At 48.2% G+C, this 113,722-nt stretch carries 121 protein-coding genes, 8 tRNA genes, 3 rRNA genes, 1 other RNA gene, 3 pseudogenes and 1 other annotated feature (2 of these 137 running past the window's edge); of the genes and pseudogenes, 54 read left to right on the top strand and 82 right to left on the bottom strand.

The genetic code is table 11. From position 1 onward, the window contains the following. Positions 1-196: the 5' end (the start) of an IS1634 family transposase gene (locus AC15IQ_RS03125; protein WP_483177251.1), read on the bottom strand. 446 nt of this gene lie to the left of the window's left edge; 196 of the gene's 642 nt are visible here — the first part of the coding sequence; it begins with the start codon at positions 194-196; its stop codon lies off the left edge, out of view. Positions 197-368: 172 nt separating this feature from the next. Between AC15IQ_RS03125 and istA (AC15IQ_RS03130) the strand changes: the two genes are divergently transcribed. Both istA (AC15IQ_RS03130) and istB (AC15IQ_RS03135) read left to right on the top strand, forming a co-directional pair. Beyond that, positions 369-1,925 (top strand): IS21 family transposase, encoded by a 1,557-nt coding sequence (gene istA / locus AC15IQ_RS03130; RefSeq protein WP_483176949.1) that lies wholly within the window; start codon positions 369-371, stop codon positions 1,923-1,925. After that, the gene (gene istB / locus AC15IQ_RS03135) at positions 1,882-2,631 is read left to right on the top strand and encodes an IS21-like element helper ATPase IstB (RefSeq protein ID WP_483176950.1); all 750 of its coding nucleotides are present in this window, start codon (positions 1,882-1,884) and stop codon (positions 2,629-2,631) included. Before istA (AC15IQ_RS03130) ends, istB (AC15IQ_RS03135) begins: the two co-directional genes overlap by 44 nt. Before the next feature lie 47 nt (positions 2,632-2,678). Here istB (AC15IQ_RS03135) and istB (AC15IQ_RS03140) read toward each other — a convergent pair whose 3' ends face one another. Both istB (AC15IQ_RS03140) and istA (AC15IQ_RS03145) read right to left on the bottom strand, forming a co-directional pair. Continuing rightward, positions 2,679-3,314: an IS21-like element helper ATPase IstB gene (gene istB / locus AC15IQ_RS03140; protein ID WP_483177252.1), complete on the bottom strand. Its 636-nt coding sequence runs from the start codon at positions 3,312-3,314 to the stop codon at positions 2,679-2,681. Then, entirely contained in the window at positions 3,271-4,827 is a 1,557-nt protein-coding gene (gene istA, locus AC15IQ_RS03145) for an IS21 family transposase (protein ID WP_483176949.1), read from the bottom strand. Before istA (AC15IQ_RS03145) ends, istB (AC15IQ_RS03140) begins: the two co-directional genes overlap by 44 nt. 142 nt (positions 4,828-4,969) lie before the next feature. Between istA (AC15IQ_RS03145) and AC15IQ_RS03150 the strand changes: the two are divergent. From AC15IQ_RS03150 to AC15IQ_RS03160, 3 genes and pseudogenes are all read left to right on the top strand, one after another. Beyond that, positions 4,970-5,089: pseudogene (locus AC15IQ_RS03150) on the top strand (ATP-binding protein); the annotation flags it as partial. A gap of 15 nt (positions 5,090-5,104) precedes the next feature. Further along, the gene (locus tag AC15IQ_RS03155) at positions 5,105-5,572 is read left to right on the top strand and encodes a Mu transposase C-terminal domain-containing protein (RefSeq protein ID WP_483177253.1); all 468 of its coding nucleotides are present in this window, start codon (positions 5,105-5,107) and stop codon (positions 5,570-5,572) included. Further along, a complete protein-coding gene (locus AC15IQ_RS03160) occupies positions 5,565-6,365 on the top strand; it encodes an ExeA family protein (protein WP_483176941.1) in 801 nt (266 codons plus the stop codon). The genes AC15IQ_RS03155 and AC15IQ_RS03160 overlap by 8 nt, the downstream gene beginning before the upstream one ends. A 73-nt stretch (positions 6,366-6,438) precedes the next feature. On the opposite strand, the gene istA (AC15IQ_RS03165) is transcribed toward AC15IQ_RS03160, so the two are convergent. Then, on the bottom strand, positions 6,439-7,725 hold the full coding sequence (istA, locus tag AC15IQ_RS03165) for an IS21 family transposase (RefSeq protein WP_483177254.1): 1,287 nt from the start codon (positions 7,723-7,725) through the stop codon (positions 6,439-6,441). A 164-nt stretch (positions 7,726-7,889) separates the two neighbouring features. Here istA (AC15IQ_RS03165) and AC15IQ_RS03170 point away from each other — a divergent pair. Continuing rightward, positions 7,890-8,507: pseudogene (locus AC15IQ_RS03170) on the top strand (IS3 family transposase); the annotation flags it as partial. A 533-nt stretch (positions 8,508-9,040) separates the two neighbouring features. Then, positions 9,041-9,325 (top strand): hypothetical protein, encoded by a 285-nt coding sequence (locus tag AC15IQ_RS03175; RefSeq protein ID WP_483177255.1) that lies wholly within the window; start codon positions 9,041-9,043, stop codon positions 9,323-9,325. Between the two features lie 170 nt (positions 9,326-9,495). On the opposite strand, the gene AC15IQ_RS03180 is transcribed toward AC15IQ_RS03175, so the two are convergent. From AC15IQ_RS03180 to AC15IQ_RS03275, 20 genes are all read right to left on the bottom strand, one after another. Next, entirely contained in the window at positions 9,496-10,629 is a 1,134-nt protein-coding gene (locus tag AC15IQ_RS03180; protein ID WP_483177256.1) for a DUF975 family protein, read from the bottom strand. A 58-nt stretch (positions 10,630-10,687) separates the two neighbouring features. Next, the gene (locus AC15IQ_RS03185) at positions 10,688-10,996 is read right to left on the bottom strand and encodes a hypothetical protein (protein ID WP_483177257.1); all 309 of its coding nucleotides are present in this window, start codon (positions 10,994-10,996) and stop codon (positions 10,688-10,690) included. A 225-nt stretch (positions 10,997-11,221) separates the two neighbouring features. Continuing rightward, the gene (locus AC15IQ_RS03190) at positions 11,222-11,677 is read right to left on the bottom strand and encodes a site-specific integrase (RefSeq protein WP_483177743.1); all 456 of its coding nucleotides are present in this window, start codon (positions 11,675-11,677) and stop codon (positions 11,222-11,224) included. Continuing rightward, the gene (locus AC15IQ_RS03195) at positions 11,678-12,607 is read right to left on the bottom strand and encodes an IS3 family transposase (RefSeq protein ID WP_483177729.1); all 930 of its coding nucleotides are present in this window, start codon (positions 12,605-12,607) and stop codon (positions 11,678-11,680) included. Then, entirely contained in the window at positions 12,565-12,846 is a 282-nt protein-coding gene (locus tag AC15IQ_RS03200; protein WP_483176940.1) for a transposase, read from the bottom strand. The genes AC15IQ_RS03195 and AC15IQ_RS03200 overlap by 43 nt, the downstream gene beginning before the upstream one ends. Before the next feature lie 20 nt (positions 12,847-12,866). Continuing rightward, on the bottom strand, positions 12,867-13,520 hold the full coding sequence (locus AC15IQ_RS03205; RefSeq protein WP_483177258.1) for an RNA-guided endonuclease InsQ/TnpB family protein: 654 nt from the start codon (positions 13,518-13,520) through the stop codon (positions 12,867-12,869). A gap of 184 nt (positions 13,521-13,704) precedes the next feature. Then, positions 13,705-15,132, bottom strand: a complete 1,428-nt coding sequence (locus tag AC15IQ_RS03210) for a hypothetical protein (RefSeq protein WP_483177259.1) — start codon at positions 15,130-15,132, stop codon at positions 13,705-13,707. Positions 15,133-15,141: 9 nt separating this feature from the next. After that, positions 15,142-15,951 (bottom strand): copper amine oxidase N-terminal domain-containing protein, encoded by an 810-nt coding sequence (locus AC15IQ_RS03215; RefSeq protein ID WP_483177260.1) that lies wholly within the window; start codon positions 15,949-15,951, stop codon positions 15,142-15,144. Positions 15,952-16,035: 84 nt separating this feature from the next. Further along, positions 16,036-16,431: a hypothetical protein gene (locus AC15IQ_RS03220; protein ID WP_483177261.1), complete on the bottom strand. Its 396-nt coding sequence runs from the start codon at positions 16,429-16,431 to the stop codon at positions 16,036-16,038. Between the two features lie 81 nt (positions 16,432-16,512). After that, the gene (locus AC15IQ_RS03225; protein ID WP_483177262.1) at positions 16,513-16,785 is read right to left on the bottom strand and encodes a hypothetical protein; all 273 of its coding nucleotides are present in this window, start codon (positions 16,783-16,785) and stop codon (positions 16,513-16,515) included. Between the two features lie 15 nt (positions 16,786-16,800). Beyond that, on the bottom strand, positions 16,801-17,112 hold the full coding sequence (locus AC15IQ_RS03230) for a hypothetical protein (protein WP_483177263.1): 312 nt from the start codon (positions 17,110-17,112) through the stop codon (positions 16,801-16,803). 11 nt (positions 17,113-17,123) lie between these two features. Beyond that, on the bottom strand, positions 17,124-17,390 hold the full coding sequence (locus AC15IQ_RS03235; protein WP_483177264.1) for a stage V sporulation protein S: 267 nt from the start codon (positions 17,388-17,390) through the stop codon (positions 17,124-17,126). Positions 17,391-17,401: 11 nt separating this feature from the next. Then, entirely contained in the window at positions 17,402-17,848 is a 447-nt protein-coding gene (locus tag AC15IQ_RS03240; protein WP_483177265.1) for a metal-dependent hydrolase, read from the bottom strand. A gap of 12 nt (positions 17,849-17,860) precedes the next feature. Further along, the gene (locus AC15IQ_RS03245) at positions 17,861-18,151 is read right to left on the bottom strand and encodes a hypothetical protein (RefSeq protein ID WP_483177266.1); all 291 of its coding nucleotides are present in this window, start codon (positions 18,149-18,151) and stop codon (positions 17,861-17,863) included. A 14-nt stretch (positions 18,152-18,165) separates the two neighbouring features. After that, the gene (locus tag AC15IQ_RS03250) at positions 18,166-18,663 is read right to left on the bottom strand and encodes a Holliday junction resolvase RecU (RefSeq protein ID WP_483177267.1); all 498 of its coding nucleotides are present in this window, start codon (positions 18,661-18,663) and stop codon (positions 18,166-18,168) included. Continuing rightward, positions 18,644-20,461, bottom strand: a complete 1,818-nt coding sequence (locus AC15IQ_RS03255) for a VirD4-like conjugal transfer protein, CD1115 family (protein WP_483177268.1) — start codon at positions 20,459-20,461, stop codon at positions 18,644-18,646. The genes AC15IQ_RS03250 and AC15IQ_RS03255 overlap by 20 nt, the downstream gene beginning before the upstream one ends. Positions 20,462-20,549: 88 nt before the next feature. Beyond that, a complete protein-coding gene (locus AC15IQ_RS03260; protein ID WP_483177269.1) occupies positions 20,550-20,867 on the bottom strand; it encodes a helix-turn-helix domain-containing protein in 318 nt (105 codons plus the stop codon). 64 nt (positions 20,868-20,931) lie between these two features. Next, the gene (locus AC15IQ_RS03265; protein WP_483177270.1) at positions 20,932-21,552 is read right to left on the bottom strand and encodes a hypothetical protein; all 621 of its coding nucleotides are present in this window, start codon (positions 21,550-21,552) and stop codon (positions 20,932-20,934) included. Positions 21,553-21,903: 351 nt separating this feature from the next. Continuing rightward, positions 21,904-23,529, bottom strand: a complete 1,626-nt coding sequence (locus tag AC15IQ_RS03270) for a DEAD/DEAH box helicase (RefSeq protein ID WP_483177271.1) — start codon at positions 23,527-23,529, stop codon at positions 21,904-21,906. 1 nt (position 23,530) lies between these two features. Beyond that, positions 23,531-24,328: an HNH endonuclease gene (locus tag AC15IQ_RS03275; RefSeq protein WP_483177272.1), complete on the bottom strand. Its 798-nt coding sequence runs from the start codon at positions 24,326-24,328 to the stop codon at positions 23,531-23,533. A 187-nt stretch (positions 24,329-24,515) separates the two neighbouring features. Between AC15IQ_RS03275 and AC15IQ_RS03280 the strand changes: the two genes are divergently transcribed. After that, entirely contained in the window at positions 24,516-24,884 is a 369-nt protein-coding gene (locus AC15IQ_RS03280; RefSeq protein WP_483177273.1) for a helix-turn-helix domain-containing protein, read from the top strand. Between the two features lie 116 nt (positions 24,885-25,000). Further along, complete coding sequence (locus AC15IQ_RS03285; protein WP_483177274.1) at positions 25,001-25,360, top strand: hypothetical protein; 360 nt, start codon at positions 25,001-25,003, stop codon at positions 25,358-25,360. Here the strand turns inward: AC15IQ_RS03285 and AC15IQ_RS03290 are convergent. Further along, positions 25,328-25,990 carry a tyrosine-type recombinase/integrase gene (locus AC15IQ_RS03290; RefSeq protein WP_483177275.1) on the bottom strand — a complete coding sequence of 221 codons (663 nt, stop codon included), beginning with the start codon at positions 25,988-25,990 and terminating at the stop codon, positions 25,328-25,330. The two genes, AC15IQ_RS03285 and AC15IQ_RS03290, sit on opposite strands and share 33 nt — an antisense overlap. Before the next feature lie 15 nt (positions 25,991-26,005). Next, positions 26,006-27,082 (bottom strand): DnaD domain protein, encoded by a 1,077-nt coding sequence (locus AC15IQ_RS03295; protein WP_483177276.1) that lies wholly within the window; start codon positions 27,080-27,082, stop codon positions 26,006-26,008. A 68-nt stretch (positions 27,083-27,150) separates the two neighbouring features. Here AC15IQ_RS03295 and AC15IQ_RS03300 point away from each other — a divergent pair, with 68 nt between their 5' ends. Beyond that, the gene (locus AC15IQ_RS03300) at positions 27,151-28,674 is read left to right on the top strand and encodes a recombinase family protein (protein WP_483177277.1); all 1,524 of its coding nucleotides are present in this window, start codon (positions 27,151-27,153) and stop codon (positions 28,672-28,674) included. A gap of 141 nt (positions 28,675-28,815) precedes the next feature. Here AC15IQ_RS03300 and AC15IQ_RS03305 read toward each other — a convergent pair whose 3' ends face one another. From AC15IQ_RS03305 to metG, 11 genes are all read right to left on the bottom strand, one after another. Then, positions 28,816-29,679 (bottom strand): patatin-like phospholipase family protein, encoded by an 864-nt coding sequence (locus AC15IQ_RS03305; RefSeq protein WP_483177278.1) that lies wholly within the window; start codon positions 29,677-29,679, stop codon positions 28,816-28,818. 105 nt (positions 29,680-29,784) lie between these two features. Further along, entirely contained in the window at positions 29,785-30,009 is a 225-nt protein-coding gene (locus AC15IQ_RS03310) for a hypothetical protein (protein ID WP_483177279.1), read from the bottom strand. Positions 30,010-30,063: 54 nt separating this feature from the next. After that, positions 30,064-30,636: a hypothetical protein gene (locus tag AC15IQ_RS03315; protein ID WP_483177280.1), complete on the bottom strand. Its 573-nt coding sequence runs from the start codon at positions 30,634-30,636 to the stop codon at positions 30,064-30,066. A 169-nt stretch (positions 30,637-30,805) separates the two neighbouring features. Continuing rightward, positions 30,806-31,615, bottom strand: coding sequence for a hypothetical protein (locus AC15IQ_RS03320; protein WP_483177281.1), 810 nt, complete (start codon positions 31,613-31,615; stop codon positions 30,806-30,808). Between the two features lie 127 nt (positions 31,616-31,742). Next, positions 31,743-32,021, bottom strand: a complete 279-nt coding sequence (locus tag AC15IQ_RS03325; protein WP_483177282.1) for a Veg family protein — start codon at positions 32,019-32,021, stop codon at positions 31,743-31,745. Positions 32,022-32,179: 158 nt separating this feature from the next. After that, the gene (locus AC15IQ_RS03330) at positions 32,180-32,656 is read right to left on the bottom strand and encodes a ribonuclease H-like YkuK family protein (protein WP_483177283.1); all 477 of its coding nucleotides are present in this window, start codon (positions 32,654-32,656) and stop codon (positions 32,180-32,182) included. Beyond that, on the bottom strand, positions 32,657-33,517 hold the full coding sequence (gene rsmA / locus AC15IQ_RS03335) for a 16S rRNA (adenine(1518)-N(6)/adenine(1519)-N(6))-dimethyltransferase RsmA (protein WP_483177284.1): 861 nt from the start codon (positions 33,515-33,517) through the stop codon (positions 32,657-32,659). It lies immediately after the preceding gene. Positions 33,518-33,619: 102 nt separating this feature from the next. After that, entirely contained in the window at positions 33,620-34,132 is a 513-nt protein-coding gene (locus tag AC15IQ_RS03340; RefSeq protein ID WP_483177285.1) for a YhcN/YlaJ family sporulation lipoprotein, read from the bottom strand. A gap of 110 nt (positions 34,133-34,242) precedes the next feature. After that, the gene (locus tag AC15IQ_RS03345; protein ID WP_483177286.1) at positions 34,243-35,202 is read right to left on the bottom strand and encodes a 3D domain-containing protein; all 960 of its coding nucleotides are present in this window, start codon (positions 35,200-35,202) and stop codon (positions 34,243-34,245) included. Between the two features lie 255 nt (positions 35,203-35,457). Beyond that, entirely contained in the window at positions 35,458-36,243 is a 786-nt protein-coding gene (locus tag AC15IQ_RS03350; RefSeq protein ID WP_483177287.1) for a TatD family hydrolase, read from the bottom strand. Positions 36,244-36,300: 57 nt separating this feature from the next. Beyond that, entirely contained in the window at positions 36,301-38,256 is a 1,956-nt protein-coding gene (gene metG, locus AC15IQ_RS03355; protein ID WP_483177288.1) for a methionine--tRNA ligase, read from the bottom strand. Positions 38,257-38,623: 367 nt separating this feature from the next. On the opposite strand from metG, the gene AC15IQ_RS03360 reads away from it, so the two are divergent. After that, positions 38,624-38,872 (top strand): AbrB/MazE/SpoVT family DNA-binding domain-containing protein, encoded by a 249-nt coding sequence (locus tag AC15IQ_RS03360; protein WP_483177745.1) that lies wholly within the window; start codon positions 38,624-38,626, stop codon positions 38,870-38,872. A gap of 7 nt (positions 38,873-38,879) precedes the next feature. On the opposite strand, the gene rsmI is transcribed toward AC15IQ_RS03360, so the two are convergent. The 9 genes from rsmI to AC15IQ_RS03405 are packed head-to-tail and all read right to left on the bottom strand — an operon-like array spanning position 38,880 to position 45,261. Beyond that, the gene (rsmI, locus tag AC15IQ_RS03365) at positions 38,880-39,734 is read right to left on the bottom strand and encodes a 16S rRNA (cytidine(1402)-2'-O)-methyltransferase (protein ID WP_483177289.1); all 855 of its coding nucleotides are present in this window, start codon (positions 39,732-39,734) and stop codon (positions 38,880-38,882) included. Further along, positions 39,712-40,470, bottom strand: coding sequence for a tRNA1(Val) (adenine(37)-N6)-methyltransferase (locus AC15IQ_RS03370; protein WP_483177290.1), 759 nt, complete (start codon positions 40,468-40,470; stop codon positions 39,712-39,714). The genes rsmI and AC15IQ_RS03370 overlap by 23 nt, the downstream gene beginning before the upstream one ends. Then, positions 40,467-40,832 carry an initiation control protein YabA gene (locus AC15IQ_RS03375; protein WP_483177291.1) on the bottom strand — a complete coding sequence of 122 codons (366 nt, stop codon included), beginning with the start codon at positions 40,830-40,832 and terminating at the stop codon, positions 40,467-40,469. Before AC15IQ_RS03375 ends, AC15IQ_RS03370 begins: the two co-directional genes overlap by 4 nt. Next, positions 40,783-41,466, bottom strand: a complete 684-nt coding sequence (locus tag AC15IQ_RS03380; RefSeq protein ID WP_483177292.1) for a PSP1 domain-containing protein — start codon at positions 41,464-41,466, stop codon at positions 40,783-40,785. Before AC15IQ_RS03380 ends, AC15IQ_RS03375 begins: the two co-directional genes overlap by 50 nt. 27 nt (positions 41,467-41,493) lie before the next feature. Continuing rightward, the gene (locus AC15IQ_RS03385) at positions 41,494-42,456 is read right to left on the bottom strand and encodes a DNA polymerase III subunit (RefSeq protein WP_483177293.1); all 963 of its coding nucleotides are present in this window, start codon (positions 42,454-42,456) and stop codon (positions 41,494-41,496) included. A 21-nt stretch (positions 42,457-42,477) separates the two neighbouring features. Next, positions 42,478-42,927: a YaaR family protein gene (locus AC15IQ_RS03390; protein ID WP_483177294.1), complete on the bottom strand. Its 450-nt coding sequence runs from the start codon at positions 42,925-42,927 to the stop codon at positions 42,478-42,480. Then, positions 42,917-43,558 carry a dTMP kinase gene (tmk, locus tag AC15IQ_RS03395; RefSeq protein ID WP_483177295.1) on the bottom strand — a complete coding sequence of 214 codons (642 nt, stop codon included), beginning with the start codon at positions 43,556-43,558 and terminating at the stop codon, positions 42,917-42,919. Before tmk ends, AC15IQ_RS03390 begins: the two co-directional genes overlap by 11 nt. Positions 43,559-43,578: 20 nt before the next feature. Then, positions 43,579-45,009, bottom strand: a complete 1,431-nt coding sequence (locus AC15IQ_RS03400; RefSeq protein ID WP_483177296.1) for an aminotransferase class I/II-fold pyridoxal phosphate-dependent enzyme — start codon at positions 45,007-45,009, stop codon at positions 43,579-43,581. 30 nt (positions 45,010-45,039) lie between these two features. Then, the gene (locus AC15IQ_RS03405; RefSeq protein ID WP_483177297.1) at positions 45,040-45,261 is read right to left on the bottom strand and encodes a sigma factor G inhibitor Gin; all 222 of its coding nucleotides are present in this window, start codon (positions 45,259-45,261) and stop codon (positions 45,040-45,042) included. 336 nt (positions 45,262-45,597) lie between these two features. On the opposite strand from AC15IQ_RS03405, the gene AC15IQ_RS03410 reads away from it, so the two are divergent. From AC15IQ_RS03410 to AC15IQ_RS03430, 5 genes are all read left to right on the top strand, one after another. Next, positions 45,598-46,059, top strand: a complete 462-nt coding sequence (locus AC15IQ_RS03410) for a hypothetical protein (RefSeq protein WP_483177298.1) — start codon at positions 45,598-45,600, stop codon at positions 46,057-46,059. A gap of 74 nt (positions 46,060-46,133) precedes the next feature. After that, complete coding sequence (locus tag AC15IQ_RS03415) at positions 46,134-46,976, top strand: hypothetical protein (protein ID WP_483177299.1); 843 nt, start codon at positions 46,134-46,136, stop codon at positions 46,974-46,976. 142 nt (positions 46,977-47,118) lie between these two features. Continuing rightward, on the top strand, positions 47,119-47,430 hold the full coding sequence (locus tag AC15IQ_RS03420) for a YmaF family protein (protein WP_483177300.1): 312 nt from the start codon (positions 47,119-47,121) through the stop codon (positions 47,428-47,430). 255 nt (positions 47,431-47,685) lie between these two features. Continuing rightward, positions 47,686-47,898 carry a helix-turn-helix transcriptional regulator gene (locus AC15IQ_RS03425; RefSeq protein WP_483177301.1) on the top strand — a complete coding sequence of 71 codons (213 nt, stop codon included), beginning with the start codon at positions 47,686-47,688 and terminating at the stop codon, positions 47,896-47,898. After that, complete coding sequence (locus AC15IQ_RS03430; RefSeq protein WP_483177302.1) at positions 47,891-48,286, top strand: DUF2178 domain-containing protein; 396 nt, start codon at positions 47,891-47,893, stop codon at positions 48,284-48,286. Before AC15IQ_RS03425 ends, AC15IQ_RS03430 begins: the two co-directional genes overlap by 8 nt. 53 nt (positions 48,287-48,339) lie before the next feature. On the opposite strand, the gene rrf is transcribed toward AC15IQ_RS03430, so the two are convergent. The 32 genes and pseudogenes from rrf to dnaA form a co-directional block, all read right to left on the bottom strand. Then, positions 48,340-48,452: ribosomal RNA gene (gene rrf, locus AC15IQ_RS03435) — 5S ribosomal RNA — on the bottom strand. 120 nt (positions 48,453-48,572) lie between these two features. After that, positions 48,573-52,038, bottom strand: a 23S ribosomal RNA gene (locus AC15IQ_RS03440). A gap of 296 nt (positions 52,039-52,334) precedes the next feature. Next, positions 52,335-52,410, bottom strand: a tRNA-Ile gene (locus AC15IQ_RS03445). Between the two features lie 202 nt (positions 52,411-52,612). After that, positions 52,613-54,533 (bottom strand): 16S ribosomal RNA (locus tag AC15IQ_RS03450). The 16S, 23S and 5S rRNA genes sit together here with 1 tRNA gene alongside, the layout of an rRNA operon. A gap of 362 nt (positions 54,534-54,895) precedes the next feature. Continuing rightward, positions 54,896-55,126, bottom strand: a complete 231-nt coding sequence (locus tag AC15IQ_RS03455) for a 4Fe-4S dicluster domain-containing protein (RefSeq protein WP_483177303.1) — start codon at positions 55,124-55,126, stop codon at positions 54,896-54,898. A gap of 365 nt (positions 55,127-55,491) precedes the next feature. Then, positions 55,492-55,692, bottom strand: coding sequence for a hypothetical protein (locus AC15IQ_RS03460; protein WP_483177304.1), 201 nt, complete (start codon positions 55,690-55,692; stop codon positions 55,492-55,494). A gap of 477 nt (positions 55,693-56,169) precedes the next feature. Continuing rightward, positions 56,170-56,337, bottom strand: a complete 168-nt coding sequence (locus AC15IQ_RS03465) for a hypothetical protein (protein WP_483177305.1) — start codon at positions 56,335-56,337, stop codon at positions 56,170-56,172. A gap of 1,410 nt (positions 56,338-57,747) precedes the next feature. Further along, positions 57,748-57,876 carry a hypothetical protein gene (locus AC15IQ_RS03470; RefSeq protein WP_483177306.1) on the bottom strand — a complete coding sequence of 43 codons (129 nt, stop codon included), beginning with the start codon at positions 57,874-57,876 and terminating at the stop codon, positions 57,748-57,750. 25 nt (positions 57,877-57,901) lie between these two features. After that, positions 57,902-58,270, bottom strand: coding sequence for a hypothetical protein (locus AC15IQ_RS03475; RefSeq protein ID WP_483177307.1), 369 nt, complete (start codon positions 58,268-58,270; stop codon positions 57,902-57,904). Between the two features lie 49 nt (positions 58,271-58,319). Then, entirely contained in the window at positions 58,320-58,673 is a 354-nt protein-coding gene (locus AC15IQ_RS03480; protein ID WP_483177308.1) for a pro-sigmaK processing inhibitor BofA family protein, read from the bottom strand. Positions 58,674-58,678: 5 nt separating this feature from the next. Further along, a complete protein-coding gene (locus tag AC15IQ_RS03485) occupies positions 58,679-58,963 on the bottom strand; it encodes a DUF2508 family protein (RefSeq protein WP_483177309.1) in 285 nt (94 codons plus the stop codon). A 71-nt stretch (positions 58,964-59,034) separates the two neighbouring features. Then, the gene (recR, locus tag AC15IQ_RS03490) at positions 59,035-59,628 is read right to left on the bottom strand and encodes a recombination mediator RecR (protein WP_483177310.1); all 594 of its coding nucleotides are present in this window, start codon (positions 59,626-59,628) and stop codon (positions 59,035-59,037) included. A gap of 32 nt (positions 59,629-59,660) precedes the next feature. Beyond that, positions 59,661-59,990 (bottom strand): YbaB/EbfC family nucleoid-associated protein, encoded by a 330-nt coding sequence (locus tag AC15IQ_RS03495; protein WP_483177311.1) that lies wholly within the window; start codon positions 59,988-59,990, stop codon positions 59,661-59,663. A gap of 11 nt (positions 59,991-60,001) precedes the next feature. Further along, positions 60,002-61,552, bottom strand: coding sequence for a DNA polymerase III subunit gamma/tau (gene dnaX, locus AC15IQ_RS03500; RefSeq protein ID WP_483177746.1), 1,551 nt, complete (start codon positions 61,550-61,552; stop codon positions 60,002-60,004). A 154-nt stretch (positions 61,553-61,706) separates the two neighbouring features. Then, positions 61,707-61,972, bottom strand: an RNA gene (ffs, locus tag AC15IQ_RS03505) — signal recognition particle sRNA large type. Positions 61,973-62,080: 108 nt separating this feature from the next. Continuing rightward, complete coding sequence (locus AC15IQ_RS03510) at positions 62,081-62,797, bottom strand: CAP domain-containing protein (RefSeq protein WP_483177312.1); 717 nt, start codon at positions 62,795-62,797, stop codon at positions 62,081-62,083. A 237-nt stretch (positions 62,798-63,034) separates the two neighbouring features. Beyond that, positions 63,035-63,129 (bottom strand) — tRNA-Ser (locus AC15IQ_RS03515). A gap of 61 nt (positions 63,130-63,190) precedes the next feature. After that, positions 63,191-63,284, bottom strand: a tRNA-Ser gene (locus AC15IQ_RS03520). After that, positions 63,268-63,780 (bottom strand): annotated as a pseudogene (gene tadA, locus AC15IQ_RS03525) (tRNA adenosine(34) deaminase TadA); the annotation flags it as partial. The pseudogene tadA and the gene AC15IQ_RS03520, both read right to left, overlap by 17 nt. Then, positions 63,746-63,822 (bottom strand) — tRNA-Arg (locus AC15IQ_RS03530). The pseudogene tadA and the gene AC15IQ_RS03530, both read right to left, overlap by 35 nt. A 37-nt stretch (positions 63,823-63,859) precedes the next feature. Then, positions 63,860-63,936 (bottom strand) — tRNA-Arg (locus tag AC15IQ_RS03535). 46 nt (positions 63,937-63,982) lie between these two features. Further along, positions 63,983-64,077 (bottom strand) — tRNA-Ser (locus AC15IQ_RS03540). A gap of 32 nt (positions 64,078-64,109) precedes the next feature. Next, a tRNA-Ser gene (locus AC15IQ_RS03545) sits at positions 64,110-64,199 on the bottom strand. Between the two features lie 82 nt (positions 64,200-64,281). Beyond that, positions 64,282-65,559 (bottom strand): serine--tRNA ligase, encoded by a 1,278-nt coding sequence (gene serS / locus AC15IQ_RS03550; RefSeq protein ID WP_483177313.1) that lies wholly within the window; start codon positions 65,557-65,559, stop codon positions 64,282-64,284. 24 nt (positions 65,560-65,583) lie between these two features. Further along, on the bottom strand, positions 65,584-67,176 hold the full coding sequence (gene serA / locus AC15IQ_RS03555) for a phosphoglycerate dehydrogenase (RefSeq protein WP_483177314.1): 1,593 nt from the start codon (positions 67,174-67,176) through the stop codon (positions 65,584-65,586). Positions 67,177-67,191: 15 nt separating this feature from the next. After that, complete coding sequence (locus tag AC15IQ_RS03560; protein WP_483177315.1) at positions 67,192-68,361, bottom strand: pyridoxal-phosphate-dependent aminotransferase family protein; 1,170 nt, start codon at positions 68,359-68,361, stop codon at positions 67,192-67,194. A 56-nt stretch (positions 68,362-68,417) separates the two neighbouring features. Then, positions 68,418-68,622: a binding site (T-box leader), on the bottom strand. A gap of 83 nt (positions 68,623-68,705) precedes the next feature. After that, positions 68,706-71,144, bottom strand: coding sequence for a DNA gyrase subunit A (gene gyrA / locus AC15IQ_RS03565; RefSeq protein WP_483177316.1), 2,439 nt, complete (start codon positions 71,142-71,144; stop codon positions 68,706-68,708). Between the two features lie 12 nt (positions 71,145-71,156). Beyond that, a complete protein-coding gene (gene gyrB / locus AC15IQ_RS03570; RefSeq protein ID WP_483177317.1) occupies positions 71,157-73,064 on the bottom strand; it encodes a DNA topoisomerase (ATP-hydrolyzing) subunit B in 1,908 nt (635 codons plus the stop codon). A 3-nt stretch (positions 73,065-73,067) separates the two neighbouring features. Then, complete coding sequence (remB, locus tag AC15IQ_RS03575) at positions 73,068-73,319, bottom strand: extracellular matrix regulator RemB (protein WP_483177318.1); 252 nt, start codon at positions 73,317-73,319, stop codon at positions 73,068-73,070. Positions 73,320-73,323: 4 nt separating this feature from the next. Then, entirely contained in the window at positions 73,324-74,424 is a 1,101-nt protein-coding gene (gene recF, locus AC15IQ_RS03580; RefSeq protein WP_483177319.1) for a DNA replication/repair protein RecF, read from the bottom strand. Between the two features lie 21 nt (positions 74,425-74,445). Further along, the gene (gene dnaN / locus AC15IQ_RS03585; RefSeq protein WP_483177320.1) at positions 74,446-75,582 is read right to left on the bottom strand and encodes a DNA polymerase III subunit beta; all 1,137 of its coding nucleotides are present in this window, start codon (positions 75,580-75,582) and stop codon (positions 74,446-74,448) included. A gap of 201 nt (positions 75,583-75,783) precedes the next feature. After that, positions 75,784-77,082: a chromosomal replication initiator protein DnaA gene (gene dnaA, locus AC15IQ_RS03590; RefSeq protein ID WP_483177321.1), complete on the bottom strand. Its 1,299-nt coding sequence runs from the start codon at positions 77,080-77,082 to the stop codon at positions 75,784-75,786. Positions 77,083-77,341: 259 nt separating this feature from the next. Here dnaA and rpmH point away from each other — a divergent pair, with 259 nt between their 5' ends. From rpmH to AC15IQ_RS03650, 12 genes are all read left to right on the top strand, one after another. Continuing rightward, a complete protein-coding gene (gene rpmH, locus AC15IQ_RS03595) occupies positions 77,342-77,476 on the top strand; it encodes a 50S ribosomal protein L34 (RefSeq protein ID WP_483177322.1) in 135 nt (44 codons plus the stop codon). Positions 77,477-77,518: 42 nt separating this feature from the next. Further along, a complete protein-coding gene (rnpA, locus tag AC15IQ_RS03600) occupies positions 77,519-77,863 on the top strand; it encodes a ribonuclease P protein component (RefSeq protein WP_483177323.1) in 345 nt (114 codons plus the stop codon). Next, a complete protein-coding gene (gene yidD, locus AC15IQ_RS03605) occupies positions 77,848-78,057 on the top strand; it encodes a membrane protein insertion efficiency factor YidD (protein WP_483177324.1) in 210 nt (69 codons plus the stop codon). The genes rnpA and yidD overlap by 16 nt, the downstream gene beginning before the upstream one ends. 89 nt (positions 78,058-78,146) lie before the next feature. Then, the gene (locus AC15IQ_RS03610) at positions 78,147-78,989 is read left to right on the top strand and encodes a YidC/Oxa1 family membrane protein insertase (protein ID WP_483177325.1); all 843 of its coding nucleotides are present in this window, start codon (positions 78,147-78,149) and stop codon (positions 78,987-78,989) included. Then, complete coding sequence (gene jag, locus AC15IQ_RS03615) at positions 78,949-79,578, top strand: RNA-binding cell elongation regulator Jag/EloR (protein ID WP_483177326.1); 630 nt, start codon at positions 78,949-78,951, stop codon at positions 79,576-79,578. The genes AC15IQ_RS03610 and jag overlap by 41 nt, the downstream gene beginning before the upstream one ends. A 179-nt stretch (positions 79,579-79,757) precedes the next feature. Next, entirely contained in the window at positions 79,758-81,137 is a 1,380-nt protein-coding gene (gene mnmE, locus AC15IQ_RS03620; RefSeq protein ID WP_483177327.1) for a tRNA uridine-5-carboxymethylaminomethyl(34) synthesis GTPase MnmE, read from the top strand. Positions 81,138-81,167: 30 nt separating this feature from the next. Beyond that, on the top strand, positions 81,168-83,045 hold the full coding sequence (gene mnmG / locus AC15IQ_RS03625) for a tRNA uridine-5-carboxymethylaminomethyl(34) synthesis enzyme MnmG (protein ID WP_483177328.1): 1,878 nt from the start codon (positions 81,168-81,170) through the stop codon (positions 83,043-83,045). 7 nt (positions 83,046-83,052) lie between these two features. Continuing rightward, entirely contained in the window at positions 83,053-83,709 is a 657-nt protein-coding gene (rsmG, locus tag AC15IQ_RS03630; RefSeq protein WP_483177329.1) for a 16S rRNA (guanine(527)-N(7))-methyltransferase RsmG, read from the top strand. Between the two features lie 12 nt (positions 83,710-83,721). Continuing rightward, entirely contained in the window at positions 83,722-84,579 is an 858-nt protein-coding gene (gene noc, locus AC15IQ_RS03635; protein WP_483177330.1) for a nucleoid occlusion protein, read from the top strand. A gap of 120 nt (positions 84,580-84,699) precedes the next feature. Next, positions 84,700-85,521, top strand: a complete 822-nt coding sequence (locus AC15IQ_RS03640; RefSeq protein ID WP_483177331.1) for a ParA family protein — start codon at positions 84,700-84,702, stop codon at positions 85,519-85,521. Beyond that, entirely contained in the window at positions 85,514-86,365 is an 852-nt protein-coding gene (locus AC15IQ_RS03645) for a ParB/RepB/Spo0J family partition protein (protein ID WP_483177332.1), read from the top strand. The genes AC15IQ_RS03640 and AC15IQ_RS03645 overlap by 8 nt, the downstream gene beginning before the upstream one ends. Positions 86,366-86,830: 465 nt before the next feature. Next, entirely contained in the window at positions 86,831-87,469 is a 639-nt protein-coding gene (locus AC15IQ_RS03650) for a phosphoribosyltransferase (protein WP_483177333.1), read from the top strand. Here the strand turns inward: AC15IQ_RS03650 and yyaC are convergent. Then, positions 87,408-88,064 carry a spore protease YyaC gene (gene yyaC, locus AC15IQ_RS03655; protein ID WP_483177334.1) on the bottom strand — a complete coding sequence of 219 codons (657 nt, stop codon included), beginning with the start codon at positions 88,062-88,064 and terminating at the stop codon, positions 87,408-87,410. The two genes, AC15IQ_RS03650 and yyaC, sit on opposite strands and share 62 nt — an antisense overlap. A gap of 131 nt (positions 88,065-88,195) precedes the next feature. Here yyaC and AC15IQ_RS03660 point away from each other — a divergent pair, with 131 nt between their 5' ends. From AC15IQ_RS03660 to AC15IQ_RS03720, 13 genes are all read left to right on the top strand, one after another. Beyond that, positions 88,196-89,266: a YkvI family membrane protein gene (locus AC15IQ_RS03660; protein WP_483177335.1), complete on the top strand. Its 1,071-nt coding sequence runs from the start codon at positions 88,196-88,198 to the stop codon at positions 89,264-89,266. A 3-nt stretch (positions 89,267-89,269) separates the two neighbouring features. After that, a complete protein-coding gene (selA, locus tag AC15IQ_RS03665; protein ID WP_483177336.1) occupies positions 89,270-90,715 on the top strand; it encodes an L-seryl-tRNA(Sec) selenium transferase in 1,446 nt (481 codons plus the stop codon). A 3-nt stretch (positions 90,716-90,718) separates the two neighbouring features. Beyond that, positions 90,719-92,617, top strand: coding sequence for a selenocysteine-specific translation elongation factor (gene selB, locus AC15IQ_RS03670; protein ID WP_483177337.1), 1,899 nt, complete (start codon positions 90,719-90,721; stop codon positions 92,615-92,617). Positions 92,618-92,645: 28 nt separating this feature from the next. Next, positions 92,646-93,638, top strand: a complete 993-nt coding sequence (locus AC15IQ_RS03675) for an acyl-CoA dehydratase activase-related protein (RefSeq protein WP_483177338.1) — start codon at positions 92,646-92,648, stop codon at positions 93,636-93,638. Then, positions 93,635-94,741 carry a CoA protein activase gene (locus tag AC15IQ_RS03680; RefSeq protein WP_483177339.1) on the top strand — a complete coding sequence of 369 codons (1,107 nt, stop codon included), beginning with the start codon at positions 93,635-93,637 and terminating at the stop codon, positions 94,739-94,741. Before AC15IQ_RS03675 ends, AC15IQ_RS03680 begins: the two co-directional genes overlap by 4 nt. Continuing rightward, complete coding sequence (locus AC15IQ_RS03685) at positions 94,738-95,700, top strand: acyl-CoA dehydratase activase (RefSeq protein WP_483177340.1); 963 nt, start codon at positions 94,738-94,740, stop codon at positions 95,698-95,700. Before AC15IQ_RS03680 ends, AC15IQ_RS03685 begins: the two co-directional genes overlap by 4 nt. Positions 95,701-95,779: 79 nt before the next feature. Continuing rightward, positions 95,780-96,949: an ABC transporter substrate-binding protein gene (locus tag AC15IQ_RS03690; RefSeq protein WP_483177341.1), complete on the top strand. Its 1,170-nt coding sequence runs from the start codon at positions 95,780-95,782 to the stop codon at positions 96,947-96,949. A 67-nt stretch (positions 96,950-97,016) separates the two neighbouring features. Next, entirely contained in the window at positions 97,017-97,898 is an 882-nt protein-coding gene (locus AC15IQ_RS03695; protein ID WP_483177342.1) for a branched-chain amino acid ABC transporter permease, read from the top strand. Between the two features lie 9 nt (positions 97,899-97,907). Further along, the gene (locus AC15IQ_RS03700) at positions 97,908-98,858 is read left to right on the top strand and encodes a branched-chain amino acid ABC transporter permease (RefSeq protein WP_483177747.1); all 951 of its coding nucleotides are present in this window, start codon (positions 97,908-97,910) and stop codon (positions 98,856-98,858) included. Further along, a complete protein-coding gene (locus AC15IQ_RS03705) occupies positions 98,855-99,622 on the top strand; it encodes an ABC transporter ATP-binding protein (protein ID WP_483177343.1) in 768 nt (255 codons plus the stop codon). The genes AC15IQ_RS03700 and AC15IQ_RS03705 overlap by 4 nt, the downstream gene beginning before the upstream one ends. Next, on the top strand, positions 99,622-100,326 hold the full coding sequence (locus AC15IQ_RS03710; RefSeq protein WP_483177344.1) for an ABC transporter ATP-binding protein: 705 nt from the start codon (positions 99,622-99,624) through the stop codon (positions 100,324-100,326). Before AC15IQ_RS03705 ends, AC15IQ_RS03710 begins: the two co-directional genes overlap by 1 nt. 34 nt (positions 100,327-100,360) lie before the next feature. After that, a complete protein-coding gene (locus AC15IQ_RS03715; RefSeq protein ID WP_483177345.1) occupies positions 100,361-101,023 on the top strand; it encodes a CBS and ACT domain-containing protein in 663 nt (220 codons plus the stop codon). 214 nt (positions 101,024-101,237) lie between these two features. Then, positions 101,238-101,335 (top strand) — tRNA-Sec (locus AC15IQ_RS03720). A 28-nt stretch (positions 101,336-101,363) separates the two neighbouring features. Here AC15IQ_RS03720 and AC15IQ_RS03725 read toward each other — a convergent pair. The 3 genes from AC15IQ_RS03725 to AC15IQ_RS03735 form a co-directional block, all read right to left on the bottom strand. Then, positions 101,364-101,783 (bottom strand): transposase, encoded by a 420-nt coding sequence (locus tag AC15IQ_RS03725; RefSeq protein ID WP_483177346.1) that lies wholly within the window; start codon positions 101,781-101,783, stop codon positions 101,364-101,366. A gap of 136 nt (positions 101,784-101,919) precedes the next feature. Further along, positions 101,920-102,870, bottom strand: a complete 951-nt coding sequence (locus AC15IQ_RS03730; RefSeq protein WP_483177347.1) for a transposase — start codon at positions 102,868-102,870, stop codon at positions 101,920-101,922. A 486-nt stretch (positions 102,871-103,356) separates the two neighbouring features. Next, entirely contained in the window at positions 103,357-103,956 is a 600-nt protein-coding gene (locus tag AC15IQ_RS03735) for a TVP38/TMEM64 family protein (protein ID WP_483177348.1), read from the bottom strand. A 278-nt stretch (positions 103,957-104,234) separates the two neighbouring features. On the opposite strand from AC15IQ_RS03735, the gene AC15IQ_RS03740 reads away from it, so the two are divergent. The 13 genes from AC15IQ_RS03740 to AC15IQ_RS03800 form a co-directional block, all read left to right on the top strand. After that, positions 104,235-104,876 (top strand): CvpA family protein, encoded by a 642-nt coding sequence (locus tag AC15IQ_RS03740; RefSeq protein WP_483177349.1) that lies wholly within the window; start codon positions 104,235-104,237, stop codon positions 104,874-104,876. Positions 104,877-104,932: 56 nt separating this feature from the next. Beyond that, the gene (locus tag AC15IQ_RS03745) at positions 104,933-106,315 is read left to right on the top strand and encodes an aminopeptidase (protein WP_483177350.1); all 1,383 of its coding nucleotides are present in this window, start codon (positions 104,933-104,935) and stop codon (positions 106,313-106,315) included. 56 nt (positions 106,316-106,371) lie between these two features. After that, entirely contained in the window at positions 106,372-107,385 is a 1,014-nt protein-coding gene (gene selD / locus AC15IQ_RS03750; protein ID WP_483177749.1) for a selenide, water dikinase SelD, read from the top strand. A 17-nt stretch (positions 107,386-107,402) separates the two neighbouring features. Continuing rightward, positions 107,403-107,603 (top strand): DUF951 domain-containing protein, encoded by a 201-nt coding sequence (locus AC15IQ_RS03755; protein WP_483177351.1) that lies wholly within the window; start codon positions 107,403-107,405, stop codon positions 107,601-107,603. Positions 107,604-107,662: 59 nt separating this feature from the next. After that, positions 107,663-107,878, top strand: a complete 216-nt coding sequence (locus tag AC15IQ_RS03760; protein ID WP_483177352.1) for a hypothetical protein — start codon at positions 107,663-107,665, stop codon at positions 107,876-107,878. Positions 107,879-108,006: 128 nt separating this feature from the next. Continuing rightward, the gene (rpsF, locus tag AC15IQ_RS03765) at positions 108,007-108,300 is read left to right on the top strand and encodes a 30S ribosomal protein S6 (RefSeq protein ID WP_483177353.1); all 294 of its coding nucleotides are present in this window, start codon (positions 108,007-108,009) and stop codon (positions 108,298-108,300) included. 22 nt (positions 108,301-108,322) lie between these two features. Then, on the top strand, positions 108,323-108,763 hold the full coding sequence (locus tag AC15IQ_RS03770; protein ID WP_483177354.1) for a single-stranded DNA-binding protein: 441 nt from the start codon (positions 108,323-108,325) through the stop codon (positions 108,761-108,763). A 19-nt stretch (positions 108,764-108,782) separates the two neighbouring features. Continuing rightward, complete coding sequence (gene rpsR / locus AC15IQ_RS03775) at positions 108,783-109,007, top strand: 30S ribosomal protein S18 (RefSeq protein ID WP_483177355.1); 225 nt, start codon at positions 108,783-108,785, stop codon at positions 109,005-109,007. Between the two features lie 130 nt (positions 109,008-109,137). Beyond that, positions 109,138-109,446, top strand: a complete 309-nt coding sequence (locus tag AC15IQ_RS03780; protein WP_483177356.1) for a MazG-like family protein — start codon at positions 109,138-109,140, stop codon at positions 109,444-109,446. 9 nt (positions 109,447-109,455) lie between these two features. Beyond that, on the top strand, positions 109,456-110,406 hold the full coding sequence (locus tag AC15IQ_RS03785; RefSeq protein WP_483177357.1) for a DUF2232 domain-containing protein: 951 nt from the start codon (positions 109,456-109,458) through the stop codon (positions 110,404-110,406). Positions 110,407-110,408: 2 nt separating this feature from the next. Further along, the gene (rplI, locus tag AC15IQ_RS03790) at positions 110,409-110,855 is read left to right on the top strand and encodes a 50S ribosomal protein L9 (RefSeq protein ID WP_483177358.1); all 447 of its coding nucleotides are present in this window, start codon (positions 110,409-110,411) and stop codon (positions 110,853-110,855) included. Between the two features lie 14 nt (positions 110,856-110,869). Further along, entirely contained in the window at positions 110,870-112,774 is a 1,905-nt protein-coding gene (gene lonC / locus AC15IQ_RS03795; protein WP_483177359.1) for a Lon family ATP-dependent protease, read from the top strand. Positions 112,775-112,969: 195 nt separating this feature from the next. Continuing rightward, on the top strand, positions 112,970-113,722 hold the 5' portion of the coding sequence (locus AC15IQ_RS03800) for an adenylosuccinate synthase (RefSeq protein ID WP_483177360.1). It continues 525 nt past the right edge of the window; 753 of the gene's 1,278 nt are visible here — the first part of the coding sequence; its start codon is at positions 112,970-112,972; its stop codon lies off the right edge, out of view.

Consider the following 113,722-nt stretch of genomic DNA (forward strand, 5'->3'; position numbering starts at 1 on the left):
TATCCACTTTAAGATAGCGGGCATATTCCCGGTTACCTATCAAGGATTTGGCTCCCTTTTCGGTCAGCTTTTTAGGTAAGCGCTCCAGAATCTCCTGCCTAACCTGAGCATCACGCTTTGCTTCTTCAGGATTGAAACAGATCACATAGCGATTATCGTCCACTACCACGTTCTTGACTAAGAGGTTTTCCCGCACTTCCTTGTAGCGCCCCGCACGGGCAAGGACTTGTTGTAAACGGTAAAATAAAAGGGAGAAAAATTGGCCACTAAAAACGGAGAATATTTACCTTAATGTTCCAAACCAGCTAAAATTGTAGGGTAAAAGACTACAATTATGCGAGGAGAGGAACCAGGTGAAGGGGTGGCCGATGTATCAAGAATTACAGCAGCTAAAGGAGATGGGGCTTAATAAATCACAAGTTCAACGGCAGTTGGGCATAGATTGGAAAACAGTTGATCGTTATTGGGAGGTGACGCCAGACGAATATGACGAAATAAGAAAAAACACAAAAAGAACCAGAAAGCTTGAAAAATACGAAGAACAAATTGTGAGGTGGTTACAGGAACATCCCGACATGTCATCAGCACAAATACAAGATTGGCTTAAACAGCATTATTTAGATTATCAGGGAAAGGAGAGAACGCTTAGACGATTTATCAGGAGTTTACGGATTCAGTATAACATTAAGAAGCCTATTATCCAGCGTCAATACCAAGCAGTGGAAGAACTGCCCATGGGTTATCAGGCACAAGTAGATTTAGGTTTTACCACCCTGGTAAATACCCAGGGGCAGCGGGTAAAGCTCACAGGATTTGGGCTGGTTCTCTCACACAGCCGTTATAAATATGTTGAATGGGACGATAAGCCACTTACAGCAGCCAGATTCATACAGGTGCATTATCGGGCCTTTGAATACATAGGAGGGGTGCCAGAAGAAATTGTGTACGATCAGGACAGGCTCCTGGCTATAAACGAAAACTTTGGGGATATCATATACACAGCAGAATTCGAGAGATTCCGGCAGCAGATGGGTTTTAAGATATATCTTTGCCGCAAAAGTGATCCGGAGACCAAGGGCAAAATTGAGGCAGTTATCAAATATGCCAAAGGCAACTACGCCAGGCACCGGATATTTGACAACATTCAAGCATTTAATCAGGGGTGTATAGAATGGCTGAACAGAACAGCAAACGCCAATATACATGGCACAACAAAAAAGGTACCGGCAGAAGTGTTTAAAGAAGAACAAAAACACTTAAAACCGATACCGACCATAATTAATCAACCTGAAGAAATTATAACAAGACAGGTACGCAAAGACAATATCATTTGGTACAACAGCAACCGATATACTTTGCCCCTGGGCACTTACCATCCTGAAAGAGAAGTGAAGATTAAAGCAGACCAGGGCATACTAATCGTTTTTGACCTTGAAACCGATGAAGAGCTGGCCCGTCATGAAATATCTCTGGATAAAGGCCGATTGATCAGGAATAACAATCATAAACGCGACCATTCTGCCCGGATAGCCGAATTATATCAAGATACCCTGGCCAATATGGGAGGAAGTGAAATAGCAGCTGTTTTCCTCGATGGTATTCGTAAAGAAAAACCCAGATATGTTCGTGACCAGTATAATCTCATTATCCAAACGATTAAAAATTACTCTTTGGAAACAATATCCCAGGCATTAGATTATTGTGTGGAAAGGAGTATTTTTAGCGCAGTTGAATTCAAGACCGCCCTGGAGTATTTTGCCCAGCAAAACAACAGCCCGGCGGAAACTATACTTGATACGTCTGCCATACCTCTTGCCTATCGGATTAAAACCGAGATCAGAAATATTAGCGAATACGCCGCTATTTATGGAGGTATGAGTATTGAACAAGGCCGAAGAAACCAGGACTTATTTAAGAAGCCTTAACCTTTCCTGGTGCAGAGACAACCTGGATCAAACCCTGCAGACAGCAAGCAGTACCGACATATCCTATCTGGATTTTCTTAACCGGCTGCTGCAGGGAGAGATAAACTACCGTGAAAAAAGATCTGAAGAGCGCCGGATGAAGATGGCGGGGTTTCCCTTTGTTAAAAGCATAGATGAATTCGATTTTGCATTTCAGCGTTCTATTACCCGTAAACAGGTTAATCAATTGCTGGATATGCAATGGATTGAGAAGTTCTACAATCTGATTTTCCTTGGGCCTCCGGGAGTGGGGAAAACTCATTTGGCTGTAGCTATCGGGCTTGAGGCTGTGAAAAAAGGTTACAAGGTAAGCTTCGTAAATATGGATGATTTAATCAAGCATCTTAAGCTGGAAACTACCTCAACCCGGAGCCGCCAGAGGATGAAACGGATCATGGCTTCAGATTTAGTGGTAATTGATGAGATAGGTTTTGTCCCCATTACCAGGCAGGAAGCTAATTTGTTTTTTCAATTGATATCATCACTTTATGAACAGACGGCCTTAATAATAACTTCAAACAAGGGTTTTGAAGACTGGGCCGAATTGATGGGAGACCCGGTTATAACTACCGCTATCCTGGATCGAATCGCTCATCATAGTGAGATATTCAATCTGACCGGCGACAGTTACCGCCTTAAACATCGAGATTCTATACTAAGACTGTAGTCCTATGGAAAATTATTGGCCAAAATTTCTCCAAAATACTTGACCGCTTACATCAATTCGGCCCAGTCTTCAAAACCCTTGTTTGAAGTTATTATTAAGGCCGTCTGTTCATAAAGTGATGATATCAATTGAAAAAACAAATTAGCTTCCTGCCTGGTAATGGGGACAAAACCTATCTCATCAATTACCACTAAATCTGAAGCCATGATCCGTTTCATCCTCTGGCGGCTCCGGGTTGAGGTAGTTTCCAGCTTAAGATGCTTGATTAAATCATCCATATTTACGAAGCTTACCTTGTAACCTTTTTTCACAGCCTCAAGCCCGATAGCTACAGCCAAATGAGTTTTCCCCACTCCCGGAGGCCCAAGGAAAATCAGATTGTAGAACTTCTCAATCCATTGCATATCCAGCAATTGATTAACCTGTTTACGGGTAATAGAACGCTGAAATGCAAAATCGAATTCATCTATGCTTTTAACAAAGGGAAACCCCGCCATCTTCATCCGGCGCTCTTCAGATCTTTTTTCACGGTAGTTTATCTCTCCCTGCAGCAGCCGGTTAAGAAAATCCAGATAGGATATGTCGGTACTGCTTGCTGTCTGCAGGGTTTGATCCAGGTTGTCTCTGCACCAGGAAAGGTTAAGGCTTCTTAAATAAGTCCTGGTTTCTTCGGCCTTGTTCAATACTCATACCTCCATAAATAGCGGCGTATTCGCTAATATTTCTGATCTCGGTTTTAATCCGATAGGCAAGAGGTATGGCAGACGTATCAAGTATAGTTTCCGCCGGGCTGTTGTTTTGCTGGGCAAAATACTCCAGGGCGGTCTTGAATTCAACTGCGCTAAAAATACTCCTTTCCACACAATAATCTAATGCCTGGGATATTGTTTCCAAAGAGTAATTTTTAATCGTTTGGATAATGAGATTATACTGGTCACGAACATATCTGGGTTTTTCTTTACGAATACCATCGAGGAAAACAGCTGCTATTTCACTTCCTCCCATATTGGCCAGGGTATCTTGATATAATTCGGCTATCCGGGCAGAATGGTCGCGTTTATGATTGTTATTCCTGATCAATCGGCCTTTATCCAGAGATATTTCATGACGGGCCAGCTCTTCATCGGTTTCAAGGTCAAAAACGATTAGTATGCCCTGGTCTGCTTTAATCTTCACTTCTCTTTCAGGATGGTAAGTGCCCAGGGGCAAAGTATATCGGTTGCTGTTGTACCAAATGATATTGTCTTTGCGTACCTGTCTTGTTATAATTTCTTCAGGTTGATTAATTATGGTCGGTATCGGTTTTAAGTGTTTTTGTTCTTCTTTAAACACTTCTGCCGGTACCTTTTTTGTTGTGCCATGTATATTGGCGTTTGCTGTTCTGTTCAGCCATTCTATACACCCCTGATTAAATGCTTGAATGTTGTCAAATATCCGGTGCCTGGCGTAGTTGCCTTTGGCATATTTGATAACTGCCTCAATTTTGCCCTTGGTCTCCGGATCACTTTTGCGGCAAAGATATATCTTAAAACCCATCTGCTGCCGGAATCTCTCGAATTCTGCTGTGTATATGATATCCCCAAAGTTTTCGTTTATAGCCAGGAGCCTGTCCTGATCGTACACAATTTCTTCTGGCACCCCTCCTATGTATTCAAAGGCCCGATAATGCACCTGTATGAATCTGGCTGCTGTAAGTGGCTTATCGTCCCATTCAACATATTTATAACGGCTGTGTGAGAGAACCAGCCCAAATCCTGTGAGCTTTACCCGCTGCCCCTGGGTATTTACCAGGGTGGTAAAACCTAAATCTACTTGTGCCTGATAACCCATGGGCAGTTCTTCCACTGCTTGGTATTGACGCTGGATAATAGGCTTCTTAATGTTATACTGAATCCGTAAACTCCTGATAAATCGTCTAAGCGTTCTCTCCTTTCCCTGATAATCTAAATAATGCTGTTTAAGCCAATCTTGTATTTGTGCTGATGACATGTCGGGATGTTCCTGTAACCACCTCACAATTTGTTCTTCGTATTTTTCAAGCTTTCTGGTTCTTTTTGTGTTTTTTCTTATTTCGTCATATTCGTCTGGCGTCACCTCCCAATAACGATCAACTGTTTTCCAATCTATGCCCAACTGCCGTTGAACTTGTGATTTATTAAGCCCCATCTCCTTTAGCTGCTGTAATTCTTGATACATCGGCCACCCCTTCACCTGGTTCCTCTCCTCGCATAATTGTAGTCTTTTACCCTACAATTTTAGCTGGTTTGGAACATTAAGGTAAATATTCTCCGTTTTTAGTGGCCAATTTTTCTCCCTTTTATTTTACCGTTTACAATTGATGGGAGACCCGGTTATAACTACCGCTATCCTGGATCGAATCGCTCATCATAGTGAGATATTCAATCTGACCGGCGACAGTTACCGCCTTAAACATCGAGATTCTATACTAAGACTGTAGTCCTATGGAAAATTATTGGCCAAAATTTCTCCAAAATACTTGACCGCTTACATTAGTCCGGCAGTGGCATACCAGAGTGACCGTAAGACCTTGAAATACCTTGATCCGGAAATACTAGCCAGTGCATTTATGCACTGTGAGGAAAGAAAGGTAGATAAATCAGGCTGTATCAGCTTTGAAAGCAGAAAATACGAAGTAGGTCTGACTTTTATCGGCTGCAAAGTCGATGTCATCTTCGATCCGGCAGATATTAGTGAACTTACCATCGAATATGAAGGACACCAGCCCTTTAAAGCCCGGCAACTGGTGATTGGAGAACGGGCGGGTAAGAGACCGCCCTTACCCGAATTCATGCAGAAAGAACCCACTGATTCATCAAGGCTGCTCCAAGCAGCAGCTATTAAGCACCAGGAGCGCAAAGACAACTATACCCCCGCCGTTTCCTATCGTTCAGTAAGCAAGGAGGGCGAAGGGCATGTTTGAAAGTTTCTATGGTCTCCAAAAGACACCTTTTTCCAGGGATATACCCACTGATCAGTTGTATCAGTCACACCTGCTGGAAGAAACCCTGGGGAGGCTTGAGTACACCGCCCAGCGGCAGATGTTTGCAGTATTAACCGGAGACTGTGGAACCGGTAAGACCACTACCATAAGGTGCTTTAAAGAAATCCTGGACACATCTCGGTATATGGTGATGTACTTGGCTGATTCCAAGTTAACACCTCGGCATTTCTACAAAGGCCTATTAGAGCAATTGGGCTGTGAGGCTAAATTCTACCGGGGAGACGCTAAACGGCAACTACATAAAGAGATCGAACTGATGCAGGGTATCCACCACCTGCAGCCCGTGGTTATCGTGGATGAAGCCCATCTATTGGACAAAGAGATGTTGGAAGAAGTCAGGTTCCTGTTGAATTTCAAAATGGACGCCAAAAGCCCGATGGCTTTGATTCTGGTAGGCCAGAATGAACTCTGGGATAGGCTTAAGCTTCAGTCCTATTCGGCCATCAGGCAACGCATCGACATACAATGCAAGCTGCCTCACCTGGATCGCTCTCAGGTTGGCGAATATGTAAAAAGACACCTGGCTTATGCCGGTGCCGAACATGATATTTTCTCTGATAACGCTGTTGATGAGATATTCAAGTTTTCAAGTGGAGCAGCGCGAATGGTTAACAAGGTCTGCACTCATTGTCTGCTTTATGGAGCTCAGAACAAACGTAACATTATTGATGATCATATGGTTAAGCTAGTTGTTCAGGGAGAATTGAGTTAGTTCTCCCTGCCCCTTAAGGGGCTGCCCAAACGGTCAGCACATCCGTCAACTTTTGGCCAAATTACACCGTCTATCACCGGACATTATGGGGTGGCAGTAACACTGTATTAGGACCTACAGCTCTAGCCCAGTCCATGAACCTCTCACCGTTCCAGGTCAAATATTGCTTGTGGTTGTCAGGCATATGTTCAGGTAATATTACGGGATCGTTTCCCTCACCATAAATACGTACATGGGACGCTATGCGATGGTTATGATAAAAAACCTCAATGACTTTGCTTGTTACACGGATATCCACCTCGTGTTTGATATATTCGTATGGGACGGAATACTTGTTTTTATCCACATGTATGACATAATCATACTGTACAGTAGCTTTCCGCCAGGTAGCTAACTCGTATGGGGAAGCGGGTAGAGGTAAAAGCAGCGTTTTCTCTTCTTCAAGGAAGGCACTTTTCCTGCTTCCCGGTTTCTTTTGAAACGGTTTTTCATTAAACTCGTCTAGTTTGATGAGGATGGCTTCGTTCAATTCCCTTAATGAGAAGAACTGCTGGTTCCTTAGGGAAGCAATGATCCAGGTGGTAATAATGCCAACTGTACCCTCTACATTACTTTTATCCTTCGGGTGTCTCACCCTGGCAGGGATAACAGCGGTGCCATAGTGTTCTGCCATCTCATTGTAAGTTCGATTGATCGTAGGTGTATTCCATGAAACACGATCAACGCCTGTTTTTAAATTATCGGGAACCAGGATTCGAGTAACGCCTCCAAAATACTGATAAGCATGGTTATGGGCTGTAATCCAGCTCTCCATGTCCATTGATAAAAATGCTTCCACATATGTAAACTGGCTACACGGAAGTGTCGCAACAAATACATAAGCAGGAATAATTTCACTGGTGATGTTATTAATGATGGATGCAGTCTTCCCGGCCCAGTCCACCTCCATAATCTCTCCGGGTTTGCGCGTGATGCGCATGGTGGCTTTTGTTGTACTTGCGTAACGACGATAGTATCTGCAGAACTGACTGTACATGAAAGGAATCTCGCCGCTTAAACGGCACTCCTCACAATATTCATTCCACAGAAGGCTGAGTGTGACACCACTCTTAGCCATTTCCTTATGAATGTGCTCGCAATTGGGCATCTTCCGGCTGGAAGAAACACATTTTTCAGGAAACAGAAGTTCATGTAGCTCGGCATCTGTCTGGCTTGCAGGTAACGGCCACGAAATACTGCATTGTTCCGCCCGTTCTAGGACAGCGGTAATGGTATTACGTGAACAATGGCAGCTAGAGGCTATCCCTCTTTTGCTGACACCTTGGCTACTAAGCCTAAGGATTTCACGATAGTTGGTCATAATATTGACCTCCTGTTTAAGATTTACACTGAAAAGCAGTGCATATCTCCAATATACAGGTGTGGTTCTCACTATGACCATGATGGTTCTATTTTAAGACCACAACGGTTCTAATAAAGTACACTGTTGGTTCTTTTAAAAGCTAATTTGCACTATGCAGAACCCATAAACTAATGTTGAAAAAGACTTGGCGTCCTCAAGGAATAACCAAAGCAGACCCGGCAGCACAAGCAAGTGCTAATCTGATTCAACAAGATTTCAGCGCTGAAGCTCCCAATCAGAAATGGCTGGGGGATATTACAGAGATCCCGACAGCTGACGGTAAGCTCTATGTAGCTGGTGTATTGGATTGTTTTGATGGAGCCATCGTGGGATTAAAAATGGCAGGTAATATGAGGGCAAAGCTTTGTGTGGATGCTTTCACCTCAGCAACTAACAAACACCAAGCTTATGGTATGATCTTCCATAGTGACAGAGGCAGTCAATATACCAGCAAGCTATACCGTGATACATTAGCCAGGTACGGTGCAACCCAGAGTATGAGTGCCACCGGAAGATGTTATGATAATGCCCGGATGGAGTCGTTCTTTGCTACATTAAAGAAAGAATGTATATATAAATTAAAAACCGAAACCATGCGGATGGCCACTGTTAAAAGCCTGGTATTTAGGTTTATAGAAATCTACTATAACCGGAGAAGGATTTATACGCCTAATGAAGGTTATCCGCCACTGGTCAAACGTTCTTTATATTATCAGAGACGGTTACCGCAGGTGGCATAAAAAGTTGAGCCACCCAACGTATATTTTGCCAAAAAGGGGGGCACCAAACCACATATAACTCTACTGCTAATGATCGCGGACTTGACATCCACCCCGCATGTGGATAATAAAATCTACCGATGGAGTGAACCAGGAACAAGCACAAAATTGATCTTCCATCGGGATGCCCAGTGTACCACATGCAGGACCCCGTCTGTAAAGTCCGCTGGGTTTGCCGTATTTCAATAGGCCTTGGAGGCTTTTCCTCAGGAGATCACCAGGAACAACAGCTGGCTGCAATGCGCCAATATATGCACATAGAATGCTGATTTGCAACTTTTACGAGTTTATACACTAAACTGAATTTGACAACTCCAATCTATGCACCCACAAGCCTGCTAGACAATAATCAACCGCCCGGCATGATTAAAGTAACCTGCTGGTCAAAGCCGGATTGGGTAGAATATATAACACAGAAAGAACATTACCGGCGTATTAATGAAGCCAGGGTTCGGGGCCAACGGATATTTGTTCCAAGAGGGAGTGATTAACCTATGACTTTATACCAACGAATTAAAACTTTAGAGAAAAATCTAAGACAGGCAACAGGGAACCCATTTACTGATTGGACCGATGAGGAATTATCCCTATCCATCGAGCTGCTAGATAAAGAATTTCAAACTGGGCAGAAGCAGGAATGGCCGGAAGAATTGGCAAGAAAACAGGCAGCCCTTCCCTGCGCGCCCTGTGAACTGGATGAACTCAGCGATGAAGAATTAGTTGCAAAGATTGCACGTTTGGATGCGGAGTTGCAGCGATGGGGGGATAAGACCCTGTAATTGCACATAAAAACCCCTGATTTGTTGCCCTTGATCATTAAATTTACTGCATTTCAAATAACAGGTCTCCAGACCGTCAGTAGTAAGGATTTGGCGGTCTGGATGGCAGCTATCTATCACAAGTCAATTTCGAGGGCCTTATAGCGCAAAATAGAAGGTGGTTTTAATCTTTATGCCGCACTATCTTTTCGGTAAGCAAGGGCAAGCCAAACACCATCGATTAAAAGGGCTCCTATCCATATATAGGTTGCATTTGTGGTTATTAACCAACCTGGTTCTATCTCTTTATGAGCATTACCTTCTACTGAATATAAGTGAGCCCAAGTAGACCCTGACCATCTATCTCTGTCCCACTTCAAAACTCCAGAATCGTAGGTCTTTGTGGCGACTGTCTCCCACCTGAAAAACCATGCTGAGCAAAGCAATACGAATATGATTAGAGGTACGATAGTTAACTTGCGAAAAAATGATGTTGATGATTGGCTTGTTGGAAATTTTACAGGTTCTGAACAAGCATAATGAATTGTACCCCCATCATCCTCAATACTATTAATGGTATCTTGTCCTGTTAATGATTTCTCTGGTCCTCCCGTAATCGTTTTTTCATTTTCAATACTTATTGAGTTCGGATCTAATAACGGTTTGGGTTCTGGTACATCTATAGATACCCACCCAAGTTCCCCATCTAACTTTCTAAAAATATACATCAATGCATAAGTGTAGATAACGTAATATATCGACATTGCAAACAAACACAAGAAATATTCGGGTGTATTTGATTCGAACTTCAATAATGAATAGTAGGATCCAAATGACATCACGGTCAAAAAAAGCATTTCAAATATGAACAATTTCAAGGCAGAACCTTTAGTAATTTCCCAACTTCGCTTTAAGCTCTGAATTGGGCCCATGTCTTTGTCTATAGTTATATATGTTGCCAGAGTTAACCTGGCCATTATTATTGCGCCAGGTATGATCAGCAGCAAAAATCCAAGGCTCATTAAAAGTATATATATTACGAAAACCAATAAATATGTAATATAGGTCTTAAAAGAAATAACTTCTTTTAATTGAAATTTTTCATTGTCAAAAAGTATAAATGCCGATTTAATAATAACCATCTGAATGAATATAAAAATAAGAGATACTGTCTCGCTAGTATACCATGCTAACGAATTGATGTCGTTAATAATTATACTCAGCAAATATAGAAAAATGAAGGCACATGAAATTTGTAAATGATCCTGCAGCTTTTTCCATCCGAAAGACAGAGCCTCCTGAATGAAAAAACTTTTATTTTTCATTATTTTAGATTACCCCCTTCTATACTTCGGGAAAACAGGTTTATTCTAATCAGAATAATTATTCTTTGTTTTTTATATAAGACCCATACTTTCCATAATAATCCGTAGCTTCGCCTCCGCCCTTGCTTACTGTTTCAATAGCTTCGTTCCAGCCACGACTATAGGCTTGCTGTAAATCCTTATAAGTATATGTTTCCTCATCATTGGCACTTAAGGTGTTAAAACACCACTCGTACCCGGCCATCTCGCCGTCCTCGTACCCTTTTTTATAATCGGCAGATTGTTTGTCGGTGCAGCCGCCTAATAATAAAGTTATTAAGACTACAAACAATACCAATATACCCGTTGGCTTTATTCGTAGCGCCATTAGAAAATATTCTCCCCTCACCAAATGAAAACGCCTCGTATGGTAGACATTTCTATAAAAAACAATTAATTATGTTGGTGTGAATATGGGATTGATATGCAATTGCGTCATCTATATTTCCAGTATTCTCTTAATTTTTCCATATTCCTGCAATTATAATAGATCGATTTGTTCAAAACCGACCATAAAAGCACCGATTGAAACTAGGGCTCGGGTTGCTAGAAATTACAATCCAAGGCTACAGCTTGCATTGTCCAGAAATAAGCTACCTTCACGGATGTACTTGCGAACCATAGCCTGGGAACGATGACCGGTCTGCTTCATGATTGCCCTTTCACTAACACCAGCAGCGGCAGCGGATGTAGCCAATCCAGCTCGAAGGGAATGACCAGAGTATTTACTACTATCAAGGCCAGCAGCTTCGGCAGTTCTCTTAATGATCAGGGCCACGCTTTTATCTGACAGTCTACCTTCTCGGAGGTGGCCATGTCTATTCACGGAACGAAATAAGGGACCGGAGGTAATACCTGACTGCTCTATCCATGCCTGGAGAGATCTAACCGGGCAAGTGTTACAGTTGCTACCATAAGCTATCCCTACCTTTCGGCCAGAACCTTCTTGATCGGTTTTAGAATTGCGGATGATGATTGTAGAAAGGTCAACACTTTTTCGGACAATTATCTAAGCAACACTTTGTAGATCCCGGTTTTGCAATGATTTCAGGTATTCAATTGGACTGAGGTACCCCAGTCGCTTCTGGACCCGCTGTCGGTTATAAAACACCTTAATGTATTCAAAGACGGCCTGGCGGGCCTGTTCCCTGGTCGGGTAAAAACGCCAATGAATAATTTCTTTTTTCAAGATCGAGAAGAAACTTTCGCTCCAGGCGTTGTCTCCTGGTTTGCCTACTCGGGAGAAACTTTGCTGCCATCCGTAACCAGCCACCTGAGCCATTGTTTTATCGGCCGTGTATTGACTACCACGATCACTATGAAATATGGTTCCAGCAGGTAAATGCCAGTAATCCTGAACTGCTTTTAGTGTACGCTGAACCAGCTCTGCTTTCATGGTTTCTGACTGGCATGAAGCTAGTACCGTATTGGTTTTGACGTCCCGAATCTGGCACAGATAGTCGAAACCCTCGCCAGTACGTATGTAGCTGATATCACTTGAAATAACCTGAAAAGGTTTGTTAATTTCCAGACCGATAGTCAAGTTTTTATACACATCGCTACGTGCCTTCCGGCTATCGGTCAACGATCGCTGCCTGCGCCTGCAGTGACAGGATTTAAGTCTTTTTTCCTCCGTGATTTGTTTTACTACCTGATATGATGCAGTTTGTCCATCGCGGCGAAGGATGCCGCATATACGCTCAACTCCATAGGTCCCCTTCCCGGACTCGAAGATCGAAATGACCTTCTGGGTTAGAGAATCTTTCTTCTGTTGGCGGCTTTCTCGTTCCTGCACCCAAGTATAATAACCAGAGGTTGAAACGCCTATAATTCTGGCCCACTTCACTTTGGCGTATTTATTCTGATTCTCAATAAACTGATAATATTCAGTCGTGCTTACTTTTGATTTTTTGCGAAGAAGGCCGTGGCTTTTTTTAATATGTAATTTTCCTCCTCAAGCTCCGCTATCCGGCTGCGTAATTCGCTCATTTCGTCTTGTTGCTGGGCTATTTGTGTTTTGTCACCGGCTGGTGTGTATTTCTGACGCCAGCGATATATCATATTCTTAGTAATGCCTAGACTATCAGCTACTTCAGTGACGGTTCGCTCGCTGGTATAGCTCATACGTACTGCCCGTTTCTTGAATTCTTCATCGTATTTCCTGCGTTTTGTTGACATTTTGATAAGCTCCTTTTCTGTTAACTGTATCTTATCAAACTGTCCGAAATTATATCACCCACCCGATTCTCAACTACAGTGCCATCTGACAACGTAGCGAACTTTTCCAGGCCAACGTCTATTCCAACGGATTGATTAGTCTTAGGTAGGTATTCAGGCTCAATCTCACAAGCAAAGCAAACGTACCACTTATCTACTTCTCGTTTTATCGTGCAGGTTTTAATAGTACCTTGTATTTTACGATGTAGTTTAACCTTTATATTGCCGATTTTAGAGAGTTTAATCCGTTGATAGCCTTTATTATTTGCAGATAGGCTAAACCCAGACTGAGGATAAGTGAAGCTGTCGTACCAACCGTAACCTTTGAAGCGAGGATAGCCTGGGTTTTCGCCTGACTTAACTCTACGAAAGAAGTTTTGAAAAGACTTATCTATCCGAAGAATTACTTCCTGCAATATTTGGGAATGAATTCCTTTGTATTCAGAGAAGTATTTTTTAATCTCTAATAACTCAGCTTGTTGGTCTAATCTACGAACAGATATGCCAAATTGCCGATAAGCTATTTTTCGCTGCTCTAAAGCACAGTTATATAGCAATCGGCAGGACTCTAAAGTATTTGCCAGTTTTTTAGCTTGTGATTTAGTTGGATAAAGCCGGTATTTATAGGTTTTCATAACTATATTATACCACGGGGGGGAACAAACGTTCCGCCTTTCATCTCCCCATTGAAATAAGGAGAATTCCCGGCGGGCTTCTTAAACCTCGCCGGGAAATGATACAAAAAGCCCGCTTGCACGGGCCTTTGTCAATCTAATAAATTCGATGGTTTCAGAGACATCCCGGCTTGGGCCGGGGATTTTAGTCTCTTAGGTCTACTCTTGTCTCCCTGTCGGGGTTTAGTTTCTCCGTGGGGTAGTCTTTTTCCTGGTATATCGTAACAGTGGTTTCGCCGTAGTTGTTGGACGGGTTTATGTCTATCCCGTTTAGTACATTTACTTGTCCAGTGAATTTATATGTCCCAGGGCCTAGACTGTATTTACTGTCGTAAAACTGGAAGCTCTTTTCACCTTGTTCGTTTCTATATAGGGTAGTATGTTCGGTTTTGCTGCCACCTGGATAAGTGAGGATAGTTTCGACTTCTGCTAGTAGAGCGAAATCATGCTTTCTTATCTCTGCGTTTATGATGACATCGGTTTTCTGCCCCGGTTTGACTGTCTTACTGAAATCGAGGGGCATTCTTATACCTACATCTATCCCGTCTGGGATAATGCCGATCGCCATGAGGTTGTTGTCCTGGTTTATCTCTGTGGCAGGGGTAAGTCCGTCTATATTGGCTTTGAAGAATAATCTCCGGGGGTGTTCGGGTACGGTTACGGTCACATCAAATGTCTTTGAGTCGCCTTTGGCTAACTCTATGGGTTCAGTCTGCCAGGGGGAATTACTTCCCTGCCATCCTGTAACGGGGTCTTGCCCATCGCGTTCCCAAACTGCTTTAAAGTCGGTTATTGCTTTTGCGCCGCAGTTGTGTAAAGTGACCGGGAATGTAATCAGTTCGCCTTCCTTGCCTTCGTAGGTTTTAGCCAGGTTTTTGTATTCTTCTTTGTATTCGTTAGAGCCTTCCGGGGTGGGGTAGAAATCAGGGGATTCTCCTCCTACTTCAACTACTGCTTCGGTGAAATACCAGAATACGCCTTTAGGGAAATTCTTATTGTTGTAGCTGATGCTTCTTACATTGCCGTTGGTGGACCAGTTTATAGCCCCTTCTATGCAAGGTGCGTTATCAGCCACGCATAAGAATATCTCGTAGGTGCCTTCTTCTTCAAGGTTCAGGTTTCCGATTATGTTTTTGACCGAATTAAAGTCTCCTACAATAGCAGATTTGATCTCATGCTTGTGTCGGTCCTCTCCCTGGGGTGTGAAGCGGTATTGAATATCATAATAACTCAATTTACTGCCGCTACCGGGGCTGCTTAGGTTATTTATGATGATTTTATCTCCGAGCTGGGCTTTGATAACTGGGGAGTCTTGCTCGGGGACAATAAAACTGTTGGGAGTATCTGTTGCCGCAGACTTAATAGTAGTGGGAAGCAGGGTATCTTTAGACTTAATCTGTAATGAGAATACGGCTGATGGGTGTTCAATAGGCTCTGTGCTGATACGAGCCGTACGATAGTCAACCACCCCCGGGTACTTGTCTCTTTCATCATCTCCTATGCCATCGGCATAAGCGGGTACGGCAGAAAAAAGAAACACTAGCATTAAAGCTAGTGAAAATATTTTTTTCATGGCTACCTCCTATGGTAAGGTCTTGGTAAGGGTGAGCAGATGGGTTTCCTGTCCATTCACCTTCCCGTAAATATCAAATGTAACCACATCACCGGATTTCGGCTCTGGAGTATAACCTTCTTTGTAAAACTGAAAGTTATTATTCCATACATCCTGGGGCAGTACCATGTGAGTTGCATCCCACATTAAACAATTGCAGTTGTTCCACTCCGGGTGGCTGGTACAGACTACACGAATTTGTTTCATTGGTATGTTCTTGTCATTAATACAAAACCAAAAAGACGGATCGTTGTAGTTATTAGTAACTAGAATATTGTAATCCCCTACTTTAATGATATCTTCGTACCCGGGTACAGTGGGCTTCTCTTGGACCACGGTCTTTACTTCACTCGGAGTAGTGGAGATAAGCACAGTATAAGTATTGGGATCCCAGCCAACAGTTGCGCCAATAGCTTCTGCTGCAAACCGGATGGGGATACAAGTTCTGTCTCCGGTAATTACCGCCTGGGTGTCCATAGTCTTTTTTACGCCGTTTACAGTATAGGTTTTGCTGCCGATAGTGAATACCACAGTGGTTCCGTCTTTCTCGAAGATAGCCTGTCTGGTGTCATTGTTCCAGTCTACGGTAGCCCCCATAGCTTCCATAGGTGCGCGCATTGGTACTAAGGTGCGGTTGTTCTGGTCGATGTACGGCCGCTGGTCGGGGAATGATAACACAGTCCCATCAATCTTCACCGTTACATCGGGAGCTGCCCCTGCGGGCAGCACCATCGCCATCAGTAAAATTCCCATCAGTGCTATTAGTTTTATTTTCTTCATGAAAAAATCCTCCTCGTAGTATTAAAAGAAAAACCCTCCAGCGAGGGGGGTTAAAGTTTGCTCCCACAAGACTTCCTGTGGCTTTCATTTAACCTTGCGTTTATTGCTCTTGGTTCGATCTAATACTTCGATTTGTATGTCGTGGGATTCAATCTTATCTTCGATTCGCTCCAGGCGTTCGGTATGACCGTCAATCTTATTGGCAACCGTATTTATAGTGCTGGCTAGAAATTTTATGCTTTCATCAGTAGAAGCTTGCCGGTTAGTTAGCTCTATTACGTTTTCTGACAAAATGCGAATTGGGGCAAAAGCTTCGTTTTCTAATCTAAGCTCTAGGTTTTTTTGCCCATCTTTTACTGAAATGATATCTGATTGTGCCGATATCATGTCAGAACGCATCGCACCTATGTCTGATTGTATTCCGGTTATGTTGGATTGCATCATTTCAAGCATCTGCAATATTTTGGCTTCGTTGTCCATGTTAATACCTCCTAAAAAGGCTGTGAGATAATTTTACCATACGTCCCCCAGGAAGCCCATGTCTTTAGGCGTGGGAGTATGTCAATCTAATAAAGTTGTGGGAGCTGTTTCAGTAGGAGCTGTTCCAGTGGTTTCAATGGTCAGTATTTTAGCTGTGCTTGCGCCAATATTTTCTATCACTCCGGGCTGGAATGAGAAATATAAGAACGCTATAACGAACAAAGTCACTACTGCCATCATGATTTCTTTTCTAAACAGGAACATAAGGATAACAGCAAATCCTGCGATTGCCACCAGAGGGCGGACCGCCTCCATGACGTTATACATCGCCGTAATGGGTTCAAATCCAAACATGACTGCCTTCCCCCCTTACTTTCCAAAGATCAGGCTGTTTAATCCGCTGCCGATGTTTAAAATAGCAGAAGTGTCAGCCAGTAAGAAATACAGCAAGCTCGCGCCTATAACAAGAACGATAGCCTGCACGATCAGGCCACGAGTTAACATAGTTAATGCTCCTACCGCCGCTGCTATGAGAATAATCAGGGCGATGAACTTTAACACTCCCTGGGCTTGGGTTTGGGGGTCAAATGCTGCATGGGCAGGTTGGACTGCCGCAAACAAAATTGCTGCCACTAAAAACAGGGCAGGCAGCATAATATCGACTCTAAGGTATTTCTGCATTGCGTTACCTCCTAGACAGTTTTTACAATAAGTCTCATTGCAGTGCGGGGTTCTCCATTGTTTTCGATGTCAAAGAATCCAGGGATACATATCAAGTCCATCCCCTGCGGGGCTGCAAACCCTCTGGCGATAGCGATAGCCTTGAGTGCTTGGTTGACCGCCCCAGCTCCAATGGCGTGGAGCTGAACATCGCTTCCCTCTTGTACTTCGTATAGAATAGCCCCTGCGACTTTTTGAGGGGCTGAGTCGGTTCTTACGCGCATGATTTGTGCTCTCATATTTTTCTCCTTTAAAAAATAATTTGCGACCATGAAGCCGCAAGAAATAAGGTCATCAATACTGATAAAGTGATGTCTGTTAGTGAGTTTGTCATTACCAGCGGGAATCCATAGTATTCAGGGTAGGGCCACAACCAGGGAATCTTTGATGGGGTTAAAGAGTCCAATATTAAATGGGAAGCATATCCTATCGTCATGGGAATTGCCCAGGTGGGAAAGAACTGTATGGCTGCAATATAGGCTATTATTACTGCTAACAAAGAGTGGAGCATTCCCCGGTGTCCGAATATTAAATTCAGCGGCAATGAAATAAACGGCAGTTTTCTGCCCAGTTTGGATTCAGGCGTGTCAAGGTCGGGCAGAAGTGAAAAAACTCCTGCGACGGCTATGCCCGCAGGCGGCTGGCCTATCAGGGTAGCTGCCAACATCCCCGTAGCCAGGTGGGTTGTCCATCTCATAAAAACTCCTCCCTAGAAAGCTAACGCTCTTGGGCGTATCTCGTTTTTCTCGTACCAGTGCTGATATCTCTTGTTTCCCAGATAAGTGATCACGGTGATTTGCTTGTCTTGATACTTTGCGACTATAGCATGACCCTGATAAGAAACCTTGTATATCTGTTCATCGTAAGGAGGGCGGCGGGATTGTTTTTTACCCCTTCTTGCTATCATCAATAAGAGGTTTTCTGCATTATTGTCGGTTGTGTCTCTGAATGATCTGCGCTGGTACTGCTCTATGGCATGGGTGGTTACTATAATTTCCACAGTAATTCTCCTTTCTACCCGACTTGTTTGTATTTTTGTGCAATAAACAAAAAGTCTAAAATTATACCCTGCCGGCTTTTGACTCTGGGGTAGTTTCTAAACCAGCTTATGGGAACTGTTTGGTTGTTGAAGTCTATGTCCTTATATGGGATTAGATAGTGTTCCTGAAGGCTCCAGAAGGAAATAAAATAGAACTTTAAACCTTCCCACCGTTCAAGGAATTCCTTCTGGTGACTTTCTCGATTCCAGGGGTCAATTCTAAAAAGAGTTTTGTTATTGGTCTTCTTAGCTTCCATTGCAAATGGAATTCCTTGAAACTGGCCGATGTAGTCTACGGTGCTTTTTTTCTCGGGGATTGTTAGTAGACCTTTTTGGGTCGTGCCTATGATCTTAAACGGTGTAGGGATTTTCTGTATGGATGCAATTTTTCTCTGGTAGTATTGTTGGCAGGCTGCGTCTAACAAGGTTTCTAGTTCGTTGCCAAGATTGGCTTTAGCTCCAAAACGAATCACAGTCACCGCCTTTCGTATATATTCCGGGCGCTTCGTCTTTGGTGGTTTCCGTCTTTATTTCTGATGCGTAAGTGATCTTCTTGCCTCCGGTTTTCTTGAATTCCTCCGCCCAGTCGGGCTTAAAATCCGACACCGAAGCAGGCTGTAATAGCTTAGTCATGGGGTGTTTCGAGAAGTCTAGTTTTTTTATCCTGATGGGGTTTAGCCCCCACGACACCGACAGGATTGCATCCTGGGGTGGCATATGAGTGAGTTCGTCAGGGTTCATAAGATAGCGGGCTTTTGAGTCTTTTCGCTTGCTCCCGAAGTCGAATACTGCGAACACCCGGCGCGTCTGGGCTTCAACTTCGATCGTGCCCTTGCCCAAGTGTTCGGAGATATATCTCGCGCTGGTTACGTCTTTCACTCCCAGCGTCAACCAGGAGTCGCAGTCGGCCATGATCGTTTCCCAGTCTCCGTCGGGGTAATGGCTTTGAAGTTGGGTGATGGATTGGAATATTACTGAACAGGCAATGCCCCTGCTCCGCATGGTAGATATTTTTTTGGTGAAGTCCGGGATGTGCCCGATGTTGCAGAATTCGTCCAATAAAAAATTTACGGTGGTTGGCAGCCTGCCGTCGTTCCGATCCGCGCTACGGGTGAGGCTTATAAATAAGAAAGAAAAGAATAAAGAAGCTAAAAAATCAAAGGTTCTATCCATATCAGACACGATGCAGAAATACGCGGTTTTGGTGTGGCCTGGAGCGTCTAAGCTGATGTCTGATTCCTCGGTAAGCGATCGCACTAAAGTATTTTGGAAGACCTGCAATCTGGTCCCCAGTCCGATGATGACTCCTGATCTTACCTGCGCGGATGTTTCGGCGTAGATGTTGTATGGCATTTTAGCCGGGTGATCGAAAGCCAGCGGGCTGAATATCAAGTCCATGTATTTCGAATCGCCGGAAGCCAAAATCTGATATAGCGAACCAAGGTTGCGCTCAGACTGAGGAAGTTCATTGATGACGTACAGGGTGAGAGCTTTTAGTAAATTAGCTTCTGCGCGGTCCCAAAACGGGTCGCCGCTCTTTCTCCCCGGAGCCTGAGTGTTGGCGATTACCACTTCGGTAAACAACTGCGCGTCTATATCTGTTTTTACTTGTGATAGTGGGTTCCAGCGGTCGGAGTGGAGCATATCAACCAGGTTAAATATCTTCACATCGTAACCTTGCTTAAGGAAGAATGGCCGGAAGTCTCTGGTGAGTTCCCCTTTGGGGTCAGTGACGACTACCGACCAACCGCTATCTACTGCCTGGAATAAGTTTAATCTCACATAAGCCCTTGATTTACCGGAGCCGGGCGGCCCCAGAACAGATACGTTCAGGTTCCCCCCTACATCAGCAGGAAGTATCAGGGGTTTGTTGTTGAAGGTTCCGAATAATAAGCCCGGAGAGAGTTTGAATCTGAAAACCTTTTTGATTTCATTAAAGGTTGCCCATCGTGCCGAACCCAAGAGATTCCCGTAATATTCGGGTTCGGTTTTGCTTTGAGTTCCCAGCCGATGTGTGCCTAGAAGCGACAGGACAGATATCATTAATAAGAGATTAGCCCATTGCCAGGTATGGATTATCGCCTCCCCTGCGGGGGAAGCATTTTTTCCAAACAGAGCAATCGTCAATTCCCATGTTGCGCGGAGGGGGTGTTCTTTAATAAACCCCAATACTTCTGGAGCGACAAAGAATGCTGAGATGTATCCCACTATCCATATGTCCAAGAGGAACAGGACCGGCAGAAAGAAGAGATACATCTTTCGTTTATCCATATATTTCTCCTTCAAAAAAATAGGACGCAAAAAAACAGGACGCGCGTCCTGCCTCGCTGTAACTTATGTGGTCTTATTAGAAGTCGATTTATCCGTGGGGCGATTTTTGGTTTTCTTTTGCTTCTTGGCATACGGCCAATAAATCCGAAACAAACTTCCGCTGCCTAGCACTTAGAGATACTATGTATGACTCGAAATCATCAGTCCGTTTAAGGCCCAGTAACCAATCAGTGGAAGTCGACAAAATAATAGCAGTATCATACAGCTTATGAACATCGGGGATTCGCTTGTTGGCTATGTATAATGATACTGTTTTGGTCGTTACTCCTAATTCCTCGGCGAACTTTGCTTTACTTATACCCTTTTCTGAAAGGGCCAATTGCAACCTAGAACCGAAGTTTCGCAACTTTATACCTCCCCCTTTGGGTTTTGCACATTTTTTTTCGTATTGTTACCGCCAGGTTCCCCTTTCAATATCCCTGCGCAGCTTGAAAGGCTTGGTAATTTCGGAGATTTTTCACTCCTCCGCCTCTCCCTCGGCGGCCTGACCCTCCGGTGACTTTTTCCTTGATCTTCGCGATGGCTTTGCTCAGTTTTTTCCGGGGCTTTTCCCATTCTTTTTTTGGAGTCCAACCGAGAATCTCCGCAAGCTGGTTCTTCCAGAAATTAATGATGTCTTTCGGCGGGGTCATTACTACCACGTCGCCCACTTTGCTGTCGGCGTTCACGAACCCGGCAGTTTCGACCGCTTCTTGGGCCAGGCGTTTGCATGTTTCTTCGTCAGCAGATTTGTAGACCTGAACGAGTTCTAGCACAGCAGGCCCAGGTACTCCGGCCCAGGTCATCTGATCCACTTTTTGTTCATATTCAACGATTTTTTGAACTGCCTTGTAATTCATTTTATCCGGGTCAGAGCAGTAAGAAAGGGGGTTGGCATGGTACATGGGCTTAGGCTGCATACAATAGCAAATAAAAAACCGCTCAAAATCATTGGTGCGCTTGTACATTTCCCTAGCGGCTTCAGCTATGTAGTCGCCGACATACTTCAGTGCCCTAGACACAGCTTTCCAATAAGGTTCGTCTTCCTTCACGGCTGGGCCTCGCTCTCCCCGGCCACGATTTGCAGGAAGGTTTATCGCCTGCCTGCGCCTGGTGACTGTACTTCTATCCACGCCTAGAATCCGAGCTATCGCAGAATCTTGGTAGCCACAATCGTAGAGTTTTTGGAATTTCTCGTAATCAATTGTGATTTTGGGTCTTGCCACCTTTTACACCACCCTTATGTTTTATTTCCCCATATAGTTATTAATCTACGGTTTTTTATAACTTTCGGGGCGTTCTGTGCCTTTTTTTATACTATCACACCTTTCAATGGATTACAAGATAATTATACATACAGAGGTTTATATTTTCTCCAGCGCAACAACTAGGACTAACATCCCCTACTTTGCTACAATTAGAACTCTTGTTGTGTCGTCCAATACGTGGTAGTTTTGTCTACGGTATAAAGCCAGCCTTTTTTTAGACTGCTGGTTGAAAATATCATTGGTTACCGTTGGGCAATAATCCTGAAAGTCCACCACGGTTCCATTTGTTTTCCCCGGATAGGGCCGCCTTACACGGCCTATCTTTTGTAGCAATTCGACCTGGCTGGTTCCGCCATGAGCCAAAACAAGCACCTCCGCTTCGGGCAGGTCTATCCCCTGCTTTAAGATGGAGGTTGCTATAAGGATGTTTATATCGCCTTCTGAAAATGATTTGATGGTCTGTTTTCTGTTCTTAGATGTTCCGTGGATAAAAGTTGCCCCAAGCATTTCTGAAAGGGTCTCACCGTGAGCGATCTCTTTTACCAAGACCAGAATTTTTTTGCCAGCATGGTTTTTTACTGCCTGGTATATTATCTGGTTGCGCGCGGGATTGCCGGTGATTTGATTCTTGTATAACGTAGAGTATCGTTTGCCTTTATATTTGTCGTGGCGCACTGGGACTATCTCCACTGTGACCGGAAGAACATACCCTCCCTCTATCAATTCCTGTTCCGAAACCAACTCCACCGCCGGTCCCGTGGCGGCTTCTATATAAAGCTCCTTGCCATCTTCTCTAAAAGGCGTGGCGGTTAAGGCATATGCGTAGTGGGTGTCAGTAGCCTGGGCGACTGCAAAAATCGTTTCCGCGCCTAACATATGACCCTCGTCAATGAACATGAGGTCTACTTCTTCTAAGTAACCGCTTAACGTCTGCCAGCGGTCATCCCGCTTCGACAAGCAGGAATGAATGGTCTGAATCATTGCGACAGTAATAGGCTGGATGTCAAATTTAGTGCTGCTAATCCTTCCAATTTCGCATTTAAACAGTTTTTCATAGGTGGCGGCGGTCTGTTCCAGCAAGTCAGTAGAATAAGTATAAAAGACAGTGTTCAGTCCTAGTTTGGCAGTAATCATCGCTGAGAGAATTGTTTTGCCGGCCCCGGTTGCCATGACTAGTGTTGCCCGGTTGGGGATTATGCCGGCAGCGATTTGTCGGACCGCACTATTTTGGTACGGGCGGCCAGAGACTACTATCTCATAGGGTTCTGTCGGTTCTGGGTGGTTGGGGTACGGGTGTACTATCGTATCGACTTTGCATAACCGGAGGAAATTCAGGATTCGCCAGTATAACCCCAAAGGGAATTTATATACAGCCACATTGTTTTTATCATAGATAAGCTCCCCGAGGTTGTGGGTAGTTACAGAGTTTTTTTCTTTGTATTCAACTTCGCATAAGTGATCCAGGCTTCTTATCATCCAATCGGTTTTGCCCAGTATTTTTATCCGGTCGGGCTTGAGTTCGACTTCTAAGGTGTTGAAAAAGCCCAGAGAAAGGTGTTCTAGTAAATCGGGATATAAACTCCCCGGACTCAGCGAGAGTTGTTTAAATGCGCATTTTAGGCTGCTAGTAGGAATTGTCCAATAAGCTCCCAGCGGATCGCGGTGAAAAATGGCATCGGGAATTCTACCTACTGTCGATACGATTTCGGGGTCATAGTGAAAAGTCAACTTAATCAAATCTTTATATTTAGATAAGCGCATATTAGGCAACCTCTTTTCTCTTAATTAACGGCAACAATTCTTTCAGAAGCCACTCCGCAGCATCTCCGCCAATATTCAAAACCTCCTGTGTTAATAACAGGGCTTGTTCCGCCCTTCCCCAGTTCTTATCCTCTTTGATTTCAGGGCTTATTGATTCTGTTATGGCTTCTTGTAGCTGTCTGGTGGACCATTCGTTATCAGCGGCCTTGTTTAGCCATTCCTTGGGGTCTTCTGTATATGCGGCAATTTGGTGATGCCTGAAAGACAGCATGGGGAGGCGGTCTTCATGTTTGGGGAACGCATCAAAAGTGCGGGTCATTTTTCTTACCAAAGAAGAAGAACAACCGATAGCCGCAGCAATCTGCCGGGGCTTGAGTTCCATACAGTCGCTCATTACTGTGATGACCGCAGCCCTTTCCCAGACCGAGGATTCCCCTTTTTCCAGGCAGAATAAATAAAGCTCCAAAACTTCTTCAAAAGTCTTGCCCGCAACAGGGTTTGCCATAGGTATTTCGTGGGGCATTTTTTCGTCTAACAACCACCCGCTTTCGCGGTATATCTCTTGCACTGTGGTCCCTTCTCTGGCAGCTACGATTGTTACTAATTCGAGTCTGGGTATTTTATACTGCTGGGCGAGTTCGTGACATTCACCACATAACTGGATTAGGTTTTTCCGGTCATCCTTGCCTCCGGCCCCCCGAGTTTTAATGTGGTGCGGCCACCCATAGGCGGGCTTGCCGCAGTATTCGCAGTATGCTTTTCTGACAGATTTTATTTCGGTCATGTTGAACTTTGCCATAAATATTACCTCCTAAGTCTCGGTTATTCAGAAATGGTATTATAATAGACAAGTGCCCCTAAAAATTGTTTTTGATATTTAGTATTGCTCTAAAAGTTGTTTTACAAGTTAATTGCATTTAAAATTAAGTCATATCCCCTATATAGTTATTAAAATTATCTTTAGCGAGATTTAAGGAGGATTTGTGATGCAGCAAAAGATTTTAAAACAGGAGGAATTTAAGGCTGTCTTCGGCAGACGCTTCAGGCAAGCTTTAGCCGAGCGGGGGAAAAAGTACGATGATATATCCAAAGCAGTAGACATTACCAATAAACAGCTCAGTATGTATGCTACTGGCAAACAATTGCCAACTGTGTATGGCCTGTATGTGTTATGCAACCTACTGGATTTCTCCGCTGATTTCTTCCTGGGATTAACTAACAAATTTGAATTCCTTGAGGAAAATGACCCACTGGAAGAAGAAATCCTCACTATACGCGAAAGTTATGTGCATATGCCAGAAAAGGCAAAAGTCGCCTTTCAGGAATTTGTTAAGGCAATAATAGAGCGCGACTAGGACTTTAGACATAGTTATTTGTAAGTTTTTGTAGTCTATTGGGCCTATTTTCTAATTGCTGTGGTATAATGTTGTAAAATATTACGCCAATAGAGAAAAAAAGGAGGGAGGGCTTAATGCCCAGGAAGGCTGCTGTAGAGTTCAAAGCGAATCACAACCTGATAAGACCTGTTGACATTTTTACTGTTGTAAAAAGAATGGGGATTAAAATAGAGCATTATAGCGATCCCCAATTTAGCTTCCCGTTTTCTATTAAGTACCGGGGCGAGTATACAATATTCCTGCCGCATGGGGTTAATGATTGTTATTGCGTGGCTAGGGAATTAGGACATATTGTATTAGGACATTTTGATTGCCCCGATGTTGATACTTTATTGGAAGACCGGCTAACGCCGCAATTAAGGTCCGCTTTCAACAGGCAAGCCGAGGTTTTTGCCGATGAGTTATCCAGGGAACCCCTGGCTGCCAACGGGTGAGCGGGCTTTAAGGTTGCTGATGTAATAATTCATGTTCGTTTTTTTCATAATTTTCTTCCACCAACGATAGGCCCAGTCATATGCTGCCCTTTCATTATGGCTTGAAAGAAACAACGGACCCTGAATCTGTAAGCTACATAGTTCTTTTAGCAGCGGCGCGCTTTCATTGAGGGGATGGTCCAGAACAGAGCATTTTTGCCAGTCTATATCTTCTGTGTTTAACGATAATGCCTGATATATTTGAATATCGGTATCCCATAGCAAAGTAAAGAAAGCCCTCACTGGCAGTGGGGTCTTCTTTATTTCTGAGCGAATAAGCCGCATATCATGCTCGGGGATTATTACCTGCTTCGTTTTTGGGGTCCGTATGGTACCTAATGTCGCTGCCGGATCGTGAGTGACTATGTTGTTTTTGTTAAGCCACCGAAAAAAAGACTTAATGGCGGCCAACCTTGAGGCGGCAGTATTACTATCTTTGTTCCTGCCCATTATCACCATTAAATCCAGAGCAGAAATTGTCCCCAGATCATATTCTTTTAACGGGGCTAATCCATATCTGTATGCCCGGATCGTGTTTGGGGAATAGTCTTGCGCCCGCAGGTCTTCTAGGTAGTTTTCGATTACTTGCATTATATACCTCCGTTGTCAGGTTGTCGGCCAAAAGACACACTTAGCATTGTCCGGGGGGCAATAAGTCTCGTAATCAGACTTCCTGATGTCTTTTCTTACTTTATTGTTCTCCCAGTCTTTTAATATTGCTGCCATGTAGTCTATACTTCGGCTTTTCGAGTGCGTAGCCGTAAGCTCTCCGGCTTTAAATATCATTTCTTTGGAGAACTTTTTTCGCCAGGCTTGGTAAATGTCGCGCTGATACTGGCCCTTAAGAGATATCCCCGTGTGTCTTGTGAATTCTCCTATTTCGTCATCGCCAATATCAGGGTAGAACTCGCCCCGGAGTATCTGCTTGGTTACTGAAGCGACATCCTTCAGTAATAACCCTACCGGGTTTTTGATTTTACCCTGGTCTTTCTTTTCTTTTAGGGTAGTGAAGATGGTCTGAATTTCCTCGGGGGAGAAATCTAAAAGAGTTTTTACTAATTGTCTCGGCAATTCTTGCCCGATCACCTGGGAAAACATCTCAATGATTTTTCTTTCAGAAATTTTCTCCTCAACAACATCATTTATATTCTCTGTAGTAATCTCTGGTATTGCTTCGGTAAAACATCCGTCTCGATTCGTCATTTTGACTTCTCGAATCGTCATTTTGTCCTCTCGAATCGTCATTTTGACAAATGGGTTATTTAGGGCTTTGTAGCCTTCGAGGGCATAACCCAACTCATAAAGGTCTGATTGGATTTTTAGAAGATTCACCCGGTACTGGTAGGTCTTGTCCCATTGATATTTAGGGTTGGTCCGGCGGGATAGCCAGCCGTTTTCAATAAGTTGTTCCAGGATTCTTGAAGTCGTTTTGGGGCTTTTGAAGTTCAGCAATTCTTCTCTGAGGTCGTCTACTGTCTTATAAATCCAGCCGTTTATATATTCCGATTGTTCGCAGCCTTCGTTTTCGGCCCTCTTATTTTCTTCTTTTATAAATCCATCAAAATCCTGGACCCTTTCAGACCAGTAGATCATCTGGTTTAGAATGATTGCGCTATCTATTGAACCCGTAAGGGCAACTAATTCTTCTTTTATTACGATGCGTTTCAGTCTTTGGGGATTCATACTTAGCCTCCTTAGTAATGTATAATAGTTTTATCTAGGCCCTTACGGGGCAGAATGGGGGGAATGTTATGTTATATGCGGCATACTGCCGTGTTTCCAGTGAGGAGCAGTCAAAAGACGAAACAATAGATATTCAGATAGACATCTTAAAGGCATATTTTGAGAAAAATAACATTATCGTCCCAGAGAAACGCTGGTACTTGGATGATGGTGTGTCTGGGGAACTGATACTGCGTGACCGTCCTGCCGGCGCAAAGCTGTTGCTAGATGCCCTAGATGGCAGATTAACCCATTTGGTAATAGTAAGGGTCAATCGTATTGCTAGGGACGATTACGCGGCGCAGGAGGCGTTTCACACGCTAAAAAAAATGGGGGTGTCGCTTATCTCTTTAAGCGAACCCTTTAATTACTTCGAGCCTTCCGGTCAGATGATGGCTACTGTATTTTCTTCTTTCGCGGCCTACGACAGGGCCACTATCAAACAGAATTTCTCCGATGGCAAGGCGCGGAAGGCCAGGCAGGGGAAATTGCCGCAGGGGGCTGTCCCTTTCGGATATAAGCTTAATAAGGAAGATATGTCGGTATGGATCTATGATGAACAGGCCGAAGTAGTTAGACTGGTCTACAAGTTGTATATCGAGGACAATTTGAGCATCAAAGCTATCGCAGAATACCTGAGTAGCATGAAAATTCCCGCACCCGCCGATTATAAGACGAAATGGTATCGGAACCACAAGCGGAAGGGCGGTTGGTGCGAGTATAGCGTCAATAATATATTGAGGAGCGATATATATACCGGTATTTATCCTTATAAACCTCCCGGAAAGAATCCTATCCCGGTTCCGATTCCCCAGATAATAGATCCAGAAACCTATTTTAAGGCCCGGAAGATCGCAAAGACAAAGCGGCTTTTTTATGCTCCAAACTCACATAGGGAATATTTGCTGCGCGGGATGGTCTTCTGCGGGGTTTGTAGTAGTGCTTATGTTGGAACCAGCAGCGGCAAGGGCAGATTTGCGTACTACCGCTGCACCAAAAAGAAGTCATCAGAAATGTCCTGTACTAATCAAAACATTAACGCCGACATACTCGAAGATTCTGTCTGGGAAGACCTGTGTAGTACGTTCAGGAACCCCAATAAGCTGATCGCGGAAGTTGCTGAAGAACTAAAGGTGTCTACCCGACTGGATGATTATGTCACCGAGATAGAAGAAGTTATTAAACGGTTGGATGAAGTCGCCTTGGAGCGCAAGCGTCTGCTGGATTTGTACGCCAAAGGGACACTTGCTGAGAAAGAATTATTTGAGGCTATTACTGAGCGGGATGATTCTTTGAAGACCTTGCAGGAAAGAAAGGCATTCCTGGAACAGCAGATTCGCATTGAGCAGAACCACGGGGATTTTATAAATTCTGTTCCAATTATAGCTGAACAAATTGAGAGGATGCTTGATAATGCAACCGAGGAATCTAAAATGAGTTTATTTAGAACCCTAATTAACAGAGTGGAGATTATGCCCGGAGAAAGCCCCGAAATTAGGGTTTCTTACCGCTTTGGCAATACTATGCTTAATGATTTATCCCTGGTCAAGTAAAAAGTTGCATGTTCAAATTTATCCGTTGCCATTTATAACCTCCTCCCCGCTTCAGCTAGGTTGATTTGCATGGGGCGATGGGGTCATCGCCATACGACTTTGTGAATAGTATATGTTGACAAAAGCGGTTATGTTACCGGTTCAGGCATTTAAGGCTTGTAGCAACTCCCCCATTCGGCTTTCCATTACCTGCCTGCCCCGAGCGATGATCCAATCAGCCTTCTCTATATCCCCCAAACCAATATCGCCAACAGCGGGGAAAACCACCATATCAGCGTAAAGCTGCTCATCCATTACCGAGGTTTCATAGGACAGAATCTCCAGGCTGCGGGATACTATTGCAGGTATACCGCTTACCCCACTATAGTATTGCTCCTGGCCAAGATTGCTGGCCAGGATATACTCCGCGCCCATGGCTACTTGCACCCAGACTGGCACCATACTGCGCAGTCCACCATCTACCATAAGCAGGTCGCCGTATTGATAAGGTTTAAAGGTGGCGGGAATAGCAGTACTGCATCTCACTGCTTCACTCAGAAGCGCCTGGCGCACTATCTTCACATGGCGCTTCCCGGTAGGGATGCGGCGATTGCAGAAAACCACCTCACTGCCACTGTTGATATCACAGGATATTATAGCGGTAGGCATTTGAGCCTGGTTCAAGCTCTTGCCTGCGGTCCATTTATAGATCAAACGCTCTAAACGGCGGCCTTTTATTAATCCCTGTAAGGGCCATTGCCTTCCGGGCAGCAACAGCCCGATCATATACATGATCAGCCCGCTGATATTATAGTCCAGATAGTCCTCCGGCTTTAGTTGTTTGACCATCCGGGCCATTTCGTCTGCTGTTATTCCACAGACATATAGAGCCGCCACAATGCTGCCTGCACTGGTGCCGGAGATGAACTGCGGCTTGACGCCGTGCTGCTCCAAAGCCTGTAATACGCCAATATGGGCAAGACCTCTTAAGCCCCCTCCCCCTAGAGCTAATCCCAGCTTTTTCATACTCCACTCCTTAAGTTGGCTTTTCTTTATTTCAGGCCCAACGCTCCCTAATGCCACGCAGCCAACCGGCAGTCTAGTAAGCAGACCCTGCTTACATGCTCAAATTCAGCGGTTGCAGCGCATCACCGCATACTTGGATATATTGCGCATAATTTCATCGTTATCGCGCTGCAACTCATCCCAAAACTGAACATACTCATCACAAGCAGTGTCAGTACGGAACTCTTCTATGCAGTCAGCGATCTCCCGGTAACTTAGTAAAATCTGTTCCAGTCGGGCCCGCATGGCATTCTTGATGGGACGAGCAATTCTTTTCCGGATCGCAGACATTTATTCCCTCCCAAAAACAAATGCCCGGCCTTAGGCCGAGCATCAACTATTTGGCTATTTGCACCCAAAGTCATCGGGTTCGATTTCGCCGTAGACTATTACATTGTGCATCTTGCCCAGTTTGTCAATGATGTCTACAAAAACCCTCAAGCAGATGGCAGTGCCATTGAGCGGTTGGGCCAGACTGGCCGGGTTGCTGGGATCTTCACTGTTGCCCAGTATCTCATAGTCGAAACTCCAATTTTTCAGGCATATCTCGGACTGGTCAACCTCTTCCCGGAATTCTTCAACACTCAGCGGGGGATCGAATTCATCCAATTCAACAACCTGGTTGTAGCAATCAGTTACGGTGATGATCTGGTATTCAGTGCCCACGATCACGAACAAGATGACCTCGAATTCGATAAAGATTTTCACTTTGTTGTAGCAGCTCAGGTCTTCATAAGCTTGAATGACCTTGACCTTGATATCCTCAACTGCACGAATTTTGCCGCCGACTTGTTCATCAGGGACGCAAAAGATGGTGTCTAAGACCTTGACCTGTTTTTCGCAGAACTTGGCTTTGATTACCTGAGCCCATAAATCCAACATGCAACCTTCTGGAAATTCACATTTCAGTTCAGCCACGATACTTTCCCTCCTTGGTTTTTCTTGTTTATTCTCTAGTTGTAACGAAATCTGACTTCAGCAAATTTCTAGGATATACTATGAGGGAGGGTTTCAAAGTGTGATTATCGTGGCCAATGGATAAAAAATGCCCCAGAGGCATTTACTCCGAATTTATGATAGTAGGCGGTTAGCCCAGGGCAAAAAGCTGCTTGATTTTATCGCCGATGTGAAAGCGGCTGGAACCCAGGGTGGGCACGGTCTGCTTGGTTGGAGTTGCAGCTTTGGGCACTATTATGGCCTCTTTCTTTGCTAGCTTTTCCTGCAGGGCTTGAGCAGAGCGCCTGGACTGCAACAATTCGTGGAAAAGCTCCTGACTGCGCCCTTCGGCTTTGCGCACCGCATTCTTCAATAAGCCCAGGTTCTTCTCATACAATATTATACGCTGGTTCAGGGCTGAATTGTCCTGCGCGAGGCGCTGTACCTCATTTTCCAGCTTACTGATGGTTTCTAGTATAGCCATTCCTGGATAATAGGGCTCTGGATCAGGAAATGTCGGGTCCAGGTCCAATGGCGGACTCAATTCAATAGCCTCATTTTGCACCGCTAAAACGGTGTAAGCCAGGTTTAGGCGAACTTCAAGGGTGCATTCTTTCAGCTCCCCTTCGCAGCTTATTCTATCCACTTCGACAATCATCGCTGTGTCCAACTTAAAGGGGATGGGCGGATCAAACATATCCACCGACAGCCATTCTTTGAAGAGATCGTTAAAACTCAGCAGTTCCGGTTCACCATTCTCAGATAGCATCAAGGCCAGAATGACCACACTGATAAGGCTTTCCACATGCTTGCCGTGGCTGATAGCTTCGCAACTTTGGACTTTGACACGCAGGTCCGCAATGGCATGATAAGACTGCTGGAGTTGATAGTAGCGCTTAAACTCGATGCTGCGAGGAGGATCTAATTCGGCTAAAATAACCGGAGACCAAATCTTTGGCAAGTCGAAAATGCTCCTTCCCGATGTCAAATTTCTTTAGTCTATTTATATGGAGGGCATTTGTCAACTATGTCCTTAAGCTTACCCACAAAAAAAACTGCACCTGTGGTGCAGTTTAATAAGGCATCTTCTAGGGATTAGCCGAGGGAATTCTAAACTCTTCATCCCCGGTATCGTATACGAACAGTTCCACCGTCTCAGTCAAAACATCAGCATAGCTGTAGGATACTCTTCTCTCGATTTTCCTCTCATCCAGCTTGACCACAAAGATGTTAGGGTATATGGATTCTAAGATCCCTTCCCTCTCTATAATGCGGTTTCTGCCCCGGTTGGCCTTGAGGCGTATTTTACTGCCTACAAAAGACTCAAGATCCTTCTTGATGTCAGATATTGCCCTGGGAGAACTCATACTCATCCACCTGCTTTGCTCATTTATCATAATAATTGTATATCACAAAGCAGTCCTTGTCAATACTTGACCAATTAGTATATAAAAAAACCACCTCTATGTCAACAAGTTATTTAGATTTTTATTTATCATCAGTTGGCACCTCAATAATGCCATTATCAGTGCTTGGTATGCTTATCGGCCACCTTGCTGGCAGCACAGGCATTCGGTTTGATGCAGGCATCAAACCCACACCCCACCACCATCCCGGTGATCTCACGGATTAACTCCTTGGTCTCTCCATGAGTGCCGATGTCGAGGTGGATCTCGACTTTCATATCCTCGTAGCCCTGGATTTTGAGCAGCTGCTCCAACTGGTCGGCCAGCTGCAGGCTCAATGAAGCCTCGTAAAAAATCCTTTGACGCAGAGATTTTATACGCATCTCATAGGTCTTGTTGTAGTAATACCTGGCACCTTTGCCCTGACGATGTATAATTATAGCCGATACAAAGCATGTATTAGCAACCCGGGGATGAGAATCACTGCCTACTATCAGCTTATAAGCATGGTTAAGGTCTTCGCTTATGTAGGCGAGAATATCCTCTACCACCTCGGAAAGTTCAAGTTGGCCTTTGCTGGGACTATAGAAAGACATCTAATCTGCAACCCCCTGCACTGCAAAGCTTTCGACGATCCGTACGTATTGCTCCAAAAGTAGGTTTTCCGGTCTGGCTTCAAGGGCTATTCCTTCTCTATCCAAGATCAGGGCAACCTCCTCTTTGTTACGGAAAAAAAACCTGCTGCAATTATTGAGCATGGTTTTGCGGCGTTTTTGAAAACATGCCCTCATAAAGTCAAACAGCTTAGCCTCGTCGGCCACCTTAACCCTCTTCCCGGCAATCGGGGTCAATGAGACCACTGCCGACTCCACCTCCGGTCGAGGATAAAAACAATGTTTTGAAACGGTGGTGAGATACTCTACATCACAGTGATACCTGACGCTCAGTGTCAAAAGCCCGTAATCCTTACTCCCAGGTTTGGCCCGCAGACGCTCAGCGACCTCTTTTTGAATCATCAACACCGCCCGGGAGAGGCGCGGACAGGACTCCAACAAGGAGAATATTATCGGACTGGTTATATTATACGGTATATTACCGCACACCTTGAAAGAGGGTAATTCATCCAATTGAAAGGCTGCCTTTATTTGGGATTCAATGTCTACGGTCAGGACATCCGCAAACAACAGCTGGGCATTAGGCGTTCCCTTTAGGGCCTCACGCAATGGCATTTCCATGCCGCGGTCGATTTCAATAGCGAGCAGTTGCTGGCACCGACCTGCCAGGATAGGGGTCAAGGCCCCTAGTCCAGGCCCTATCTCAACCACATAATCATCAGGCTCTAAACGGCAATACTCAATTATTTTGCGGGCTATGTTTTCGTCGCTAAGGAAGTTCTGTCCCCATCTCTTGTGCGGCGCCAGGTGAAACTGGCTCAGCATCTGCCTTACATTGGCCAATCGTTTGTTCTCCCATCCAAATACCCGTACCGGGACTTTTACACATTATACACCACGACTGGCAAAGCGGCTCAATATTTGGCCTGTGCCTTGCTGTGGGCTTTATGGTTGAGGATTATCCTTTTTTATCTGCTGGTTGATGGCGTTGACCTCATCCTTCATTGTCTGGAATGGCTTGCCATCAATCAAACCGGCAGCTACATCGTTAATTTTCTTCACCAGGTTGGGATCGGTTGTAACCAACACATGTGAAACCCGCTTATCAGACGCTTTTAGTTTATCTGCCACCTCCGCTTTGACTTGATCGGAATCACTTCCAGATTTGACGGTTATTCCCACCATGGCTACTATACCTTGAACCTGTGTCTGCCCCGGAGTGGGGCTGGGGGTTACAGCATCGTTCTGCAACTGTTCACTCAAGACTACGGTAGCATTCTCAACTCCCTCAACCTGTTTGGCCTGTTTGGAAAGCCTATCCGATATCACCCGCCGGTCACTGGTAGTGAGCCCGGTAGTCTCCGGCTGTGGCGCCTCCGGCTTTTGGGCAGGCTTCTGACAACCAGCGGCAACAGCCAGTAAGGCCAGACAAAGCACGAGTACAGTTATTCTTTTCACGTGAATTCCACCTCCATTATCAATATTTCTATTTTCTGGTCATTAGGCAGTTTTAACTCAAGTAAAATATGGCAAAAAATTAGGAGGGTTGCCCCTCCCTGTTTTTTATTTTATTCCAGTATATACAGTTTGACATTGCGCACGCCCCATTTCATGCATTGGGCACGGTCTTCCATAAACAAATCGATCCGATTGCCGCGAACCGCCCCTCCGGTGTCCCAGGCAGTAGCAAACCCGTAGCCTTCGATATACACACGGGAACCTATGGGAATTACTGAGGGATCAACTGCGATAGTACCTACTGCCGGCACCGTTCCAGAGGCGGTGTTACGACCGGTGTAAGTATAAGCACTGGCCTGTGCATAGAGAGCTTGCTTAAAGTTCAAACGCAGGCTGCCACGAGAAACCGTGGTTATATTGCCTACCGCCACGATTCTATTTACAGGCTGTACCTTGGTTTGACTGTCGATGACCTCCCGTTTCACTTCCTGACCATTATGGTAAGTGATGCGCACCGTGTTCAGCACACGGCCATTCACTCCCCGGCGCAGGGTTTTGCTAAGGCCTTTTTCCAGAGTAGGGTCTTCGGTGCGTTCCTCTCCATAAGGCAGAATTGCTTCCTCTTGCACCTGTTGTTCCTCCACCCGGATAATTTCAATCTCCTGATCCGGTTGTGTCAGCTCACTGGCAATAGTTTTGATCAGATCCTTCTCACCGAGAGTAACCCCGGCTTCAGCAATAGCCTCTTTAATAGGCACCGGTGGGGTAATAATTTCTTTCTTCTGGCCATCAGCGATCACGAATACCCTGAATGCCCTGATCACATTTATATTGGTATTCTTTTGCACAGAGGCATCCAGTGCCGGTTGAACCAAATCATATTCGCCGACCACGACACCATTATCCTTCAAAACCTGTTCCACAGTGCAATTGAAAAACACCGTATCTTTAATAATTTGGCCATCAGCCGCAATAGCCACCGGTTTCTGCAGGGCAAAGAACATGCTCACTACTAATATGAGCGCAAGCGAAATCCCCAGAAGCACATTAATGCTCTTTTTGCCGTTCATACAACGTTCTCCTCCCTTTCTCAAGGCTTTCCAGACTACTCCTTGAAAATGGACTCGAGGTACAATCCATTGTAAAGAAAGCCCGCTTTAAAGTCAACTTAAGTGGTTTGATCTGGTTGTAATTACATTTTATTCCAGATGCAGTATTAGTTTGCTCCAGTTGACCCTATTTTATTCAATGTCGGGCAAAAACAATGCTGAAATGGCGGATGGGGTTAACGATATTAACCTCGAATTAAGCCGCATTTTATCGGCCTAATCCTTAAGGTTAAACAGTCGCGAGGCGTTCAGACTGGTTTGATAGGCGATTTCGGCGAGGCTCTTTTGCTTCAGGCGGGCTAATTTCTCCGCTATATGCCTGGTGTTGGCGGGTTCATTGCGTTTACCCCGTACGGGTTCGGGCGCCAGGTAGGGGCAGTCGGTTTCCACCAGAATGCGTTCCAGGGTAATGCGGGATGCTACTTCAACTGTTTTGCGGGCGTTTTTATAAGTCAGCGGACCCGCGAAGGATATGTAAAATCCCGCTTTCATCAGTTCCATAGCCATGGGCAAATGCCCTGAATAGCAATGCATAACGCCCTGGTTCCGGCCGGCTTTTTCCTTTTTAATTATATCCATAACCTCCTGATGAGCATCACGGTCATGAATTACGATTGGTTTGTATAATTCCGCCGCTATTTTGATCTGTTCCACGAAGGCCTGGCGCTGCACATCCCTGGGGGACAAATCGCGGTAGAAGTCCAGCCCGGTCTCCCCGATGGCAACTACTTTAGGATCCCGGGCTAGCGTATACAACTTGCTGATAACATCTGCAGTCAATGTTTTAGCATCATGAGGATGAACGCCAATGACCGCATATACCTGTTGATATTGGTGGGCTAAATCGACTGCCTCACAGGAGGTTTCGTAATCATAACCGACACAGACAATCTTGCCGATATTAGCCGCCAGGGCTCTCTGCACGACCTGGTCCAGGTCTGCGCTGAATTGACGGTCCTGCAGATGGGCATGGCTGTCAATAAGCATTTCAGATTCTTTCATTATGATTTACCTTTAGGTACAGTTCAATAAACACATATGCAACATTGTCAAAGCGGTCTATTTGACCCGGCTGCCGCTAGGCAGATCCTTGTTGATCATTAGCACTTCCAGGTTGCTATCGCCTTCAGCAGAAGCAGCCAGTATCATCCCTTCCGATAAGGTGCCCCGCAGTTTGGTGGGAGCAAGATTGGCCAAGAGAACGACCTTTTTGCCGATAAGCGCTTCAGGCTGGTAGGCTTTAGCTATTCCTGACACCACAGTATGTTGTTTTTCTCCCACCTGCAGCTTTAAGACCAGTAGTTTATCGGCTTTCTCCATTTTGTGGCATTCCACTACTTCAGCCACCCGGAGGTCGAGTCGGGCGAAATCCTCAATGCTGATCAGATCTTTATCCTTACTTGTGGGTTCCATCGGGGCTGCCTCGGCCTTCTCTGCAGCAGCCTGGTCGGCTGCAGTCGGTTCTTCCTGCAGGGTCTTCAAATCGATGCGCGGGAATAGGGCTGGGCCTTTGGCCACCCTGATTCCAGCAGGAGTAAGGCCCCATTGCCCCGCCATGGACCACTTCATTTTCTCGAGGTTGCTGAATAACGGGAGCTGCTCATGGACCCGCGTTGGCAGCGTAGGCATGGTGGGAGCCAGCAAAATAACCGCGATGCGTATGCTTTCGACCAGATTATAGAGCACCGTTCCCAGTCGACCAAGACTCCCCGCATCCTTAGCCAGACGCCAGGGTTCAGTTTCATCGATATACTTGTTGGCCCTGGCTACCAGTTTCATCACCGCCAGGATATATCCGGAGAAATCCAGTTTATCTAGTTTGGCGGTAGCTTCCTGATACGCCGTCTGTGCGCTCTGGCAAAGTTCTTGGTCGATAGGCTCCGCCTGAATCGCTCCTGGAACAACGCTTTCAAAGTACCTGTTGACCATGGCAACGGTGCGGCTGATGAGATTGCCCAGGTCATTGGCCAGATCTGAATTGATACGGGTTACCAGCATTTCCTCAGAATACATCCCGTCCTGTCCAAAGCTGAGCTCTTTTACCAGATAATAGCGTACTGCATCCACCCCGTATTTGTTCACCAGGACACGGGGGTCGACCACATTGCCTTTAGATTTCGACATTTTGCCGCCCTCCAGCATTATCCATCCATGGGCGAAGACGGTTCGGGGCAGGGGCAGATCCAAGGCCATCAACATAATTGGCCATATTATGGCGTGAAATCGGATGATATCCTTGGCCATTAAATGCACATCAGCGGGCCAGAATCGCTGGAATTGTTCTTCATCCTGCAGATAACCGATGCCGCTGAGGTAGTTGATCAGGGCATCGAACCATACGTATACTACATGTTTGTTATTGAAAGGAACTGGAACGCCCCAGCTGAACGTGGTGCGGGAGACGCACAGATCCTCCAGACCGCTTTTAATAAAGTTAACGATCTCATTGCGGCGCGATTCGGGCTGTATAAATTCGGGATGTGCCTCGATATGTTCCAAAAGACGCGGGGCATATTTGCCCATATTGAAGAAATAGCTCTCTTCCTGCAGCAATTCCACTGGTCTCCCACAATCGGGGCAATTCCCCTCTACCAGTTGTCTCTCAGTGAAAAACGTCTCACAGGGAGTGCAGTACCAGCCTTCATATTGGGACAGGAAGATGTCCCCCTGCTGGTAGACCCGCTGGAATACCTTCTGTACCACCGCTTCGTGCCGTTTATCAGTAGTCCTGATGAAATCATTATGCGTGATGAGCATCGTATCCCACAGGGATTTGATACCGGCAACGATCTCATCCACATACAATTGGGGTTCTTTGCCTTTTTCCCTGGCAACCTTCTCTATTTTTTGTCCATGCTCGTCCGTACCGGTTAGGTAGAATACTTCAAAACCCTGCATCCTCTTGAAGCGGGCTATACAGTCGGCTGCAACCGTAGTATAGGCATGCCCGATGTGAAGATTGTCGCTGGGATAATAAATCGGAGTTGTGATATAGAACTGGTTCCTCTCTGCCAACTTGGACCCTCCTGTCTATTTTGTGCATCCCCAATTAGTATAAAGCAGTTTTCGCCAAAAACAACGGTTTTCCCCTTTATTACTATAACTTTATAGCGGGACGCATCTTCTATAGTTTACCACACTGTTGATTATGTTAATCCTCCGCTGATATGGGGCAACAATATTGTGTCACCATCATAGTTGGCATTAGAGTATGTGATGGTTGAATTACTATTCGACAATTAACCCAGATTTGCGCCCAACTTCTAGTTGTTTTGTCAAAAATATTACTAATTTTCTCCATATTTCTTGACTATTTCTACCAATGTTGGTATACTTTGTTTTGGAAATATATTGTCTTAGCGAAGGAGGGTTGTAGCATATGATGAAATCGACCGGAGTAGTAAGGAAAGTAGATGAACTCGGCCGCATCGTAATTCCTATCGAATTGAGAAGGACAATGGGCATAGAAGAGAAAGATGCTCTGGAAATTTACGTTGACAACGAAAAGATCATTCTCAAGAAATACGAGCCAGCCTGTATCTTCTGTGGTAATGCAGAAGAAGTAACTAATTACAAAGGCAAGAATCTGTGCAGGTCATGCCTTTTGGAACTCGGCAAGCAAGTTGGCTAGTACATAATTAAGGTCTATTGCGTTCGTAGTAATTATAAATGTCGGATTTTTTTATATTATATTCCCGCGCCTTCTCTAGGAAGGCCTCTTTTTTTCCCATTCCTCCCCTTATTAGATAATCTACCTCCATGATGATGGTGTCCATATCAACTGTCCTGACCGGCACCTGGTATCCAGCCACGACCAGGCAGAATTCCCCTCGGGGGGTATGATGCTTAAAATGCTCCAGGATGGAAGCTATGTCGGCTCGCCGTATCTCTTCATGAATTTTTGTAAGCTCCCGGGCCACAGCCATCTCCCGATTACCCCAGATTTCCATCATATCTTCCAGAGTGTCCAACAGGCGATGGGGGGCTTCATAGAAAACCAACGTGTTCTTGATCTGTCCTAACTCGCGCAGCACTCTTTGTCTTTGGCCGCGGCGTGCCGGCAGGAATCCCTGAAACATAAAACCTTCGTTATCGAGTCCGGAGATGCTCAAAGCCGCGGTCATCGCCGTAGGGCCCGGCACTACCTCCAGGTCAATCCCACTAGTCAAAGCCTTGCGTATCAATCCTGCTCCCGGATCAGAAATTCCCGGCATTCCCGCATCTGTTACCAAAGCCACTGTCTTGCCGCCCAATAATTCAGCCAAGATATATTCTTCCTGCTTAGGGCCGCTGTGTTCATGATAGCTGACCATTCTCTTCTTTATTTTATAGCGGTTCAATAACTTAATAGTATGACGGGTATCCTCACAGGCAATAAAGTCTACTTTGCGCAGGGTCTTCAAGAGGCGGATGCTCACATCCTCCAGGTTTCCGATGGGCGTTCCGCATACATACAGCTTTCCCATGGCTCTATAATTCACTTCCTTTGGCAATTCTATAATTAATATGAAGCGTAAAGCGAATTGACTTCCTGTATACTCCCGGGGATTGATATATTATGAGCGGCGATTCTTCGACAAGGCAGCCGGGGTCGATGCGGCATCCCTCCACGAGGATCAGTTTCGGTTTGTCCTGGGTAAATGATTGGACCATCCTTAATCGGCTGATATGAAACCCCTGCAAGTATAAAGCCTCCCTGATTTCACCCAAACGGTCGGCCCGGTGTATCATGGCCAAACGTCCCTGAGGCTTGAGTACATGGTCAGCGGCGGCTATTATGTCCGGCAACTTGACCGCAATCTCATGCCGGGCCAGAGCCTCTTCCGAGTTTTTATTTAATTTACCTTCCCCCTCTTTCCAAAACGGAGGATTGCAGATTGCCAGGTCTGCCACTGCGGCCGGAAAGCACCTGGCCAGGCGGCGAATATCAAGGCATTCTATGTGTATCGTCCCGTTGAGTTTATTATGCTCGATGCTGCGCCGCGCCCGCTCAACCATCAGAGGCTGTATCTCCAGGCCGATTATCTGCGCTCCAGGCTTACGGTAGGCCAACAGCAGGGCAATCACACCATTACCGGTACCCAGGTCAATTATGTGTTGTACATTATGCAGATCCGGGAAATGAGCTAACAACACCGCGTCGATGGAGAAACGGTATCCCTTACGGGGCTGAAAAATCTTCAGCCCGCCTAGGAGCAGATCATCGAGTGATTCGCCCGAGTTGCTCATTGACTATCACTCCTGGCCAGCAGGGCCGCGCAGAACAGACAGCCCTCGTTTCTTTCCTGGCCATAGGCCATGGGACAGATATGGCGGCCTTCCAGATAGAACTGTTGCAGACCAGAACTGCTAGCTAGATCAGCCTCGGTTGGCAGATTGGCCAAATCTGCGGTTTCCCCGCCACGATCGGCATACAGACCGCTAACACCATGGTCCTGGTTTACATCTTTATCCCGCTGTGCGGCAGCCGCTTCAAGCCGGACCACTCTCTCTTTGAGTTCGCCGACTTCCAGGATAATGTCCCGCAGAATAGTTTTTAGTTCAGCGACTGTTCGTTCTATGTTTGCTGCCCTCCTGCCCCTTGATATCATACAACTGTGATTCGTATTTCAGACAACACATCAGACGGCCACAAATGCCCGATATCTTGGCCGGATTAAGCGAAAGGTTCTGTTCCTTTGCCATTTTGATGGAAACCGGTTCAAAATCACCCAGGAAACTACTGCAGCATAACTCCCTGCCACAGGTGCCTATCCCCCCCAGCATCTTGGCTTCGTCCCGTACACCTATCTGCCGGAGTTCGATCCGGGTCTTAAAAATGGCCGCCAAATCTTTGACCAACTCCCGGAAATCCACCCGCCCCTCAGCGGTGAAATAGAAGATGATCTTGCCCATATCGAAGGTATATTCAGCATCTATTAACCTCATGGGCAATTTATGAGCCATGATCTTCTGTTTACATATCTCTAAAGCTTCTTTTTCCTTTTGTTTATTTTTCTCGTAGTTGGCTTTATCCTGGTCGCTGGCTTTTCTGATTACCTTCTTCAATGGCAAGACCAGTTCTTTTTCCGGAACCTCCTTTTTGCCCAATACCACCAGGCCACATTCAATACCCCTCACGGTCTCCACTATAACCAGATCCAACTCTTCCAAGTCGAGATTCTCACATTCAAAGTAGTATATCTTGCCAGCGGGTTTAAACCTTACTCCAACCACCCAGGCCACAACCATAACCTCCTTAATTTCCGCATCCTATTCCCAAAATGCGTTTCTGACCGCATAAGCCATATTTATCCCCACAGTAAGAGGGTTAACATTATAACGCAGTTGCCGATGCAGGTCCTGCAGACAGTTCATTGCAATGCCCAGCCTTTCAGTAGAAACTGCCGGGAGCGCTTCGGCCAGATCCCGGTGTTGGGTCAGCAGCAGCAGATCAGCGTTTTTGGTGGACTTGTAAACGTATACATCTCTTAGTATAGTTGAGAGCATGTGACTGAGCAAATGGGGAGATTTCTCAACCGCCTCAGCGGTTTCAAACAAGCTGCCCATTTCTCCGGCAGCTATTTTTTCAACATAATTGCGAGCTTTATCCCATTTGTCAGCCAAGCCGGTTTCCTGGGCGAATTCCAGGGCTACCGCTACACTGCCCTGGCTGAGCCGAGCGCATTCCCAGGCCTGCTCGCGCTCCGTACCGTGCGCAACCAGTATCTTAACTATATCTTCTTCGGGTACGGCCTGAAAGCGCACCGGCTGGCAGCGCGATGATATAGTTTCCATCACCTGGCCTTCATCACTCACCAAGATCAAGACAGCGTATTCAGGTGGCTCTTCAAGAGTTTTGAGCAGTGCATTGCCCGCTTCAGGGGTCAGCAAATGGGCATCCCTGATAATTACGAAGCGATGCCTGGCTCGATAGGGCTTTAAGGCCAGCCAGGTCTGCAAGGGTTTACTGACCTGCTCCTTGCCCAGTCTGGTCTTATCTGGACTGCGCTCAATTATAAGCAAATCCGGATGAGATTGCGCCTTCAACAGGACTTTTCCCATCGGGTCTTCGTTTTTCAGTATCTCCGTGGCAAAGGCTCTGGCAGCAGTCATTTTGCCTACCCCAGCCGGGCCGTAAAAGAGATAGGCATGACTGAGGCTGTGGTTCCCAATGCAGGTCTGCAAAAACCCTAAGGCCCTGTCCTGCCCATAAAGTTGCTCCAAATCACCCATTAGCTATCTCCATCTTTTTGGTCAAATCATCATATCCACCATGATACCGCGCATTTTGTCAATCGCCGCCAGTATTTCCACAGGATCTTTTTTGTGATTCATAAAATCATTCAACAAGGCATCCACCTCCCGATCGACGGTCTTGATGCTTATTAAAATAGTCCTCCCGCGCCGGCCGGCACCTACATCCTGTTTCAAAAGATAGGCCCGGGCCATAGCCTCCTTCAGAAAATCCTTGACCCGGTTCTTGTATTGGATCAGGTCATGCACTGTAACCCGGTGCTTCAATCTCTCTCCGATGCGGTCTACTTCTTGCAGTATAGACCCCATCAATTGGCGCGCCTCGGCCTCCTCTTGGTGCTGCAATTCCTGCTCAAATGAGGCGGAGGCGGTTTTCTTCACTTCGTAAACGCTGTGCCCTATGGCTGTACGCAGCCGCTCCAGGCCTTTGCGATCACGGTCAATTCTCAAGCGCGGGCCACCTCCGTCTGCTCAATAGGAGTTGCACATGTCCCCACACATCTATCGCAACATCCTTAATTGCCCGGTCGGCGTCGATAACATAGAAGCGCTGTGGTTCCTTTCGGGCCAACTGCAGGTATCCCTCCCGCACCCTAGCCTGGAATTCCCGGCCCTCTTTCTCCAACCGGTCGGCCTGCTCATTTTGACGCCTGCTTTCACACACCTCCGGTGCGATGTCCAGTAAAAAGGTGGCATCGGGCAATAAGCCTCTGGTACATAATTGATTTAAAGTGGACAGGAACTGCAAGTCCAATCCCCGTCCGTAGCCCTGGTAGGCCATGGTGGAATCGAGATAGCGGTCGGCCAGCACCAGCTTGCCCTCATCTAGCGCAGGCCTGATGAGTTGATCCACCACCTGGCATCTGGCCGCTGCGTATAAAATGGCTTCGGTGCGGGCGTAAATTTGAATATTATCCACATTGAGCAACAATTCTCTGATTCTTTCTGAAATCGCTGTCCCGCCTGGCTCTCTTATGCTGAGCAGCGGATAGGCGGCTAGCTGATCCTGTAGATATTGAATCAGGGTGGTTTTGCCGCTGCCATCTATGCCTTCCAGGCTTATAAACAGACCTTTGCGCATACGATTGCTCCTTTGTTGGTTCAACTTCCATCAACGATCAGGATATGGTCTGCTTCGCCTTCCCCACCCTGAATGTGGTGTCCGGTCCGCCGTAATTCCTCTATGTAGGTGCAAACCTCGGCAGTGATCTTTTCCCCCGGCAGCAAGCACGGTATCCCCGGTGGGTAAGGCACTATCATCTCCCCGCACAACCTGCCCACACTGCTTTTTAACGGCACCGCTCTTTTAGGGGCAAAATGGGCCTGGCGGGGACTCAGCTGTACTTGAGGTTCCGGCCAGGGAGGGGGTTCAGCTACGGCGGCCGCCACTCGATGCCCGGCCTGTTGGGAGATTCGGCTTAAGGCCTGATAAAGCCGCTCCCAGTCCTTTTCCTCATGGAATATAGACATCATGGCCAGGAGACTATGCCGAGACTCCCATTCCACTTCTATGCCCCATTCCTGGCGCAGCCGACGGGATACTGTATAGCCATCCTCAGCCAGATTCTTAATTGTTATCAAGATCTTCAAAGGGTCGATGTCTTGTACACCCGTTATCATTAATTCCTTAATCGAGCAACCAAACCCTTTTATACTGTCGATTTTGTCCCGGTAAGCATTGGACAGCAGCATGGCCCGCTCCAGAGCCTCCCTGCCGTGGCGTTCCATCCATTCCCGAGCCAGGTCGATAGAAGCCATAATCACATAAGAAGGGCTGGTGGTAGTTAATAAACTGGCTGCCCGAAGGAAGCGCTCCGGAGCCGGACAGTCTTTTCCAATGTGCAGGCAGGCACCCTGGGTCATAACCGGCAAGGTTTTATGCAGCCCATTGATCACCACGTCCGCTCCTGCGGCCAGGGCTGTTTGCGGATAACGGGGGTGAAAATAAAAATGCCCCCCGTGGGCTTCGTCTACCATCATGACAATGGCATGGTCATGGAGCAGTTTGGATATACGGTCAATACAGCAGGTGGAGCCAAAGTAGCTGGGGCTCACCAGTGCAGCTGCATCAATATTGCTTTGCTCGCTTAATAGGGTTGCAATATCGTGCTCATCCACCGCCAATGCCAATCCGCTGGCATCCAGCTTACAAGGAATGTAAACCGGAAATGCGCCACTCAAGACCATGCCAGTATAAAAAGCGCGGTGTGCATTGCGGGCTACCAGGACCTTGCTCTTCTCCCCCAGTCCTAAAAAAAAGCTATGAATACCTGAAGTGGCGCCATTGACCAGGAATCTGCTCTTCCGGGCGCCAAATGCCTGGGCTGTCAACTGTTGAGCAGTTTCGATCGGCCCCGACGGCCAATGCAGATCATCCAACCCTTGTACTTCGGTTAGATCGAGTGCGATTATGCTGTGAAACGGCTCCGGAAAGGCTTTCTTGCTACCTGCATGTCCTGGCATATGAAGGCGCGTACCAGCTTTTTGGCAGTAATCCATAATAGCCGCATATAGCGGCGCTGAGGCAGTCAAAAACTCCATCCCCCTGTCAACCGGGCTTATTTAATAAACTAATCGCAACCCTTCCATGATGCGATGATACTCGTTACTGCCTACTGGAGTCTGCATAAGAACCGTTTCGCACTCCTGGCACAAGAAAGCCTTGCCCAGCTTGATACCGCCGCATATTCCTGCCGCTGGAATTTGCTGGCAGACGCTGCAGCGCGGTACTACACAACCGCTGTAATTCGGCTTCTGGATCGGTGATAAGGAGTTTCCTGCCATCTGATCCTTCCTTACATGAATGAATTTACCACTAGTACTGGTATATCTAGAGTATGCACATAACCCACCAATGGTTATAAGTTGCCACAGGCTAATAATGGCAATCTGTTCTATATCGTTGGGTTTTCCTCCTCTATGAACGATTGTACCATTCTTTTCCTGTGTTAAGCAGATATGTTAATCTCTGCAGGTATTTCTCCCCTTCTCTCTCAGTAGATGGCATTGAAAAACGGGTCCAGTAGGTCAGCGGCTTTACATATATAGACTCACTTCAGTAGCAAATCAGAACCCCGGTTAATAGTATAGTAGCAGAAATAGAATAACGGAGTGATATGTATGTTAAGAGATAATGATACCTCGGCCAAATGGGGAAGATTCCACGTTCACGCCGCCAAGGCCAAGCCCACACCGATAAATACCAGATATGTAAAGCAAAGTGACCCCCCTCCACGAGAGGACTATGAAACAGCTTACGAAGATGACCCCAAAGAATTGTATAGCAAAAACACTACCTGTGTAAAAATCGCCTACCAAAGGGCAGTAGTATCGGTGCCGGTGGCTGTCAAGCCGTTTTCTGTGGCCGGACCTACCAGCACCTTGTGCTGCAGCGATCCGGTAGTTACCAATGTGCGCTGTACCGGGACCAAAGATCGGATTTGTTATTTTACCATCACCCAGGAGATATGTGTTGAGGTGCCAATTCATTTTGGGGCCGAAGCCCAAGTGGGTGAACCCGGAGTTGATTGCCTGGAGACATCGTTGGAAGAATGCGATGATTGTGTGGAGTCAGATGACTAATCTCCTAAATGCCTCCTGGACAAAATTTACTCAATTGCTAGGACTTTCATATTATACATTATCTTGTTAAGGAGGTGATTTTTTTAATTTCTGTAAGTATTGCACAAGCACAATGTGACAATCGTATCGACTATAGTCAGGTCCCCGTCGGCGACAGAATCATCCCCTTCGTAGTAGAGTTAGATACTAATCTATCTATTCAGTTTCCTGCTCCCGGACAGAATCAGCGCTTTTGCTACCGTTTAACCGGGGTCGGCCAGGATAATTCAACCTTTGTTGATTTAAGTCATTGGGTCTTGAGCATATGCCCAAACATCAGACTCGATCAAATCACTAATGTTACTGTAACCATCGGCGGAGTAGAACAAACCGTGATTATTGGTGACAATGTCGAACTCTTTGTCCCACCCAATACCGATCCCCCCACAGGATGCTCAGGCCTTAAATTTGATTTTGAACTAAACAAAGTTCTTGACGGGGAAGACAGTGTCGGGGTTTTTTGTTTTGAGCTGACCAGTCCTTTCCCCATCGGACCTGTTGTAGTCTGTTTGAATGGCGGGCAGGAAACTGCCAGTAGTCTATCCATCTGTGGCCCCGCTTGTTCGGAGACTGAAGTATGCGAGGTCATTGCCTCACAATTGGTCAATGTGTGCGTTCCTATTACGGTAACACCGTTTGCTGATACCGGCACGGTGACCACCGTCTGCTGCGGAGACCCGGTCGTTAATGGCGGAGACTGTGTTGGAGAAATCAACGGGACCTGTGAATTTACCGTTTCCCAGCTGATCTGCGTTCAAGTGCCGGTCAACTTTGGGGCCAATGCCGCACCTGGAGCTACCTTTGTTCAATGCCGCGATGCCACCGATGGAGAATGCGTCTGCCCGGACGAAAATGGCAACGGAGGAGACGGCGGTTAAGCACCACATATCTTTAGGCAAGAAGGTCCAGGCCTTTAAGAGAGCCTGGTCCTTTTTGTTGGCCTTTTTCATTCCTTTCCCATAAATAGTAACATAAATGTTGTATCTCCATATAATGTCATAGACAGAAAGGAGGTGCGCTATGTCTTGCAGAAGAAGGCATATACACAATTTTTCCGGGATAACTAGAATAAATGACGGCCACCGTCATGGTTTTTCCGGACGTACCGGTATTGATACTCTATTTACGCGTAGAGGCAGGCATCGCCACAGATATAATGTTCGTACAGCTAGAGTAGATAGACATCGCCACAGGTTGATAAATATTACTGGTCTCAATATTAATATCAGTGGAGGCAGACATATACACCGATCAGGTCTCAGGTTATCTACTCGTAATGATGGCCATAGACACCGTTATCGCTTCGTTACCGGAAGAAATATTCCGGTATAACCACCAGGGGAATATCAATCCATATGCTTATCCGCCAAGAGAAGCGGGGACAGAAAAACCGTCCCCGCTTCCCTCTGCTTTTCATTAAAACAAACTATCTCTAGGTCCTTGCTTGCACGAAGCATGGCGGAGGCGCACGGGGGCAGTATGATAAATGCTTATCAGTACTTTTTGTAAAGTATGCTTGACATTGGCTGATTAGGATAGTACGATATTTGTAAAGCTAGCTTTACAAATATCGTTAGGGGTGAGCTTATGAATAATCGCCTGCGTGAACTGCGGGAAAAGGCAGGCATGACTCAGGAAGAACTTGCCGCATTAGCAGGGGTGTCCAGACAAACCATCATTTCGTTAGAAAAAGGGAAATACAATCCTTCCATTATTCTAGCTTACAGTTTATCAAAGGTTTTTAACATGAGTATTGAAGATCTATTTCTTCTCCAAGAAGGAGGTCGTAACAATGGCTAGTAATACCCGGCTTATAAAATACTTGATACTGGCGTTGATGGCTGGTATAGCAGTCTGGCAGATAGCCGCAGGTAATAGTCCCTTTGGTACGGGTCTGCTGATAGGTATAATAATAGCCGCCGGTTCGGTGGAAATAAAGCAGCGTCGTATCAGTGAGCTGCAGAGGAAGGGCCTGAATCCGTATGATGAACGGGCCTGGTCTTTAGCTGGTATGGCCGCTTACGGTTCCATAAGGATTTATGCAATATCGCTGGCACTAATTATACTCGCGGGATCAATATGGGGTCCGCAAATCAAGGTAAATCCCTACAACTTATTAGGCTTGTGCCTGTGTGCACTGCTGGGGTTATATGTAGGCAGCTATTATTACTACAACCAAAAATTCTAACTGCAAATGTGCCAGGCACCACAAGCTTCAAAGGTGCCTGGCACATAAATTAATCCTGGCAACGTCCTACTCTCCCACAGGAAAACTGCAGTACCATCGGCGCTGGAGAGCTTAACTGCCGTGTTCGGGATGGGAACGGGTGTGACCTTCCGCTATTGTCGTCAAATGGTGGAAATTTAATTTCGTTACATATTGTTTTTATGGGTCTGCAAACATGAGGACCGTCCTCCTGTTTGCTCACAGAAAGATTCTGAAAAGTACAGAGAGCTGCTTAAAGCGCATTTGTGTCAAGCCCTCGATCTATTAAAATTGGTCAGCTTTAATGCATCACTTACACTTATACCTCCGGCCTGTCAACCACCTAGTCTTGATGGGATTCTACCTTCTTTGAAGTGAGAACCCATCTTGAGGTTGGCTTTCATGCTTGATGCTTTCATGCTTATCACATCCAGACATAGCTACCTAGCTGTGCCTCTATGAAAAGAGTTGGAATTGGTGGCACAATTAGCGGTCTGTCCATCCCGGTCCTCTCGTACTAGGGACAGATCCTTTCCTACCTCCCATGTCATGAGTGATGGATAGGGGACCGAACTGTCTCTCAATAGACGTTCTGAACCTAACACGTACCACTTTTTAATGGGCGAACAGCCCAACCTCAAGACCTTCTCTCCCAGCCCCAGGATGTGAGCTGACACGAGGGTGCCAAACCTCCCTGTCGATGTGAACTCTGGGGAGATAAGTCAGCATCCCTGGGGTAGCTTTTATCTGATGAGCGACGGCCCTTCCACTCGGTACCGCTGATCAATAAGCTCCTGTCCCGCTGACATGTCTGTCCTGCAGTCAAGCTCCCTTCTGCCTTTGAGCACTCTTCGCGCTGGGATTTCCATCCGGCGCTGAGGAAACCTTTGGGCGCTCAGCCATTTCTTTGGAGGCGTACCCATGCCCAGTCAAACCCTGCCTGCCTGAAACTGTCCCCTACCCGGTAGCAGGTTAGGAACCCAGCCATCCAGAGTGGTGATCCCACCCATTGGCTCCACGAATCCTTTGGTGAACCTGCTTCTCATAGCCTCCCAACGTATCCTGGGTAAGGGGAAACCACCTAAAATCCAACAGACAAGGTAAAGCCTCCACGGGGTCACGGTCTCATCTGTGTAACTGGCATCTTCACTGTAGGTTGTGTGCAATTTCACTGAGCCCTCGTCGAGACAGTGCTCCAGATCACATGCTTTCTGTGTGGCCTCATCCACTTTCACAGACAAGAATTTCTGCCACTCAGGATCTGCTATATTAAGGCTGCTGTTCACTGGGGGCTTCTCTGGTTCATACCTTCAAAGGAATCTGAAGTTTGAAATCAGACGTCGGATCGTTGGATCTGTTGGAATGGCTCCGCCAGTTTCTTCTCTTTTCTTTTTTCTTTCTTTCTCTGTCCTCTTCCTTCTGACCCTCTGACCTCTGCCTAGCTAAGAGCTCCCTTGTCCTTCCTGGCACTGGCAGGCGTCAGCCTCCTATACTTCCATCTTCTGATTTCTGCAGAGACTGTGCTTTTGGTAAAACAGTCGCCTGGGCTCGACTACTATGGGCCCTCTGCTACGCTCATCATCAAAGTTTTAGTGATCAGCATGGAGACACCCCTCCTGTAAGTTACACAATAACTTTGCTGAGTTCCTTAACGAGGGCTCTCTCAAGTGCCTAGGATTCTCTCCTTGCCTACTCCAAAGGTTGTTTGCAATGGCACCAACATCCTGCTAGAGGCTTTTCTTTGGTAGTTTGGAATCAGTGACTCGCCACTATATTTCACTCCCATCACACCTCAGGCTTCTGTAAGACGGATTTGCCTATTCCATGTTCTACGTGCTTGGACGCACTCTTCCTAGTCGTGCTTCAATTCATCTCCCATGTCACCCCATCACTCAACGATGTCCGGTGGCACCTGAATATCAACTTAGTTGTCCATCCCCATGCCTTTCGGCCTGGGTTAGGTCCCACACCCTAAAGTGGATGAGCCTTCCCAGGAATGGCAGGATTCTCACCTGCCTCGCTTACTTATGCCAGCATTCTCTCTCTTAATAGTCCACTACTCTCACATGGTATAGCTTCCAATCATTAAGAATGCTCCCTCTACTACATTGAAGTTTGGAGGACGGAAGTCAGAATGACATTTGTCTCATTTGGTCCATCTCTTGAATGAGCTGGCATTTTATTTTATTAACTGATTCTGTATTTTTTTAACTGGTCATGTATGTCTATTCACATACCAAGATCATGAATCTCATATCAATATATACCTTTAATCCTATCTGTTGAGCCCATATATTTCAGTAAAATGGAACTCTTTTCAGAGTTCTTCTTCCTGTCTTCGGCTATGTTGGACAGTATAGATATATTGCTCTCCTTATCTGAGGTATTAACCATATCTCTTTCCTTGTAATCTATATATCTGGCATCTCTAAAGCTAATTTATACCTCTCTTCTTGGATAGACTCAGGATTCTTCAGTTTTCACTGCCACAGCACCCTCTGTCTTCTGTCCTCTGTCACCTCCAGACCTGTAAAAGCTTCGGTACTAAGTGCTTAGCCTCTGTTGAATTTTCTACAGAGTCACTTGACCAGTGAGTCATTACGCACTGCAGGGCCGCTTTAAGCCAACATCCTATTAGCCAAAAGTGACTCTACTCTTCCACCTCTAGTGACTTTGGGACCTTAGCCAAGCTGTCTTGGGCTGTTTCTCCTGACTACTTTGACCTATCACCCTGCAGTCTGACTGCTGCACAACTCCATGGTATCTGGAGTTTGGGTGGTCTGTAACTGGCAAGGCCCTACTTCCAACCAGTGCTCTGTACCCCATAAGGAATTACATGACGCCAGCTCCTAAAGCTTTATTCTGGGAGAACTAGCTGGTCTCCTGGCTGATTGGTATTTCACCCTATCCAACTCATCCAATGGCACTTTTCAACGTACCTTGGTTCCACCTCCATCTCTGTAAGTTGCTACTAGACTTCACCCTAGCCATGGATAGATCACCCGGTTCTGGCCCAGCAACCAGGTCGCCCTTTTCTAGACTTCAGCCACAGGCCCGTCCTGAACTTAACTGCTTAAGGCCGTAACTCACCTATTCTGCATAGGCATGCCATCACACTTTAAATAGTGCCTGACTGCCTAGGCATGTCGGTTTCGTGTTCCTTTTCACTCTCCCAGTGCTTTTCACCTTCCCCACGGTACTGTTCAAGGCCCATTGCCAGGTAGTATTTAGCCTTGGAAGGTGGTCCTCCTGCTTCCCACTGGTTCCAGTAATGTCCGGCGGGTACTGGCTTCACCAAGAGCCTTATCATTTCGCTTCACGAGGCTTTCACTTCTCTATGGCCTGGCTTTCCATCCAGGTCTGAGCCAATGATATAATTTAGGTAACTCCTTGACTGCTGCAACTTAGTCTGGTGTTCCCTCTGTTCCCAACTGTGCAACAGCTTGCAGGCTACCACCAGCTGTTTAGGCTGCTTCCCCGTTCCTGCCTGCCGCCACTTAGAGAATCTCAATTGATTCTTTCTCCTCCGGCTAATGGGTGATGTTCAGTTCACTGTCTGGCTTCTACTGCCCCACCAGGCAGTGATACACTTGTTCTGCAAGTATTGGGTTCCCATCTGGATATCTATTTGGATCTATGCTCCGCTTGCAGCTCCCCTGTAGCTGCAGCTTCTTGCCACGTCCTTCTTCGCTCCTGGCACCAAGGCACCTCTGCATGCCCTTTGTAGTATCTTGGACCTAATTTACGCTGAAACTCAACTTTTCACCACCAGCCATGAACTACATGTTCCCTTGCTTTTCTGTATGCACTTTCTTTCAAGAACCTTGGTCGACTCTACGAACCGGTTTAGTTTATATGGATGAGATCTGAAACTCTGACCCCCTGCTTGCAAGGTGGCAGGTGCTCTCCCAGCCATTACACTCCCACAACGGAAGTCCGATGTCGATGTCAGTGTCGATACAAAAAATCAGCATAAACGCCGATTACTTCATCTACCCCGTCTTCCGCCTCTGGACTCTGACTTCTGTAATGGTGGGCCTAAGTGATTTGGAACCACCTGGACCTCACGCTTATCAGGCGTGCGCTCTAACCATTGAGCTGAGCCCATAAACTTAGCTTGAAACAAAACCATTTAAAAGGCCTTGGTTCAAAATTTATTAAACAACAACAAGAAGTAAGGTGATCAGACTTAGGATCTTGTAGTCGAAGCTCTATAAATATGTCGAATGTTAAAATTGACTTCTGGCTTCCCACCTTCTTTCATCCTAACTCTCTGCCTGCTGTTACTCATTTAAGTTTTCTCCTTAGAAAGGAGGCAGGATCCATCCACCTTCCTGGCATGGATACCTTGTTACGACTTCACCCCACTACCGGTCCCCACTCTAGATTTGTTTCTCTCCAAACGTGGAAGTTTTAAATCGACGTCGGGGATCGGATTCTTGCTGAAACCAACAGCCAGTTTTCTTCTTTAAGAATCTGACTTCCTACCTCTGTGTGTTCGCTCCTGACCTCTGACTTGACTTCTGACTTCCGTCTGGTTGAGTCACTGGCTTCGGGGTGTTGCCTGCAGGATGCATGGTGTGGCCAGTGTCTGGGAACGCATTCACCGCGACGCTGATTCATGACACAGTGATTCCGACTTCATGCAGTCGAGTTGGGACTAAGTAAACTGAATCCGAGAATGGGCTTTGAGGATTCTGCCAGCCCCACTGCGGCCCTTGCCTCTGTACCATCCATTGTAGCACGGTGCCCAGACTATGCTTATGATTTGACGTCATCCCACCTTCCTCCTATATCACGGGCAGTCCTGTATTTAGAGTGCTCAGCTTACCTGTTAGCAACCACAGCAAGGTTGCGCCTGCTGTGGGACTTAATCAACATCTCACGACACAGAGCTGATGACAACCATGCACCACCTGTCTTAGCTCCTGGAAGGCACCACCTCGTGTGTTTCTCACCATGTGTCTTGGCATAGATGTCAAGACCTGGTAAGGTTTTCCTTTCATGCTGTACTGAATTGGGAAACCATGCTCCACCGCTTGTGTGTGGCCCCTCTGTCAATTCTTTGAGTGCCCAGCCTGCGACCCTACTCCCAGGTGGGATACTTATTATGTTAGCTTATGGTAATAATGAAGGGGTCGATACCTCCCACACCTAAATCCACTGTTGGCAGCGTGGACTAAATTGTATCTAACTCTGTTTGCTACCATCAGCTGCACTCAGCGTCAGGCTCAGTCCAGTCAGCCTCACTGGTGTTCCTCCTGATTTCTACTGCATTCTCACCGCCACACCAGGAATTCCACTGACCTCTCCTGCCCTCAAGATACCCAGTTTCATGGTAACCCCTGCAGTTAATGTGGTCTTCACAACTGACTTAAATATCCGCCTACGTGCTCTTTTATGCCCAGTAATTCCGGACAACGCTCGCCCCTACGTCTACCATGGCCTGGCAGTTAGCTGGGGCTTCTGCAGTACCTGTCATGCACTCAGTATATTACTCCCAATGCCATTCTTCCTTTACAGCCAGAGCTTTACAACCCTATAGCTTCTATCATCGCTCACGTGGCAAGCTGCGCTTAGGTTTCCCCATTGCGCAATATTCTGACCACTGCTACCGTAGAGTCTGGCTGTGTCTCAGTCCCAGTGTGGCTGTTCACCTCTCAGTAGGCTGGCTGTTGATCGTCGCCTTGGTGGTGGCTCTTACCCCAACTAGCGCCACCCCAGATGTGGACCCATCTATATGATAGCTTAGTGTATCTTCCTCTGCTACAATCTTAAACCGTGATCACATGCGGTATTAGCAGTCGTTTCCAACTGTTATCCCCCACATATAGGTAGGTTATCCACGCGTTACTCACCCGTCCGCCACTAACTAATGTTCGACACTCAGTGCTCTGATTTGTTTAAACATGTTAGGCACTTTTTGTGCCAACCCCATCTATCGCTTTAGATGTGTTAGGCACTTTGGCGCCAACCTCATCTCGATAGATGTGTTGGCACTTTTTGATAGCTTCGACGCTCGCCACTTCTATCTAGCCCGTTTAGTATTGCTTCTATACTAACTATGCTCTTGGTTGAAGTGACTGCCTTATTGGGCTCGCGTCACGCGGCTTCACCGAATGCTGCACTTTATTAAGAGCACTCAGTGTCAAACATTAGTCCGTTCGACTTGCATGTGTTAGGCACGCCGCCAGCGTTCGTCCTGAGCCAGGATCAAACTCTCCAATGAAAGTTTATACCTAGCCAAATCGTCTCTGGCTTGTTTTCCCTTTTTTAAAAGGGCCTTGACTGGCTTATATCAAGTCTCCTTGATACAGTTCCAATCTTTTCGCACTTATCTTCTTGCTGTTCAGTTTTATCAGAACCTTTCCTTAGGCCTGCATTGAGCCTCTGCACTCATAGTCAGTTTTCTTCTGTCTAAGTACAACTGTTTACTAGTCAAAGCAAGACTTATATTATCATTGTCCCCGGTGATGCTTCTTCTAAGAACCTAAACACCAGGAGTATGAGGTATTTAAAACTTGCACAAAGGTGAGCGTTTATCTAACTATTACCAAATTTCTGGCTGTGCGGCTTTCTCTAGTTTCTTCATTATATAGCTGCGTCAGGACATATCATTTCGCAAAGGACGCAGGCGATGCAACTATCCTCGTCCTTAGGCTTAACCGTAGGAGTTCCATAGACCCCCAGTTTCTCCGACCAGATTAAGACATCATTAGGGCATTTCTCCTTACATAATCCGCAGCCTTTACAAAATTGGGGGAAGATGTGAAAAACTGCTCGTTCCATGTCAGTCGACATAGGCTTGATCTCATTAGGCACCTACTCCCACCCCCCTTCCCAAATGATGTCGTTTCATCCTTTGCCCATCTGCAAGGCTTTGAAGTTAAGTTCTTTCAAGTTGATCTTTCAAATTTATAGGCCAGCTTGGCACCTGTGGCCTCTTGACCGCCCAAATGATACTTATTTTGGTGAAGCCTGCAATTTGGCACACGTGATATTAAAACACCTGAGGGTGGAGCTGGTTGAAGTGGTTTCGATGGTACGTGGAAGGCCAATGATCTTCTTTAGCCTTTTCGGGAACCTGGCTTCAATGGATAATTGTTGTCGCCATGAATATGTAGAGCTGTCTGAAGGTCAGGTGCGTCCGATAGCCCTCTCTCTACCGTAGAGCTATGACCATCACCTTACTGGAATTTCAGTTCCGATACGCCGGACACTGGAACTGCAGAGCAATGGACACTCCCTGCCTCTTTGCTCAATCCCAAAGTTGGGGCGATGTAACCGTCTGTAATATTCTGATTGTAAGCGGCCTCTATGATTTCCTGCTTATGATTGGAACTCCTGTCTGCCCTTCTCCGGGCCAGAGCGATCTTTATTAATGACATTCATTTGTCCTCTTCCTAGAGGATTTTTAACTCCCGACCAAGTATTTTTCCATCCTCATCTTCAAGAAAATGCAGAGTCTACTGTTGGTTCTCCACCATGGCAGTAATGATAAGACCTCAACAAATGAAACCGTTCCCCTGATTTGATTTCGTTAAGTGGTGAGTATCTTTGATGAAGTTGCTTTAGCTATGGGTAGTTGAGACTAGCACCAGGCTGCTATATACGTGGCACACTCCTGAGTAGGCGTTCAAAACTCCGGTCCTTTGGTTGGATAACCAGTTACACTCAGGTCTCATGTAGGAGTAGTCTCCTGCCTCTGTCCGGGTGGAAATATTTGGGCCAACATACCATATAGTTGGTATTGTTCACCAGTATCAATGCATCTTTTCACTGTGCACCGCCTGCATTGACTAAGGCTGGGAACCATTAGAATAGCCTCCTCCGCTGCCCATGTAGCCCACGTGACCAATCTGGGATTACTGCTTGATACCGACCATAACCGGGTGGTTCTGCCGTGATGCAATAGTCTGAGGCTGGTCACAATTGAAGAAGTCTCCAGATAGCAATGAACATCCTATATCACAACCAAAAATGGTTTTATCCAGTATGTCCAATTCGTCGATGGCTTCCCCCCAGGGCCTCAAACGATGCCGTCCACCTGAGAGAACTTATGTGGCTTGGACGGCACAAGATTTAGGAACAGCTGGTGAAACGGTCACTGAATAAAACCTTCCTTATAAAATTTGACTTTTACTTATGATGTCATAATCTATAATTCCAACCCAAAGGCATAAATAACCTCTGATTATATGGTCTCACGTAGATTTCCTGGACGGATAAGCTCGTACAGTGTTGGCTGTAATGATTCCGCCACCAGTGCATCTTTTAGTGCACCGCTTTTGTATGATGGTATCCCGTAATTTGTTGAGGGAACGACGCAGGGTGATAGGCCTGAAATAACTGGCTTTTATCCTTGATACGCAGGGTTTTGACCGCATCGTCAGCCGTGCCCTCGATTACCCACCCTGTGTGAGACAGCTGATGTTATATCGGCTTCACTGCATCTTTCTTCAAATTCAACCACTTCGCAACAATGTTTTCATAGTCTTGGCGTGCTGAAGCACTACATCATATAATTCCTCTTCCAGGGCTATAAATGTTACACAGGTATGACTTCACGGTCTGTCCCTATATGTCCTCTTTGCCGATGAGCAGATATATGATAAGTTCAAGCCCTGGGTTCCGAGGTCGTATATAAGGTCAAGGGCTCTTCCCATTTGGCCTGATATCCATCCCCAGAATGAAAGTGGGGGAAGGTATTTCCATGCCGGGAATTAAACTTTGATAATGTAGTCATAGATTCCCCTGATGGGTGGCGGTGGAAATATACAAATGACTGTCGTGCTTGCCATAAGTAGTGAGCGTCACCTCTGTCAGGAGTATACTACTGTACCCGATGAAGGCCCCTGCGCTTGAATAACTGCTAACAGTCACAGCTGGCCTCTGCCATGCCGAACGGTTTTGCATATACATTTCAGCTCCAGGTAAGGTAAAGGCCTTCTTAATAGCTTCTGGAAACTGCCTGTAGACTGTGAATCCAGCCGATATCTCATCTTGGTCTGAAGAAATTTCATGAATTTTGGGTGCCAGACGGTCCAGTAGTGCATTATCATTTTGTGTAATGGATATTCAAACATGGTTCCTCTGCCCCAGCAAATGAGCAGCCCAAGTCACGATCTTCATTACTGTCATAGTAAAGGCTTTTTGCTTTCACTGATAGTCGACTGCATTTCTTTCGAGTACCTCCTGTTTAAAATCAAATGTGTCCATGCTTTACTCTCATATAGCACTGCTATACCTCTTGATGTACTCCTGCTGCACAGGGAATCTCGCTCGTAGATTTGATCCCTCAACTTCTCATCGATGGCCACATATAATCCACTCTCAGGGCCTAATTGTTGAGAAGCTGTACAGATTTGATTATGTCTCCACCACCTCTGCATCAGTCTCATCTCCTAGATGGCTGTTAATATAATCGCATCGACCCTACCAGATCACGAGGTATTCCATGATTCATCCCGAGAATTGGTCATGGGACGGCGTTGATAACTGCCAGAACGCGCAGCCGGAGGCGATCGTGTTCCCTCCACCAGATACTGAGGGTCCTGCACCCATAACGCCATAACCCACATCTAGACAATATCTCCTTCACGCCAAGGCCCACTCGGGCCTTGTGGGGTCAATACAGCCCCGGTTTTCCAAACCAGGCATCCTTTCGCCGGACACACCGATAACTTCTAGCCTTTCTTCCAGCATATTTTTAGAGGCCCTAGGTAAAACGGCTCTACGGTATCCAGATCCACCAAAACCACTCTTCTTGATGCCCTGCCGCTTCAATCCAGAAAATGATGCATTAATTTCCACCTTGCCGCCGCTGCATATTCTCCAGCAAGCTTCACGATTCCATCTGCCTGGAGCTTTCGAAACCGGAACACCTCCTACGGGTAATAGTGCATAAGTATAAAGTAGGGTAATTGCGTCAATAATATAAATTTGCTCTACAACAATACTCAGCATTAAACAATATATACATCCCCACTTTTACTTTAAGTCAAGCTTCTTATTATTATGTCCATAAGAACTTTCGCAGGCAATCATAATAAACGATAAAAAGAGACTGTACGCCAGCCTCAATAAGCCCATTATCATTTGTGGTTGTCCATTTCACAGGTATTGCGCAATCAGCAACAATACCCCTGGAACACCTAAGAAACCCGCAAATCAATATTGTATGATGTTTATCGGAATAAAACGCAAAATAACTTGCCACATAATTGAATATCATTAGCAGAACTAGACCCACCACTGAGTTTATAGCCAGTTTCCATAAAAGTTGAATCGGTTTCAAGAATACTTTGACAACAAAGTAAAGAATCAACGCCACTATGATCGCAGCGATTATCACATTGATACCAGGCATTAAACCTACCCCCTGCCATCTATACTGGGTTTATCGATCCTGTTTTTGAGCGCCTGCTGCTTGGCTTGTTTGATTAGAAAATCATAACGCTTTTCAGCCGCTTTCAAATTGAACACGGCATACTCGATCATCTCCGGTTCTTCAGCTCGGGAAAACAGATTATAGGCAGAATCAAGTTCCTGTTTAGCCAACTCCAACATCTGTTCCGGGCTGTAACAATCAGTTGCCGGTTCCTCTTTCAAGCCAATGTAATTTTTGGTTTTTTCCCACAGCCTGCTGGCAAGTCCCATAAGATACCTCCTGGCGGGCGCTTAAACAGCGCTATTTACTGCCATCTTATGCCAGCAGGTGCTGTGATATGTCAGATTTCTTTGCGGCCTTCTATAGCCTTGCGAAGGGTTATCTCATCAGTGTACTCGATGTCTCCGCCCACCGGCAGGCCGTGCGCCAGACGGGTAATGCGCACCGGGTAGGGGGCGGTCAGGCTGGCGATGTATCTCGATAATACCTCTCCATCGATGTCAGGGTTGAGAGCCAGGATCAATTCTCTTACCTCACCGCTGGATACCTTGGACAACAGCGGAGTGAAGTCCAGGTCTTCCAGACTGCGGTCACCCATCAGCTTAAACTCTTTGTTGATGACATAATAGTGCCCCCGATAGCCGCTGCGCTCTATAGCCATAACGTCGCTGGTTTCCTCGGCTATGCACAATAAAGCCTTATCTCTGCTCGGGTCACGGCAGATGATGCAGGGATCGGTTTCAGTCAAATAACCGCACTGACTGCAAGGTCGGACCGTATCACGGGCCGCAACGATAGCTTCCGCCAGGGCTTTAGCCTGCGCCTCCGGCGCCTTGAGCAGATGCAGAGCTAGTCTCTGGGCTGTCTTGGGTCCTATAGTGGGTAACTTCTGCAGTTGTTCAATTAAATTTTCCAGAGAACGGGTTAATCTCATAACAATAATCCATCTATGAAAGTTGCTCGATTCTACAAACCGGGGATATTAAAACCACCGGTTATCTTGGCCATCTCGCTGGACACCATATCCTGTGACTGTTTTACAGCTTCATTGACCGCAGCCATAATCATGTCTTCCAGCATCTCCACATCATCAGGATCGACCGCTTCAGGGGTGATCTTAAGGCTCAATATCTCTTGTTTGCCGTTGACCTTAACCGTTACCGCCCCGCCTCCGACAGTCACTTCCAGTTCCCGCTGACGCAGTTCCTCCTGCATCTGTACGATCTGTTCCTGTACCTTGCGGGCTTCTTTCATCATCTTGTTAATGTTAGCGCCACCCATGGGATTGAACTTCATTTCTATTCCTCCTATTCCTTGACTTCCACTATCTCTTCGCCAAACAACTCCCGGGCCTTTTTGACCACCGGATCCTGGGAGGCGTCATCATCCAGGAAAACTAGGCGGACTGAGGCTGCGCCGCCCCATATCTCTTTAATAGCCTCATCCAGTATGTGTTTGTTGGCGTTTTCTTCAAGTTTTTCCTTATGAAACTTGTAAGCTTTTTTGAAACCGATGGTAACCTGCCCTTTATCATGCTCCAGCAACTTGCCCTGTGCCAGCAAGGCGTGCGTGGGTATTTTCTTATCTTTTACCGCTGCCAATAATCGGCCCCACTCCTGTTGGGGAGCTTTGGCGGCCTCTTTTTTCCGGGCGGAGGTTTTTGCCGATGAATGGCTGCTATCTTCAACGAGGGTGTTTTCGGCAGCCCGGGCGGACTTTTTCGGGGATGCTTTCGGTGCGCTTACTGCCGTAAGGCTAAGGTTATCCCAGGCCGGTTCAGCCGGAACAGCCATTAGTTCTAGAAATGCCAGTTCCAATTGGAAACGATTGCCTTCGCTGTATCGCAAGCGGTCAGCACCGGCCATCAAGGCGTTCAAGGCCTTCATAATGGCTGATATATCAGTCTGTCCAAGAACACTTTCCAAGTGTGGCCGGGCTGATTCTGTTACCACAGCCAACTCGGCCTCTTTTCCCAGAAGGGAATAGACCATCAAATCGCGCAGGTATAATACCGCCTCACGCACGATCTGTTGAGCCTCTTTGCCTTCCTGCAAAGCTTCTCCCAGCATGGTGATAACCGTCCCCACATCGCGGGAAAACACCGCAGCCATGAGTCGGCTCAGGAACATATCGTCCACCAGTCCCATAACTTCCAAGGCATCCGTCTTACTTATTTGGGCTCCTTTATATGAATAAATCTGATCCAGGCTGCTCAAAGCGTCCCGCAGTCCGCCGTTAGCCCGCCGGGCGATCAGATCGAAAGCCTCCTCAGAGACACTCATATTATTGCTCAATGCCACCTGTCTGAGTCGTTCCACTATCTCGGCAGCAGTGAGGCGACGAAAATGATAGCTTTGGCAGCGGGACAATATGGTGGCCGGGATCTTCTGCAGCTCAGTGGTTGCCAGTATAAAAATAACGGAATCAGGGGGTTCTTCCAGGGTCTTTAACAAAGCGTTAAAGGCTTCGGTGGTCAGCATATGAACCTCGTCGATTATGTATACCTTCTTTTTCCCCTGTGCCGGCAGCATGCGCACCTTTTCCCGCAGATCGCGGATCTCATCGATGCCGCGATTAGAAGCGGCATCTATCTCTATTACATCCATAAAATTGCCCTGCAGGATGTCTAAGCAGTAAGGGCACTGATTGCAGGGTTCCCCCTCCCGGGGATGGGCACAGTTAACCGCCCGGGCTACAATTTTAGCGATACTGGTTTTACCGGTGCCCCGGGGACCCGAAAACAGGTAGGCGTGGGAGACGCGCCCCTGTTTCAGCGCGTTCTGCAAAGCCTTGACGGTCCTTTCCTGCCCAACTACCTCAGCAAAATGCTGTGGGCGCCAGGCTCTGTATAAAGCCATATAGGACACGGAATAACACTCCTTCCAGGCATGTGCCATGACTGTCGGCTTGTTACCATGTAGATTCTCGGGTAAGGGGACGCTTTCCTGCTCCACAACCAAAAAACAGCAGGAACATCCTGCCGTCATATATTCCTATAAAACATAAATTACGCCGTGCACCTGGCCTCGAATATACCCTCCAGGCGTTACTACAGCAGTTAACTCCACCCAGGCTTCCCTCCGTCACATAAGATGGATCTCTTAGTGCTGCTTCCTTCCGGACCTGACACGGTTCAAGATGTCTCATTGCGCAGGACCCAGATTTCGACGCCACTTATTGCAGTCAGACCCTACAGGATATACCCTCGGCTCAGGACTTCGACCCTGCTATAGCGGGTTGCAGGTTACAGGGCACCGCTAATTCCCCATCTAGCACGGCAAATCTACTCATTTTGATCACAGCCCACTTGGTGGGCAGAATCAAATTATACCATGAAAATCACCCAATAGCAATTTGCTAAAGCGGCACAGATTATGGGAGCATAGCTAATTAGTAAACCACTGCGTCACATACAACGACTTGCCCTCTTGATAAAAACCCAAGCCAACTTTGGAAAAGTTTTGGCTAAGAATATTGGCGCGGTGTCCAGACGAATTCATCAAAGCATCATGGGCGCCTTTAACACTAGAGTGCATGGCTATGTTTTCCCCGGCGGCTGAATAGCTGATTCCCAGGCTTTGCATCATATTGAAAGGGCTTCCATAAGTAGGTGAAGTGTGGCTGAAGTAATTATTTACCGCCATGTCCTTGGATTTTAGGTAAGCCCCGTCGCATAGCTTTGTGTTCAGGGTCAATGGTGACAGGCCACTGGCTTTGCGGGCAGCATTTATGTATCCCAGCATTTCTGTTTGCATGGAAGAAAAACTGCTTGTCCCGGAAGAAGACGGGGTGTAGGGCTGTACCATATTGCCAGATACGCATCCGACTGTATCTTTGCTGTTCTTGACCACATACCAGCGGCCAATCTTGCCGATAACATCCAATACGGTGCCTTTTTTATAGGTGGTTATTATTCTGTGATTGGTGCTGGCCCCGGTGCGAAAGTTTACCTTGCTGGCGGTGACCTGAACCTGCTTAACGCTGGTGGTAGCAAAGACCCCGGCCACCTGAGTATCTGCGGCGTTGTCTGTGGCGTTGTCGGGGATCTGCAAGGGTATGCATATGAACAACATTATTAGTACAACTGCAAAAATCTTTTTCATCAATGGTTACCTCCTTTTTCAACATATTAACCAAGTAAAGGTGCTAGTTCCAGTGTAAAATATAACCATTGACAAATTTTGCAGTTATAGCCTTTATTCCCATTAAAAGTATTTGTAAAATCTCTTCGCTCACACACCAAATAGGGTGTTTCTTGTTAGCAGAATGTTAGAAGATACCAAAATACATACTAAAAAGCAAAAGGGGTTTACTTACGCAAACCCCTATTTTTTCGGTAATGGCGGAGAGGGCGGGATTCGAACCCGCGAGACAGGTATTAGCCGCCTACTCGATTTCCAATCGAGCGCCTTCAGCCGAACTCAGCCACCTCTCCAGGTAAGTTATTAAGTTTTTAGCCCTTTAAAATTATATCTATTGATTCGTTTGTGGTCAATTGGCGGAGAGAGTGAGATTCGAACTCACGAGGCGGGGTTTAGCCGCCTACTCGATTTCGAGTCGAGCGCCTTCGACCAGCTCGGCCATCTCTCCTCAAATCTGCAAAGAATTCACTCAGCAAGCGGGCACAATCCGCTTCTAGAACCCCCGCAAATACCTGTATATGATGATTCAAACCCGGAAACCGGACTACATCTAAAATCGACCCGGCGGCACCAGCCTTGCTGTCCCTGGCTCCATAGACCAGCCGCCCTAAACGGGCATTTACCATGGCCCCGGCACACATGGCACACGGTTCCAATGTGCAGTACAGCGTGGCATCAGTCAATCGCCAGCGCTGCAGGCTTCTAGCGGCCTGCTGCAGGGCCAAGAGCTCGGCGTGGGAGGTGGCGTCCTGACGCAATTCCTTTTCATTGCGGGTTTGAGCAATGATGCTATCATCGACTACTACCACCGCACCGATGGGAATCTCCCCGTCCTCATAAGCCTCACGGGCCAATTCCAGAGCTAAGCGCATGTATTGTTCATCCCTTGTCACAGGGTTCACCCTCAAATGGTGCGCCCGAAGGGACTCGAACCCCTGACCCACGGTTTAGGAAACCGTTGCTCTATCCTACTGAGCTACGGGCGCCGGATTTTCTGGTGCAGCAATTTGCCTGATAAAATAATGGCGCGCCCGGCAGGATTCGAACCTGCGACCTCCAGATTCGTAGTCTGTTACTCTATCCAGCTGAGCTACGGGCGCGTGAATGCATTGATTCAGTTGTGTTGGAACCCTTCAAGCATAAAAATGGCGGAGAGAGAGGGATTCGAACCCTCGAGACAGGTTTAAGCCCGTCTACTCGCTTAGCAGGCGAGCGCCTTCAGCCGACTCGGCCATCTCTCCATGACTTTTCCCGCTTATGCTATTTTGCAAAGTGGCGGAGGAGGTGGGATTCGAACCCACGGAACCCGAAAAGGTTCAACGGTTTTCAAGACCGCCTCCTTCAACCGCTCGGACACCCCTCCATTGCGAAGGTCCATTCCGTATCCAATGCAAAAGCTAGTATATCACAGGGCTAATTGGATGTCAACTAGCCTTGTAAGCTGATTAGACCGGAATCATTACTTCCAGCCCGCCCATATATGGCCGCAGAACCTCTGGGATAACCACACTGCCGTCAGCCTCTTGATAGTTTTCCAGTATAGCGGCCACCGTGCGGCCTACTGCCACCCCGGAACCGTTTAAGGTGTGTGCGTATTGCGGCCGGGATTTGGCATCCGGCCGGAAACGGATATTGGCCCGACGAGCCTGGAAATCCTCACAATTGGAACAGGAAGATATCTCTTTATAAGCCTGGTAGCTGGGCATCCACACTTCCAGGTCATAGGTCTTGGCGGAAGAGAAGCCCATGTCCCCGGTGCTCAACAGGACCACCCGATAAGGCAGGCCCAAAAGCTGTAAGACCCTCTCCGCATCCGCAGTTAGTTTCTCCAATTCATCATAGGAATGATCTGGGTCGGTGATTTTGACTAGTTCCACCTTATTAAACTGATGCTGGCGAATCACTCCCCGGGTATCTCGGCCGTGAGAACCGGCTTCAGCCCGGAAACACGGCGTGTAGGCGGTCAGGTAGATGGGTAATTGCGCTCCGTCCAGAATCTCTTCTCGATAAAGGTTGGTCAATGGCACCTCAGCAGTTGGCACCAGGTACATCTCCCGGCCTTCTACTTTGAACATATCTTCAGCGAATTTGGGCAGCTGGCCAGTTCCGGTCATGCAATCGGCACTGACCATGAACGGCGGCAAGATTTCCCGGTAGCCATGCTGGCCGGTGTGTACATCCAGATAAAAATTGATCACTGCCCTTTCCAACCGGGCACCGGCCCCTTTATAGACTGTAAACCTGGCTCCGGACAGTTTGGCCGCGCGCTCAAAATCAAGAATGTCCAGCTCCGGGCCCAGATCCCAGTGGGCTTTAGGCTCAAAGTCGAAGGAACGCGGATCACCCCAGCGGCGCACTTCCACATTAGCGCTCTCATCTAAGCCCACTGGCACTGATTCATGGGGCAGATTAGGGATATTGAGCAATATATTCTCCAAATTATCCTCAATGGCTTTAAGCTGATCGTCCAGGGCTTTGATCTCCATCCCCACTTGTCGCACCTGTTCCATCAAGGCTTCGGGCTCTATTCCTTGTTTCTTCATGCGCCCCACTTCCATAGAGGCGTTGTTGCGAAAACCTTTGAGTTCTTCAACTTTGCCCAAAATGGCACGCCGCTCTTCATCCAGAACGATAAATCTATCCAGGGCGCCGCTGATATTCCGCTTTTCCAATGCGGCTTCCACCATCTCGGGTTTGGCTCGGATCAATTTGGCATCCAGCATAACGGTACCTCCTTCAATCCTAGATTAAAAGTAAAGAAGCTTGGGTTTGCCGACAATGCCATCCAGTTTGCCCAGGGCCTCCAGTACATGGTCTTCGGCCTTGTTGTCGACATTGAGCAGCATTATGGCTATATCCCCTTTGGTCTTGCGGGCGGTCTTCATTGAGGCGATATTGACCCCGGCATCACCCAGGGCAGTGGCGAACGGCCCTATCACCCGCGGGCGGTCCTCATTCTTGACTATGATCACATAGCCCTCCAGGTCATTTTCGGTCTCGTAACCGTTGATCTCCACCAAGAGCGGATTTCTGGCTCTGGATACAGTGCCTGCCAGTTCCAGGGTATAGTCGTTGCCAAACATTTTTGCCGTAATAACATTTTTGTAACGCCGGGTGCTCTGCTCTTCTTTATGCTCGAAGACCACGATTCCCCTTTCGTCGGCCATGAGGCGAGCATTGACATAGTTGACCTTTTCCGCCATCACCGGGTGCAAGAGTCCTCTTAAAAAGGCCACCGTCAGGATCTCGGTCTCATTCATGGTTAGCGGTCCGCTATAGGTCAATTCCACCTTGTTCAAAGGGGCTTTGGCCATCTGATAATAGAACATTCCCATTTTCTCCGCCAGAGTGATGTAAGGCTTGAGATAATCTAATTCATCACTGACCATGGTGGGCAGATTGATCACGTTGGGAACGATCTCTCCCCGCAGGGCTTTTATCACCTGTTCGGCGATGGTCTCTCCCACCCTTTTTTGGGCCTCAAATGTGTCTGCTCCCAGATGGGGGGTGACCACCACATTGTTGAAGGCGAATAACGGGTTGCCTTCGGCCGGTTCTTTCTCAAATACGTCCAACCCGGCACTGGCTATCTTGCCGGAGCGCAAACCTTCCTCGATAGCAGACTCTTTAATGATACCGCCTCTAGCGCAGTTGACAATGCGCAGGCCATCCTTGGCCAGGGCGAACATCTTCTCATCTATCATATGCATGGTCTCCTCATTGCGCGGTGTATGCACGGTGAGAAAATCCACCTGACCCATCAAGTCTTCCAGTTTTTCAACCTTTTCCACTCCAAAGCGCTCAAAACGCTGGTCAGCTATATAGGGGTCATAGGCCAAGACCCGCATATTGAATGACTTGAGGCGGGTAGCCACCATGGATCCGATGCGGCCCAACCCCACTATCCCTACGGTTTTTCCATATAGTTCCACACCCCGGAATGGCTTGCGGTCCCATTTGACCTCTTTCAGGTATCGGCTGGCCCAGGCAGTATTGCGAACCGACGATAGTAAGAGGCTGATGGTCTGCTCGGCTGCCGAGATGGTATTGCTGTCTGGAGTGTTGGCCACCAGAACTCCGTAACGGGTGCATACATCTACGTCGATGTTATCCACCCCGTTGCCGGCCCGGCCCACCACTTTCAGCTTAGTCCCGCGCGAAATCAGTTCTTCATTGACCTGAGTCACGCTGCGCACGATCAAGGCGTCATATTGATCGATTATGCTGAGCAGTTCATCCCTGGATATGCCATCCCGATAATCCACTTCCAGTTCTTTCTTTAATAACGCGATACCCTCGTCAGCTATGCGTTCACTTACAATAACTTTTAATTTTTCCATCTTTCTGCCCCTTCCTCAACCTGAAGTTTTGTCATGGTGTTCTAAAATGCGTTGCTGGGCTACTTTGACCCCGGCGCCGAATTCCACCGGGTATCCCAATTTGTGGAGGCTTATTTCCAATGCCGCCAGAATGGCTAAAAGATCCAGCTCCCGCACATATCCCAAATGCCCGATCCTGAAGATCACATCCTGCAGGTTTTGCTGCCCGCCGGCCAAAACGATATTAAACTGCTGCAACATGGCTGTACAGATCTTATTGGCCCCCACTTCCGGAGGGGCAATCACTGAGGTTACCGAGCAGGAGGCCGCCTGCCCTTGAGCCAACAGCTCAAGGCCTATGGCCTGAACCCCGGCTCTGATCAGGTCCCGATAAAAAGCGTGCCGACGAATGATACTGTCCAGGCCTTCCTGGGCCATCATGTGCAGGGCTTCCTGAAGTCCGTAAAACAATGATATCGCCGGAGTAGTAGGGGTTTGGCCCTTTTGCAGGTAATCTAGTCCGGTACTAACGTCCCAATAGAAGCGGCTGTTATTTATTTGTTTATGGACCTTGAGAGCCCGGTCATTAAAAGCCAAAAAGCCCAGTCCCGGTGGTATCATGAACGCTTTTTGGGAACCACTGGCGGCAACATCGACTCGCCACTGATCCATATTGAAGGGGTGGGCGGCCAAACCGCTGACGGTGTCCACGATGAACAATGCCGGGTGGTCCCCTAGTGCTTCGGCAATCTTGGCGATATCGTTTACTACTCCGGTGGAGGTCTCGTTGTGGCTTAGCAGAACCGCTTTGATGCGTTTACTTTTGTCCTGATCGATGCGCTCCTTTACCACCTGAGGGTCAGCGGACTGTCCCCAGGGAACCGAGATCTTCTCTACCTGGGCTCCAAAAGCCTTGGCAATAGAAGCGAAGCGATCCCCAAATACACCGATGGATATGGCCAGTACCAGATCACCTGGAGCTATAAAATTGGCTACCGCCGCCTCCATGACTCCTGTGCCCGAAGAAGGATATATCAATACATGCCCCTGGGTCTTATAGATGGAGCGGATCCCCGCCGTCACCTCAAACAACAGATCATGAAAGGCTGGGCCGCGATGGTTGATCATGGACCGGCTCATGGCCCGGATGATCTGCTCCGGTAACGGCGTAGGACCGGGAAGCAACAAATACTGTTCCCCTATCATTATGTGATAAAACCTCCTTGGTAAAACATAAGTGAAAAAATTAATCCTCTCGCCCCTGCAGGGACGAGAGGTCTTCTCCCGCGTTGCCACCCTTGTTGGCGCCGACACCCGGCGCCCCCTTTGAGGCTGTAACGTAGCCAGCGCTGCTGCTTTCACAGCCGACTCCGGGGGGGATTCTAAACCACGCTGCACTGGCTCGCACCTGCCGCCAGCTCTCTTAAGACCGCAATGGTGTATACTTATCCCTTTCATCGCCGCTTTCATCGCTATAATGTTTGGCTTTGATTATAGTACATGGAATATGCTTTTGCAACCAAATCCGACATGTATGCTTTGGTTTTGGTCTATTCTTCTTTCTCCACCCTGAATTTGGCCAGACCTACGATGTGGTCTCCTTTAGGGGGTTTCATTAAGAGCACACCCCTGGAATAGCGCTTCTGAACTGATATCTGATCCACTTCCAGGCGGATTAACTGTCCTTCACCGGTCAACAGCACCAGTTCCTCGCCTGCCTCCACCGTCTGAAAAGCCACCACCTTGCCGTTCTTCCCCAGTATATCGATACTCTTCAGGCCTTTACCGCCCCGTCGCTGCTCTTTAAACTCCTCCACCGGGGTGCGTTTGCCATAGCCGTTCTCGGTCACCAGCAATACCCAAGCATTCTCCCGGTATTTGTCGATACCGATGACATAGTCGTTTATCGCCAAATTTATGGCTTTGACCCCAGCCGCGGTGCGTCCCATTGGGCGCACCTGACTTTCATCGAACATAATGGATAAGCCATGTGAGCTGCCAATCATTATACGGTCGCCACGGTCTACACGCCTCACCCCAACCAGTTCATCGTCTTCGCGCAGGTTGATGGCTATAAGCCCCGATTTCCTGATATTAGTGAAGGCTGCCAGGGAGGTTTTCTTGATAATGCCCTTTTTGGTCAGCATGATCAGGTTTTTGGTATCATCCATTTGGCGCGCCGCCACCATGGTGGTGACTCGCTCCTGGGGCTTAAGGTCCAGGAAATTGATCACCGGAGTACCTTTGGCCTGCCGGGTCGACTCCGGCAGTCTATAGGCTTTGGTGGTAAACACCCGCCCCTGATTGGTAAAGAACAATACCGCGGATTTGACGCTCGTAACCAACACATCAGCAGCAGCATCTTCGGCCCGGTTGGTAGCGGCCAAGATGCCCCTGCCGCCGCGGCGCTGGGCGCGGTAAGCCTCCAGTGGCTGGCGTTTGATGTAACCGCGGTTGCTCAGAGTTACGACTACATCATGATCTTCTATCATATCCTCAATGTTGTAATCACTTTCATCATGGGTAATCTCGGTGCGGCGCGCATCGCCATAGTTCTTTTTGACCTCCTCCAGGTCAGCCTCAATCAATTTGAGCACTCGCTGCTGGTTTCCCAGTATATCCTCATAATCGGCTATCTTTGCCAGCAGATCGCTGTGCTCGGCTTCGATTCGTGCCCTTTCCAGACCAGTCAATTGGGCAAAGCGCATATCCAGGATGGCGTTGGCTTGCCGCTCGGAGAGAGAGAATTGCGCCATCAGCCCCAGCCGGGCAGTCTCCCGGTCTTTGCTGCTGCGGATCAGGTTCAATACCTCATCCAAATGATCGATGGCGATCCGCAAGCCTTCCACGATATGCAGCCGGTCTCGAGCCACCTGTAGTTCATAGCGGGTGCGCCGGGTAATCACGTCTTTGCGGTGCTCCAGATAATACTCTAGCATTTGTTTCAGATTTAGTACCCGGGGCTGCCCGTTGACCAGTGCGAGCATGATTACTCCGAAGCTGTCCTCCATTTGGGTGTGGCGAAAGAGCTTGTTTACGACTACATTCACATTGACATCTTTGCGGACCTCAATCACGATGCGCATTCCCTGGCGATTGGATTCATCGCGCAAGTCAACAATACCGTCGAGTTTCTTGTCCCTGACCAGCTCAGCGATTTTTTCCACCAGGCGCGCTTTGTTGACCTGATAGGGCAGTTCAGTCACTATGATGGCATTGCGACCGTTGCGGCGCTCTTCAATGGTATGCCGGGCCCGAATGCGCACACTGCCACGTCCGGTCATATAAGCCTGCCGGATGCCGTCCGTACCCATGATGATTCCGGCGGTGGGAAAATCCGGGCCGGGTATCAAGGCATTCAGCTCCTCGATAGATATCTCTGAATTGGCCATCAAAGCCTTTAGCCCATCGACCACCTCACCCAAATTATGGGGGGGGATATTGGTAGCCATACCGACTGCTATCCCTGCTGATCCATTGATCAAGAGATTCGGTATACGGGCCGGCAAAATCTGAGGTTCCTGGCGGGAATCGTCGTAATTGGGACGCCATTCTACGGTATCTTTATCGATGTCCCTTAACAATTCAGAGGCTATCTTGGCCATGCGGCTTTCCGTATAACGCATGGCTGCAGCCGAGTCCCCGTCTACCGAGCCGAAGTTGCCATGCCCATCTATTAAGGGATAGCGCATAGCAAAATCCTGAGCCATTTTAACCATAGTGTCGTATATGGCCGCATCCCCGTGGGGATGGTATTTACCCATTACTTCACCGACGATATTGGCCGACTTTTTATGGGGTTTTTCATGGGTCATGCCCATGTCGTACAGAGCGTAAAGGATGCGGCGATGCACCGGCTTCATGCCGTCCCTAACATCAGGAATGGCTCGAGATACGATTACGCTCATGGAGTATTCCAGAAATGATTTTTGGACTTCTTTTTCAATGTTGATCGGCTCTACCCGATCAAATAGGTTGGCTTCTCCCATCATCTCACCTCGTTATATGTCAAGGTTGGTCACATATCGGGCATTGGCTTCTATGAAATCCCTGCGGGGCTGAACATTGTCACCCATCAGGTCGGAAAAAATAGCATCGGCTTGCATGGCATCCTGAATGTTGACCTGTAAAATGGTGCGGTTCTCAGGATTCATGGTGGTCCCCCAGAGCTGCTCGGGATCCATCTCCCCCAGGCCTTTGTAGCGTTGCACCGCCCACTTTTTATCACTTTCTTGCAGGAAGCGGTTCATCTCCTCATCCTTGTGGAAGTAGTGAATCTCATTGCCCCTTTTCAGGCCGTATAAGGGCGGCTGGGCGATATAAACATAGCCGTTCTCAATTAATTCCCGCATGTAGCGGTAGAAAAAGGTCAACAGCAACACCCGGATATGCGAACCGTCCACATCGGCGTCGGTCATGATAAAAATCTTGTGATAACGGGCTTTTTTAATGTCGAAATCCTCGCCAATTCCGGTGCCTATCGCGGTTATCAGCGATTTGATCTCTTCATTGGATAGCACTCTATCTAAACGGGATTTTTGTACATTGAGGATTTTACCACGCAAAGGCAGTATCGCCTGAATATCTCTATCGCGCCCCTGTTTGGCTGAGCCCCCGGCGGAATTACCCTCTACTATGTACAATTCGCACAAGGCCGGATTTTTATTGCTGCAATCGGCTAATTTGCCTGGCAGCGAGGTGCTTTCTAAAGCGCTTTTGCGCCTGGTCAGTTCCCGGGCCTTGCGGGCCGCTTCCCGCGCTCGGCGGGCTGAGATGGCCTTGTCCAATAGTTTTTTGGCCAAAGCCGGGTTCTCTTCCAGAAAATAATTCATGTTTTCATAGAGCGCGCTTTCCACAATGCCGCGTATGTAGGTGTTGCCCAGTTTGGTTTTGGTCTGCCCCTCAAACTGTGGGTCTTTAAGCAGTACCGACACAATAGCGGCCATGCCTTCTCGTATATCTTCGCCGGAGAGATTGCCGTCACTATCCTTGATTATATTGTTCCTGCGTGCATAATCGTTGATCACCCGGGTCAGACCGTTCTTAAAGCCGACTTCGTGGGTGCCGCCCTCCTGAGTGCGGATATTATTGGTGAATGAATACAGGTTTTCACTATAGCCGTTATTGTATTGCACTGCCACCTGCACGATGACATCGTCCTTCTTGGTCTCAAAATAAACCGGCTTGTCGTTTATGATCTCTTTGTTTTTATTTACATAAGCTATAAAATCACGCAGCCCTTCGGAATAGAAAAATTCCTTCTGATACGGCTCCTCCTCGCGCAGATCGCTTACCTTTATGCGCAAACCGCGGTTTAAGAAAGACAATTCCCTCAGACGCTGCACGATGATTTCGCGATCGAATACGGTTTCCTCAAAAATTTCCGCATCCGGCAGGAAGTTTATGCTGGTGCCAGTCTGGTCAGTCTCACCGCATACCTCCAATTCAGTCACCGGATTGCCTTTTTCATAGCATTGGCGGTAAATCTTATTATCCCTGCGGACTATGACCTCCATCTCCGCGGAGAGGGCGTTCACTACCGACAAACCTACCCCATGCAGACCGCCTGAAATAGTATAGCCGCTGCCGCCGAACTTGCCCCCGGAATGCAGTGTGGTCATAATCAATTCTAAAGCCGGTATGCCCACCGTGGGATGGACATCGACCGGTATACCGCGCCCGTTGTCACAGACCGTCACCCGGTTGCCGGGATGGAATGTAACCTCGATGCAATCACAGCCCCCGGCTACCGCTTCGTCAATGCTGTTGTCAACGATTTCGAAGACCAGATGATGCAATCCCCGCGATCCAGTAGAACCGATGTACATTCCCGGCCGTTTACGGACTGCCTCCAGTCCTTCCAGGACCTGAATATCCGCTGCGTTGTACTCGTGGTTTCCATTCTGCACTGTTTAAGCCTCCTTCAAGTAGTTAAACACCCGTTTATAAAGGGTGATGGAGGAAATTGGCGAAAGGTAGACTTTGTCGTCACAGATGACCACTGCTTTTTCCTTACCCTTCTCACTTATGCTGACCAGGTTTTTCTCCATCCGGGCGATTTCAACTATGTCCCGGACATCATTTGACACCGGGGGTTCATAATTCAGAATGGCAATTACGCTGGGCGCGGAAATGATATAGTTATTGCCGAGATGAATGTACATGTTCCTACTCCTTTCGCGTTATAGTTCCGTTTTGTACGGTATACCAAGCCACATCGGGCGGAAGGCTGGGTATGGTCTCCACGGAAGACAAAAAGGATTGATATTTGGCTCGGGCTAGTTCCTGCAATAATAGAATTTTGCGTTGTTGATCCAATTCCGCCAGGACTTCATCGAGTAAAAAAACGGGATAGTACCCGCTTATGGCGGCGAAGCAGTAGATTTCCGCCAATTTCAAACCTACCGCCAGATTGCGCTGTTGTCCCTGCGAAGCGAACAGCCGGGCCAGTTTGTCATCAACATAAATATTGAGGTCATCCAGGTGAGGACCGATTAAACTGTTTCTCCTAAGTATCTCCTGAGTCCTTTTTTCATGCCCGATACGCAGCAGGTGTTCTCGGAGAATGTCCAGGTTAATTGTATCACTATCTACCGCAAATGAAAGCGCATATCTCAACTGCAACCGTTCCGTCCCGCCGGTGAGGCGTTCATAGATGGGAATTGCAGTCTCCTGCAGGCGATGCACGTAACGTATTCGGCTTAAAGCCACTTCTGCAGCGCTTTTTACGAATAATTCATTGGTTATATCGAATACCCGGCTTTTGCCCTGATCCTTGCGCAGCATATCATTGCGCCTTTTCAACAGGCCCAGGTAATTATTCAGTTCATAAGCATAAGGCCGTGATATCTGGCTCAATGCGAAATCCAGATACTGGCGGCGCCGCACCGGGCTGCCTTTGATCAAATATAAATCGTCTGGAGTAAACAATACCACTCTCAGACGATCGTCATGACTGCGATAGGCCTTTTTACTATTGATCTCGAAGAGTTTGGCTTTCTCCCGGTCTATGCTCAGCCTGGCCTCAATGCTGCGGTCCTGTTTATTATAAATCCCCTCAATAGTGCAGCGTGAGGCTTGGTGGTTGATTAGATTGGCTTCTTTTCCGCTGCGAAAAGAAGTGGTGGTAGCCAGTACAAATACCGCCTCCAATAAATTGGTCTTACCCTGAGCATTGGCACCGCCAAAGATGTTTAAACCTGGCTGGGGCCGCAATTTTACCTGAATAAGGTTGCGAAACTGGTTGAGGCGGATTTCATTCAATCGCAAGGGCTAATCTCACTCTCTTTATTAACTGCTGGTTCTAAGTGGTACCAGGATATAGATATAATTGTCTTTTTGGGGATTTTTTATCATGGCCGGTCCCAAAGATCCAGAGAGATTGATGTCCAGGTGTTCGCTTTCAGCATTTAACAACTTGGTTACATCCAGAAAATAACTGGTGTTAAAGGCTATCTTGAGGTTGGGCTCCCCTTCTGAGCTGATCTCTTCAATAACCTCTTTGATTTCACCCATAGCTTCAGAGAAGGAATTGATTATTGCTTCCTTTTCAGAAAATTCCAATTGCACATGCTGTATTTTGAGCTTGTCATCGGTGGGCATGGTCTTGGCGCGCTCCAGGGTATTGAGCAGCACCTGGCTGCTTATGCTTATTTTAGTGCTGAAATTAGGCGGTATGACTTGTTCATAATTGGGGTATTGACCTTCGATCAAGCGAGACAGCAGAATTACATCATCGCGGTAGAACAAGGCGTTATTATCAGTGATGGCAATATTCACCGGTTCCGGCGAGTCTTCCAAAAGGCGCAGCAACTCATTGACCGTACGGATGGGAATAATGAAATGGAATGGCTCCACTGCTTTATCCAGATCAATTTTAAAATAGGCCATGCGATGGGTGTCAGAGGCTACTACGCGCAGCTCTCCTGTGCTGGTAATATCGAATAAGACTCCGGTGAAAACCTGTCGGAAATGGGTCTGAGAGGCCGCAAAACTGGTTTTGCGCAGAGCCTCCTTCAAAACTTGCTGGGGCAGACTGAGCTTGCATTCCATATTGGCCAGGGGAAGGTCCGGATACTCAAAATCACTGTAGGTGTTGATCGAACCGGAAGAACGCCCATACTGTATGGACAGCTTGGCAGTATCCGGCTTCAGTTCCAAAACGATGGGAAGATCAGGCAACAGTTTGATAAAATCGGCAAAATAGTGGGCATTGACCAGCACAGTACCTGGATCAACTACTTCAACCTGGTTGGACACTGCCTTGATACCGATTTCCATATCGGTGGAGGTCATGACCAGTCCCTTATCCGGGCTAACCTCGATAAGAAGCCCGGATAGCACTGGAATGGCATTCTTGCTGGAAGCTGCCCGGTGCACCAGGGTAGTCAAAGTGGACAATTCTTTTTTTTCAATCACGAATTTCATCGTTCTTTAATCCTCCAACCCAGTTTATTTTCAGGTATTTATTTTGGCTGATCTGTTTTAATCGGTCAGGCGTCATCTTCATCTTCTTATTATTAACAACTTAGTAGTATACGTAGTAGGGGCCTTGAATATGTGTATATCTGCCTCGAATCCTGACGAATTTGGAAGTTAGGCACTGCATAAAGCTGTTGATAACTATCTTCATTCGTAGTTATGAGGATCTAATTTCTTGACCAGCATGCCGATAGTAGATTGCAGTTCAGCATCAGCAGCCATATCCTTTTCCACTTTCTCATTGGCATGGATCACCGTGGTGTGATCCCGGCCCCCAAACTGCTCCCCGATCTGCGGATATGAAGCCTCAGTCAGTTTACGGCATAGGTACATGGCGATCTGCCGAGGATAAGCTACCTGCTTGGTCCGTTTCTTGGAGAGCATTTCTGCCAAAGCTATACCATAATAGGAAGCCACTTCTTTCTGCACCAGTTCGATAGTAATTTTTCGAGGGCGCGGCGGAGGCAGGATGTCCTTTAAAGCCTCACTGGCAGTGGACATATTAAGGGGTTTGTTGGTGATGGTGGCATAAGCCACCATGCGGATCAAGGCCCCCTCCAATTCACGGATATTGGAATCTATATAATTGGCTATATAGTCTAATATATCATAGGGGATATTGAGATTTTCGGCCTGAGCCTTCTTGCGCAAAATGGCTACCCGAGTCTCCAAATCAGGGGGCTGGATATCGGTGATCAAGCCCCATTCAAACCGGGAACGCAGCCGGTCTTCCAGGGTGGGTATATTTTTCGGAGGGCGGTCGCTGGAGATCACCAGTTGTTTATTAGCCTCATACAGGGAATTGAAAGTGTGAAAAAACTCCTCCTGGGTGCGTTCTTTTCCGGCTAGAAACTGAATGTCGTCTATTAATAGCACATCGATATTACGGTACTTATTGCGAAAACCGAAAGTGCTGTCATCTTTAATGGCGGTTATCAATTCGTTGGTAAACTGTTCTGAAGAAACATACATAACAGAATGATTCGGGTTTTTTCGCAGTATATGATGGCCGATAGCCTGCATCAGGTGTGTTTTACCGAGTCCTACTCCGCCGTATATGAAAAGGGGGTTATACGCTTTGAAGGGCGACTCGCCTACTGCATAGCAAGCAGCGTGGGCAAAGCGGTTGCTATTGCCTACCACGAAAGTATCGAAGGTATATTTGCGATTAAGTGAGGAGGTTTTGTAATCCAGACTGGAATCTGTAGTAAGGAGCAGAGACACATCCTGATTGGTCAGGCTGCGCAGCTTCTTCACAATGTTGTCAAAATAGCGCGACTCGATCCACTCTTTAGTAAGGGAATTGGGCACGCTGATTATTACATTATTATTATAGAAAGAATCGTATTTAACCAAACTGAACCAGATGTCAAAGCTAGTTGACCCGATTTCCTCGCGCAGGGATTGCATGATCCTGTTCCAGATCACGGCATAGTCAGTGGACATTCATGAAAGCCTCCTGTTGTTTTGTGGATAAAGCAGCTGTGAATAAGTTAAAGGCTGTGGATATGCGCTCAGAAATCCATGATAAACAATGCTTTGCACAAGCGCAACTGTTCCTGGTAGGACTAGCCTAAAAATATAGTATAATCATAGCAGATTGAGCCATTTTTTAGAAGTATTTAGAATTGGTGCCATTCTTGACATTCAGGGGTTTATGTCAATATAATTAAATGGTGTTTATAACAAGGGAGGCAACCACAAAATGAAAAGAACATACCAGCCAAAAAACCGGCAGAGAAAAAAGGTACACGGTTTTAGAAAGCGGATGGCCACCGCCAGCGGCAGAAAAGTGTTGGCTGCCCGGCGCAGAAAAGGTAGAAAGGCGCTATCAGCATAGGTCGTCAAAAACGGCCTTATTTTATTCAGGGAAGGTCCTGGAATGTTAGCAAAAGAACAACGTATCAGCCAGGGGCGGGACTTTCACAATATCTATAAAAATGGCAAGAGGATACCGGGTCGATACATCCTGGTGTTTTTTCGACCCGGAGCAGAGAGCACCAACCGATTAGGTTTCGTGGTCAGTAAAAAGGTGGGCAAAGCCGTGGTCCGCAACCGGGTAAAAAGGAGACTTAGGGCCATGCTGCGGGAGATGCTGCCTGAATTAAAGCAGCCCTATGATATTGTGATCAATGCGCGCCCTGGTATTGAGGACAGCAGCAATAAGGATTTGCATAATGACTTGTTGCTCGCCCTGAAGAAAGCCAAGTTATGCTTAAAGAAATAGTGCTGAGAATGATCAAAGGCTATCAGAAAACAAGCATATTCAGGCTCCCTGCCTGTCGCTTTTACCCTTCCTGTTCCAGTTATTCGATACAAGCAGTTGAAAAGTACGGGGTTTTAAAAGGAGGATGGTTGTCAGTCAAGAGAATTTGCAGGTGTCACCCTTTCAATCCAGGGGGTTATGATCCCCTGCTGTAGAGGTTTAGCGTGTGACACCAAAGTACGAGGTTCACTCTTAAGGAGGTGAAACCTGCTGGCGACTGCGATCGCTATATGCAGGGCTTAGTTTGTGGCAAACCTTTGTTCAATGGTTTACTAGCCTGATTCAATTTCTGTATGGCATTACGGTTAGCCTGGGAGTGCCCAGTTATGCGCTGGCTATAATTTTAATGACCGTATTGATAAAGTTGCTGCTATTCCCCATCAATCAGAAGCAGCTTAAATCGATGCGCGATATGCAGGTAATCCAGCCGCGCATGAAGGAACTGCAGGAGAGATACAAAGATAATCCCGAGGTCATGCAGAAAAAGCTGGGAGAATTATATAAGGAATCTGGGGTCAGTCCCCTTTCGGGATGTCTGCCACTGCTTTTGCAGATGCCGATCTTCATAGCATTCTATCAATCACTGCTGCATCTCCAGTTTGCGGACCAGGCCCATGCGGCGTTTTTTTGGATCACAAATCTGGGCCAGAGAGATCCGCTATTCATACTGGCATTGCTCTCCGCCGGGACTACCTACCTGCAGCAGAGGGTGTCAGCCGTAAACGCAGAGGATCCTACCCAGAAAACCATGATGTATATGATGCCCCTGATGATGGCGTGGATCGCAGCCACAGTTCCTGCGGGTTTGGCCTTATACTGGGTCACCTTCAATATCTTGGGAATACTGCAACAGCTGTTAGTCAATCGCAGCCACAGCCAGGCTAAACTGGATACCGGAACAGGAATTACTGTCGCGGCTGGTTTTGAACAGCCTCAGGAAGACACCGACAATGCATCCAGCCAAAATGAAGATGAGGACTTTGAACTGGCTTCCGATTCAGGACAAGAACCGACAGCAGGGAGGGACAAAGGAGGCAATAATAACCATGCAAGATCAGGTAGTCGAAAAAAGAGGAAAAAACGTTGATGAGGCCATTAAGGCAGCTCTAGATGAATTAGGCTGTGAAATCGATGATGTGGTGATTGAAGTAATAGAGGAGCCCACCAAGGGCATTTTGGGATTTATGGGTAAAAAGCCGGCGGTAGTTAGGGTATCCAGACGTGAGAAACCGGGGGAAGATGTTTGTAAAGTCCTAGAGGACCTGTTAAAACGGATGAAACTGGCTTACCGCATCGAGCAGGTGGAATATGATGAGAACCGGGTGAGGATCAATATAGCCGGTAAGGATGTAGGCTTGTTAATAGGAAGAAAAGGCGAAACCCTAAACTCCCTGCAGTTTGTAGTGGGGCTTATTTACAATCGCAACCGTGAAGAAAAAATGCGCATCATCCTGGATGTGGAAGACTACCGGAAAAAGAAGGAACAATCCCTGCAGAGCCTGGCCCTGCGCTTATCGGACAAGGTAAAAAACACCAAGAAAAATGTGGTCATGAGGCCGATGAGTTCACAGGAAAGAAGGATCGTACATACGGCCCTGCAAGGCGATCCGCAGGTGACCACCTATTCGACCGGGGATGAGCCTAATCGTAAAGTTGTCATATCATTGAAGAGATAAGCCAAAAAAGGCCCGCACGCGGGCCTTTTTTAATGCCCGCAAAACATCTCCAAGGTGATGGCAATATGCGGCGGTGATGTGCATTGAGGGTAACACCACCGGGTTTGGTGTAAAGTGCCATTTAATCTGGTAAGATATTTATATTAAATTTTCATAACGCTTAAGATGAGGTCAAAGTCATGCAGGAGGAAACCATAGCCGCGATTTCCACTCCACCTGGAGAAGGAGGCATCGCCATAATAAGGGTCAGCGGAGCGGAGGCTATCGCCAAGGTGGATGCTATTTTTCAGCCCCGGGTCCAGGGCCGCAGCCTGCTAGAGTTGCCAGGCTATCAGATGATGCTGGGTTGGGTCAAAGATGCGCAGGGAGAGCCTGTGGATGAATGCCTGGCGGTAGTGATGCGCCAGCCGCATAGCTATACCGCTGAGGACACCGTAGAGATTCATTGTCATGGCGGAGTGCTGGCTGCCCGGCAATGCCTGCAGGAGGTATTAAATCAGGACATTCGCGAAGCATTGCCGGGAGAATTCACGCAGCGTGCTTTTCTTAATGGCAGATTGGATATAAGCCAGGCTGAGGCGGTGATCGAGGTTATCCGGGCGCGCAGCCAGAAGGCCTTGAACCTGGCAGTAAAACAGCTCTCCGGACAAAACCGCCGTTATATAGAAAAGTTAGAGGATCATTTGCTTCAGGCCGCAGCCATCATTGAAGCCAGTATCGATTTCGCCGAGGATGTAGGCGAACCTGATTATGAGCAGCTCGAGGAATTGCTGAATAAGGTGGCCGATGAACTGCAGATGCTGCTGGATGCCGGCCGCCGAGCCGAGATTTACCGCAGCGGGATAAAAGTGGTCATATGCGGCAAGCCCAACGTAGGCAAATCCAGCCTGCTCAACTGGCTGAGCGGTAGAAACAGGGCCATTGTGACTGAAATCCCCGGCACCACCCGCGATATAATAGAAGAATACATCAACATTAAAGGTATTCCGGTGCGATTAATCGATACGGCTGGAATACGCCAGACTGAAGATCGGGTGGAAACCATAGGGGTGCAGATGGCCCAGCAGGCTATCGCCGAAGCAGACCTGGCCATATTCTTGTTGGATGTTAGTAGCGGAATCACCGCCGAAGATGAGGACGTATTCCACTGTCTGGACCCGTCCCGGACCATTATCCTTATAAACAAAGACGACTTGCAGGACAAACAGATCGACGCCGCCCAGATCAAGGGCCGATTTACCGGCATGCCGGTTATTTTTGGCTCAGTTCAGGAAGAACAGGGCTTAAGCGAATTACAGGACCATATCGAAATGATGGTGCTGTCTGGATGTGGCGCGGAAGGTGCTATGGAAATACTGCTCAGCGAACGTCAGCAACGCATTTTGGAGCAATGCGGTGAACAAGTGCTGACGGTTAGAGGACTATTGGGGATGCTGTCTCTGGACTGCCTGGCGGTGGAAATCGGCCTGCTGTTGGATAGCCTGGGAGAAGTGAGCGGAAGGAACCTTAAAGCAGAGGTTTTGGACCGTATATTCAAGGATTTTTGTATAGGCAAATAGGGGGCCGTTAACATATCAGGAGGAGACGCCATGATTTACGATGCCGGAGAATATGATGTGGTGGTGATAGGGGCTGGTCACGCAGGCTGCGAGGCTGCTCTGGCAGCGGCACGGATGGGCTGCCGAACTTTGCTCTCCACCTTGAGTATTGAACATATTGCTTTAATGCCTTGCAACCCGTCGATAGGGGGCCCGGCTAAATCCCAGTTAGTCAGGGAGATCGATGCCCTGGGAGGGGAGATGGCACTCAATACCGACAAGGCCAGCATTCAAATGCGCATGATTAATACCGGCAAAGGGCCGGCGGTGCAGGCCCTAAGAGCCCAGGCCGACAAGCACCAGTACCACTGGGCTATGGTGGATACTCTGTTGCAGCAGCCTGGTTTGGACCTGTTGATGGCCGAGGTGGAGAGGATCGAGACCGACGATGCCGGGGTTTCGGCAGTGGTGACCAGAACCGGGGCTCGCTATCGTTGTCAGGCAGCGATAGTTACTTCAGGAACCTATTTAAAAGGGCGCATTATAATAGGAGATGTCATCTATGACGGCGGCCCCAATAATCAGGTACCAGCCATGAAATTGTCGCAGAGCCTGTTAGAGCTGGGACTGCAATTGGGCAGGTTCAAAACCGGCACCCCGCCGCGAATAAACCGTCGTTCGGTGGATTTCTCCAAGATGATCGAGCAGCCTGGAGATGAACGCCCATTGAGGTTCTCATACCTGTCCTCACTGGAGCCCAAAGAGCAGATCTCGTGCTGGCTGACCCACAGCACGCCGCTTACCCATAGAATAGTAATGGACAATATACATCGCGCCCCCATGTTTACCGGCGTGATAAAGGGCATTGGTACGCGCTATTGCCCTTCTTTCGAGGATAAAGTAGTGCGTTATGCTCACAAATCTTCCCATCAATTGTTCATTGAGCCGGAGGGGCGCAATACCGATGAGATGTATGTGCAGGGGCTGAATACCAGTTTACCCGAAGATGTTCAATTGCAGGTATTGCGGAGCATCCCCGGTCTGGAGAATGTGCACATGATGCGCACAGGGTACGCTATTGAGTATGATTATGTGATTCCGGCACAATTGAAGCTGTCCCTTGAAGCTCGGGCGGTGCCGGGATTATTCACTGCCGGGCAGGTCAACGGTACCTCCGGATACGAAGAAGCTGCCGGGCAGGGGTTGGTTGCGGGGATCAATGCCGCCTTGAAGGTGCTGGGGGGTGAGGCCCTGATCCTCAAACGCAGTCAGGCCTATCTGGGGGTAATGGTCGATGATCTGGTCAACAAAGACAATGATGAGCCGTATCGGCTTTTGACTTCCCGGGCAGAATACCGCCTGTTGCTCCGTCAGGATAACGCCGATCTGCGCTTGACCAACATAGGACGAGAGATAGGGTTGGTGGATGATCAGCGCTGGGAGGTGTTTAATCGAAAACTGGAGCAATTGGAAGAAATACGTCAAGAGCTGGAGCAAACTAGCTTTACACCTGCGGATTCGGCCATGGCCAGCTTTTTAGCCGAACATAACAGTGCCGGGTTGAAAGACCGGCTCTCCTTGTGGGAGTTGCTGCGCCGTCCGGAAATTGGAATGGAGCAGCTGGTCGAGCAGGGCTGGATCAAACCTGCTCCCCCTGATATTCTGGAGCAGATGGAAATACAGAGCAAGTATGAGGGCTATATAAATAAGCAGCGCGAACAAGTCAAGAAATTTGAAAAGCTGGAACAACGTTTGATACCGGAGGATATTGACTATCAAAAGGTTTTCGGGCTGTCCAATGAGGCCTTGCAGAAGCTGCAGACCATCCGGCCGCGTTCCATCGGGCAAGCCTCGCGTATTTCCGGGGTTAATCCTGCCGACATCAATGTGCTTTTTGTAAATTTGGAAAAAGCTAGAAGGAAAAGCTGACAGGCTTATGGAATATATGGACTATAAAATTAAAGCATTCATGGATCTGCTGCGGCGGGAAAACCAGCGCCATAACCTGGTGAGCCGTAAGAGTCTGGAGGAAGAGATCCACAAGCATGTGGAAGACAGCCTACAGTTAAATCAATATATGGATATATCTGGCAGATCTCTAGTAGATATTGGCAGCGGAGCCGGTTTCCCGGGAATGATTCTGGCCATAAGCCGCCCTCAGTGCCAGGTTACCCTGGTGGAATCAGACCGTAAAAAAGCACAATTTTTGGCTCAGGTGGTTGATGAACTGCAGCTGGCGAATGTCTTGGTAGCCGGGGAGCGGGCTGAGGTATTGGGACATAAAGAGGGCTTTCGAGAAAGTTTTCAACTTTGCAGCAGTCGTGCGGTAGCAGCCTTAAATGTGCTCCTGGAATTGGCTTTGCCTTTGCTGCAGGTGGGGGGGCAGGCAGTTTTTTGGAAGGGGCGCAATTACCAGCAGGAATTAGATAGAGCCCAGAATGCCCTTAACACACTGGGCGCATCGGTGGCAGGCATATATCAGTATACGCTTACTCAGGATAGGGATCGCGTATTACTGCTGGTTGAGAAAAGCAATGCCACTCCCGTAAAGTATCCGCGACGACCGGGTATACCCGCTAAACGTCCTTTATGAGGAGGATATTAGTTGTTTAAGGCCTGGGAGAAGATGACCGGGAAAGGACAGCAGAAGGTAGTTGAACAGATCCCGGTGGAGATGATAAAACCTAATCCTTACCAGCCAAGGCGTCAGTTTGATGAAGATGAATTGTTTAAGCTGTCACAATCAATTCGGGCCTATGGCTTGATCCAACCGATAGTGGTGCGCTCGGTAGGCGAGGAATATCAAATTATTGCCGGGGAGCGCCGTTACCGGGCCTGTCTCTTACTGGGTATGGAACGCATCCCGGCCATCGTACAGGACATGAACGATCAAAATGCGGCCGCGGTATCATTGATCGAAAATATACAGCGCAAGGAACTGAATTATTTCGAAGAGGCCAATGCATACAGCCTGTTGATAAATAATTTTAACATGACTCAGGAAGAATTAGCCCGCAAGATCGGTAAGAGCCAGTCAGCTATAGCCAATAAACTTAGGCTGTTAAAGCTGCCCCTAGAGGTGCAGAGTCTGATCATTCCGGACATGCTGAGTGAACGGCATGCACGTGCGCTTTTGAAGCTCAATACGGCTGAGATGCAAATCGCGGCTATTAAACAAATATATGAACAGGATCTGACGGTTAAAGCCACTGAGCAGTTGATTGATGATCTGAGCAAAAACAACATGCCCCAGGAAAGTGAAGCTAAACCGGGCGGACAATCAGTTTCCATGATTATTCGCGATGCGCGTATTTTTATCAACACCATTAAGGAGACAGTGCGACGGGCCAGGCAGATAGGGGTGGATATGCAGGTAGAGGAAGAAGACAGTGAGGACGAATACCGCATCCATATACGCATCGGCAAAATCCGCAAGCCGCGGCGCATGAGTGGGGGGTTATAGAATGTTATGGCGGTAAACCCGCCTTTTTTTATGCCCTTCTTTGGCAACTGAGACACATTATGGTCGCTTTTTGCTATAATAACAGACAAAGACAGCAGATGTGGAGGAAATAATCGAGCTATGGCATGGTTTAGGAGAGGCAAACCGACCCGTAAAACCGAAATAATCGGCCCCCCGGAGGTAGCCAAAAAATACGCTCTGGCCAATCAGAAGGGCGGAGTGGGAAAGACCACCACGGCGGTAAACCTGGCAGCCTGTCTTGCTCTGGCCGGTTACCGGGTCTTGCTGGTGGACTGTGATCCACAAGGCAATGCCAGCAGCGGATTGGGCATCGAGAGGCGAAGTTTAAAGGCCTGCTTATATAACACACTGCTGGATTTACTGCCCTTATCGGAATTGATCACTCCCACCCGGGTGGAAAGGCTGGACCTGGTTCCTGCCACGATCCAATTGGCTGGGGCCGAGGTGGAGATGGCATCACTGGAGCATCGCGAGCACCGCCTCAGGGATGCGCTGCAGGTCGTGGAAGGCGATTACCATTTCATACTGTTTGATTGCCCGCCGTCATTGGGATTGTTGACCATTAATGCTCTGGTGGCAGCAGACTCGGTTATCATCCCTCTGCAGTGTGAATATTATGCCCTGGAAGGTTTGAGCCAGTTGGTGGATACACTGATGTTGGTCAAACGCCGTCTTAATCCAGCCTTACAGATTGAGGGCATTGTGTTTACCATGTTCGACGGGCGCACTAACCTTTCCATTCAAGTGGTGGATGAAGTGAAAAAACACTTTCGCAGACAGGTTTATCAGACTATCATCCCCCGCAATGTTCGATTAAGCGAAGCCCCCAGCCATGGGAAACCGGTGGTAATGTATGATCCCAAATCAAGGGGAGCGGAAATCTACCAGGAATTCACTCAGGAGGTGCTCAAACGTGGCTAATAAGGAACGGGGATTAGGCAGAGGTTTGGATGCTTTGCTTTCAACCGACTTGCAGGGTCTGGATAGTCAGCAAATGGTGGAAATAGCTATCGAAATGATTGTGCCGCGCCCCGGGCAACCGCGTACCAGATTCAATGAGGAGAGCATACTGGAATTGGCCAGATCGATTCAATCCCACGGCCTACTGCAACCCCTGTTGCTGCGCCCCAGAGGCAATAAATATGAAATTATCGCTGGCGAGCGACGTTTTCGTGCCGCCCAACAAGCTGGCTTGGAGTTGGTGCCTGCCATAGTGAGGAACATAAAAGATCGCGAGGCGGCCGAGATTTCGTTGATTGAGAACATTCAGCGCGATGACCTCAACACAGTAGAAGAGGCCAGGGCTTATCGCCACTTGATGGACAGTTACGGTTATACACAGGAACGGGTTGCTGAAATTATCGGCAAGAGCAGGGCCCATGTGGCTAATACTATGCGTATTCTATCACTTCCCCAGGAAATTCTGCAGATGATAGAGGACGGGCAATTAACTGCGGGTCATGCCCGCACCCTGTTGGCACTTCCGGATACTCGGGCCCAGCTAAAGCAGGCTGCGGAAATCGTACAAAACAAACTGACAGTGCGACAGGCTGAAGCCAAAGGAAAGGCCAGAAAAAGATCCATCAAGAAGACGGTTACCGAGATTCCTGTTAAGAGCGCGGAAATCATGGATCTGGAGGAACGCCTGCAGCAGCACTATATGACCCGGGTGGAGATCTTCACCGGTCCCCGGGGAGGCAAAATTCAAATCAGCTATTTCGATGAAGATGATCTGCAGAGAGTGCTTGAGCTGCTCGGTTTATAACCAGTGTTTCACGTGAAACATCGGTTGTAAGGAAATGGTTTGGCGGGACTTGACGGTAAGAATAAATTATCTAAACAGCTTATAAATATGGACCAAGGCCCACCCTGGAGGCGCTGCTGGGTGGTAAAGAAATTACGCCTCAGGAGCATGCTGAAAGAAGGCGAGAGCAGGCTGGATCGCTTACATGCTATTACTCTGCAGAGACATATAGAGTCCCCCTGACACCATTACCCTGTAAAAGAAGCATGTACACTTGACCCGAGCGAAATGTTTCACGTGAAACATTAGCTGGCTCCATGTGGCAATAAAAGGAAGGCCTGCTTATAATAATGCCAGCCAATAAACCAGAAAATAAATTGAATTCTCCATATAAATAGTGGTATGCATCCGTCAGTCATTGAGAATAAAAGGCCGTCAGAAATTTAATCGTACTGCGCTGATTCGTGGCCCGGGGAGGAGATTAGGATGTTCAAAAGTAGAATAGATGCCGGAAACCGACTGGCGACCGCCCTGGAGGAGAAAGGCTGTACTTTTGATGTCGTCCTGGGCATCCCGCGAGGGGGGATCATCCCGGCAAGACAGATCGCTCGCCGCTTTGGCTGTCCCCTGGATGTGGTCTTGGCCAAGAAGGTGGGCTCGCCCAACCTTCCCGAATACGCGGTAGGAGCCGTCACCCCGGACGGAGAGATACTGGTTCACGAACGGCTTCAAAGCCTGTGGGAGCTGCAACGGGAACCGATTCAGCGCATGACCCGGACGGTGCAACTAGAGCTTAACCGGCAGTTGGACCTTTTTCGCAACCACAAAAAGGCCATACCCCTGTATGGACGACGGGCATTACTGGTAGACGACGGCATTGCCACCGGATTTACCATTAAAGCTGCCATATTATATTTGAAGCGGCAGGGGGTCAGTTATATTTGCATAGCCGCACCGGTTTGTTCCCGGAATGCCTACCGCACCCTTAGCCAAGCAGTAGATGACATTCTGGTCTTGAACATACCGGAGCAAATGTACGCGGTAAGCCAATTCTATGAAGACTTCAGCAGCGTGGAGGATCGAGAGGTAATTCAGATCCTGAGTGAGGATGAAGCAGGCCGGTAGGCCGTACAGCAACTCTTTCACGCCGGCGCATATACTGTAGGTGAGCTGCCGTCAATCCTTCCGCAATTAATTCCGCCATCCGGTAAACCACATAAAGCCGGGTATTCTGTAAAACCAGATGATCCAATAACCCGCCCACATTTACCACCCCGGATATATGAAAATCACCCACTGCAGGAAGCTCCTTTTTTAGAGCCGTTCCAGGCAGCAGGCTGCCTTTTTTAACATTTATAAAACCGATCCGATCTACTTTGCCCAGACAAGCATCTATCGCTATTATTAGGGCTTGAGGCATATTGCAGGCTATCTCGTCCAGCATGTCAGACAGATTGACTGCGTGAGCCGGCTTTTCCAAGGTTCCATAGATAAGGGCTGCAGGCAGCATCTGGCTGAGCCGGTGGCCTACTAAAGGACCCAGGCAATCACCGGTAGCACGGTCGGTGCCGATGCAAACGTAAACCGGCTCACGGATCGCCAAGGGGTCAGTCTCCACCAGATTGCGGTAGACCGTTTGATGGATTCTATTGAAGCATAGCGGGTCGTCATAATGTAAGGAAATTGCGTCTTCATTGAGCGGGTTGACTTTGAGCTGCAAAGCAGGGCCTCCTCTTTAGAAATGTTTTATAGATATTCTAGCCACTGCCAATATTTTTATGCTTGATTTGGCTTGAATTGGAATATCAATGTAAGTAGTGCAGGGAGGAGGGAGCCACTATCAAGCGAGCAGTGATCTTGGTTTGGGGTTATTTAGGCGCGGTTATCGGGGCCGGCTTTGCGTCAGGACAAGAAAATGTGCAGTTCTTTGTCCGATATGGTGACAACGGCCTGTCAGGGGCCTGGATAAGTTTATTATTATTCAGCCTGTGCGGAGGGCTGTTGATGCGTCTGGCCCATCGCTACAAAGTATCCAATTATCAGGACCTCTTGGTTATAATGGGGGGCAGCAAGGCTAGCCGAATCATAGATCTGGGACTGGCCTTATTCTTGTTTCTGGGCATAAGTACTATGCTATCAGCCAGCGGGGCAGTATTTCGCGAACACCTGCATTCATCACGCAACCTGGGCATCGGCGCAGCTTATTTGGCGGTCCTGGCAGCGCTATTGGCGGGGAAAAGGGGCCTGGTGTGGTCGTATAATATCCTGGTTCCGATCAAAATCGTATTACTGTTGATTATCACTGCCACCGCCACTTTTCAAGCTCGGCAGGTAGAACCAGATGTAATGACCGCTTTTATTTATACTCCTATAAAAATGGATTGGCTGATGGCAGCTTTCTTATATGTGGCTTACAATTTTGCTCTGGCTATGGTGGTGTTGACCGAATACCAACCTCTGACCAGTTGCCGTGCCGGCATTATGGGAGCAGCCTGCGGCGGCCTGATTTTGGGGGGGCTGGTCGTGCTGATGTTTACCGGCCTAAGCGGCTATTTACCCGTGGTTTTCCATTATCAGATCCCTATGCTTTATGTTGCGGGCATGCTGTCACCAAGCGCCAAATTGATCTACAGTCTGGTGTTGTGGATAGGGATAATCACCACCGCCATCGCCAATGCTTACGGGATCACTCAGCGGGTGGCACATCTCATCGGCATTCGCTATAATCTATGCCTCTTATGCTGCCTGACCCTGGCCTTGCCGGTAGCTACACAGAGTTTTTCTTCCCTGGTAGGGAGCATTTACCCCGTTTTTGGGCTGTTGGGCTGCAGCATCCTGGCGATGGTGCTGTATTGGAGCGGAAAAGACATCATTGGGGAAATATACTATAATATAAAGAACTTACGGCACCGGGAGTGTTAAGCTATGGAACATTTGAAGAATATTCCAAACATGGATGAAATATTAAAAAACCCTCATGTTATGGCCTTGTGCAGCCGAGTCCGAAGGGATCTGGTGGTTGCGGCTGCTCGGGTTGCGGTAGCCGGGTTGCGCACCGAACTGCTGGAACGTCCCCAGCCAGCATCTAAAACCAGCCTCCTGGAGCAAGCTGTGGAACGCACCACCAAAACAATAAATGACTTGAAGAGGGGAACCCTGCAGGAGGTAATTAACGGTACTGGGGTGGTATTGCATACCAATCTGGGCCGGGCACCGCTATCGGCGATGGCCTTGCAGGAAATCTACCACTTGGGGGCAGGTTACACCAATCTGGAAATGGAATTGAGCAGCGGGGACAGGGGGTCGCGCTACCGTCACCTGGAAGGCTTGTTGACCAGGTTGACTGGTGCCGAAGCTGCTTTGGTAGTAAACAACAATGCGGCTGCGGTTTTTTTGGGGTTGAACACGCTAGCGGCGGGGCGTGAAGTGATCGTGTCCCGGGGCCAGCTGGTGGAGATCGGTGGGGCGTTTCGCATCCCCGAGGTAATGAAGGCTAGCGGGGCCTGTCTGGTGGAGGTAGGGACAACCAATAAGACATATGGGGCAGATTACCTGGAAGCCATCAATGCCGAGACAGCACTGCTTTTCAGCGCCCATACTTCGAATTACAGAATTGTCGGCTTTACTCGTGAGGTCAGCCTAGCAGAGCTGGTGGAGGTTGGACAACGAGCCTCGCTTCCGGTTATGCATGACCTGGGCAGCGGGGTCTTATGCGATCTTAGTGCCTGGGGCCTAAAAGAGGAACCAACCGTAAAAGCCTCAATCGAAGCCGGGGTGGATATCGTTACCTTCAGCGGCGACAAGCTGCTGGGGGGGCCTCAAGCCGGGATTATTGTGGGAAAAAAGACCTATATAGACGCCATGAAAAAGAACCAACTGCTGCGCGCCTTGAGGGTGGACAAACTGACTATAGCTGCTTTAGAAGGCACCCTAAAAGCCTATCTGACTGAACATCCTGAACAGGATATACCGGTTCTGAGAATGTTAACCGCTGCCCCGGAGGAACTTTATGATAAGAGCGGCCAGTTGTGCCAGGAGCTGCAGACGGCGGTAGGCAGCCATCCGCGGGTGTCACATATAGCAGTGGTACCGCTTGAGGATCGGGTCGGGGGTGGGGCTTACCCGATTCATAGCCTGCCCGGTTGTGGAGTTGAAATAGCTATTGGGCAGGGGCTGGAGGCTATCGCCCGAAGACTGCGGCAAAGCCGCCCCGCGCTACTCACCAGGATACAGGACAACTGTCTGTTGATCAGTGCTCGGACTGTCGAGATGGTTCAGATCAAGCAAATAGCTGAGCTGCTCAAGCAGGCCTTGAAAGATGTTCAGTCTGAGGGAAAGACCGGCAGCGAAAGCGCCCAGGAGGAGATATAATCTATGAAGAGATTTATTGTCGGAACCGCCGGGCACATCGATCATGGCAAAACCACCCTGGTCAAAGCTTTGACGGGAGTGGACACCGACCGCCTTAAAGAGGAAAAGCAGCGCGGCATCTCCATTGAGTTGGGATTCGCGCCCTTTAAACTGCCCGGCGGACAGAAGGCAGCCATAGTCGACGTGCCTGGCCATGAGCGCTTCATTCGCCACATGCTGGCGGGGGCTTTTGGTATAGATATGGTCCTGCTGACCATTGCCGCCGACGAAGGGGTTATGCCGCAGACCCGGGAACATATGGATATTATCGAACTGCTGGGGATAGACAAAGGCTTGGTAGTGATCACCAAAGCGGATCTGGTGGACGAAGAATGGATGATGATGGTGGAGGAAGATATCACTCAGTACCTGCAAGGCACTATCTTGGAGGGAGCCCCGGTGATAGCTGTCTCAGCAGTGAGCCGGCAGGGTATCCCCGAGCTCTTAGAGGCCATTGAAAAAATCGCCGAAGAGGTGCAGGAGAGAAATGCGGAAGGCTATGCCAGGTTACCCATCGACCGGGCCTTCACTATCGCTGGATTCGGCACTGTGGTCACCGGCACCCTATGGTCCGGTCGAATCAAGGTTGGAGACACCCTGGAACTGATGCCCGGGGGGCGTCAGGTAAAGGTGCGCACCCTGCACGTGCATAATGATAAAGTCAGCACCGCCATGGCCGGACAACGAGTGGCGGTAAATCTGCAGGGCATTGAGTTGGCTGAAGTAAGCCGGGGTGAATTGCTGGCTACCCCGGGGGTTTTACACCCCAGTTACCGTATTGATGCCCGCCTCAAGCTGATCAAGTCCAGCAAACGCAGCCTGGATAATTGGAACCGGGTGCGCTTCCACCTGGGCACAGATGAGGCTATGGGCCGGGTAGTGCTGCTGGATCGGGAACAATTGAACCCGGGGGAGGAAGCCCTGGTGCAACTGGTTATGGAGAAACCGGTGGTCGCCTATAAAGGAGACCGTTTTGTAATCCGCTTTTATTCTCCGGTAACCACCATCGGAGGGGGTGTGGTGATCGATCCCCAGGCGCCCAAGCAGAAGCGTTTTAAGGAAGAAGTCCTGGAAGAACTGAGCATGAAGGAAGAAGGCAGTCTCTACGAGCGGGTGCTCTTAGAAATGGAGCACAAGCCCGAGGAGATCATAGCCATAAACGATTTGGTGAAGCTGACCGGAAGCAGCATATCGGCGGTCACCGCGGAATTAGAGCAGTTAGTCCAGGATAGCCGAGTGGAAGACCTGAAGAACGGAGACTATATCAGTCACAAAGGACTGGAGCGGATTCGGGAGCGCATTCAGGCCTGGCTGCGTGATTACCACCAGCAATACCCGCTGCGCAGCGGGTATTCCCGCGAAGATCTGCGCAGTCGTTTTTTCTCTAAAATCAACCCCCGCCGCTTCAATTTGATCGTCAAATACCTGGAAGAACATCAGGCCCTGGTATCGGTGCAGAATAATCTGGCCTTGCCGGAGCATGCGCCCCAGCCAGGTCCCAGGGAAAAGGCTTTGATAGTCGAGATCAGCGCCGCTATGGAAAAGGACCTCTTCAGTCCGCCTGCCCTGAGTGAACTCAAGATGGCCCTGGTGGCGGATGAAAATATCTTTAACGAAGTAGTGTCGTATCTTATGGACAACGGACGCCTGGTTAAGATTACCCAGGATATGGTTTTCTCCGCCAAAGCCTTACAGGTCGGCCGGGACCTTCTGCAGGAGTACTTTGCCGAGCATAAGGAGCTCACCCTGGCAGCCGCCAGAGACTTGTTCAACACCTCTCGAAAGTACACCCTGCCTTTGATAGAATATTATGATAGGACCAGGTTTACCAGAAGAGTAGGGGACATTCGAGTCAAGATATAGCCGCGGTCACGGTGGGGAGGATTATAGTTTGTATAAAGTTGGCATACCTCGCAGTCTGGCGTATTTTGTTTACCTGCCGCTGTGGAAGACCTTTATTACTGAATTGGGACACGAGGTGGTAGAATCGCCCCCCACCAGCAGGGATATTCTGGATCGGGGTGTCAAAGAAGCGGTTAACGATGCCTGCATACCGATCAAGCTGTATCACGGCCATGCCGCCCATTTAGCCGGGCAGTGTGACTTGCTGTTCTGCCCCCGCCTGGTCAGTGTGCGCAAGCACGGGGATTTCGGCAGTGAAACCTTCTGCCCCAAATTCCTCGGACTGCCCGACATGGTGCGTCTGGGCTTGAAAGATCTGCCGCCCTTGCTGGACACCCGCATCGATCTCAAACCGTTTGGCTCAGGAAACTGGGAGGTGGCCAGGGATATCGGGCAGCGGTTGGGCAACAGCATGGCCCGGTGCAGGCGGGCTTTGCGCCTGGGCATGGCCGCACAGCGCAGCTTCCGCAGCCTGTGCCAGCAAGGCATGTTGGCCGATGCAGCCCTGGAAGCGGTGTTTAACGGTGTTGAACCGACTCGCCAGACAGGCACCAAGCAGGATATCACCATTGCAGTGGTAGGATATCCGTACGCCATATATGACCCTTACATCAATGCCGGGTTGATCAAGATTCTGCAGCAGCAGGGGGTCAAAATTGTAACCCAGGATATGCTGAGCGAGCGGGAGTTAAACCGCCAGAACCGCAAGCTCCCCAAAACACTGTTCTGGTACTTCTCCAACCGAGCTGTCTACGGAGGTTTGCATTTCATGTCAGAGGGCCAGGCCGACGGCCTGATCCATGTGACCGCATTTGCCTGCGGTCCTGATTCTATGGTGGACCGGCTCTTGGAAATTGAGGCCAAACGCCACGGCACCCCTTATCTGCCAATTGCAGTAGATGAACATACTGGGGAAGCCGGAGTCAGGACCAGAGTGGAAGCCTTTCTGGATATGCTGCGCTATCAGAGGAGACGGAGATGAAAATCAGCTTCCCCCGTATGGGGTATTCATATATAGCCTTAAAATGGCTGGTGGAAAACCTGGGTCATGAATGTATTGTGCCACCCGAGCCCAGCAATCACACCCTGGATCTGGGGGTTCGTTATGCACCTGAATTTGCCTGTATTCCATTTAAAATATTGTTAGGGACCTATATCGAAGTAGCCCGGATGGGTGCCGAGGCGGTGGTGACCTCAGGAGGAATGGGCCCCTGTCGGGCAGGATACTACTGGGTGATGCACAAATACCTTTTAGAGGAAATGGGTCTGCCCTTAAAGATCATTGCCATGGAGATGCCGCTTCTGAACCTGGGCGATTTCTGGGGGAAGATAGACTACTTGCGCCGAGGTGGAGGAGTCTCTTTAAAAGAATTGCTGCGGGTGTTAAAAGTCACCTGGGCTAAAGTCAAGGCCATTGATGATATAGAAATCCGTGCTCATCAGGTGCGCCCCCGGGAGGTGCGGCGCGGCGATACCACCAGGGCCATTAACACCGGTCTGGATTATATCGATGCCGCCCAGGGGGAAGAGGAGATCCGCCAGGCCCGCCAGGAAGCGATGGACCTGCTGGTCGGGGTGGAGCGGGATGATGAACGCCAACCGTTAAAAATCGGCATTATTGGAGAAATCTATGTGGTCCTGGAACCGGCCGCCAATCATTATATACAGCTCTTACTAGGAGAGATGGGGGTTGAAACCGACCGTTCCATCTATCTCAGTTCGTATACGCGCAAGAACACCATCATAAATCTCGAGGGGGACCTTTTTGCTATAGCCCGGCCGTATCTGAATGAGGCTCCCATCGGCGGCCATGGCGTCAACAGCATAGCTGAGACTATTTTGTATGCCCGGCACGGATTTGATGGAGTAGTGCAGTTGGCTCCTTTTTCATGCATACCGGAGATCGTAGCCAAGAGTATCATACCTGCGGTCAGCCGTGATTTTGATATCCCCGTGCAGACTGTATTCATAGATGAACAGACCGGACGAGCCGGGGTGCAGACCCGCCTGGAGGCATTCGTGGACCTTTTGCAGTGGCGCCGCGAGCGCCGCCACAAACAGGGGAAGAAGGTGTTCTCAATATGATCAAAGCTTACCTGGGGGTGGACGTAGGTTCAGTCAGCACTAATCTGGTGGTACTGAATGAGCAGGGTGAACTTCTGGCCGCAAAATACTTGCGTACGAACGGCCGCCCCATACAGACTGTACAAGAAGGAATTCAAAAGCTGGGAAGCGAAATAGCATCACAGATCAAAATCGTTGGTTGTGGAACTACCGGCAGTGCGCGTTATTTATCCAGTATGATTGTTGGAGCGGATATTGTTAAGAACGAGATAACCGCGCACGCCATAGCAGCGTGCCATGAGTTCGAGAATGTCCACACGATAATTGAGATCGGGGGGCAGGATTCTAAAATCATCATCCTGCGCGACGGGGTAGTGACTGATTTTGCTATGAACACGGTCTGTGCGGCTGGAACCGGTTCTTTTCTGGATCAGCAGGCCAGTCGGCTTTGCATCCCCATTGAGGATTTCGGCGGATATGCCGCCAAGTCCACCAATCCGGTCAGGATAGCCGGGCGATGTGCCGTATTTGCCGAATCCGACATGATTCACAAGCAGCAATTGGGATACAATCTGGAAGACATAGTAGCCGGGTTGTGTGAGGCCCTGGTCAGGAACTACATGAACAATGTCGGCAAAGGCAAAGAAATACTAGCCCCGGTAATATTTCAGGGTGGAGTCGCCGCCAATTTCGGTCTGGTACAAGCCTTTAACAAATATCTGGGATTTGATGTGGTGGTGCCGCGCCATCATGCTGTGATGGGCGCCATTGGGGCGGCCTATCTGGCCAGGGAAGCAGTGGGGATGAAAGGCCGAAGCAGTTTTAAGGGTTTTGACCTGGAGAAAATCGATTTCAAGACCACCAGCTTTGAATGTAAGGGTTGCTCCAATGCCTGTGAAGTGGTACAGTTCTTTGAGAACAAGAACCTGGTTGCCCGCTGGGGAGACCGCTGCGGCAAGTGGGAGTTGCAAGTCAGCTGACAGGCCGTTGTTGTGGATTAGGAGGGCTTTTGCGTCTTTAACCAAGACGTGAGAAATAGAAACTAAAGGAGGACTAATGATGAGAATGAAACGTTGTGTAGCAGTGCTGGTATTGGCGTTATTTGCCATGGGGATGGTTGCCGGCTGTGAACAGAAGGCTCCGAACCAGGCGACCCCGGCTCCTCAAGCCGGCGAAATCTTAGTTGGTCTGAACTGTGAATTGTCCGGCGGGGTAGCCAGCTATGGAACCAATGCCGCTAATGGCGCTAAATTAGCTATTGATGAGATTAACGCCAAGGGCGGAGTGCTGGGAAAACAGCTCAAGGTTCTGGAACGGGACAGCCAATCCAAAACTGACGAAGCTATGAATGTCAGCGCTGACCTGGTCAGCAAGGGTATAGTGGCCCAGATTGGACCGCTGGTAAGTGGTGCGGTTGCAGCCTGCACCCCGGTTATGAATGAGAACAAAGTTCCCTTGATAGCACCTGCGGCAACTGCTCCGGGAGCCACCGTGGATGAAAAGACCGGAGAAACCTTTCCCTACATATTCCGGGCCTGCTTCCTGGATTCCGACCAGGGGGTACGTATGGCTGAGTATGCGTATGATACTCTAAATATGAAGACTGCGGCCATCTATGGCAGCAACTCTGACGATTATGCTAAAGGCTTAGCCAAATATTTCAAAGAGGCATTTGAGGCCAAAGGTGGTAAAATTGTAGCTCAGGAGGGTTATGTCAGCGGAGATAAGGACTTCAAAGCCACATTGACCAAGATCAAAGCGGCTCAACCTGAATTCATCTATGTTCCTGGGTATTATCAAGAAGTGTCAATCCTGATCAAACAAGCCCGTGAGCTAGGCATTACTGTTCCCATGGGCGGGGGCGATGGCTGGGATTCCCCTGACATGATAACCGTGGCTGGTGCAGAGGCTCTGAACAACACCTATTTTACCAACCACTATTCAGTGCAAGACCCGAAACCGGAGATCGCTAACTTTGTTAAAGCCTATGAGCAGAAATACAGCAAAACTCCGGACTCTTTCGCTGCGCTAGGTTATGATTCGGCCTATCTGCTGGCAGAAGCCATCAAGGCAGCCGACTCCGCGGATCCGGTCAAAGTGGCCGAAGCCCTGGCTAAAACCAAAGATTTTCCCGGTATAACCGGAACCATGACCTTCAACGAAAAGCATAATCCGGTGAAGAGCATCGTGGTCATAGAATTTAAAGACGGAAAACTGGTATCCCACTAAGAATCCCAACGTGAAGCCAGGAGGGGGATAACACCCTCCTGGCCTTACAAACGGAGGCAGCAAACATATGGTTGAGTTTTTGCAACAAATGGTAAACGGATTGTCGCTGGGAGCAATATATGCCCTGATTGCACTGGGCTATACCATGGTATATGGAATCATACTGTTAATCAACTTCGCTCATGGCGATATCATGATGGTAGGGGCTTATGTAGGCTTTTTTTCTATAACGATGTTGGGCAGCAACGTATTTGTGGCCCTTTTGTTCGCTATGTTGGCCTGTGCCGCCCTGGGTGTCCTTATAGAAAAGATCGCTTATAAACCTTTGCGCAATTCCACCCGGCTTGCGGCTTTGATTACCGCCATCGGTGCTTCACTATTTCTGGAATACGTCACCATTTTCTTCCTCACCCCGCAACAGCGGGTTTTCCCGGCAGAGGCCTTCCCCATGCATCAGTATCAAATCATGGGCTTGTATATCTCCAACAAAGATATATTTATTGTAGTCCTGGCAGTGATCTTGATGATCATGTTACAGTACATTGTCAAACGGACTCGGGCCGGAAAGGCCATGCGAGCGGTCTCTTTAGACCGAGAGGCAGCCATGCTCATGGGCATAAGTGTGGATAAGACCATTTCTTTTACCTTTGCCTTGGGCTCTGCTCTGGCTGCTGCGGCAGGGGTTTTGATTGGCCTATACTATGGCACTATCAATCCGCTGATGGGAATTATCCCGGGCCTAAAAGCGTTTGTCGCTGCGGTTCTGGGGGGGATAGGCATAATCCCCGGGGCTATGGTGGGGGGATTCCTAATGGGGATACTGGAGACCATGGTCAGCGGCTACGGCAGCAGCATGTATCGTGATGCAGTAGCCTTTGGAGTGTTGATTTTGATTTTGCTCATTAAACCAACCGGAATTTTCGGTCGCAATGACAGTGAAAAAGTGTAGGTGAAAAACATGCCGTCATCAAAGAGGCAATGGCTGTGGTTCTTGATAAATATAGTGATACTAGCCGGGATTTTCACCCTGGTACAGTATATGATCGCGACCAGGATGCTTAACCAGTATTATCAGATAAATCTGGCTTCTATGTGCATCAATATCATCCTGGCGGTGAGTCTGAATTTAATCAACGGTTTCACTGGACAGCTTTCCTTGGGGCATGCCGGTTTTATGGCAGTCGGGGCTTACGTTGCGGCGGTGTGCACCAAGTCCATGGACCTTTCTTTTATACCGGCTATAATAGCCGGCAGTCTGGCGGCAGCCTTGGCGGGATTGATTATCGGGGTGCCAACCTTGCGGCTGCGTGGCGACTACCTGGCAATAGCCACCCTGGGGTTTGGAGAAATCATCCGGGTAATTCTACAAAACATTGAAGAAGTAGGGGGGCCGGCAGGAATTGTCGGTATTGAACGTCTGACTACCTGGCCGTACCTTTTTCTAGCTACAGTGATCACCATTATAGTGATACAGAACCTCATCAACTCCAGCTACGGTCGTGCTATAATATCGGTGCGAGAAGATGAAGTAGCAGCGGAGATGATGGGCGTTAATACCACCTGGTACAAAGTGATGGCGTTTATGATCGGGGCCGGCTTTGCCGGACTGGCAGGGGCATTATTTGCCCATTACTTTTATATTATTAAGCCGGACACATTCAACTTCTTGAAATCATTCGACATACTGGTCATGGTGGTTTTGGGTGGTCTGGGCAGTACTACCGGAGCGATTCTGGCGGCGATATTCATTACGGTATTGACCGCTTATCTGCAAGCATTTCCGGCCATTCGCATGATTATCTATGCTATGATCCTGATCTTAGTGATGATATATCGGCCGCAGGGCTTGCTGGGCAATAAAGAGTTGACCCGTAAGACATTTAGCCGGTTTTGGGGAGGTTCAGCATGACTATACTAAATATACAGAATCTTTCCAAATATTTTGGCGGATTGAGTGCGTTGGCGGATGTCAACCTGGTAATAGCAAGCGGAGAACTGGTGGGCTTGATAGGGCCGAATGGAGCGGGCAAAACGACGGTTTTCAATCTCATTACCGGAGTCTACCAGCCTGACCAGGGACATATAATGTTTGATGATAAGCCATTGGAAGGACTCTTGCCGCATAAGATCTGCCAGCGGGGAGTCGCCAGGACCTTCCAGAATATACGCTTATTCAAAGATTTGACAGTTCTCGATAACGTTAAAATTGCGCTGCACAAAGATGTGTCTTATCAGCTTTATGCCGCCATCCTGCGCTTGCCCACCTTTGTCAGAGGTGAAGCCAGTATAGAAAAAGAAGCCCTGCATTATTTAAGAATTTTTGGGCTGGAAGATAAGCAAGAGGAGATAGCATCCAGTCTGCCTTACGGTGAACAGCGCCGATTGGAGATCGCGCGGGCACTGGCCACCAGGCCACGGCTGCTCATCCTTGATGAACCGGCTGCAGGCATGAATCCGCAGGAAACTCAGGACCTGATGGAATTGATCCGCTGGATCAGAAAGGAATTCGACCTGACCATACTGTTAATCGAACATGACATGTCACTGGTGATGGGAGTCTGCGAGCGCATCTATGTGCTAGATTACGGGCAGATCATTGCTCAGGGGGTTCCCGAAGAGATCAGGAACAACCCTCGGGTCATCGAAGCCTATCTGGGTGAGGAGGTAAGCTAATGCTCAACATACAAGGAATCGATGTATATTATGGCGCCATTCACGCTATAAAAAACCTCAGCCTGGATGTGGAACAGGGCAGCATCGTGACCTTGATCGGTGCCAATGGCGCAGGAAAAACCACTACCTTAAAAACCATTTCCGGTTTATTACGGGCCAAGAATGGCAGCCTAACCTTCAAAAATAATGATATCACTCGCCTGGCTCCGGAAAAGATTGTATCCATGGGGATATCACAGGTCCCTGAAGGCCGCCGGGTATTTTCCACCATGAGCGTGCTGGAAAACCTGGAAACCGGTGCTTACCTGCGCAGAGACAAAAAGGCCATCGCCAGCGACATGGAAGCGGTGTTCACTCGCTTTCCCCGGTTGCTGGAGAGAAAAAAACAGCTGGCCGGCACTTTAAGCGGGGGGGAACAGCAGATGCTGGCCATCGGTCGAGCCTTGATGGCCAGACCGGAGCTCCTGCTTATGGATGAACCTTCCATGGGGCTGGCGCCACTACTGGTCAAGGAAATATTTGAAATCATCAAAGAGATCAACAGTCGCGGCACTACCATATTGCTGGTGGAGCAGAATGCGCATATGGCCTTATCTATAGCCAATAAGGCCTATGTCATCGAGACTGGGGAAATCGTTTTGTCTGGAAACGCTAAAGATCTGATGAACAGCGAAGACGTTAAGAAGGCCTATCTGGGCGGATAAGCTCAGGCGGCACCCTGCGGAGGGAGGGATTTAGATGAAAGTAAAAGACAGAATGAGCACCGATGTCAAAACTGCCACCATGGATACCAGTTTGATGGAAGCCTTGCATATGATGGAGGAATACAAAATACGCCGCATCCCTATAATGGATAAGACCAAATTGGTAGGAATCGTTACCCTCAGTGACCTTAATCGAGCGGCACCTTCGCCGGTGACCGCATTAAGCGTACATGAAATAAATTATCTTTTGGGGAAAACCAAACTGCGGGATATTGTGCCCAAAAAACAACAGGTCCTCACCATTGGCAGCGAAAACTATATCGAAACCGCTGCCAAGCTCATGCGGGCCAACAATGTCGGCGGTCTTCCGGTAGTGGATGATGGTCAACTGGTGGGGATCGTAACCGAGACCGACATATTTGACGCTTTGATAGATATCCTCGGGGTCTACCAGGCCCACAGCCGCCTGGATCTATATGTTCCTGACGGGCAGGGACGGCTAGCCGAGATTACCGGCATTATCGCCGGGATGGGCATAAACATCCTCAATGCGGTAGCCTATTATGACGAAAAAAAGAACCTCTACAAAATTATCATCCGTATCGAATCATTGCAGACAGCAGAGCTGATAGAAAAACTGAAATCACAAGGCTATCAGGTTGACTCGGTGTTGGCGGTGGAAGATTCGGAGAGATGATTCCCGAAGGGGCCTGGCAGTCAATAGGTATGACAAAAGCAGGCACTTATTTAACCGTAGGCCATGCAGTGTAAGTTGTTGACTATATGGGAAAGCTCAGTAATGATCGGGAATTTTAAGCGCAATACAGTATATGGCAGGCGAAAAGCGAGCAATTTACCCGCGATTATGTTAATATAGCAGGTGGAGTATCGCTAGGTTCTTTTCCCTACACGGAAGCGGATCGGTCCTGGTGGGTCGCCTGGACTTCAAATCCAGTTGTGCGGCGGCGATCCCGTCGCGGGTGAGTTCGATTCTCACACGCTTCCGCCAAATTATCTTAGACATAGAACCCTTGTAATTATCGTAGCAATGCGGTATTGCAGGGGTATTTTCGTTTCTTATTAGAGCGGAGTTGGTTGTTTGATTCCAGCACGATAACTGGTGTTTTCACGTCTGACCGCAATATTGTGTATTTGATCTCTAACCCGGTCAGCCTGGATGGTTTTAAACTAACCCGTAATATCCGGTCTTTCTTCTGGGTCTTTACTGGACATATATCAAAATTCGGGCATCCTTGGCAATCCTCGTGTTTGAAGTGGCAACTGCTAGTCTTGGAACCGGGATTGAAATCGCTTCTAAATGGGATCTTGCCCTGGGGACAACTGATTATTTTCATATCATCATCAAACTTAAAACTGGTTGTGGAAAGTTTATCTGATGGAGCCTTACGTCCGGTCATATCTGTATAGTGTAGGTTAACCTCTAGCTCATCTGCCATTTCTATGACCTCTTGGCCGTAGTAACCTCCATCTAAGTAGATGTCCTTACATCCGTCCTTTGTTTGATGATGGGTATGCGCTCCTTAGCCATCTCTACATCGCTGATGTTATTGGGTTGTACTGAAAAGTCGGTAATCACCTGAATCGGGTTTTTTTGCTACTGGTTTCGCTCACGTTTAAAACGTAGCCGCTATGGTTCTTACCCGCTTTGTTACGGAAGGTAGCGTCACTATCATAAGCTGATTGCAGGGAACCGCTTTCAATTTCACTACTGGGCTTGGCGAGCCATATTCCCTTAGATTCATCGAAGGCAGCCTGTTCGCCTAGAAAACGCTTAAGCAGAACCATTTCTCGTTTTGAAGCAAGGTTACGATCCTTATTTGCCAAGTTATCTACCTCTTGCATGAGGTTAAGGACTTTCTGGAACCTGCTTTCCAGTTCCTGATTTCTAGTTCTGTATAGTAAATCAGTTCTGAAGCTATCTCTTAACACTTGTTTGAGATTATCGGAAAGCATGTTAGAGGCAATGCCTCTTACCGCTTGAACCAATACATCCAAGGCTAACGAGAGTCTACCGGCTTTCTTGATATTGGGAGAAATCAAGGTAGAATCCATACGCTGGTCATCGGTTTTTATCCCGGCTTGTTCGATAAAATTCTTGGTTAGGATTTCAAACTGTTGGAAAATCACTTCATCTTGCTCGGGATACTCTAATATGTGCCTATAAACTCTTTCTCTGAATTCGTAAAGGGTACGTTCAGCCAGGTAAACCTCACCCAGGTTTCTTATACCCAGGGCATAATTGACCTGGAAGTTAAAGTAGAACTGCTCGATTAATTCTTGATCGGTATAACCAAACATGTTTTTGATAATCTCTAATGACATCAGTATATTAACCGGAACATTGGGTCTACCGGTATCAAGACAATACATGGGGGCAAACAGATCTTCGTTGATTTTACAAAAAACATGTTCATAGAAAATCGGTGCCCAGGTTTTATTTAGTAGTTTGGCTACACTTGGTCTCATGGACTGGTAATGGCTAAAAAGTTCATCTTGATAGTGACTATCGTTTTTACGGAACATACTGCAAAACCACCCTAAAGTTAGTTTATATTTTATTTACTTTAAATATCTAACTATTACTTCGATATTCACGGTGGTTTATCCTGCTGTTTTGCAACATTTTTGGGGTTTTTGCAGTGGAATCATTATTTAGCTTCGGATTTATTAGTATAGTGATAAGCTAACCCTTTGATCTGTATCTCGTGGTCTAGTGCCGGTCAACTGCAGATGACGGAAAACGACATTGAGCTAGATAGAAAGCGTGCCCGGAAAGGTTGAGCATTGAGCTGCCACACCGGGAATAACTGATAAAAGATGTAGGTCGGCGCAACGCCGTGGTTGAGTAGGTCGATTAGTACGCGCATTTGCCAAATCATTTTCTGCTTCTATTCCCCGATCTGACATTTTACATCCCTTTTTGCATACCCGCTTACTATCTGAGCAATTAAATTATTTCCCGGGAAATAATTACATGATTCGCGCGGTCCGGGAAATATGTGTGTCGAACTATTGGTCCACCTTCTGGGCAAGCGGAGTTCTGCCTTTGGTCAGGCAGCGCCCCGGCAAGGCCAGGACCAAGATGATGCCCAGGATTAATAGGGTGGACTTGACATCGCGGTTGCGCAGCAGCGAGATCCCCAGCCCCGTATAGAGAAGAGCTGTGGGGATTTTGCCCAGAGCAGAGGAGAAGAAGAAATGCCAAAAAGGTACTTTGCCGATGCCGGCGGCGATATTTATCAATGGAGTTGGAATTACCGGGATAATTCGGGCCAGCAGTATACCCCAGAAGGCGGCCTCCCGGTTGAAGTGCTGCACATCATAGCCCCAGCGGGATTGTATCTTCTGACAAACCCAGTTCCCTCCCGCCAGGCGTGACAGCGTGTAAGCCACACAAGCCCCCAACAAAGCACCTGACCAGGAGAGCAAAAAACCCAGCTTGAAGCCGAACAGCATTCCACAGGCACTGGCCAACACCACATAGGGGAACACCGGCAGGGCAGCCTGCAGGGCGAAAAGAAGAAATGCTGCTAAGGGAGCCATTATGCCGAAGGACTGCACATAGTTTATCACCACGTTTATGCTCACATTACCCAGATAGTAACCCATTTATAAGCCTCGTTGTTAAAATGCCGGTATCTGCATGTGTATGCTCTCCTGCAGGGGAATCGTGAGCGAAGCAGAAGGCTACATTGGATATAACCCATGACAGGCTGTTTTGTAAAGAACTAACTTGCAAGCTGATTCGACATCAAGGTGCACAGTTGTCTCCAAAGGTCATAAATTAAGTCATAAATTTAATGGTAAAAAGAAAAGCTTATGGATTAGATATCCAAATCGGGGAAGCCCCTGTGCTATAATAATGTGCATAAGGGAGATTGGGAGCGATGGTTTCTGGCCAATTAGCATTTAACACGGTTGACTATTTGCTGTTGTTCATTCTGTTATTATGTGCTCTGAGCGGGGTGCGGCAGGGGTTCATACTTTCCCTCGGCAGTGTGATTACCTTTATTGCCAGCCTGGCTCTGGCGGTGTTTTTTTATGACGATCTGGCTATCAGTTTGGAACGCCATGTGGGCATAATTTCCACACTGGACAGTTTTCTGCGTGAACATGCCCCTTTGCAGGTGTTGGGCATCCCCTACGCTTTGATGGTGAAAGGCTATAGCATTTACGATTCATTGCATTATCTGGCCTTCTGGCTGGTGCGGGCAGCCTGTTTTCTGATCATTGCCTTAACCAGCCGGCAGTTGATCTGGCTCGCCTTGGGCTGGTTCGAGGACCTGGTCGTCACCGGCCCCACAACCACCTCGGTGAACAAGTACATGGGGATGCTTTTGGCGGTGGCCCAAGGAGTTGTCGTGATACTCCTCTTGATCTTATTCCTCCAGCCGGTGCTGCAGGCCATGGCGCAGATGGGGGGAGACGGGGCCCAGGCCTTGCTCACCGTATTGAATGATTCAGTTCTGGTCCGCTGCATAATGGATCTTTACCAATGGGGCTACTCAATCCTGAGCTTGCAAGTATAAGAATGGGCTGGACATCGGAAAATAAACCTAAGACTGTAAATCAGGGAGGTACTGCATTGATAGAAACACGTAACCAGCGCCCCAATGTTTGGGATCGGGTCGATGATCAACAACTCGCCGCCATCCACCGATTCAACCAGGGATACATCGATTTTCTCAACCAAGCCAAGACCGAGCGCGAAGCCATTGCCTATATACAGAAAAGGGCATTAGATCAGGGCTTTTTGCCCCTACAGCAGCAGGACCGGGTAGGCCCGGGGGAGAAATTATTGGTAAACCATCGCGGCAAACTAGCCGCTCTTATCATTATGGGGCAAAATCCGGCAGACGGATTCAATCTGGTGGTCTCCCATGTGGACACCCCCCGTTTGGACCTTAAACCGCGCCCGCTTTATGAGGCTGACAACATGGCCTTGTTCAAGACCCACTATTACGGGGGCATCAAAAAATACCAGTGGCCAACCATACCCCTGGCTTTGCATGGGGTGGTGGTAAAGAAAAACGGAGAGCGCATATCAGTATGCATCGGGGAAAAAGACGACGACCTGGTATTCGTTATAACTGACCTCTTGCCCCATCTGGCCAAAGAGCAGATGGACAAGAAAATGAATGAAGGCATAAAGGGTGAAGACCTGAATATTCTGGTGGGCTCGACTCCGGTGCGGGATCTGAAGGAGGATGCCTTTAAGCAGCACATTCTGGACCTGCTGCTGAAGAACTACGGCATTGAAGAAGATGATTTTACCAGCGCCGAACTACAGGCGGTGCCGGCTTTTAAGGCTCGGGAAGTAGGGTTGGACCGCAGTATGGTAGGCTCCTACGGACAGGATGACCGGGTCAGCGCCTATACAGCCTTAGAGGCGGTCTTGGAGGTGGAAAATCCACAGCGCACCGTGATATGTCTGTTCGCTGACAAGGAGGAGATCGGCAGCACTGGCAACACCGGCCTGCAATCCCTGGCAGTGGAAAATATCGCCGCAGAGCTGCTATACAAGGCGGGGCTGCCTGAGTATTATCGGGTGCGCCAGGCCTTGAGCAAGAGTTATGCTCTGTCAGCCGATGTTAATGCTGCGGTAGACCCCACTTTCCCAGAGGTGTTCGAAAAGATGAACTGCAGTTACCTGTCTGCCGGGGTGGTATTGACCAAATATACCGGTTCCCGGGGCAAGGCTGAATCCAATGATGCCAATCCGGAGTTCGTGGCTGCGGTGAGGCGTTTGCTGGATGAGGAAGCAGTGGTCTGGCAAGTGGGTGAACTGGGCAAGGTGGATATCGGCGGCGGCGGGACCGTGGCCCAGTATCTGGCCAACTACGGCATGGAAGTGGTGGATTGCGGGGTAGCGGTCTTAAGCATGCATTCCCCTTTTGAAATCGTGAGTAAGGCTGATGTATATATGGCTTACCGTGCCTACCGAGTTTTTATGCAGAAAATGACTTGAAGATAATCGTCAGTGGAGAGGAGGGGAAGCCGGTGGAGAAGCGCCGTTTGACGCAGATGGTCCGGGCCGCGGGGTGAGCTTCCAAAATAGGTCCGGGGACCTTGGAAAACCTTCTGAAAGGCATTCCCCTGCCGGTTCAGCAAAACATCCTGGTGGGTATGGAAACCCGTGATGACGCGGCAGTATACCGCCTAGACGGGGCGACTGCATTGGTGCAGACGGTGGATTTCTTTACCCCTATGGTGGATGATCCCTATCTGTTTGGGCAGATTGCAGCCACCAACGCCTTAAACGATATTTATGCCATGGGAGCCCAACCGCTGTTGGCACTAAATATCGTGTGTTACCCCATCTGTGAAGACCTGCAGGTACTGGGGCAGATATTGCAAGGCGGGCTGGACAAGGTCACTGAGGCCGGGGCTTATCTGTTAGGTGGGCACAGTGTGGACGACAACGAGCCCAAATACGGAATGGCAGTTACCGGACTGGTACACCCAGAGCGGGTGCTTACCAATGCCGGGGCAAAGCCAGGGGATATCATATATATAACCAAACCCATCGGCAACGGCATTATCGCTACCGCCATAAAAGCGGATATGGCAACGGCTGAGGCCTATGAGGAAGCGGTGCGTTTGATGAGCACCCTCAACCGGGAGAGTAGTGAGATAGCTTCAAGGCTAGGGGTCAATGCGGCTACCGATGTTACCGGTTTCGGCCTGTTGGGGCATCTGGCGGAGCTGGCCCAGGCCAGCGGGGTTACAGTGCAATTGAGGGCGGGCGCGGTTCCGCTTATAAACGGGGCTTGGGACAGTGCTGCTATGGGACTGGTCCCTGCCGGAACTTATAATAACCGCAGCTACCTGGAGGAAAAAATCAAGGTGAACGCAGGGCTAAATCCCACCTGGTTGGACCTGTTGTACACCCCCGAGACTGCGGGTGGCCTGTTGCTGGCCGTGGATCCTGACAAGGGCAGGGCGCTGGAGCAAATGATGCTCAAACAACAGCTGATGTGCGTGCCGATTGGTGAGGCAGTTGAAGCCAGGCCGTATACCATCGAAATTGAAGATTAAAAGTCGGGGGAGAAGCGGTGCAACGCAAAGAATTCAAGCTGGGGGATGTGGTGCGTATGAAAAAGAAGCATCCCTGCGGCAGTCACAACTGGGAAGTGACCCGTATGGGCGCGGACATTAAGATCAAGTGTGTCGGTTGTGGACGCCTGGTGATGATCCCGCGCATGGAATTTGAGAAGCGCATGGTCAGAGTTGAGAAACCCGCGGAAGAGCTATAGCACTTTTTTCCTGCTCCCAGAATATACTATATCATCTATGGCTATAAGGAGGGAAAAAAGTGGAAGGTTCACAAAAAGACAAGGCAACCTTTCATGTCGGGGATCTGGTGAGCGTTAAGAATATGCCGCGGGAAGAACACTTCTGTATCATCGGGTTCAAGAACAGCCCCTCAGGTCAGCTTGTGGCAATATTAAAAGCGCTGTTCAACGACACCTTTATTACCGAGAAACCCCTATCAGAGCTAAATAGCCTGTTGATAAGGGGCCGGCTTTAATAAACCCTTCCAGGTTCTTGCAAAGGGTGTTGAAATACTGTTATAATAATTTGAAGTCCCTGCTCCGGTAAACACCGGAGCCTTTACTCGTGTATACACGGGTTAGTCCATAGGGAGGAGGTGTAACGATGCGCACGTATGAGATGTTGTTCCTGCTAAAACCCGATCTGGCTGAGGAAGCCATTGCTGAATCCAAAGAAAGACTGCAGAATATTATCGCAGGTTTCGGCGGCGAATTCGTCAATGAAGCTGACGGCTGGGGCAGAAAACGGCTGGCGTACGCCATTGAGGATTATCACGAGGGTATTTATTTCCTGTGGTACTTCAAAGGCCGGCCTGAAACTGTTCTGGAGTTGGACAGGGTTATCAAAATATCGGACAATTTCCTGCGCCACATCATCATCCGTCAGGATGAGAACTAAATAATTAAAAGTGGGAGGGATTTTGATGAACCGAGTGATATTGATTGGGCGCCTGACCCGTGAACCGGAATTGCGTTATACCCCTAATGGTGCCGCTGTGGCGAGTTTCACTATTGCGGTAAATCGTAGGAACAACCGCAATGAGGCTGATTTCATCCCTATCGTAGTATGGAACAAGCCAGCCGAAAACTGTGCGACTTATTTGGGCAAAGGCAGCCAGGTGGCCGTGGACGGCAGGCTGCAGATACGCACTTATGAAACTCAGGAAGGGCAAAAACGCTGGGTGACCGAAGTAATCGCCGATCAAGTGGAATTCCTTGGCAAGGGCGGAGCTGCCACTGGCACTTCGGGTTCATCAGCACGGACCTCCTCTGGTCAGGATGGCTGGAATGATGTGGGACAAGAATTGATAAACGATACCGATTTCGTCGACCGCAACGGGGATGATGATATCCCCTTTTAGTTAAGAGGAGGAATCGTATTTGAAAAAGGAAAAGCGCAAAAAAAGAAAACAGTGCAATTTTTGCGCTGATAAGATCGAGCACATTAACTACAAAGATATTTCCAGGCTGCGGCGTTACGTGACTGAGCGCGGTAAGATCCTGCCCCGCCGCATCACCGGGAATTGCGCCCATCATCAACGGCAGTTGACAGTGTCCATAAAAAGGGCCCGGACCATGGCGTTGATGCCTTATACTTCGGAGTAAGACTTATCAACAAGCCCTCTTATGAGGGCTTGTTTTTAATTTGGGAGAGAAACGGCATTTGAGTTCGGCTCAGCCTGGGGCAGGGGAAAACCGGGGCGGTGTTGAACAGGTGAAATAGGGGGGGTTCATTATGGCCTTAAAAAACGAATTGGATATAACCAAAAGCCTTAGGATGATAGAATGGCTTAAGGCAGAGCTGGTTCAGTCTGTTGGGGCTCTGTTCAAAAGCCTGCTCAACACCTCGGTCGAGGCCATTGCCGATGCCCTGGCGGCGGTGATGATCCTGATCTATCTCCTGGGCAACCGGGTAGGGGTGCCTTTTGCCGCGCTCGACCGGGAAGTCCAACATAAGCTCAATCAGAGCCTGGGGGCAGCTGAGGAAGTTGAGCACTGGCATCAGGATATGAGATCTCTTGCTGAACACCTGCGCCATAGATGAGGTGATAATATGTCCACTTTTTTGATGTACCTGGGGCTTACCCTTTTGCTATGTGTGGCCACACTGGTCGCGCCGGGCCTGAGCATGATCCTGGCCATGATGTGGGGAGCCTTGTTGATTGCTGCCGGAATCCACCTGGATAAGCCCCGTCTGGCAGCCTTGTTCCTGGCCAACATCACCGTCCTGGCGCTTTTAGGGGGGCCGGGCAATCTGTTCTATCTGTTGGCTTTTTTCGGTATACCGGCCATGGTGATGGGATTTTTTGCTTTTAGGCAGCAGGATTATTACCATGTCCGGCGCTACGGAGTAGCAGCGCTTGTGGCTGGGGTGAGCCTTTATCTGGGAGCGTTGTATTATTTTAACGGAGCCGAGTATCTGACCGGGCAGATTAATGAAATGGTTATGCAGGCCAGCGGATATTATGATGCTCAAGGGTGGGCCAGGATCTACCAGGAGATCGGGTTGACTGAGGAGCAGTTCCAACAGGGGCTGGCCGCTATGGCAGCCAGCCTACTGCATCATCTTCCTGCCATTTTCTATGTACAGGGTTTATTGGCAGTATTTTTAATGCTCTGGTTGGCTTCGGTTTTCACCTGGAAACAGCTCGCTATCCGTCTAAAGAAGAAACCCTTCGCGCAGGAACTGATGCCCTGGGAGCTGGCCTGGTTGGTCAATCTGGGTTTGGCCTTAGGGCTGTATGGCTGGGACGAACGCGGGCTGACCTACTATACCGGTTCTAATGTACTGGTGGTGATGGCTGTGATATCGTTTTATTATGGCCTGGCCAGCCTGGTTTTTCGGCTTAAGCAAGAGCAGGGCCGGGGCAGGAGATGGACGTTATTCTTGGTGATAATACTGGCTCTGTTCTTTCCGTTGTCAGCCCTCGGATTTCTCTGTATTCTCGGCATATTTGACAGTCTATTGGGACTGAGAAAACCATATAGCGGACAGGAGGTATAAGCGTGAAGGTTATTTTAATACAAGATGTTAAAAAACTGGGCAAAAAAGGTGAGATAAAAGAGGTAAGTGATGGCTATGCCAGGAACTACCTGATTCCCCAGGGATTTGCCCAGGAGGCTACGGCCGGTCGGCTTAAGGAAACGGAAGACCAGAAGCAACGCCAGGAAAGGATCAAAATCAAGGAAGAGAACCAGGCGCGCCTGTTGCAGGAAAAATTGCAGGGCAAAATCGTAACGGTCAAAGCCAAAACCGGCACAGGTGACAAATTGTTCGGAGCGGTGACCTCCCGGGAGATTTCCGAAGTCCTGCAAAAACAGTTTGGGGTGGCAGTGGACAAGAAAAAGATTGAATTGGGAGAGACTATTAAGCATCTGGGGAAATACCCGGTACATATTAAAATTTACCCGGGTATCCACGCAGATCTGGAGGTCAGTGTGGAGCCCGGTTGATAGGGGAGCATTAAGTGGCCATTAGACGAAACAAAAAGGATCAACAAAATCGAGCTTTGTATTGGAAGGTAGAAAATCTCTATCAGAGCCTGGACAGCCTGTATGGCACTCAGGGGTTGGTATTGCGGGCCAGCAAGCTGGATGCCATAGACCTGATAAAATCTGAACGACTGGAGGAGAGGATACTCGGCCTGCGCCGCATCCTGGCCGAAGACCCCACCATCAATGACCTCAAGTTCCACGGCGACCTGGAGATGGAGACAACTTATCTGGAGGATCTGCTTGCTGAGGAGAGTGCCCGGCGCTCGGTCGAAGCGGAATGGCAGAAGCGCATTCAGGAAAAGGTGGACCAGAACTACCAGGTCTATGTCCGCGACCTGCAAACCCAGCTTTTCAAAGAGCAGAACAATTCCCCGGAAAATGCCCGAACCTTAAAAAAGCTGGGCTTCTTAGAGAAAATGGAGAGGACTGGCTTGAACCGCTCCGCACTGGACCTCTTGCGTCCAGTCGGCATTACCGAACTGGTCGGCCAGGACAAAGCAGTAACAGCCCTTTTAGCCAAACTCAACACCCCGTTTCCACAACATCTGATATTATACGGACCACCCGGAGTAGGCAAGACCAGTTGTGCCCGTCTGGCTTTGGAGATGGTCAAAGGCCGGGAAGGAAGCTGCTTCGCGGAAGAAGCCCCATTTATTGAGGTGGACGGCACCACCCTGCGCTGGGATCCGCGTGAAGCTACCAATCCGCTCTTAGGGTCGGTGCATGATCCCATATATCAGGGTGCACGTAGCGATCTGGCCGAAGCCGGCATCCCAGAACCGAAACCGGGTCTGGTTACCGAGGCCCATGGCGGCATTCTCTTTATCGACGAGATCGGGGAAATGGAACCGGCCCTGCAGAACAAGCTGCTTAAGGTTTTGGAGGACAAACGGGTCTATTTTGAATCCTCCTATTACGACCCCCATGATGAACGGGTGCCGCAATACATCAAAAAGATATTTGAAAAAGGCCTGCCGGCAGATTTTATACTGGTGGGGGCTACCACTCGCAGCCGTGAAACCATCAGCCCGGCCCTGCGCTCGCGCTGCATGGAGGTGTTTTTCGAACCTCTTACCCCGCGGCATATACAGCAGATAGTTCACAATTCGGCCAATAAACTGGGTATAAAGATACAACCCGGGGTGGAAGAGCTCATCAGCGAATATACCAGCGAAGGTCGCTCAGCCAATAAACTGCTGGTTGACGCCTATGCACTGGCATTGAATGAAAACGGCGCTAGCAGTGAGGCGGTTATGGTCACCAATCGGCATGTCCACCAGGCCGTGCAATACAGCCGCATCACTCCGGTTATTCCCCCGATGGCAATGGATTCCAGCGAGGTGGGGAGAATAATGGGTCTGGGAGCGCATCATTATCATGGAGCCATTCTGGAAATAGAAGCCGTCGCCTTTCCGGCCACCAACCACGGTGAAGGCAGCATCCGCTTCAATGATACCGCTGGCACTATGGCCCGAGACTCGCTTTTTAATGCCGCCTCAGTATTAAGGCAGGACATAGCTGCCAACATCAAAGATTACGACCTGCACATCAATATTGTGGGGGGCGGCAAAGTGGACGGACCGTCAGCCGGGGCCGCTCTCTACCTGGTCATCGTCAGCGCCATCACTGGAGTTCCCATACGCCAAAACGTTGCCATAACCGGAGAGATATCTCTGCGCGGCAAGGTAAAGCCGGTGGGAGCCTTGTGGGAAAAGGTTCAGGCCGCCAGACAAGCCGGCCTGAGCAAAGTCTTGCTGCCGGCTGCCAACCTTAAAGATATTCCCAAGAGCATTAAAGGGCTGGAGATCGTGCCTCTCGAATCCATTGAACAGGCTTACCCGCATATATTCACCGCCCCTATAACACAGCAATCCTGAGTTCATTGAGGCCGAGTTATTATGTTAAATATCCGGCGGGGGTTCTGTATACTCTGATACAGTATACAGAACCCCCGACAATCCTGGACTTGCTCTGATTGACACTGCCAAACCGTAATGCTAATATGAGTGTGCCGACCACGCAATCATGGGCGTGGTGTTTGATATTGAATAGTATACCGAGGAGGTGACCTGATGTCGGCGATCGTTTTGATCGGCAGCCAATGGGGAGACGAGGGCAAAGGCAAGATTACCGACTTCCTTGCTGAAAAAGCCGATTGTGTGGTGCGTTATCAGGGCGGGAGCAATGCCGGGCACACAGTCGAGGTTTTGGACCAGCAGTTTAAGCTGCACCTGATTCCATCAGGCATCCTATATCCCAATACTCGGTGCATCGTAGGCAACGGCGTGGTAGTGGACATGGGCGAGTTGATCAATGAGTTGGAAAGGCTTCAGAGCCAGGGTATCGATACTAAGAATCTGCGCATCAGCAGCCGCGCCCCGCTGGTTTTGCCCTACCACAAAAAAATAGACAACCTTGAGGATAGGGCAACCAATATCGGTACTACCAAGCGCGGCATCGGTCCCACCTACGCCGATAAGATCAACCGCACCGGATTCAGGATCAGCGATTTGCTGGATTCCCGGGCTTATTTTGAGCCCCGCTTGGAGGCCCAGGTAAAGCAGAAGAATCGCATCATTGAGGAGATCTATGGGGAGGCCGGCTTTGATTACCGGGAGCTCTTGACTGAACTCCAGGAGCAGGTGGAGCGCCTGCGCCCTTATATCGCGGATACCTCTTTGTTGATTTACCAGGCCTTGAAGGAGGGACAGAAGGTGCTTTTTGAAGGCGCCCAGGGGACCCTCTTAGATATTGATCACGGCACCTATCCTTTCGTCACTTCATCTCATCCCATAGCGGGCGGGGCTTGCGTAGGGGCTGGGGTA

The sequence above is a fragment of the Syntrophomonas sp. DTU019 genome (assembly GCA_913757435.1).
GTDB lineage: Bacteria > Bacillota > Syntrophomonadia > Syntrophomonadales > Syntrophomonadaceae > DTU019.

Excerpts from the sequence above, each read along its gene's own strand:
- AC15IQ_RS03460 (WP_483177304.1), bottom strand. The coding sequence starts at position 55,692 with ATGTCATTAATAAAGATCGCTCTGGCCCGGAGAAGGGCAGACAGGAGT.
- AC15IQ_RS03345 (WP_483177286.1), bottom strand. The coding sequence starts at position 35,202 with ATGAACGGCAAAAAGAGCATTAATGTGCTTCTGGGGATTTCGCTTGCG.
- AC15IQ_RS03475 (WP_483177307.1), bottom strand. The coding sequence starts at position 58,270 with ATGCTGAGTATTGTTGTAGAGCAAATTTATATTATTGACGCAATTACC.
- AC15IQ_RS03210 (WP_483177259.1), bottom strand. The coding sequence starts at position 15,132 with ATGAAAAAAATATTTTCACTAGCTTTAATGCTAGTGTTTCTTTTTTCT.
- istA (WP_483177254.1), bottom strand. The coding sequence starts at position 7,725 with ATGACCAACTATCGTGAAATCCTTAGGCTTAGTAGCCAAGGTGTCAGC.
- serS (WP_483177313.1), bottom strand. The coding sequence starts at position 65,559 with ATGCTGGATGCCAAATTGATCCGAGCCAAACCCGAGATGGTGGAAGCC.
- dnaA (WP_483177321.1), bottom strand. The coding sequence starts at position 77,082 with ATGTCCACTGACTATGCCGTGATCTGGAACAGGATCATGCAATCCCTG.
- AC15IQ_RS03270 (WP_483177271.1), bottom strand. The coding sequence starts at position 23,529 with ATGCGCTTATCTAAATATAAAGATTTGATTAAGTTGACTTTTCACTAT.
- selA (WP_483177336.1), top strand. The coding sequence starts at position 89,270 with ATGGAACATTTGAAGAATATTCCAAACATGGATGAAATATTAAAAAAC.
- jag (WP_483177326.1), top strand. The coding sequence starts at position 78,949 with ATGCAAGATCAGGTAGTCGAAAAAAGAGGAAAAAACGTTGATGAGGCC.
- AC15IQ_RS03235 (WP_483177264.1), bottom strand. The coding sequence starts at position 17,390 with ATGAGAGCACAAATCATGCGCGTAAGAACCGACTCAGCCCCTCAAAAA.
- AC15IQ_RS03560 (WP_483177315.1), bottom strand. The coding sequence starts at position 68,361 with ATGATAGGGGAACAGTATTTGTTGCTTCCCGGTCCTACGCCGTTACCG.
- AC15IQ_RS03295 (WP_483177276.1), bottom strand. The coding sequence starts at position 27,082 with ATGAATCCCCAAAGACTGAAACGCATCGTAATAAAAGAAGAATTAGTT.
- AC15IQ_RS03285 (WP_483177274.1), top strand. The coding sequence starts at position 25,001 with ATGCCCAGGAAGGCTGCTGTAGAGTTCAAAGCGAATCACAACCTGATA.
- AC15IQ_RS03385 (WP_483177293.1), bottom strand. The coding sequence starts at position 42,456 with ATGGGTGATTTGGAGCAACTTTATGGGCAGGACAGGGCCTTAGGGTTT.
- mnmG (WP_483177328.1), top strand. The coding sequence starts at position 81,168 with ATGATTTACGATGCCGGAGAATATGATGTGGTGGTGATAGGGGCTGGT.
- yidD (WP_483177324.1), top strand. The coding sequence starts at position 77,848 with ATGCTTAAAGAAATAGTGCTGAGAATGATCAAAGGCTATCAGAAAACA.
- AC15IQ_RS03405 (WP_483177297.1), bottom strand. The coding sequence starts at position 45,261 with ATGGCAGGAAACTCCTTATCACCGATCCAGAAGCCGAATTACAGCGGT.
- AC15IQ_RS03680 (WP_483177339.1), top strand. The coding sequence starts at position 93,635 with ATGAAAATCAGCTTCCCCCGTATGGGGTATTCATATATAGCCTTAAAA.
- AC15IQ_RS03280 (WP_483177273.1), top strand. The coding sequence starts at position 24,516 with ATGCAGCAAAAGATTTTAAAACAGGAGGAATTTAAGGCTGTCTTCGGC.
- AC15IQ_RS03650 (WP_483177333.1), top strand. The coding sequence starts at position 86,831 with ATGTTCAAAAGTAGAATAGATGCCGGAAACCGACTGGCGACCGCCCTG.
- AC15IQ_RS03710 (WP_483177344.1), top strand. The coding sequence starts at position 99,622 with ATGCTCAACATACAAGGAATCGATGTATATTATGGCGCCATTCACGCT.
- rnpA (WP_483177323.1), top strand. The coding sequence starts at position 77,519 with ATGTTAGCAAAAGAACAACGTATCAGCCAGGGGCGGGACTTTCACAAT.
- AC15IQ_RS03205 (WP_483177258.1), bottom strand. The coding sequence starts at position 13,520 with ATGAAAACCTATAAATACCGGCTTTATCCAACTAAATCACAAGCTAAA.
- rsmG (WP_483177329.1), top strand. The coding sequence starts at position 83,053 with ATGGAATATATGGACTATAAAATTAAAGCATTCATGGATCTGCTGCGG.
- AC15IQ_RS03215 (WP_483177260.1), bottom strand. The coding sequence starts at position 15,951 with ATGAAGAAAATAAAACTAATAGCACTGATGGGAATTTTACTGATGGCG.
- AC15IQ_RS03300 (WP_483177277.1), top strand. The coding sequence starts at position 27,151 with ATGTTATATGCGGCATACTGCCGTGTTTCCAGTGAGGAGCAGTCAAAA.
- AC15IQ_RS03325 (WP_483177282.1), bottom strand. The coding sequence starts at position 32,021 with ATGAGTTCTCCCAGGGCAATATCTGACATCAAGAAGGATCTTGAGTCT.
- AC15IQ_RS03430 (WP_483177302.1), top strand. The coding sequence starts at position 47,891 with ATGGCTAGTAATACCCGGCTTATAAAATACTTGATACTGGCGTTGATG.
- AC15IQ_RS03470 (WP_483177306.1), bottom strand. The coding sequence starts at position 57,876 with ATGGCGTTATGGGTGCAGGACCCTCAGTATCTGGTGGAGGGAACACGA.
- AC15IQ_RS03510 (WP_483177312.1), bottom strand. The coding sequence starts at position 62,797 with ATGAAAAAGATTTTTGCAGTTGTACTAATAATGTTGTTCATATGCATA.
- remB (WP_483177318.1), bottom strand. The coding sequence starts at position 73,319 with ATGTACATTCATCTCGGCAATAACTATATCATTTCCGCGCCCAGCGTA.
- AC15IQ_RS03740 (WP_483177349.1), top strand. The coding sequence starts at position 104,235 with ATGGTTTCTGGCCAATTAGCATTTAACACGGTTGACTATTTGCTGTTG.
- AC15IQ_RS03480 (WP_483177308.1), bottom strand. The coding sequence starts at position 58,673 with ATGCCTGGTATCAATGTGATAATCGCTGCGATCATAGTGGCGTTGATT.
- AC15IQ_RS03780 (WP_483177356.1), top strand. The coding sequence starts at position 109,138 with ATGGCCTTAAAAAACGAATTGGATATAACCAAAAGCCTTAGGATGATA.
- serA (WP_483177314.1), bottom strand. The coding sequence starts at position 67,176 with ATGGAAAAATTAAAAGTTATTGTAAGTGAACGCATAGCTGACGAGGGT.
- AC15IQ_RS03160 (WP_483176941.1), top strand. The coding sequence starts at position 5,565 with ATGTTTGAAAGTTTCTATGGTCTCCAAAAGACACCTTTTTCCAGGGAT.
- AC15IQ_RS03290 (WP_483177275.1), bottom strand. The coding sequence starts at position 25,990 with ATGCAAGTAATCGAAAACTACCTAGAAGACCTGCGGGCGCAAGACTAT.
- AC15IQ_RS03495 (WP_483177311.1), bottom strand. The coding sequence starts at position 59,990 with ATGAAGTTCAATCCCATGGGTGGCGCTAACATTAACAAGATGATGAAA.
- AC15IQ_RS03725 (WP_483177346.1), bottom strand. The coding sequence starts at position 101,783 with ATGGCAGATGAGCTAGAGGTTAACCTACACTATACAGATATGACCGGA.
- AC15IQ_RS03180 (WP_483177256.1), bottom strand. The coding sequence starts at position 10,629 with ATGAAAAATAAAAGTTTTTTCATTCAGGAGGCTCTGTCTTTCGGATGG.
- AC15IQ_RS03350 (WP_483177287.1), bottom strand. The coding sequence starts at position 36,243 with ATGAAAGAATCTGAAATGCTTATTGACAGCCATGCCCATCTGCAGGAC.
- AC15IQ_RS03410 (WP_483177298.1), top strand. The coding sequence starts at position 45,598 with ATGTTAAGAGATAATGATACCTCGGCCAAATGGGGAAGATTCCACGTT.
- istA (WP_483176949.1), top strand. The coding sequence starts at position 369 with ATGTATCAAGAATTACAGCAGCTAAAGGAGATGGGGCTTAATAAATCA.
- AC15IQ_RS03485 (WP_483177309.1), bottom strand. The coding sequence starts at position 58,963 with ATGGGACTTGCCAGCAGGCTGTGGGAAAAAACCAAAAATTACATTGGC.
- AC15IQ_RS03310 (WP_483177279.1), bottom strand. The coding sequence starts at position 30,009 with ATGTCTGCGATCCGGAAAAGAATTGCTCGTCCCATCAAGAATGCCATG.
- AC15IQ_RS03185 (WP_483177257.1), bottom strand. The coding sequence starts at position 10,996 with ATGGCGCTACGAATAAAGCCAACGGGTATATTGGTATTGTTTGTAGTC.
- gyrA (WP_483177316.1), bottom strand. The coding sequence starts at position 71,144 with ATGGGAGAAGCCAACCTATTTGATCGGGTAGAGCCGATCAACATTGAA.
- AC15IQ_RS03420 (WP_483177300.1), top strand. The coding sequence starts at position 47,119 with ATGTCTTGCAGAAGAAGGCATATACACAATTTTTCCGGGATAACTAGA.
- AC15IQ_RS03175 (WP_483177255.1), top strand. The coding sequence starts at position 9,041 with ATGACTTTATACCAACGAATTAAAACTTTAGAGAAAAATCTAAGACAG.
- AC15IQ_RS03275 (WP_483177272.1), bottom strand. The coding sequence starts at position 24,328 with ATGGCAAAGTTCAACATGACCGAAATAAAATCTGTCAGAAAAGCATAC.
- AC15IQ_RS03370 (WP_483177290.1), bottom strand. The coding sequence starts at position 40,470 with ATGAGCAACTCGGGCGAATCACTCGATGATCTGCTCCTAGGCGGGCTG.
- AC15IQ_RS03700 (WP_483177747.1), top strand. The coding sequence starts at position 97,908 with ATGCCGTCATCAAAGAGGCAATGGCTGTGGTTCTTGATAAATATAGTG.
- dnaX (WP_483177746.1), bottom strand. The coding sequence starts at position 61,552 with ATGGCTTTATACAGAGCCTGGCGCCCACAGCATTTTGCTGAGGTAGTT.
- tmk (WP_483177295.1), bottom strand. The coding sequence starts at position 43,558 with ATGCGCAAAGGTCTGTTTATAAGCCTGGAAGGCATAGATGGCAGCGGC.
- AC15IQ_RS03375 (WP_483177291.1), bottom strand. The coding sequence starts at position 40,832 with ATGATATCAAGGGGCAGGAGGGCAGCAAACATAGAACGAACAGTCGCT.
- AC15IQ_RS03330 (WP_483177283.1), bottom strand. The coding sequence starts at position 32,656 with ATGTCTTTCTATAGTCCCAGCAAAGGCCAACTTGAACTTTCCGAGGTG.
- AC15IQ_RS03425 (WP_483177301.1), top strand. The coding sequence starts at position 47,686 with ATGAATAATCGCCTGCGTGAACTGCGGGAAAAGGCAGGCATGACTCAG.
- istA (WP_483176949.1), bottom strand. The coding sequence starts at position 4,827 with ATGTATCAAGAATTACAGCAGCTAAAGGAGATGGGGCTTAATAAATCA.
- AC15IQ_RS03715 (WP_483177345.1), top strand. The coding sequence starts at position 100,361 with ATGAAAGTAAAAGACAGAATGAGCACCGATGTCAAAACTGCCACCATG.
- selB (WP_483177337.1), top strand. The coding sequence starts at position 90,719 with ATGAAGAGATTTATTGTCGGAACCGCCGGGCACATCGATCATGGCAAA.
- AC15IQ_RS03685 (WP_483177340.1), top strand. The coding sequence starts at position 94,738 with ATGATCAAAGCTTACCTGGGGGTGGACGTAGGTTCAGTCAGCACTAAT.
- AC15IQ_RS03705 (WP_483177343.1), top strand. The coding sequence starts at position 98,855 with ATGACTATACTAAATATACAGAATCTTTCCAAATATTTTGGCGGATTG.
- AC15IQ_RS03730 (WP_483177347.1), bottom strand. The coding sequence starts at position 102,870 with ATGTTCCGTAAAAACGATAGTCACTATCAAGATGAACTTTTTAGCCAT.
- mnmE (WP_483177327.1), top strand. The coding sequence starts at position 79,758 with ATGCAGGAGGAAACCATAGCCGCGATTTCCACTCCACCTGGAGAAGGA.
- rpsF (WP_483177353.1), top strand. The coding sequence starts at position 108,007 with ATGCGCACGTATGAGATGTTGTTCCTGCTAAAACCCGATCTGGCTGAG.
- AC15IQ_RS03255 (WP_483177268.1), bottom strand. The coding sequence starts at position 20,461 with ATGGATAAACGAAAGATGTATCTCTTCTTTCTGCCGGTCCTGTTCCTC.
- AC15IQ_RS03240 (WP_483177265.1), bottom strand. The coding sequence starts at position 17,848 with ATGAGATGGACAACCCACCTGGCTACGGGGATGTTGGCAGCTACCCTG.
- rpmH (WP_483177322.1), top strand. The coding sequence starts at position 77,342 with ATGAAAAGAACATACCAGCCAAAAAACCGGCAGAGAAAAAAGGTACAC.
- AC15IQ_RS03230 (WP_483177263.1), bottom strand. The coding sequence starts at position 17,112 with ATGCAGAAATACCTTAGAGTCGATATTATGCTGCCTGCCCTGTTTTTA.
- AC15IQ_RS03305 (WP_483177278.1), bottom strand. The coding sequence starts at position 29,679 with ATGAAAAAGCTGGGATTAGCTCTAGGGGGAGGGGGCTTAAGAGGTCTT.
- AC15IQ_RS03785 (WP_483177357.1), top strand. The coding sequence starts at position 109,456 with ATGTCCACTTTTTTGATGTACCTGGGGCTTACCCTTTTGCTATGTGTG.
- AC15IQ_RS03220 (WP_483177261.1), bottom strand. The coding sequence starts at position 16,431 with ATGGACAACGAAGCCAAAATATTGCAGATGCTTGAAATGATGCAATCC.
- dnaN (WP_483177320.1), bottom strand. The coding sequence starts at position 75,582 with ATGAAATTCGTGATTGAAAAAAAAGAATTGTCCACTTTGACTACCCTG.
- AC15IQ_RS03640 (WP_483177331.1), top strand. The coding sequence starts at position 84,700 with ATGGCATGGTTTAGGAGAGGCAAACCGACCCGTAAAACCGAAATAATC.
- AC15IQ_RS03690 (WP_483177341.1), top strand. The coding sequence starts at position 95,780 with ATGAGAATGAAACGTTGTGTAGCAGTGCTGGTATTGGCGTTATTTGCC.
- AC15IQ_RS03200 (WP_483176940.1), bottom strand. The coding sequence starts at position 12,846 with ATGTCAACAAAACGCAGGAAATACGATGAAGAATTCAAGAAACGGGCA.
- AC15IQ_RS03695 (WP_483177342.1), top strand. The coding sequence starts at position 97,017 with ATGGTTGAGTTTTTGCAACAAATGGTAAACGGATTGTCGCTGGGAGCA.
- AC15IQ_RS03360 (WP_483177745.1), top strand. The coding sequence starts at position 38,624 with ATGAAATCGACCGGAGTAGTAAGGAAAGTAGATGAACTCGGCCGCATC.
- AC15IQ_RS03735 (WP_483177348.1), bottom strand. The coding sequence starts at position 103,956 with ATGGGTTACTATCTGGGTAATGTGAGCATAAACGTGGTGATAAACTAT.
- recR (WP_483177310.1), bottom strand. The coding sequence starts at position 59,628 with ATGAGATTAACCCGTTCTCTGGAAAATTTAATTGAACAACTGCAGAAG.
- AC15IQ_RS03225 (WP_483177262.1), bottom strand. The coding sequence starts at position 16,785 with ATGTTTGGATTTGAACCCATTACGGCGATGTATAACGTCATGGAGGCG.